Source organism: Dechloromonas sp. HYN0024 (assembly GCF_003441615.1).
In the GTDB taxonomy this organism is placed as follows: domain Bacteria; phylum Pseudomonadota; class Gammaproteobacteria; order Burkholderiales; family Rhodocyclaceae; genus Azonexus.
This window is the reverse complement of record NZ_CP031842.1, coordinates 3,030,761-3,140,734: the sequence shown is the minus strand read 5'-3', so window position 1 is coordinate 3,140,734 and position 109,974 is coordinate 3,030,761. Positions and strand designations below refer to the sequence as shown.

General features: G+C 60.4%; 115 protein-coding genes, 1 other RNA gene, 1 pseudogene and 2 riboswitches (2 of these 119 only partly in view). Of the genes and pseudogenes, 72 read left to right on the top strand and 45 right to left on the bottom strand.

Annotation, left to right across the window (positions count from 1 at the left end):
• From HYN24_RS15145 to HYN24_RS15135, 3 genes are all read right to left on the bottom strand, one after another.
• Positions 1-109: the 5' end (the start) of a PTS sugar transporter subunit IIA gene (locus HYN24_RS15145; RefSeq protein WP_117610034.1), read on the bottom strand. The gene continues 281 nt to the left of window position 1, outside the view; the window shows 109 of its 390 coding nt (coding positions 1-109); its start codon is at positions 107-109; the stop codon falls past the left edge of the window.
• A 23-nt stretch (positions 110-132) separates the two neighbouring features.
• The gene (locus tag HYN24_RS15140) at positions 133-1,017 is read right to left on the bottom strand and encodes a DMT family transporter (protein ID WP_305790964.1); all 885 of its coding nucleotides are present in this window, start codon (positions 1,015-1,017) and stop codon (positions 133-135) included.
• 97 nt (positions 1,018-1,114) lie between these two features.
• A complete protein-coding gene (locus tag HYN24_RS15135) occupies positions 1,115-1,681 on the bottom strand; it encodes a DUF3365 domain-containing protein (protein WP_117610033.1) in 567 nt (188 codons plus the stop codon).
• A 433-nt stretch (positions 1,682-2,114) separates the two neighbouring features.
• Between HYN24_RS15135 and HYN24_RS15130 the strand changes: the two genes are divergently transcribed.
• A complete protein-coding gene (locus HYN24_RS15130) occupies positions 2,115-3,038 on the top strand; it encodes a DMT family transporter (protein WP_117610032.1) in 924 nt (307 codons plus the stop codon).
• A 117-nt stretch (positions 3,039-3,155) separates the two neighbouring features.
• Positions 3,156-3,530, top strand: a complete 375-nt coding sequence (locus HYN24_RS15125; RefSeq protein WP_117610031.1) for a hypothetical protein — start codon at positions 3,156-3,158, stop codon at positions 3,528-3,530.
• A gap of 60 nt (positions 3,531-3,590) precedes the next feature.
• Here the strand turns inward: HYN24_RS15125 and HYN24_RS15120 are convergent, their stop codons facing one another.
• Positions 3,591-5,207, bottom strand: coding sequence for a helicase HerA-like domain-containing protein (locus HYN24_RS15120; protein ID WP_117610030.1), 1,617 nt, complete (start codon positions 5,205-5,207; stop codon positions 3,591-3,593).
• 159 nt (positions 5,208-5,366) lie between these two features.
• Here HYN24_RS15120 and HYN24_RS15115 point away from each other — a divergent pair, with 159 nt between their 5' ends.
• The 16 genes from HYN24_RS15115 to HYN24_RS15040 all read left to right on the top strand — a co-directional run bounded on the left by HYN24_RS15115 (position 5,367) and on the right by HYN24_RS15040 (position 16,756).
• On the top strand, positions 5,367-6,092 hold the full coding sequence (locus tag HYN24_RS15115) for a YebC/PmpR family DNA-binding transcriptional regulator (RefSeq protein ID WP_117610414.1): 726 nt from the start codon (positions 5,367-5,369) through the stop codon (positions 6,090-6,092).
• A 9-nt stretch (positions 6,093-6,101) separates the two neighbouring features.
• Positions 6,102-6,608, top strand: a complete 507-nt coding sequence (locus tag HYN24_RS15110; RefSeq protein WP_117610029.1) for a hypothetical protein — start codon at positions 6,102-6,104, stop codon at positions 6,606-6,608.
• Positions 6,609-6,614: 6 nt separating this feature from the next.
• Positions 6,615-7,466 carry a DMT family transporter gene (locus HYN24_RS15105; RefSeq protein ID WP_117610413.1) on the top strand — a complete coding sequence of 284 codons (852 nt, stop codon included), beginning with the start codon at positions 6,615-6,617 and terminating at the stop codon, positions 7,464-7,466.
• Positions 7,463-8,002 (top strand): crossover junction endodeoxyribonuclease RuvC, encoded by a 540-nt coding sequence (gene ruvC, locus HYN24_RS15100; protein ID WP_117610028.1) that lies wholly within the window; start codon positions 7,463-7,465, stop codon positions 8,000-8,002. Before HYN24_RS15105 ends, ruvC begins: the two co-directional genes overlap by 4 nt.
• Positions 8,003-8,051: 49 nt before the next feature.
• Positions 8,052-8,633 carry a Holliday junction branch migration protein RuvA gene (gene ruvA, locus HYN24_RS15095; RefSeq protein ID WP_117610027.1) on the top strand — a complete coding sequence of 194 codons (582 nt, stop codon included), beginning with the start codon at positions 8,052-8,054 and terminating at the stop codon, positions 8,631-8,633.
• Between the two features lie 4 nt (positions 8,634-8,637).
• Entirely contained in the window at positions 8,638-9,693 is a 1,056-nt protein-coding gene (locus tag HYN24_RS15090) for an AI-2E family transporter (RefSeq protein WP_117610026.1), read from the top strand.
• Complete coding sequence (gene ruvB / locus HYN24_RS15085; protein WP_117610025.1) at positions 9,690-10,751, top strand: Holliday junction branch migration DNA helicase RuvB; 1,062 nt, start codon at positions 9,690-9,692, stop codon at positions 10,749-10,751. The genes HYN24_RS15090 and ruvB overlap by 4 nt, the downstream gene beginning before the upstream one ends.
• A 101-nt stretch (positions 10,752-10,852) precedes the next feature.
• Positions 10,853-11,275 carry a tol-pal system-associated acyl-CoA thioesterase gene (gene ybgC / locus HYN24_RS15080; RefSeq protein WP_117610024.1) on the top strand — a complete coding sequence of 141 codons (423 nt, stop codon included), beginning with the start codon at positions 10,853-10,855 and terminating at the stop codon, positions 11,273-11,275.
• Positions 11,272-11,949 (top strand): protein TolQ, encoded by a 678-nt coding sequence (tolQ, locus tag HYN24_RS15075; protein ID WP_117610023.1) that lies wholly within the window; start codon positions 11,272-11,274, stop codon positions 11,947-11,949. Before ybgC ends, tolQ begins: the two co-directional genes overlap by 4 nt.
• Before the next feature lie 3 nt (positions 11,950-11,952).
• Positions 11,953-12,354, top strand: coding sequence for a protein TolR (gene tolR / locus HYN24_RS15070; protein ID WP_117610022.1), 402 nt, complete (start codon positions 11,953-11,955; stop codon positions 12,352-12,354).
• Between the two features lies 1 nt (position 12,355).
• The gene (locus HYN24_RS15065) at positions 12,356-13,108 is read left to right on the top strand and encodes an energy transducer TonB (protein ID WP_240327687.1); all 753 of its coding nucleotides are present in this window, start codon (positions 12,356-12,358) and stop codon (positions 13,106-13,108) included.
• A 31-nt stretch (positions 13,109-13,139) separates the two neighbouring features.
• The gene (gene tolB, locus HYN24_RS15060; RefSeq protein ID WP_117610412.1) at positions 13,140-14,411 is read left to right on the top strand and encodes a Tol-Pal system beta propeller repeat protein TolB; all 1,272 of its coding nucleotides are present in this window, start codon (positions 13,140-13,142) and stop codon (positions 14,409-14,411) included.
• A gap of 25 nt (positions 14,412-14,436) precedes the next feature.
• Complete coding sequence (pal, locus tag HYN24_RS15055; RefSeq protein WP_117610020.1) at positions 14,437-14,982, top strand: peptidoglycan-associated lipoprotein Pal; 546 nt, start codon at positions 14,437-14,439, stop codon at positions 14,980-14,982.
• 2 nt (positions 14,983-14,984) lie between these two features.
• Positions 14,985-15,725 (top strand): tol-pal system protein YbgF, encoded by a 741-nt coding sequence (ybgF, locus tag HYN24_RS15050; protein WP_117610019.1) that lies wholly within the window; start codon positions 14,985-14,987, stop codon positions 15,723-15,725.
• Positions 15,726-16,364, top strand: coding sequence for a 7-carboxy-7-deazaguanine synthase QueE (gene queE / locus HYN24_RS15045; RefSeq protein WP_117610018.1), 639 nt, complete (start codon positions 15,726-15,728; stop codon positions 16,362-16,364). It begins immediately after the preceding gene.
• 14 nt (positions 16,365-16,378) lie between these two features.
• A complete protein-coding gene (locus HYN24_RS15040; RefSeq protein ID WP_117610017.1) occupies positions 16,379-16,756 on the top strand; it encodes a PilZ domain-containing protein in 378 nt (125 codons plus the stop codon).
• Here HYN24_RS15040 and HYN24_RS15035 read toward each other — a convergent pair.
• The 5 genes from HYN24_RS15035 to HYN24_RS15015 form a co-directional block, all read right to left on the bottom strand.
• Complete coding sequence (locus HYN24_RS15035; protein ID WP_117610016.1) at positions 16,753-17,463, bottom strand: ABC transporter ATP-binding protein; 711 nt, start codon at positions 17,461-17,463, stop codon at positions 16,753-16,755. The two genes, HYN24_RS15040 and HYN24_RS15035, sit on opposite strands and share 4 nt — an antisense overlap.
• Positions 17,460-18,215, bottom strand: a complete 756-nt coding sequence (locus HYN24_RS15030; protein WP_117610015.1) for an ABC transporter ATP-binding protein — start codon at positions 18,213-18,215, stop codon at positions 17,460-17,462. The genes HYN24_RS15035 and HYN24_RS15030 overlap by 4 nt, the downstream gene beginning before the upstream one ends.
• On the bottom strand, positions 18,208-19,155 hold the full coding sequence (locus HYN24_RS15025; RefSeq protein WP_117610014.1) for a branched-chain amino acid ABC transporter permease: 948 nt from the start codon (positions 19,153-19,155) through the stop codon (positions 18,208-18,210). The genes HYN24_RS15030 and HYN24_RS15025 overlap by 8 nt, the downstream gene beginning before the upstream one ends.
• Positions 19,155-20,081 (bottom strand): branched-chain amino acid ABC transporter permease, encoded by a 927-nt coding sequence (locus HYN24_RS15020; RefSeq protein ID WP_117610013.1) that lies wholly within the window; start codon positions 20,079-20,081, stop codon positions 19,155-19,157. Before HYN24_RS15020 ends, HYN24_RS15025 begins: the two co-directional genes overlap by 1 nt.
• Before the next feature lie 82 nt (positions 20,082-20,163).
• Complete coding sequence (locus tag HYN24_RS15015; protein WP_117610411.1) at positions 20,164-21,330, bottom strand: ABC transporter substrate-binding protein; 1,167 nt, start codon at positions 21,328-21,330, stop codon at positions 20,164-20,166.
• A gap of 99 nt (positions 21,331-21,429) precedes the next feature.
• Here HYN24_RS15015 and queC point away from each other — a divergent pair, with 99 nt between their 5' ends.
• Positions 21,430-22,107, top strand: a complete 678-nt coding sequence (queC, locus tag HYN24_RS15010) for a 7-cyano-7-deazaguanine synthase QueC (RefSeq protein WP_117610012.1) — start codon at positions 21,430-21,432, stop codon at positions 22,105-22,107.
• Between the two features lie 2 nt (positions 22,108-22,109).
• Positions 22,110-23,213, top strand: coding sequence for a YeeE/YedE family protein (locus HYN24_RS15005; RefSeq protein WP_117610011.1), 1,104 nt, complete (start codon positions 22,110-22,112; stop codon positions 23,211-23,213).
• On the opposite strand, the gene HYN24_RS15000 is transcribed toward HYN24_RS15005, so the two are convergent.
• A complete protein-coding gene (locus HYN24_RS15000; protein ID WP_117610010.1) occupies positions 23,210-23,428 on the bottom strand; it encodes a hypothetical protein in 219 nt (72 codons plus the stop codon). The two genes, HYN24_RS15005 and HYN24_RS15000, sit on opposite strands and share 4 nt — an antisense overlap.
• Positions 23,429-23,499: 71 nt before the next feature.
• On the opposite strand from HYN24_RS15000, the gene HYN24_RS14995 reads away from it, so the two are divergent.
• Together HYN24_RS14995 and HYN24_RS14990 are read left to right on the top strand one after the other, a co-directional pair.
• Positions 23,500-24,513 (top strand): MBL fold metallo-hydrolase, encoded by a 1,014-nt coding sequence (locus HYN24_RS14995; RefSeq protein ID WP_117610410.1) that lies wholly within the window; start codon positions 23,500-23,502, stop codon positions 24,511-24,513.
• A gap of 103 nt (positions 24,514-24,616) precedes the next feature.
• Complete coding sequence (locus HYN24_RS14990; protein ID WP_117610009.1) at positions 24,617-26,116, top strand: YdiU family protein; 1,500 nt, start codon at positions 24,617-24,619, stop codon at positions 26,114-26,116.
• Between the two features lie 206 nt (positions 26,117-26,322).
• On the opposite strand, the gene HYN24_RS14985 is transcribed toward HYN24_RS14990, so the two are convergent.
• The 6 genes from HYN24_RS14985 to HYN24_RS14960 form a co-directional block, all read right to left on the bottom strand.
• Complete coding sequence (locus HYN24_RS14985; protein WP_117610008.1) at positions 26,323-27,204, bottom strand: Tim44 domain-containing protein; 882 nt, start codon at positions 27,202-27,204, stop codon at positions 26,323-26,325.
• A gap of 100 nt (positions 27,205-27,304) precedes the next feature.
• On the bottom strand, positions 27,305-28,588 hold the full coding sequence (locus tag HYN24_RS14980) for a cobyrinate a,c-diamide synthase (protein WP_117610007.1): 1,284 nt from the start codon (positions 28,586-28,588) through the stop codon (positions 27,305-27,307).
• Positions 28,588-29,178 carry a cob(I)yrinic acid a,c-diamide adenosyltransferase gene (gene cobO / locus HYN24_RS14975; RefSeq protein ID WP_117610006.1) on the bottom strand — a complete coding sequence of 197 codons (591 nt, stop codon included), beginning with the start codon at positions 29,176-29,178 and terminating at the stop codon, positions 28,588-28,590. The genes HYN24_RS14980 and cobO overlap by 1 nt, the downstream gene beginning before the upstream one ends.
• Before the next feature lie 68 nt (positions 29,179-29,246).
• The gene (locus tag HYN24_RS14970; RefSeq protein WP_117610005.1) at positions 29,247-30,020 is read right to left on the bottom strand and encodes an ABC transporter ATP-binding protein; all 774 of its coding nucleotides are present in this window, start codon (positions 30,018-30,020) and stop codon (positions 29,247-29,249) included.
• Complete coding sequence (locus HYN24_RS14965; RefSeq protein ID WP_117610004.1) at positions 30,017-30,994, bottom strand: iron ABC transporter permease; 978 nt, start codon at positions 30,992-30,994, stop codon at positions 30,017-30,019. Before HYN24_RS14965 ends, HYN24_RS14970 begins: the two co-directional genes overlap by 4 nt.
• Before the next feature lies 1 nt (position 30,995).
• Complete coding sequence (locus HYN24_RS14960; RefSeq protein WP_162888757.1) at positions 30,996-32,906, bottom strand: TonB-dependent receptor domain-containing protein; 1,911 nt, start codon at positions 32,904-32,906, stop codon at positions 30,996-30,998.
• A 105-nt stretch (positions 32,907-33,011) separates the two neighbouring features.
• A riboswitch (cobalamin riboswitch) is annotated at positions 33,012-33,219 on the bottom strand.
• A gap of 115 nt (positions 33,220-33,334) precedes the next feature.
• On the opposite strand from HYN24_RS14960, the gene HYN24_RS14955 reads away from it, so the two are divergent.
• The 5 genes from HYN24_RS14955 (at position 33,335) to HYN24_RS14935 (ending at position 35,379) form a co-directional block, all read left to right on the top strand.
• Positions 33,335-33,532 carry a hypothetical protein gene (locus HYN24_RS14955; RefSeq protein ID WP_117610002.1) on the top strand — a complete coding sequence of 66 codons (198 nt, stop codon included), beginning with the start codon at positions 33,335-33,337 and terminating at the stop codon, positions 33,530-33,532.
• A gap of 1 nt (position 33,533) precedes the next feature.
• Positions 33,534-33,869 carry a cell division protein ZapA gene (locus tag HYN24_RS14950; protein WP_117610001.1) on the top strand — a complete coding sequence of 112 codons (336 nt, stop codon included), beginning with the start codon at positions 33,534-33,536 and terminating at the stop codon, positions 33,867-33,869.
• A 33-nt stretch (positions 33,870-33,902) separates the two neighbouring features.
• Positions 33,903-34,081, top strand: a non-coding RNA gene (ssrS, locus tag HYN24_RS14945) — 6S RNA.
• 42 nt (positions 34,082-34,123) lie between these two features.
• A complete protein-coding gene (locus tag HYN24_RS14940) occupies positions 34,124-34,573 on the top strand; it encodes an EVE domain-containing protein (RefSeq protein ID WP_240327686.1) in 450 nt (149 codons plus the stop codon).
• Positions 34,573-35,379 (top strand): sulfite exporter TauE/SafE family protein, encoded by an 807-nt coding sequence (locus tag HYN24_RS14935; RefSeq protein WP_117609999.1) that lies wholly within the window; start codon positions 34,573-34,575, stop codon positions 35,377-35,379. Before HYN24_RS14940 ends, HYN24_RS14935 begins: the two co-directional genes overlap by 1 nt.
• Here the strand turns inward: HYN24_RS14935 and HYN24_RS14930 are convergent.
• A complete protein-coding gene (locus HYN24_RS14930) occupies positions 35,366-36,142 on the bottom strand; it encodes an enoyl-CoA hydratase/isomerase family protein (protein ID WP_117609998.1) in 777 nt (258 codons plus the stop codon). The two genes, HYN24_RS14935 and HYN24_RS14930, sit on opposite strands and share 14 nt — an antisense overlap.
• 132 nt (positions 36,143-36,274) lie before the next feature.
• Here HYN24_RS14930 and HYN24_RS14925 point away from each other — a divergent pair, with 132 nt between their 5' ends.
• From HYN24_RS14925 to HYN24_RS14910, 4 genes are all read left to right on the top strand, one after another.
• Positions 36,275-36,595, top strand: coding sequence for a DUF485 domain-containing protein (locus HYN24_RS14925; RefSeq protein ID WP_205421402.1), 321 nt, complete (start codon positions 36,275-36,277; stop codon positions 36,593-36,595).
• Positions 36,595-38,268 carry a cation acetate symporter gene (locus HYN24_RS14920; RefSeq protein WP_117609996.1) on the top strand — a complete coding sequence of 558 codons (1,674 nt, stop codon included), beginning with the start codon at positions 36,595-36,597 and terminating at the stop codon, positions 38,266-38,268. Before HYN24_RS14925 ends, HYN24_RS14920 begins: the two co-directional genes overlap by 1 nt.
• Positions 38,269-38,410: 142 nt before the next feature.
• Positions 38,411-38,929, top strand: coding sequence for a PAS domain-containing protein (locus HYN24_RS14915; protein WP_117609995.1), 519 nt, complete (start codon positions 38,411-38,413; stop codon positions 38,927-38,929).
• Positions 38,904-40,187: a methyl-accepting chemotaxis protein gene (locus tag HYN24_RS14910; protein WP_117609994.1), complete on the top strand. Its 1,284-nt coding sequence runs from the start codon at positions 38,904-38,906 to the stop codon at positions 40,185-40,187. The genes HYN24_RS14915 and HYN24_RS14910 overlap by 26 nt, the downstream gene beginning before the upstream one ends.
• A 23-nt stretch (positions 40,188-40,210) precedes the next feature.
• Here the strand turns inward: HYN24_RS14910 and HYN24_RS14905 are convergent, their stop codons facing one another.
• Positions 40,211-40,870, bottom strand: a complete 660-nt coding sequence (locus HYN24_RS14905) for a GntR family transcriptional regulator (RefSeq protein WP_117609993.1) — start codon at positions 40,868-40,870, stop codon at positions 40,211-40,213.
• Positions 40,871-41,036: 166 nt separating this feature from the next.
• Here HYN24_RS14905 and scpA point away from each other — a divergent pair, with 166 nt between their 5' ends.
• From scpA to HYN24_RS14885, 4 genes are read left to right on the top strand one after another with little or no spacing between them, the layout of a single operon-like run.
• Entirely contained in the window at positions 41,037-43,187 is a 2,151-nt protein-coding gene (gene scpA / locus HYN24_RS14900) for a methylmalonyl-CoA mutase (RefSeq protein ID WP_117609992.1), read from the top strand.
• A 7-nt stretch (positions 43,188-43,194) separates the two neighbouring features.
• Entirely contained in the window at positions 43,195-44,205 is a 1,011-nt protein-coding gene (gene meaB / locus HYN24_RS14895) for a methylmalonyl Co-A mutase-associated GTPase MeaB (RefSeq protein WP_117609991.1), read from the top strand.
• A 35-nt stretch (positions 44,206-44,240) separates the two neighbouring features.
• On the top strand, positions 44,241-45,776 hold the full coding sequence (locus HYN24_RS14890) for an acyl-CoA carboxylase subunit beta (protein WP_117609990.1): 1,536 nt from the start codon (positions 44,241-44,243) through the stop codon (positions 45,774-45,776).
• A 21-nt stretch (positions 45,777-45,797) separates the two neighbouring features.
• Positions 45,798-47,810 (top strand): acetyl/propionyl/methylcrotonyl-CoA carboxylase subunit alpha, encoded by a 2,013-nt coding sequence (locus tag HYN24_RS14885; protein ID WP_117609989.1) that lies wholly within the window; start codon positions 45,798-45,800, stop codon positions 47,808-47,810.
• Positions 47,811-47,870: 60 nt separating this feature from the next.
• Here HYN24_RS14885 and HYN24_RS14880 read toward each other — a convergent pair whose 3' ends face one another.
• A complete protein-coding gene (locus tag HYN24_RS14880; protein WP_117609988.1) occupies positions 47,871-49,406 on the bottom strand; it encodes a hypothetical protein in 1,536 nt (511 codons plus the stop codon).
• 29 nt (positions 49,407-49,435) lie between these two features.
• On the opposite strand from HYN24_RS14880, the gene HYN24_RS14875 reads away from it, so the two are divergent.
• Positions 49,436-49,696: a hypothetical protein gene (locus HYN24_RS14875; RefSeq protein ID WP_117609987.1), complete on the top strand. Its 261-nt coding sequence runs from the start codon at positions 49,436-49,438 to the stop codon at positions 49,694-49,696.
• 4 nt (positions 49,697-49,700) lie between these two features.
• On the opposite strand, the gene napF is transcribed toward HYN24_RS14875, so the two are convergent.
• From napF to ccmA, 10 genes are read right to left on the bottom strand one after another with little or no spacing between them, the layout of a single operon-like run.
• The gene (gene napF / locus HYN24_RS14870; RefSeq protein WP_117609986.1) at positions 49,701-50,180 is read right to left on the bottom strand and encodes a ferredoxin-type protein NapF; all 480 of its coding nucleotides are present in this window, start codon (positions 50,178-50,180) and stop codon (positions 49,701-49,703) included.
• A gap of 10 nt (positions 50,181-50,190) precedes the next feature.
• Positions 50,191-51,030, bottom strand: coding sequence for a c-type cytochrome biogenesis protein CcmI (gene ccmI, locus HYN24_RS14865; RefSeq protein WP_117609985.1), 840 nt, complete (start codon positions 51,028-51,030; stop codon positions 50,191-50,193).
• A complete protein-coding gene (locus HYN24_RS14860; protein WP_117609984.1) occupies positions 51,027-51,515 on the bottom strand; it encodes a cytochrome c-type biogenesis protein in 489 nt (162 codons plus the stop codon). Before HYN24_RS14860 ends, ccmI begins: the two co-directional genes overlap by 4 nt.
• Positions 51,512-52,096 carry a DsbE family thiol:disulfide interchange protein gene (locus tag HYN24_RS14855; protein WP_117609983.1) on the bottom strand — a complete coding sequence of 195 codons (585 nt, stop codon included), beginning with the start codon at positions 52,094-52,096 and terminating at the stop codon, positions 51,512-51,514. Before HYN24_RS14855 ends, HYN24_RS14860 begins: the two co-directional genes overlap by 4 nt.
• The gene (locus HYN24_RS14850) at positions 52,093-54,087 is read right to left on the bottom strand and encodes a heme lyase CcmF/NrfE family subunit (protein ID WP_117609982.1); all 1,995 of its coding nucleotides are present in this window, start codon (positions 54,085-54,087) and stop codon (positions 52,093-52,095) included. The genes HYN24_RS14855 and HYN24_RS14850 overlap by 4 nt, the downstream gene beginning before the upstream one ends.
• 2 nt (positions 54,088-54,089) lie before the next feature.
• Entirely contained in the window at positions 54,090-54,554 is a 465-nt protein-coding gene (gene ccmE / locus HYN24_RS14845) for a cytochrome c maturation protein CcmE (RefSeq protein ID WP_117609981.1), read from the bottom strand.
• Positions 54,551-54,739 carry a heme exporter protein CcmD gene (gene ccmD / locus HYN24_RS14840; protein WP_117609980.1) on the bottom strand — a complete coding sequence of 63 codons (189 nt, stop codon included), beginning with the start codon at positions 54,737-54,739 and terminating at the stop codon, positions 54,551-54,553. The genes ccmE and ccmD overlap by 4 nt, the downstream gene beginning before the upstream one ends.
• Positions 54,736-55,494, bottom strand: a complete 759-nt coding sequence (gene ccmC, locus HYN24_RS14835; RefSeq protein ID WP_117609979.1) for a heme ABC transporter permease CcmC — start codon at positions 55,492-55,494, stop codon at positions 54,736-54,738. The genes ccmD and ccmC overlap by 4 nt, the downstream gene beginning before the upstream one ends.
• Positions 55,491-56,159 carry a heme exporter protein CcmB gene (ccmB, locus tag HYN24_RS14830; RefSeq protein WP_117609978.1) on the bottom strand — a complete coding sequence of 223 codons (669 nt, stop codon included), beginning with the start codon at positions 56,157-56,159 and terminating at the stop codon, positions 55,491-55,493. The genes ccmC and ccmB overlap by 4 nt, the downstream gene beginning before the upstream one ends.
• Positions 56,160-56,172: 13 nt before the next feature.
• Positions 56,173-56,781, bottom strand: coding sequence for a cytochrome c biogenesis heme-transporting ATPase CcmA (gene ccmA / locus HYN24_RS14825; RefSeq protein WP_117609977.1), 609 nt, complete (start codon positions 56,779-56,781; stop codon positions 56,173-56,175).
• 215 nt (positions 56,782-56,996) lie between these two features.
• Here ccmA and hypA point away from each other — a divergent pair, with 215 nt between their 5' ends.
• Genes hypA through hypE form a run of 7 tightly spaced genes read left to right on the top strand, consistent with a single transcriptional unit; the run spans position 56,997 to position 63,659 of the window.
• Positions 56,997-57,338: a hydrogenase maturation nickel metallochaperone HypA gene (gene hypA, locus HYN24_RS14820; protein ID WP_117609976.1), complete on the top strand. Its 342-nt coding sequence runs from the start codon at positions 56,997-56,999 to the stop codon at positions 57,336-57,338.
• A 31-nt stretch (positions 57,339-57,369) separates the two neighbouring features.
• The gene (hypB, locus tag HYN24_RS14815; RefSeq protein ID WP_117609975.1) at positions 57,370-58,389 is read left to right on the top strand and encodes a hydrogenase nickel incorporation protein HypB; all 1,020 of its coding nucleotides are present in this window, start codon (positions 57,370-57,372) and stop codon (positions 58,387-58,389) included.
• Positions 58,390-58,396: 7 nt separating this feature from the next.
• Positions 58,397-60,733 carry a carbamoyltransferase HypF gene (gene hypF / locus HYN24_RS14810; RefSeq protein WP_117609974.1) on the top strand — a complete coding sequence of 779 codons (2,337 nt, stop codon included), beginning with the start codon at positions 58,397-58,399 and terminating at the stop codon, positions 60,731-60,733.
• The gene (gene hybE / locus HYN24_RS14805) at positions 60,730-61,215 is read left to right on the top strand and encodes a [NiFe]-hydrogenase assembly chaperone HybE (protein ID WP_117609973.1); all 486 of its coding nucleotides are present in this window, start codon (positions 60,730-60,732) and stop codon (positions 61,213-61,215) included. The genes hypF and hybE overlap by 4 nt, the downstream gene beginning before the upstream one ends.
• Positions 61,216-61,244: 29 nt before the next feature.
• Positions 61,245-61,490, top strand: coding sequence for a HypC/HybG/HupF family hydrogenase formation chaperone (locus HYN24_RS14800; protein ID WP_117609972.1), 246 nt, complete (start codon positions 61,245-61,247; stop codon positions 61,488-61,490).
• The gene (gene hypD / locus HYN24_RS14795) at positions 61,490-62,614 is read left to right on the top strand and encodes a hydrogenase formation protein HypD (RefSeq protein WP_117609971.1); all 1,125 of its coding nucleotides are present in this window, start codon (positions 61,490-61,492) and stop codon (positions 62,612-62,614) included. Before HYN24_RS14800 ends, hypD begins: the two co-directional genes overlap by 1 nt.
• Positions 62,607-63,659, top strand: coding sequence for a hydrogenase expression/formation protein HypE (gene hypE, locus HYN24_RS14790; protein ID WP_117609970.1), 1,053 nt, complete (start codon positions 62,607-62,609; stop codon positions 63,657-63,659). The genes hypD and hypE overlap by 8 nt, the downstream gene beginning before the upstream one ends.
• Before the next feature lie 7 nt (positions 63,660-63,666).
• Here the strand turns inward: hypE and HYN24_RS14785 are convergent, their stop codons facing one another.
• Positions 63,667-63,873, bottom strand: coding sequence for a hypothetical protein (locus HYN24_RS14785; RefSeq protein ID WP_162888756.1), 207 nt, complete (start codon positions 63,871-63,873; stop codon positions 63,667-63,669).
• Between the two features lie 159 nt (positions 63,874-64,032).
• Between HYN24_RS14785 and HYN24_RS14780 the strand changes: the two genes are divergently transcribed.
• Positions 64,033-65,721, top strand: coding sequence for a hydrogenase maturation protein (locus tag HYN24_RS14780; RefSeq protein ID WP_117609968.1), 1,689 nt, complete (start codon positions 64,033-64,035; stop codon positions 65,719-65,721).
• The gene (nhaA, locus tag HYN24_RS14775; RefSeq protein WP_117609967.1) at positions 65,718-66,890 is read left to right on the top strand and encodes a Na+/H+ antiporter NhaA; all 1,173 of its coding nucleotides are present in this window, start codon (positions 65,718-65,720) and stop codon (positions 66,888-66,890) included. Before HYN24_RS14780 ends, nhaA begins: the two co-directional genes overlap by 4 nt.
• Positions 66,891-66,907: 17 nt before the next feature.
• On the opposite strand, the gene HYN24_RS14770 is transcribed toward nhaA, so the two are convergent.
• A complete protein-coding gene (locus HYN24_RS14770; protein ID WP_117609966.1) occupies positions 66,908-67,873 on the bottom strand; it encodes an AAA family ATPase in 966 nt (321 codons plus the stop codon).
• 211 nt (positions 67,874-68,084) lie between these two features.
• On the opposite strand from HYN24_RS14770, the gene HYN24_RS14765 reads away from it, so the two are divergent.
• A complete protein-coding gene (locus HYN24_RS14765) occupies positions 68,085-68,894 on the top strand; it encodes a nickel transporter (protein ID WP_117610409.1) in 810 nt (269 codons plus the stop codon).
• A 125-nt stretch (positions 68,895-69,019) separates the two neighbouring features.
• The gene (locus tag HYN24_RS14760; RefSeq protein WP_117609965.1) at positions 69,020-71,296 is read left to right on the top strand and encodes an NADP-dependent malic enzyme; all 2,277 of its coding nucleotides are present in this window, start codon (positions 69,020-69,022) and stop codon (positions 71,294-71,296) included.
• A 69-nt stretch (positions 71,297-71,365) separates the two neighbouring features.
• On the opposite strand, the gene mpl is transcribed toward HYN24_RS14760, so the two are convergent.
• Positions 71,366-72,712, bottom strand: a complete 1,347-nt coding sequence (mpl, locus tag HYN24_RS14755; RefSeq protein ID WP_117609964.1) for a UDP-N-acetylmuramate:L-alanyl-gamma-D-glutamyl-meso-diaminopimelate ligase — start codon at positions 72,710-72,712, stop codon at positions 71,366-71,368.
• A 52-nt stretch (positions 72,713-72,764) separates the two neighbouring features.
• On the opposite strand from mpl, the gene HYN24_RS14750 reads away from it, so the two are divergent.
• The 9 genes and pseudogenes from HYN24_RS14750 to HYN24_RS16225 all read left to right on the top strand — a co-directional run.
• Positions 72,765-73,355 (top strand): hypothetical protein, encoded by a 591-nt coding sequence (locus HYN24_RS14750; RefSeq protein ID WP_117609963.1) that lies wholly within the window; start codon positions 72,765-72,767, stop codon positions 73,353-73,355.
• A gap of 39 nt (positions 73,356-73,394) precedes the next feature.
• A complete protein-coding gene (aroQ, locus tag HYN24_RS14745; RefSeq protein ID WP_117609962.1) occupies positions 73,395-73,874 on the top strand; it encodes a type II 3-dehydroquinate dehydratase in 480 nt (159 codons plus the stop codon).
• A gap of 55 nt (positions 73,875-73,929) precedes the next feature.
• A complete protein-coding gene (gene accB / locus HYN24_RS14740) occupies positions 73,930-74,382 on the top strand; it encodes an acetyl-CoA carboxylase biotin carboxyl carrier protein (RefSeq protein ID WP_117609961.1) in 453 nt (150 codons plus the stop codon).
• A 7-nt stretch (positions 74,383-74,389) separates the two neighbouring features.
• Positions 74,390-75,748, top strand: coding sequence for an acetyl-CoA carboxylase biotin carboxylase subunit (gene accC, locus HYN24_RS14735; protein ID WP_117610408.1), 1,359 nt, complete (start codon positions 74,390-74,392; stop codon positions 75,746-75,748).
• 2 nt (positions 75,749-75,750) lie between these two features.
• Complete coding sequence (gene prmA / locus HYN24_RS14730) at positions 75,751-76,641, top strand: 50S ribosomal protein L11 methyltransferase (RefSeq protein WP_117609960.1); 891 nt, start codon at positions 75,751-75,753, stop codon at positions 76,639-76,641.
• Entirely contained in the window at positions 76,617-77,717 is a 1,101-nt protein-coding gene (locus HYN24_RS14725) for a DUF3426 domain-containing protein (protein WP_117609959.1), read from the top strand. The genes prmA and HYN24_RS14725 overlap by 25 nt, the downstream gene beginning before the upstream one ends.
• A 6-nt stretch (positions 77,718-77,723) precedes the next feature.
• Positions 77,724-78,656 (top strand): carbohydrate kinase family protein, encoded by a 933-nt coding sequence (locus tag HYN24_RS14720; protein ID WP_117609958.1) that lies wholly within the window; start codon positions 77,724-77,726, stop codon positions 78,654-78,656.
• 95 nt (positions 78,657-78,751) lie between these two features.
• The gene (locus tag HYN24_RS14715; protein WP_117609957.1) at positions 78,752-79,513 is read left to right on the top strand and encodes a GNAT family N-acetyltransferase; all 762 of its coding nucleotides are present in this window, start codon (positions 78,752-78,754) and stop codon (positions 79,511-79,513) included.
• Between the two features lie 113 nt (positions 79,514-79,626).
• Positions 79,627-80,034, top strand: a pseudogene (locus HYN24_RS16225) (lysophospholipid acyltransferase family protein); the annotation flags it as partial.
• A gap of 190 nt (positions 80,035-80,224) precedes the next feature.
• Here HYN24_RS16225 and HYN24_RS14705 read toward each other — a convergent pair.
• The 3 genes from HYN24_RS14705 to HYN24_RS14695 all read right to left on the bottom strand — a co-directional run bounded on the left by HYN24_RS14705 (position 80,225) and on the right by HYN24_RS14695 (position 84,018).
• Positions 80,225-81,055 carry a symmetrical bis(5'-nucleosyl)-tetraphosphatase gene (locus tag HYN24_RS14705; RefSeq protein ID WP_117609956.1) on the bottom strand — a complete coding sequence of 277 codons (831 nt, stop codon included), beginning with the start codon at positions 81,053-81,055 and terminating at the stop codon, positions 80,225-80,227.
• Positions 81,056-81,123: 68 nt separating this feature from the next.
• A complete protein-coding gene (gene glmS / locus HYN24_RS14700; RefSeq protein WP_117609955.1) occupies positions 81,124-82,947 on the bottom strand; it encodes a glutamine--fructose-6-phosphate transaminase (isomerizing) in 1,824 nt (607 codons plus the stop codon).
• Positions 82,948-83,010: 63 nt separating this feature from the next.
• A complete protein-coding gene (locus tag HYN24_RS14695; protein ID WP_117609954.1) occupies positions 83,011-84,018 on the bottom strand; it encodes an NAD-dependent epimerase in 1,008 nt (335 codons plus the stop codon).
• Positions 84,019-84,242: 224 nt separating this feature from the next.
• Here HYN24_RS14695 and waaC point away from each other — a divergent pair, with 224 nt between their 5' ends.
• Together waaC and waaA are read left to right on the top strand one after the other, a co-directional pair.
• Complete coding sequence (gene waaC, locus HYN24_RS14690; protein WP_117609953.1) at positions 84,243-85,208, top strand: lipopolysaccharide heptosyltransferase I; 966 nt, start codon at positions 84,243-84,245, stop codon at positions 85,206-85,208.
• A 14-nt stretch (positions 85,209-85,222) separates the two neighbouring features.
• Positions 85,223-86,479, top strand: coding sequence for a lipid IV(A) 3-deoxy-D-manno-octulosonic acid transferase (gene waaA / locus HYN24_RS14685; protein WP_117609952.1), 1,257 nt, complete (start codon positions 85,223-85,225; stop codon positions 86,477-86,479).
• Here waaA and HYN24_RS14680 read toward each other — a convergent pair.
• The 5 genes from HYN24_RS14680 to HYN24_RS14660 are packed head-to-tail and all read right to left on the bottom strand — an operon-like array spanning position 86,445 to position 90,972.
• Positions 86,445-87,770, bottom strand: coding sequence for a TolC family outer membrane protein (locus tag HYN24_RS14680; protein WP_117609951.1), 1,326 nt, complete (start codon positions 87,768-87,770; stop codon positions 86,445-86,447). The genes waaA and HYN24_RS14680 overlap by 35 nt on opposite strands.
• Before the next feature lie 7 nt (positions 87,771-87,777).
• A complete protein-coding gene (locus HYN24_RS14675) occupies positions 87,778-88,101 on the bottom strand; it encodes a rhodanese-like domain-containing protein (protein ID WP_117609950.1) in 324 nt (107 codons plus the stop codon).
• Positions 88,101-88,754: a protein-L-isoaspartate O-methyltransferase gene (locus tag HYN24_RS14670; RefSeq protein ID WP_117609949.1), complete on the bottom strand. Its 654-nt coding sequence runs from the start codon at positions 88,752-88,754 to the stop codon at positions 88,101-88,103. The genes HYN24_RS14675 and HYN24_RS14670 overlap by 1 nt, the downstream gene beginning before the upstream one ends.
• A 60-nt stretch (positions 88,755-88,814) precedes the next feature.
• Positions 88,815-89,459 carry a TetR/AcrR family transcriptional regulator gene (locus tag HYN24_RS14665; protein WP_117609948.1) on the bottom strand — a complete coding sequence of 215 codons (645 nt, stop codon included), beginning with the start codon at positions 89,457-89,459 and terminating at the stop codon, positions 88,815-88,817.
• Between the two features lie 52 nt (positions 89,460-89,511).
• Complete coding sequence (locus HYN24_RS14660; protein WP_117609947.1) at positions 89,512-90,972, bottom strand: carbonic anhydrase; 1,461 nt, start codon at positions 90,970-90,972, stop codon at positions 89,512-89,514.
• 121 nt (positions 90,973-91,093) lie between these two features.
• Positions 91,094-91,189, top strand: a riboswitch (TPP riboswitch).
• Between the two features lie 56 nt (positions 91,190-91,245).
• Between HYN24_RS14660 and thiC the strand changes: the two genes are divergently transcribed.
• The 9 genes from thiC to HYN24_RS14615 all read left to right on the top strand — a co-directional run bounded on the left by thiC (position 91,246) and on the right by HYN24_RS14615 (position 100,705).
• Complete coding sequence (gene thiC / locus HYN24_RS14655) at positions 91,246-93,162, top strand: phosphomethylpyrimidine synthase ThiC (protein ID WP_117609946.1); 1,917 nt, start codon at positions 91,246-91,248, stop codon at positions 93,160-93,162.
• 76 nt (positions 93,163-93,238) lie between these two features.
• Entirely contained in the window at positions 93,239-93,505 is a 267-nt protein-coding gene (locus HYN24_RS14650; RefSeq protein ID WP_371413214.1) for a YkgJ family cysteine cluster protein, read from the top strand.
• 45 nt (positions 93,506-93,550) lie between these two features.
• Positions 93,551-94,375: an undecaprenyl-diphosphate phosphatase gene (locus HYN24_RS14645; RefSeq protein WP_117609945.1), complete on the top strand. Its 825-nt coding sequence runs from the start codon at positions 93,551-93,553 to the stop codon at positions 94,373-94,375.
• Positions 94,360-94,941, top strand: a complete 582-nt coding sequence (locus HYN24_RS14640; protein ID WP_240327685.1) for a YqiA/YcfP family alpha/beta fold hydrolase — start codon at positions 94,360-94,362, stop codon at positions 94,939-94,941. The genes HYN24_RS14645 and HYN24_RS14640 overlap by 16 nt, the downstream gene beginning before the upstream one ends.
• Before the next feature lie 7 nt (positions 94,942-94,948).
• Positions 94,949-96,850 (top strand): ribonuclease catalytic domain-containing protein, encoded by a 1,902-nt coding sequence (locus HYN24_RS14635; RefSeq protein WP_117609944.1) that lies wholly within the window; start codon positions 94,949-94,951, stop codon positions 96,848-96,850.
• The gene (locus tag HYN24_RS14630) at positions 96,847-97,740 is read left to right on the top strand and encodes an energy transducer TonB (protein WP_205421401.1); all 894 of its coding nucleotides are present in this window, start codon (positions 96,847-96,849) and stop codon (positions 97,738-97,740) included. The genes HYN24_RS14635 and HYN24_RS14630 overlap by 4 nt, the downstream gene beginning before the upstream one ends.
• Complete coding sequence (aroE, locus tag HYN24_RS14625) at positions 97,737-98,561, top strand: shikimate dehydrogenase (protein ID WP_117609943.1); 825 nt, start codon at positions 97,737-97,739, stop codon at positions 98,559-98,561. Before HYN24_RS14630 ends, aroE begins: the two co-directional genes overlap by 4 nt.
• On the top strand, positions 98,558-99,253 hold the full coding sequence (mtgA, locus tag HYN24_RS14620; protein WP_117609942.1) for a monofunctional biosynthetic peptidoglycan transglycosylase: 696 nt from the start codon (positions 98,558-98,560) through the stop codon (positions 99,251-99,253). The genes aroE and mtgA overlap by 4 nt, the downstream gene beginning before the upstream one ends.
• A 69-nt stretch (positions 99,254-99,322) precedes the next feature.
• Entirely contained in the window at positions 99,323-100,705 is a 1,383-nt protein-coding gene (locus HYN24_RS14615; RefSeq protein WP_117609941.1) for a magnesium and cobalt transport protein CorA, read from the top strand.
• A 43-nt stretch (positions 100,706-100,748) separates the two neighbouring features.
• Here HYN24_RS14615 and HYN24_RS14610 read toward each other — a convergent pair whose 3' ends face one another.
• Genes HYN24_RS14610 through HYN24_RS14590 form a run of 5 tightly spaced genes read right to left on the bottom strand, consistent with a single transcriptional unit; the run spans position 100,749 to position 106,128 of the window.
• Positions 100,749-102,968, bottom strand: coding sequence for an SLC26A/SulP transporter family protein (locus tag HYN24_RS14610; protein ID WP_117609940.1), 2,220 nt, complete (start codon positions 102,966-102,968; stop codon positions 100,749-100,751).
• A gap of 53 nt (positions 102,969-103,021) precedes the next feature.
• Complete coding sequence (gene sugE, locus HYN24_RS14605) at positions 103,022-103,360, bottom strand: quaternary ammonium compound efflux SMR transporter SugE (RefSeq protein ID WP_117609939.1); 339 nt, start codon at positions 103,358-103,360, stop codon at positions 103,022-103,024.
• Positions 103,357-104,640, bottom strand: a complete 1,284-nt coding sequence (gene hemL / locus HYN24_RS14600) for a glutamate-1-semialdehyde 2,1-aminomutase (protein WP_117609938.1) — start codon at positions 104,638-104,640, stop codon at positions 103,357-103,359. Before hemL ends, sugE begins: the two co-directional genes overlap by 4 nt.
• A complete protein-coding gene (gene thiE / locus HYN24_RS14595) occupies positions 104,637-105,266 on the bottom strand; it encodes a thiamine phosphate synthase (protein ID WP_117609937.1) in 630 nt (209 codons plus the stop codon). The genes hemL and thiE overlap by 4 nt, the downstream gene beginning before the upstream one ends.
• Positions 105,256-106,128: a hydroxymethylpyrimidine/phosphomethylpyrimidine kinase gene (locus HYN24_RS14590; protein WP_117609936.1), complete on the bottom strand. Its 873-nt coding sequence runs from the start codon at positions 106,126-106,128 to the stop codon at positions 105,256-105,258. Before HYN24_RS14590 ends, thiE begins: the two co-directional genes overlap by 11 nt.
• A 237-nt stretch (positions 106,129-106,365) precedes the next feature.
• Here HYN24_RS14590 and HYN24_RS14585 point away from each other — a divergent pair, with 237 nt between their 5' ends.
• The 5 genes in view from HYN24_RS14585 to HYN24_RS14565 are tightly spaced (at most 42 nt apart) and all read left to right on the top strand, a layout consistent with a single transcriptional unit that may run on beyond the window.
• Entirely contained in the window at positions 106,366-106,740 is a 375-nt protein-coding gene (locus HYN24_RS14585; protein ID WP_117609935.1) for a PleD family two-component system response regulator, read from the top strand.
• Positions 106,741-106,754: 14 nt separating this feature from the next.
• On the top strand, positions 106,755-107,120 hold the full coding sequence (locus HYN24_RS14580; protein ID WP_117609934.1) for a PleD family two-component system response regulator: 366 nt from the start codon (positions 106,755-106,757) through the stop codon (positions 107,118-107,120).
• Between the two features lie 5 nt (positions 107,121-107,125).
• The gene (locus tag HYN24_RS14575; RefSeq protein ID WP_117609933.1) at positions 107,126-107,638 is read left to right on the top strand and encodes a chemotaxis protein CheW; all 513 of its coding nucleotides are present in this window, start codon (positions 107,126-107,128) and stop codon (positions 107,636-107,638) included.
• Positions 107,639-107,676: 38 nt separating this feature from the next.
• Complete coding sequence (locus tag HYN24_RS14570) at positions 107,677-109,797, top strand: methyl-accepting chemotaxis protein (RefSeq protein WP_117609932.1); 2,121 nt, start codon at positions 107,677-107,679, stop codon at positions 109,795-109,797.
• 42 nt (positions 109,798-109,839) lie between these two features.
• A protein-coding gene (locus HYN24_RS14565; protein ID WP_240327683.1) for an Hpt domain-containing protein crosses the window boundary here: on the top strand, positions 109,840-109,974 show its 5' end (the start). Its footprint extends 5,412 nt past the window's final position; only the first 135 of its 5,547 coding nucleotides appear in the window; its start codon is at positions 109,840-109,842; its stop codon lies beyond the right edge, outside the window.

Here is a 109,974-nt window from a genome sequence, read left to right as displayed (position 1 = left end):
TCATGCCGAGCTGGATCAACTGGGGCGGGCGCTTGTTGAGCACATGGCAGACGTTCTGGACGAGCGCCTCGCCATAGCTGCCATGCGTGATGAGAAAGATGCCGATCATGCCAAGATTCTAACTCAGGCTTTTTACCGCCGGCTGACGATCAATATGCCAAAAACGACCAGCGCCGCTCCGACCATCTGCGCCAGTGAAATGGCTTCGCCGAGCAGCCACCAGCCAAAGCCGATGGTCAGGATCGGGCCGACCATGCCGAACAGCGATGCCTGTCCTGCCCCGATCCGGCGTATCGCCGCTGACTGGGCGAAGACCGGCACGATGGTGGCGAAGACCGCCATGGCTACTCCCCAGCCATAGACCGGCAAGGGCTGGACGAAGGCGGTGAGCGGGTGGGAGGCCGAGAAGTGCACCAGTGTGACAGCCGATGAAACGAGCATGGCCAGTGCTGAAAAGCGCATTGCACCGAGGCGGGCGATCATCGGCCCACTACCCGACAGGTAGAGGGCATACGACACGCTGGAGCCAAAGACCAGTGCGCCACCGATCCAGACATTGCGGGCATCGCCCAGGCCGAGGTCGTGCACGAATGCGAAACCGATGCCGAGGTAGCAGAGCAGCACGGCCAGCATTTCGCGCCGGGTAAACGGCTTGCCCTGGAAAAGTACACCAATCAGAAGGGTCAGCGTCGGGTAAGTAAACAGGATCAGCCGCTCAAGACCCGCCGAAATGTATTCCAGTCCCCAGAAGTCGAGAATGCTCGCGCCGTAGTAGCCTAGACAGCCGAGGGCAAACAGCCTCAGCCAGTCCTCTTGCGTCAGGTTGCTGCCCGCCCTCTGTCCGGCCAGTCCGACCCAGAGAAAGACCGGCAGCGCGAAACCCATGCGCAGGGCGAGCAGGGTGATGGCATCGACACCATATGGATAAGCCAGCTTGACGAAAATCGCCTTGAGCGAAAAGCCCAGCGCGGCGATCAGCGCCAGACCTGCGCCATACGCATTCGATTTTTCCAACACGACTCCTTCACCCTTGTCCGGCCTCCATTAGAAGGGTGGATCGCCAGCTTGGCAACAAGGAGTTTCCCGCCCCGTCACCGACGAGGGGCGGTCGTTCCTACAGTGGCCGCTTGACCGTCAGAGCGCCGCGAATCTGCCCCTTGGTGTAGCCAGTCGCCTGGTCGTGCGGGTAGCTCTCGGCCAGCTTGGCTTTCAGGCCGGCTTCAAGACCATCGGCCGGGCCATGACACTTCAGGCAAACGTCGCCAACCGGAAGTGCCTTCATGTAACGGAAGACCGGCTTGCCGTCGATGTTGACGATCTCGCTCTTTTCCATCGTGTCGATCTTCTCGCCATTGGCGGCGCGGATATTGAAGTCGGCCAGCTGGCGAACCTCCCAAAGGTCGGGCGTGCCGCGCTCGGCATTGCGTGTCTTGAGGCTGACCCGGCGAATATCCCAGCCCGTCTCGGCGCGTTTTTCCTTGATAAGGGCCGGCGCCTGCTCCTTGCATACCGGAATCGCCCCGGCCACGCCCTTCTCGGCAACGGCTTCCTGCATCGCGGCGACGACCTTGGGGGCAAGCGGCAGCACCGATTTTTTCGTTTCGGCGGTGAGCGCGCCGATATCCTGGGCGACGGTGGGCAAGGCGGCCAGCATCAAGGTGATGGCAATAATTGTTTTCATGGAAGGCTCCAAGGAAAATCAGAAAACGCTTATTTTACGCTGGCTTGATGACTGACTTACGGGCTATTTGGTCTCGTGCTCGACGGCCCTTGACGGACTGTGCTGCATGCCATCAGAATCGGGGCATGACTTCAATGGTTTCGTTCCTCGTTCCGAAAACTCCCTGCCGCCGCATTCTGCGCGCTTGGCACGTTGTCGCTCGTCCGGGGCCGGGGTGAAGTAGTCGTTTTCTCCCAAGATTTCAGCAAAGGCCGCGGACTTAAAACCCCGCGGCCTTTTTGTTTGCCCTTTGTTTATCCCTCGTTGAAAGGAAGTGCCATGACCCGTATTGCCCAATCTGCCTGCCCTATGACTCTGTCTGAAGACTGGGAGCGTCTCGCCCAGACTGACTTGCATCCACCCTCGCCGCAACCGAATTGAAGAGGAGAAGTCTGTGTCCATTCCCATCGCCTATCTCGGCATCATCCTGATCTGGTCCACCACGCCGCTGGCTATCCAGTGGAGTACCCAGGGGGCCAGTTTTGCCCTCGCCGTTTTCGCCCGCATGCTGATTGGCGCCGTTGTTGCGGCCTTGATCGTTATCGTCTGGCGCATCCGCTTTCCCCTCCATGGCCGGGCGCGGCGCGCCTATCTGGTCGGTGGTCTGGGCTTGTTTGTGGCGATGGCCCTCACCTACTGGGCGGCCCGCTATGTGCATTCCGGCCTGATTTCAGTCCTCTTCGGTCTTTCGCCGCTGGCCGCCGGGCTGCTTGCCGCCTTGTTTCTCGGTGAGCGCTCCCTGACACGCCTTAAGCTCCTTGGCATGCTGCTCGGCGCTGGCGGGCTGGCCACCATATTTATTCACGGCGATAGCCTGGCGCATGAAAACGCGCTGGCTGGGCTGATTGCGCTGGTCATCGCTGTTTTCATCTATTCCGGCTGCCTGGTCTGGCTCAAGCACATCGGCGACGACAGCCCGCCCCTGGCCACCACGGTGGGGACGCTGACCGTCTCGCTGCCTTTTTTCGGCCTGATCTGGTGGTTCACCGACGGACAGTTGCCTGACATGGTGCCGCCTCGCGCCGGGGCGGCCATCGTCTATCTCGGGGTCTTCGGTTCGGTGATCGGATTCGCGCTCTATTACTACGTGATCAAGCACCTCGAAACGGCCAAAATAGCCCTGATCACGCTGATTACGCCGGTGATCGCGCTGCTTCTCGGCCACTGGCTGAACGATGAAAGTATCGGCCTGCGCCTGTGGCTGGGGACCGGGCTGATTCTGTTCGGACTCAGCGTGCATCAGTGGGAAAGTCTGGCCGGCCTGATTCAGTCATCGCGACAAGGGCGGCCTGCAGGGATGGGCGGGGAAAGTGACTGACCCTGAAAAGTTGCCGCTAGAACGCGCTGCCTGGCCTTATCATGCGTTTCCGGCAGCCTTCGCCTGCATCCGGCAGCGTGGGAGACTTTCTGCCATCGTGTTTTCACAGGAGTTTTCATGAATATCCGATCCATCGCCTTCATCGCCCTTTTGTCCAGTATCGGTCTGACGGGCGTCAACATGGCCACGGCAGCTGACAGCCCGGCGACCATTGCTTCGATCAATCAAAGCAAGGCGTCGCTCGCCGGCAAGACGGTCAAGGCCACGGGTAAGGTGGTCAAGGTCAATAACGGCATCATGGGCCGCAACTTCCTGCACATTCAGGACGGCAGCGGCGATGCGACGACCGGCGATCTGACCATCACCAGCCAGCAGACGGCGAAGGTCGGTGACCAGATCAGCATTTCCGGCGTTGCTGCCGTGAATCGCGATTTCGGCAGTGGCTACCTGTATCCGCTGTTGATCGAGGATGCCACGATTACCGCCAAGTAATTTCTGCGCCGCAAAGACAAAGGCCACCCTCTGGGTGGCCTTTGTTGTTGGTGTGCTGTTTTAGCGCCTTCCGCCCAGAATCGAGCCCAGCACGCCGCGTAAAATCTGCTTGCCGATTTCCCGGCCGACCGTACCGGCGACGCCGCGTGCGGCGCTCTTGGCGGCGCTTTCGAGTACACCTTCGCGATGGCCGCCACGGGGGCCAGTGGTGCCGCCGAGCATGTCGCCGATGGTGCCGAAAATGCCGCCTGATGTCTGTGGTGCGGCTTCGGGTTGGCGCGGCTGCGGGGCTGGTTCGCGGCGGGCGGCGGGCTGGTTGGCGCTGTTACCCCAGTCATTGTCATTGATGTTGCCGCCAGCGGGTGGGGCCGGGATGGCCCCCGGAGCGGCCGGTGCGCTGGCTGGTTTGCCGCGCAGGATTTCGTAGGCCGATTGGCGGTCCACGGTCTGGCCGTAGGTGGCGAGCATGGGCGATGCCTTGATCATGGCCTGGCGTTCGTCGGCAGTCAGCGGGCCGAGGCGGGAAGCGGGCGGGAAAATGAAGCCGCGTTCGACCATGCTTGGCCGGCCTTTTTCATCGAGGAAGGAAACCAGCGCCTCGCCGACGCCAAGTTCGGTGATCGCCGTGGCGGCATCGAATTTCGGGTTGGGTCGCATCGTTTCGGCGGCCGACTGAACGGCTTTCTGATCGCGCGGAGTGAAGGCGCGCAGAGCGTGCTGAACGCGGTTGCCGAGCTGGCCGAGGATTTTTTCCGGGACATCGAGCGGGTTCTGCGTCACGAAGTAGACGCCGACGCCTTTCGAGCGGATCAGGCGGACGACTTGCTCGACCTTGTCGGTCAGGGCTTGCGGGGCATCGGTGAACAGCAGGTGGGCTTCATCGAAGAAAAAGACGAGCTTTGGTTTGTCGAGATCGCCGGCTTCCGGCAATTGCTCGAACAGTTCGGAGAGCAGCCAGAGCAGGAAAGTTGAATAGAGCGCCGGAGCCTGAACGAGTTTTTCAGCGGCCAGCACATTGATGACGCCACGACCGTTTTCGTCGACCTTCATGAGGTCGTTGATATTGAGCATCGGCTCGCCGAAGAAAACGTCGCCACCCTGCTCTTCGAGGGTCAGCAGGCCGCGCTGGATGGCGCCGATGGAGGCCGAGGCGACATTGCCGTATTCGGTGGTGAAGCTTTTGGCGTTGTCGCCGACGTGCTGGACCATGGCCCGCAGGTCCTTGAGGTCGAGCAGGAGCAGGCCCTGGTCGTCGGCGATCTTGAAGACCAGTTGGAGGACGCCGCCCTGGGTTTCGTTGAGGTTGAGCAGGCGGGAGAGAAGTAGCGGACCCATGTCGGAAATGGTGGCACGGACCGGCACGCCACCCTGGCCAAAGACATCCCAGAAAGCGACCGGGTTGGCGTAGGGGGCGAAGCCTTCGAGGCCAAGATCCTTGAGACGGGCTTCCAGTTTCGGGGTGACCACCCCGGCCGCGCCCATCCCGGAGAGGTCGCCTTTTACGTCCGCCATGAAGACGGGAACGCCAGCGTAGGAGAGACGTTCGGCCATCGACTGCAGGGTGACGGTCTTGCCGGTGCCGGTGGCGCCAGTGACCAGGCCGTGGCGGTTCGCCATCTGCGGCAGCAGGGCGGGATAACCGTCTTCGGATTTGGCGAGGTAGAGGGGTTCGGACATGGCGACAGGCTCCAGCGGGAAATGTATCCCGGCATTCTAGCAATCCGCCGCCGCGACTTTGTGAATTCGCGTCAGCATTGGGTCGACGCCGGCCTGACGAGAAACGATCTGGCGGGTAAAATCTCGCCTTCTTCGTTATTTGCATTCAGGGAAAACAGCATGGCTGGTCATTCCAAGTGGGCCAATATCCAGCACCGTAAAGGTCGCCAGGACGAGAAGCGCGGTGCCGCCTTCTCGAAGATTGCCAAGGAAATTACCGTTGCGTCCAAGATGGGCGGCGGCGACATCAACTTCAATCCGCGCCTGCGTGTGGCGGTCGACAAGGCCAAGGGCGTCAACATGCCCAAAGACAAGATCGACACCGCCATCAAGAAGGGTACGGGCGAACTCGAGGGTGTCGAGTACATCGAGATTCGCTACGAAGGCTACGGCATCGGTGGCGCGGCGATCATGGTCGATTGCCTGACCGACAACAAGGTGCGTACGGTGGCTGAGGTTCGCCATGCCTTCTCGAAGTTCGGCGGCAACATGGGCTCCGACGGGTGCGTGGCTTTCCAGTTCAAGCACTGCGGCCAGATGATCTTTGCGCCGGGTACCGATGAAGCGGCCCTCATGGATGCCGCCATTGAAGCCGGTGCCGACGACGTGACGAGCAATGACGACGGGTCGATCGAAGTTCTTACTCCGGCCAACGATTACATGGCCGTCAAGGATGCCCTGGAGGCCGCTGGCTTCAAGCCGGAATTCGGTGAAGTGACGATGAAGCCGGAAAGCGAAAACGTCTTCGCCGGAGAGGAAGGCGTCAAGATGCAGAAATTGCTCGACGCCCTGGAAAACCTCGACGATGTGCAGGAAATCTACACCACTGCCGTGATCGAAGACTGATTCCCGGCGATGCCGCTGCCCGTCATCATCGACATCGAAGCGTCGGGGTTCGGGCGCGGCAGCTATCCGGTCGAGATCGGCTATTTTGCCCCGGATGGGGAGTCGTATTGCACCCTGATCCTTCCCGAGCCGGGCTGGACCCATTGGGACAGTTCGGCCGAGAAGGTGCATGGCATTACCCGCGAAGTTCTTGCCAGCCATGGCAAGCCCGCCGCCGAAGTCTGCCTTGCGCTGAACCGGAGCCTGCACGGCAAGAAGGTCTATTGCGATGGCTGGGCGCATGACTATGTCTGGCTGGCCGTGATGTACGACGCAGTCGGCCTGATCCCGTCCTTTCAGCTCAAGGATCTGCGGGAACTGTTGAGCGACTGCTCAAAGTCCCTGTGGCATCCGACCCGGGCGCTCATTGAAACGCGCCACGCGATGCGACGCCATCGGGCCAGCGGCGATGCCCGAATTCTGGCTGAAACCCTGCTCGAAACCACCCGCCAGTGCGGCGGTGACTTGCAGATCTGAGTGCTCGTGCAACGTTTTTATCCGCTTCTCTTTGTCTTCCTGTGGAGCACCGGCTTCATCGGCGCCAAGCTCGGCCTGCCGCATGCCGAGCCGCTCTCTTTTTTGCTTACACGCTACGGACTGGTCATTGCCCTGATGCTGGTCATTGCGCTGGCGACCCGGGCACCCTGGCCGGAGAAGGGGCGCGACTGGCTGCATATCGGCATCTCGGGCGTACTTGTGCATGCGGTTTATCTTGGCGGTGTCTTCGTTGCCATCAAGCATGGCCTGCCGGCCGGGGTGACGGCGCTGGTTGTCGGCATGCAGCCGCTGCTGACAGGATTTGGCGCGGGATGGCTGCTTGGCGAAAAAGTGAGTGCTCGCCAGTGGGGTGGTTTGGGATTGGGTTTACTCGGTGTCGGCCTGGTCGTTTCCGGCAAACTTGGTGAGGGGGCGCTTGGCCCGATGTTGATCCCGGCTGTGGTCGCCCTCCTCGGCATCACTGTCGGCACGCTGTATCAGAAACGTTTCTGTCCGAAGTTCGACCTGCGTACCGGTTCGGTCATCCAGTTCGTCCCGACGGCCATCGTCACCGCGCTGGCTGTGGCCCTGTTTGAGAATTACCGGATTGACTGGAGTGGCGAGTTTGTCTTCGCCCTCGGCTGGCTCGTGCTGGTCCTCTCACTGGGGGCCATCAGCCTGCTCAATTTGCTGATCCGCAGCGGCAGCGCGGTCAATGTTGCGGCGCTGTTCTACCTGACACCGCCAACCACGGCGCTGATTGCCTATGTCATTTTCGGTGAAAACTTGACCTTGACTGCGGCATTTGGGATGTTGGTCGCCGTCAGTGGCGTTTATCTGGTGGCGAAAGCGAAATGAGCATTCTCACTCCGCGCATTATTGGCATTGACCCCGGCCTGCGGGTGACTGGCTTTGGCATCATCGAAATGCACGGCAAACAACTGGTCTATGTTGCCAGCGGCTGCATCAAGTCGAACGATAAGGAATCGCTGCCCGATCGGATCAAGACATTGTTCGCCGGGATCAGCGAAGTGATCGCCACCTACGCGCCGAATCAGGCGGCAGTGGAAAAAGTCTTTGTCAACGTCAATCCGCAATCGACCCTCTTGCTCGGGCAGGCGCGCGGTGCCGCGATCAGCGCCCTGGTCCATGCCGGACTGCCGGTGGCTGAATATACGGCACTGCAGACCAAGCAGGCCGTGGTCGGTCATGGCAAGGCAGCCAAGGAGCAGGTGCAGGAGATGGTCGTTCGTTTATTGAACCTGACCGGGGCGCCCGCGGCCGATGCGGCCGACGCCCTGGCCTGCGCCATTTGCCACGCGCATGGCGGCCAGGGTCTGGGTGCCCTGGCGACGGCCGGTTATAGCGTTCGTGGTGGACGGCTGGTAGGATGATAGACTGTGTGAAATTACAGTACTTTCTCCAGAAAGAGATGGCCCCGAAATGATCGGAAGACTGACTGGCCTGATTGCCGAAAAGAACCCGCCGCAGATCGTGCTCGACCTCAACGGCGTTGGCTACGAGCTTGATGTGCCGATGAGCACCTTCTACAACCTGCCGGCGAATGGCGAGAAGGTCATGCTGCTGACCCACTTTGCGGTACGCGAGGATGGTCATTTTCTCTATGGCTTCCTGACCGAGGCCGAACGCTTCGCCTTCCGTCAGTTGCTCAAGGTGTCTGGCATCGGTGCCCGCACCGCGCTGTCGGTGCTCTCCGGGCTGTCGGTCAACGACCTGGCGGCTGCCGTGGCGCAGCAGGAACTCGGTCGTTTGATCAAGGTCCCGGGCATCGGCAAGAAGACGGCCGAGCGCCTGCTTCTGGAACTGAAAGGCAAGCTCGCCGACACGGTCGGCGGCGTGTCGTTGCACGCGGCCGTCGCCGATACCAAACAGGATATTTCTAATGCCCTTCTTGCCCTCGGCTACAACGAGAAGGAAGCGGCTGCCGCGATGAAGCAGCTGCCGGCCGATATCGGCACCTCGGACGGCATCCGGGCTGCACTCAAGCTGTTGTCAAAGGTCTGATGCGATGATCGAAGAAAGCGACCCCAAGCGGCTGGCGCAGATGGCGCTGGTGGTGCTGCTCATCATCGGCTGTGTCACTGTGCTGCTGCCCTTCATCGGGGCCGTCCTCTTCGCTTTCGTGGTGTGGATGTGCACCTGGCGTTTCTACGCCGAAAAGCTGCTGCCGCGACTGGGTGGGCGTGCCCTGCTGGGGGCTTCGTTGATGACCCTGGCGCTGATTCTCGTCACCTTGCTGCCAACCCTTATCCTGGCCGGGTCGCTGGCCAATGGTGCCGATAACCTGATCGAGTTCGTCAAACCCTACATCGAACAGGGCTTGCCGGCCAAGCCGCCAGGCTGGCTGAGCGGGCTACCTTTCATTGGCGTCGAAATCGAAGTTACCTGGGGGCGCATTGCCGGGAGTCGAGACGAACTCGACGCACTGGTCAGGCAGTTCGTCGTCCCGGCCCGGCAATTTGCCCTGGCGCTCGGCGGTATTGCCGCCAATGGTCTGTTGCAACTGGCGCTGGTCCTCTTCGTTACTTTTTTCCTGTATCGCGACGGCGTGGCGATCAGCAAGGCGCTTTACGTCGGTGCCCGCAAACTAGGTGGCGAGCTGGGCGAGAACATGCTCGACAAGGCTCGCGACACGGTTGTCGGCGTCATGCTCGGGATTGTCGGCACGGCGGCCGCCCAGGGTGCGGTGGCGATGCTGGGCTTTCTGATCGCCAGCGTGCCGCAAGCGATGCTGCTCGGTTTTGCGACCTTCTTCCTGTCGATGATCCCGATTGGTCCGCCGCTCATCTGGGGCAGTGCGGCCGCCTGGCTGTACAGCGAGGGGCAGACGGGCTGGGCGATTTTCATGGCGCTCTACGGTCTGTTCGTGATCAGCAGTATCGATAATTTCCTGAAACCGATCCTGATCGCCCGTGGTGCCGGCCTGTCGATCCTGCTCATCGCGCTTGGTGTGCTTGGCGGGGTGCTGGTTTTCGGTTTCATCGGCATCTTTCTTGGTCCGGTGTTGCTGGCGCTTGGCGACATGCTGCTGCAGCGCTGGCTTGGTGAGGAACCTCTCGCATGATAGAAACTGACAAGCTTGGCCCCGTCACCGACCGGATCATCGCCCCCACGGCGAAATCAGCCCAGGAAGAAGCGCTCGAGCGCGCCCTGCGCCCCAAGCGGCTGGCTGACTACACCGGTCAGGTGAAAATCCGCGAGCAACTCGAAATCTTCATCCAGGCAGCCCGTCAGCGCAGCGAATCACTCGATCACGTGCTGCTCTTCGGGCCGCCGGGTCTGGGCAAAACAACGCTGGCCCATATCGTTGCGGCCGAAATGGGCGTCAACCTGCGCCAGACATCCGGTCCGGTTCTGGAACGGGCGGGCGACCTGGCCGCCATCCTGACCAATCTGGAACCGCACGACGTGCTGTTCATCGACGAAATCCACCGTCTCAGCCCGGTTGTTGAAGAAATCCTCTATCCGGCCCTGGAAGACTTCCAGATCGACATCATGATTGGCGAGGGGCCGGCCGCCCGTTCGGTCAAGCTTGATCTGCCGCCGTTCACGCTGGTCGGGGCGACGACCCGCGCCGGTATGCTGACCAACCCGCTGCGCGACCGCTTCGGCATTGTTGCCCGTCTCGAGTTCTATACGGCTGAAGAGTTGAAGAGCATCGTTAGCCGCTCGGCTTCGCTGCTCAACGCGCCGATTGATCCGGACGGGGCTTTCGAAATTGCCAAGCGTTCGCGGGGTACGCCGCGCATCGCCAATCGCCTGCTCCGGCGCGTCCGCGACTACGCCGAAGTCAAGGCCGACGGCAATATCAGCCGGGGCGTGGCCGATGCCGCGCTGGTCATGCTCGACGTCGATTCGGCCGGGCTCGACATCATGGACCGCAAGCTGTTGTCAGCCGTTATCGACAAGTTCGGTGGCGGTCCGGTCGGCGTTGACAACCTGGCGGCGGCCATTGGCGAGGCACGCGATACCATCGAGGATGTCCTTGAACCCTACCTGATCCAGCAGGGCTACCTGCAGCGCACTTTGCGTGGCCGGATCGCCACACCAGCTGTCTATCGCCACCTCGGACTGGCCGAGCCGGCCAGCGCAGTCGTCCGCGATTTGCTCGGCGAAGCGTAAAGCGACCGACCAAGGTTGATGGATCGTCGGGGAAAAGGTGATTATCTTTCTGGAAACAGATCGTTACAAAACAATGTTGCGGCGCAAGGTAAAATGCTGCGATGAAATATGAGCCGAAACCCAATGCCTTCTCTATTCCAGTCCGCGTTTATTACGAGGACACGGATGCTGGCGGCGTCGTTTATTACGCCAATTACCTCAAATTCTTCGAGCGCTGCCGCACCGAGTGGATGCGCTTTGCCGGCCATGATCAGTCTGCCCTCGCCGCGGAGGCGGGCATTGGTTTCGTCGCTCGCAAGGCGAGTTGCGAATACCTCAAGCCGGCCCGTCTCGACGATGAACTGACGGTCGGCCTCGAAGTCGAGAAGCTGACCCGTGTCCGCGTCGTCTTCCGTCAGCATGTGCGGCGTGGTGATGTTGAACTGGTCACCGGCACTGTTGAAATTGCCTGCGTTAACATGGTCACCATGACGCCGTCGGCCATCCCCGATTTTCTGCACCAAAAACTGGAAGCGCTGAAATGAACGTCACCCAGGATCTTTCCATCCTCCACCTCATTCTCCAGGCCAGCGCGGTCGTTCAGGCCGTCATGGCCCTGCTCGCCGGGGTCTCCTTCATGTCCTGGTACTACATTTTCATGAAGCTCTTCGCCGTCAAGCAGGCGCGCGAAAAGACCGAGACCTTCGAGCGCGACTTCTGGTCTGGTGGTGATCTCAACAGCCTCTTCAACAGTGCCGTCAATGACCGCCACAATGCGGGCTCAATGGAGCGCATCTTCGAGTCGGGTTTCCGAGAATTCACCAAGCTGCGCGGCCAGAAGAATCTTGAATCGAAGGACTTTGTCGACGGCTCCCGTCGTGCCATGCGCGCCACCTATCAGCGCGAAATGGATTCCCTCGAATCGCACCTTTCCTTCCTCGCTTCGGTCGGCTCAGTCAGCCCCTACATCGGCCTGTTTGGTACGGTCTGGGGCATCATGCATGCCTTCCGTGGCTTGTCGAACGTCGGTCAGGCCACGCTTGCCACCGTTGCGCCGGGTATTGCCGAAGCGCTGGTTGCTACGGCTATCGGCCTGTTCGCGGCGATCCCGGCAGTGCTCGCCTATAACCGTTTCTCGCATGACATCGATCGTCTCGCGACGCGTTACGAATCGTTTATGGAGGAGTTCTCCAACATTCTCCAGCGGCAGACCCGTTAAGCCATGCGCCAGCGCCGTCTGAAAAGTGAAATCAACGTCGTCCCCTATATCGACGTCATGCTCGTCCTGCTCGTCATCTTCATGGTGGCGACGCCGATGATGACGACCGGTTCGGTCGATCTGCCGAGCACCGGCACGGCACCGCAGAAGCCGCCAAAATATCTCAAGGTCGAAGTGAAAAGCGACGGCGGGCTGGCTGTCTTCGACGCCAACGGCAAATCGACCAAAATTCGCAGCATCAAGGATCTGAAGAGCGAACTGGGTGCGCTGAAGACAGCTGACGAAACGATTGCCGTGCTGATCGCCGGCGACAAGGAAACCCAGTACAAGAACGTCATCGAAGTGCTTGATGAGGTCAAGCGCATGGGCTTCGACAAGGTCGGCCTGGAAACTGCCAGTAAATAAAGTGGACATCACCCTCGACAAACCTGAAGAACCGGGCAAGAAGTACGCTCTGGCGTTCACCATCCTGGTGCACGTGGCGCTGCTCGCGTTCCTCTTCTTCGGGGTGCAGTGGAAACGCAGCAAGCCGGAGGTGATGGAGGTCGAATTGTGGTCGCCACGGCCCATGCCGGCGCAGGTCGTGCATCCGCCGGCGCGCCCGCCTGAACCGGAAGTGAAGCCCGAGCCAAAGCCAAAGCCGCAGCCGAAGGTCGAGCCGAAGCCCGAGCCGGTGGTGAAAAAGCCGGAAATCGTCGTCAAGGAAGAGAAGAAGAAACCCGAGCCGCCCAAGCCCGAAGCGAAGAAGCCGGAGCCGCCAAAGTTCGATTTCAGCAAGGAACTGTCGCGCGAGACGGCCGACCTCAAGCCCCGTCCCAATACCCAGCAACTGGCCAATGCTGCCGCCGCGGAGTCCGAGCAGCGGGCCTCATCGAACAAGCGCGGGCTGGCTGACTACGCCACCAAGATTCGTGTCAAGGTGCGTGGCAACATCATGTTGCCCCCCTCCATTCAGGGCAACCCGGAAGCCGTGTTCGAGGTCAGTCAGTTGCCCAATGGTGACGTCCTGGATGTAAAGCTGAAGCGCTCCAGCAACAATCTGGCACTGGATAGCGCCATTGAGCGTGCCATCCGTAAATCATCACCCTTGCCGAAGCCGGACGACCCGTCACTTTTCCAGCGAACGCTGGAAATAAAATACAAGCCGTTTGAAGAGTAAAATCGCGCGAATCCTTTTGAAAATGAACGAAATGTCCCGAATTTCCCGCCGCCTTTTTCTGGCTTTTTCCCTGTTGGCCGCAGGTCTGGCCCAGGCCCAGCTTTCGATCGAGATCACTGGTGCCGGCGCTAACCGGATTCCTGTGACGATCGTTGATTTTCCCGGTGATCCGGTCGCTTCCCGCGTCATCACATCGACCGTGCGGGGCGATCTTGAGCGCAGCGGGCTGTTCAAGCTGATCGATCACAGCAATCTGAGCTTTGACGAAAACGCGCCGCTCAATCACGCCGACTGGAAAGCCCGGGGTGCCGATGCCCTGGCTGCCGGGAGCATCGCGCGCAGTGCCGACGGTCGCATGGAGGCCCGTTTCCGCCTCTACGACACGCAGAAGGGCGTATCGCTGGGCGGAGCTGCCTACGTCACTAACAGTACCCAGTTGCGGGCTGCCGGACACCGCATTGCCGACTATATTTATGAAAAACTGACGGGTGAAAAAGGCGTCTTCTCGACGCGCATCGCCTACGTCGTCAAGGCGCGCGGTCAGTTCCTGCTGCAGATTGCCGATTCCGATGGCCAGAATGCCGCCACCGCCCTGACTTCCACCGAGCCGATCATTTCGCCGGTGTGGTCGCCGGATGGGGGTCGTCTGGCCTACGTTTCCTTTGAGAAGAAGAAGCCGGTCATCTACGTTCACTCGCTAGCCTCCGGTCAGCGCCACATTGTGGCCAATTTCAAGGGCTCCAACTCAGCGCCGGGCTGGTCGCCGGATGGTCGCAAGCTGGCCGTCGTCCTCTCCAAGGACGGCTTCTCCCAGCTCTACTCGGTGAATGCCGATGGTAGCGGCCTGCAGCGTATTACCCAGTCGTCCGGTATTGATACCGAGCCGCGCTATTCGGCCGATGGCGGGACGATCTATTTCACCTCTGACCGTGGTGGCAGCCCGCAGATTTACCAGATTGGTGCCAACGGTGGCGATGTTCGCCGGGTCACCTTCGAGGGCAGCTACAACGTTTCGCCGCGTCCGTCGCCGGACGGCAAGAGCCTCGCCTTCATCAGCCGCCGCGAAGGCCGCTTCCAGCTTGCCATCATGGACCTGGCCAGCCGCCAGGTGCAGGTGGTGAGTGATTCCTACAAGGACGAATCGCCCAGTTTCGCCCCCAACAGCCGCATGATCCTGATCGCCACTGAAGTCGGCGGGCGCGGCGTACTATCGGCTGTCTCCAGCGATGGCAGGATCAAACAACGCCTTACGGTCGCAGCAGGCGATGTCCGCGAACCGGCCTGGGGCCCTTACTTCCAATAATCCAGACATCCACCCGGAGAACGTCATGAAAAAACTACTTATCCCCGCCCTGCTTTCGGTCCTGTTGGCCGCTTGTTCCACCACCCCGCTGCCCGATGATGCCAATGGCGCCCCGGTCGAATCGCGCAGCGGTTCGAGCAGTGGCGTTACCCCGGTGACCGCCGGTGGTCTCGACGCCAGCGGCCTGCCGCGCGAACTGACCGATCCGAAGAGCAAGCTGTCGCAGCGCAGCATCTACTTCGATCTCGACAGCTACGAAGTGAAGGGCGACTACAAGGATCTGGTTGCCGCCCACGCCAAGTATCTCGTTGCCAACAAGGGATTCAAGGTTCTGCTCCAGGGTAATACCGATGAGCGCGGTAGCCGCGAATACAACCTGTCGCTGGGCCAGAAGCGTGCCGAAGCCGTCAAGCGTTCGCTGACCCTGCTCGGCGTCAAGGATGACCAGATTGAATCGGTCAGCCTTGGTGAAGAAAAGCCGAAGAATGCCGGTCATGACGAAGCCGCCTGGTCGGAAAACCGTCGTGCCGACATTCTCTACAAGGCGGCTGACGGTCGCGGCGAGTTCTAAGCATGCGCCCGGTTCGAATCGCCCTTTTCATTGCCGCGCTGGGTGCTTTCCAGGCCCAGGCCGGCGTGTTTGATGACGACGAAGCCCGTCGCCAGATCGCCGATGCGAAAGCCAAGGCGGAGGCGCGATTCGACCAGCAGGCCAAGGCCCAGCTGGATCTGGCTGGCCAGATCCAGCAGCAGGCCGAGGAAATCTCCCGCCTGCGCGGCCAGATTGAAACGCTCGGTTACGAGCTGGAGACGGCCAGAAAGCGCCAGCAGGATTTCTATCTCGATCTCGACACGCGTTTGCGCAAGTTCGAAGCGGCAGCGACGGCGGCTGCGCCGGTCGCCCCGGACAGTGCCCCAAGCGCCAAGCCGGCCAACGATCCGGCCAAGGAAGGTAGCGAATACGAAGCGGCGCTGAATCAGTTCAAGGCCGGCAAGTACAAGGAAGCGGCTGCCGGTTTTGGTGCTTATGTGCAGAAATATCCGGACAGTTCGCTCGCCCCCAATGCCCAGTACTGGCTCGGCAATGCCTGGTACGCGCAGCGTGACTGCAAGCGGGCCATCGAAGCCCAAAGCGTGGTGACCGGCAAGTATGCCGATAGCGCCAAGGCGCCGGATGCCTGGCTGGCCATTGCTACCTGCCAGCAGGAATTGAACAATCCGACCGCTGCCAAGCGTTCTCTCGACACGGTGATTGCCAAATTTCCCGGCACCCCGGCCGCCGAAGCGGCCCGCGATCGCTTGAAGAAGAAGTAATTGCCTTTACGTCTTACCGAAATTTTTTATTCCCTGCAGGGCGAGGCATCGCGTGCCGGCCTGCCGACTGTATTTGTTCGTCTGACCGGGTGCCCGCTGCGCTGCACCTGGTGCGACACCACCTACAGTTTTACCGGGGGTGAGCCCGCCACCATTGAGTCAGTCCTGGCTGAGGTGGCGAAATACCCTGCCCGTCAGGTCTGCGTCACTGGCGGTGAGCCGCTGGCGCAGAAGGATTGCCTGGGGCTGCTGACGGCGCTTTGCGATGCCGGTTACGATGTGTCTCTCGAAACCTCGGGGGCGCTGGATGTTGCCGCGATTGATCAGCGTGTAGCGCGAATCATGGATCTCAAGGCACCCGATTCGGGTGAGTCGGCCAAGAATCTCTGGAGCAATCTGGCGGTCTTGAATCGCCGTGACGAGATCAAGATTGTTATCGCTTCGCGCAGAGACTATGAGTGGGCGCGCGAGGTCTTGCGCGACAGGCAGATTGATCGCTTGTGCCCGGTACTTCTGTCGCCGGCCGGCGGTCTGATCGAGCCGCAGTTGCTGGCCGGTTGGATTCTCGAAGACGGCCTGAACGTCCGTTTCCAGCTGCAGTTGCACAAGATACTTTGGGGTAATATGAAGGGAAAATAGAGGAGGAGACGCCCATGCAGCAAAATCGCCGCAAGTTTTCCCGCATTCCCTTCCAGGCTGAAGCCAGCCTGTTACTCCCCGATGGTGCACAGCCCGTTGATGTGATTGACCTCTCGCTCAAGGGGGCCATGGTCCGTCCGCGGGGCAGCATGTACGTGACGGTGGGCACCAACTGCCCATTGGTCATCCGGCTTGACCAGGGGGAAACCAACATCCGTATGGAAGTTACGGTCATTCGTCATCTGACCGATCGCTACGGCTTGGCCTGTCGCGATATCGATCTCGATAGCGTTACCCACCTGCGTCGGCTGGTCGCCCTCAATCTGGGCGACGAGGCTCTGGCTGATCGCGAGTTTGCGCTGCTTCAGGAAGCATTACCGACTGGCCGCTAGATGCCGAGATAGCGGTGCCAGATGCCGTGATCGGCATCCAATTCATGTGAACTGCCCTGCCATACGACCCGGCCGCGTTCGATGATGGTGTGCCGGTCGGCCAGGGTGATCAGCTTTTCGACGTATTTGTCGATAACCAGGATACTTTGGCCGGCCGCCCGAAGGCGGGCCAGGCAGGACCAGATTTCATCGCGGACCAGCGGGGCCAGTCCTTCGGTCGCTTCGTCGAGAATGAGCAAGCGCGGATTGGTTACCAGGGCCCGACCGATCGCCAGCATCTGCTGCTCACCCCCCGATAGCTGATTGCCGAGATTCTTCGCGCGTTCGTGCAGACGCGGGAAAAGTTGGTAAACGCGAGCCGGCGTCCACGCTTCGGCGAGGCTACGCCGGTTGGCGTAAAAGGCGATCAGATGCTCGTCGACCGTCAGATTCGGGAAGCACTGGCGGCCCTCGGGAACCAGCGCTATGCCGGCCCGGCCAATGCGGTCCGGTCGCCAGCCATCGATCCGTTCGCCAGCGAAGCGGATGCTCCCGCCTTTGACCGGCTCAAGCCCGCAGATGGCGCGCAGCGTTGTCGTCTTGCCCATGCCGTTGCGGCCGAGCAGGGTGGCCGCTTCGCCCTCCTGCAGGCTGAGGTCGAGGCCGAACAACACCTGGCTCGGCCCATAGGCGACCTCCAGGCCACTGATTTCAAGCAGTGCGCTCACAGATGGTCTCCGAGATAGGCACGCCGCACGTCGGGGTTGGCGCGCACGGCCTCCGGTTCGCCGGTACAGATCAGCTGACCATTGACCAGTACCGAAATGCGGTCGGCCAGCCGGAAAACGGCGGCCATGTCGTGTTCAACCAGGAGGATGGTGACATGGCGGGCAAGGTGCTCGATCAATTCGACCATGCGGGCCGATTCTTCGGGGCCGGTACCGGCCATGGGCTCGTCGAGCAGCAGCATTTTTGGCCGGGTAGCCAGGGCCATGGCCAGTTCCAGCGCCCGCTGTTCTCCATGGGCGAGATTGCCGGCGACGGTCCCGGCGCGCTGTGCCAGGCCGACTTGGGCCAGATGAAGGTGCGCTTCGTCGAACAGGGCCGATTCGTTGCGTACCGGCTGCCAGAAACGGAAACTGCTACCGGCATCGCCTCTGCCTTGAACGGCCAGTGCCACGTTGTCGAGGGCAGTGAGGCCGAGAAAGACATTGGTGATCTGGTACGAGCGGGCCATGCCGGCGGCAACCCGCTGATGCATGGAAAGTCGGGTGACATCGCGGCCGGCAAAATGGATGCTGCCGGAATCCGGCTGCAGGGCACCGGAAACATGGTGGATGAACGTTGTCTTGCCCGCCCCGTTGGGGCCGATCAGGGCGTGAACCTCGCCCGACTCGACGCTGAAATTGATGTCCTTAAGCGCCTCGACGGCGGCAAAGCGGCGCGACAACTGGCGGACCTCGAGCAGTGCCTCAGCCATGTTGCTTCCCGAACAATGCCGCCACCCCTTTCGGGGCAAACAGTACGATGGCCAGCAATAGCAGGCCGAGACCGATGTGCCAGTGCAGCGTGATGCCGGCCAGCACCTCCTCAAGGCAGAGGAAGATCAGGGCGCCGACCAGACCGCCATACAGATAGCCGACACCACCGATGATAACCATCATCAGGAGCGTGCCGGACTGAGTCCACACCAGCAGGTTGGGACTGGCCAGCCCGGTCAGATTAGCGAGTAGGGCACCGGCCAGGCCGGCCAGGGCGCCTCCGAGGATGAAACAGCTGAGGCGATAGCGGAAAACCGGGTAGCCGAGCGCCTCCATCCGTGTCTCGTTTTCGCGGATGGCCTGAATGACCCGACCGAAACGGGCATCAGCCATCCGGCCGAGAAAAAGGATGACCAGAGCCAGGCAAGCCAGCGCGGCGTAATACAGGGCGGCATCGCTGCCCAGGCTGAAGCCCCCCAGCGTCATTCGGCTGACCAGCGGCAGGCCATCGTCGCCGCCCCAGGCGCGGGCCGAAATAACCAGGTAGTAGGCCATCTGGGCAAAGGCCAGGGTGATCATGATGAAATAGACGCCGCGCGTACGCAGGCTGATGGCCCCGACCAGCAATGCGAAAAGTCCGGCTGCCAGCATGGCCAGCGGGAAGGCCAGCAGGGCATCGGAGATGCCGCTGCTCAGGCAGATGGCCGCCGTGTACGCGCCAATGCCGAAAAAGGCGGCATGGCCGAGTGAGAACATGCCGCCGAAACCAAGTACCAGATTGAGGCTGGAGGCGGCCAGGGCGAAGATCAGGATTCGGGTGGCAAAGCCGATATAGAACGCCTGGCCGAATGCCGACAGCACCGCCGGCAGGGCAAGCAGGGTCAGCAGCAAGGCCAGGGCGACGGGCTTTTGGTAAGCGGCGGGACGGTAGAAAGCCATTAGGCGCGGGCCGGGAAAAGGCCTTGCGGCCTGAAGAAGAGGATGCCGGCCATGAGCAGGTAGATGAGGATCGAGGCCAGCGCCGGGCCGAGTGTGGAGGCTGCGTCGGCTGGCAGGAGGACGCGCAACAGGGTGGGGAGCAGGGCCCGACCGAGGGTATCGACCGAGCCGACGATCAGACTGCCGACCAGGGCGCCCCGGATCGAGCCGATGCCACCGATGATGATGACGACGAAAGCGAGGATCAGCACGCTCTCCCCCATGCCGACCTGAACCGCCAGCAAGGGGCCGAGCAGGCCGCCGGCCAAGGCACAGAGCGCAGCCCCGAAGACAAAGACGGCAGTGAACAGGCCCTGAACATTGATGCCCAGGGCTTCGGTCATTTCCCGATTCGAGGCGCCGGCCCGCACCCACATGCCGAGCCGGCTTTTGGCAACGAGCAGGTAAAGCATCCCGGCGACACCAAGGCCGAAGGCAATGATGACCAGCCGGTAAGCCGGGTAGAAATACTCATCGCCAAAGAGTGAAATCACCACCGGGCCGGAAAGGGACTCCGGCGGGTTGAGCATTACTGGCTGGGCGCCCCAGATCACCCGGACCGCTTCGTTGGCGATCAGGATCAGGGCGAAGGTGGCGAGCACCTGCGACAGGTGGTCTCGCTTGTACAGCCGGCGGAACAGCGACAGTTCGAGCAGCAGACCGAGGACAGCGGCACCAGCGACCCCCGTCGCGAGGCCAATCCAGAACGAATCGGCCGCTTGCGTGGCTGCCGCGACGAAGTAAGCGCCCACCATGTAAAGCGAACCGTGCGCCAGATTGATGCAGTCCATGATGCCGAAGACGAGCGTCAGCCCGGCCGCTAGCAGGAAGAGCATGAGGCCGAATTGGAGTCCGTTGAGGGCTTGTTCAAGGAATAACTGGGTCATGGTAGGCAATGCTGCATTCCCGCAGGGCAGGAATGCAGCGAGTGAGACGGGCAATGGCGAGCGCCAAAGGGGCGCCGATAAATCACTTCATCTTGCAGGCGGCTACATAGGCGTCCGCATGGTTGGTGAAGATGGTGCCCATCGTTTTGTTGGTGACCCGGCCGCTGGCATCCTTGCCGATGGCGCGCAGGTAGTAGTTCTGTACCGGGTAGTGATTGGTGTTGAACTTGAAGTCGCCGCGTACCGATTTGAAGCGCTTGGCTTCAAGGGCTTTTTGCAGGGCCGTCTTGTCGTCGACCTTGCCTTTTACATCACGCACGGCGCCGTCCATCATCAACGCGGCATCGTAACCCTGCGAGGCGTAGAGCGAGGGCAGGCGGCCGTATTCCTTCTGGAAATCAGCCACGAAGCGCTTGTTCTCGGCGTTGTCCATGTCGTGCGCCCAATGCGACGAGTTGAACATGCCCATCATCGAACTGCCGACGGCCTTGATGACATCCTCGTCAGCCGAGAAGCCGGGCGCGAACAACTGGGTGTCGCGTGACAGGCCGGCCGAGACGAACTGTTTCACGAAGTTGATGCCCATGCCGCCGGGCAGGAAGAAGAACAGTGCGTCGGGTTTCAGATTGCGGATTTGCGCCAGTTCGGCGGCGTAATCGAGCTGGCCGAGCTTGGTGTAGACCTCTTCGGCGACCTTGCCCTTGTAATAACGCTTGAAGCCGGAAACGGCATCCTTGCCGCCGGGGTAGTTGGGCGTGACGATCACGACGTTCTTGAAGCCCTTGTCCTGGACAACCTTGCCGACGGCCTCATGGAGGTTGTCGTTTTGCCAGGCGACGTTGAAGAAGTAGGGGTTGCACTGCTCGCCAGCATATTGCGAGGGGCCGGCGTTGGCCGAAATGTAGAAGGTCTTGTTGTCGAAAACGCTCGGGCCGACGGCGAGCATGATGTTGGAGAAAACGATGCCGGTCATGAAATCGACCTTGTCCTTCTTGAGGAACTTGTCAGCCGCCTGCTTGGCGATATCGGGGCTTTGCTGGTCGTCGGCGATCAGCACGTCGGCCGGCAGTCCGCCCAGTTTGCCATTCAGATGCTTCATCGCCAGATTGAAACCGTCGCGGATATCGACGCCGAGGCCGGCCCCGGGGCCGGACAGGGTGGACACCAGACCGACCTTGATCTGGTCGGCGGCGTGAGCAGAACCAGCCAGCATCAGCGCGGTGGCAAGGACGGTCAGGCGAAGCGACATGCGAATCTCCGGCAAAAAGGTCGATAACGGCAAATTGTAGCGCAGGAACAAGCAGATACCGGATCAAAGGAAGCCGATTTTCAGGTATATTCGCGCCCCATGATGAAGCCAGCTGTCGTTCTCCTTTCCGGTGGACTCGATTCCGCCACTTGTCTCGCCATAGCCCGTAGCCAGGGTTTTGACTGTTATTGTCTGTCGTTCAACTACGGCCAGCGTCACTGTGCCGAGTTGCAGGCAGCCGATCGTGTCGTCAAGGCGCTGGGCGCGGTCGAGCATCGCGTACTCAATCTGGGACTGGCCCAGTTCGGCGGCTCGGCCTTGACCGATAGCGCCATCAACGTCCCGGTCGACGGCGTCCAGCCTGGCATCCCCGTGACCTACGTGCCGGCCCGCAACACCATCATGCTCTCGCTGGCCCTGGCTTGGGCTGAGGTGCTGGGCAGCCGCGACATTTTCGTCGGCATCAACGCGGTCGATTATTCGGGTTACCCGGACTGCCGCCCGGAATACCTCGCGGCCTTCGAAAAGATGGCCAATCTGGCGACCAGAGCCGGGGTCGAGGGGGTAAAACTGAGTATTCATGCGCCGCTGATCGACCTTTCAAAGGCCGACATCATTCGTACTGGCGCTGCTCTCGGTGTTGATTACGGCCTGACCGTCTCCTGCTACCAGGCCGATCAACTCGGTCGTGCCTGCGGGGTCTGCGATTCATGCCGCCTGCGCGCCGAAGGCTTTGCCGCCGCCGGCCTGACCGATCCAACCATTTACCAGGCCTGATCATGGAAATTGCCGCCCTTTCTTCGACCGTTCAATGGCTGGCTTTTGTCGTCGCGTTTGTCTTTGGGGCCATCGGCCAGAAAACCCATTTTTGTACCATGGGTGCCGTTTCCGACATCGTCAATATGGGTGACTGGAGTCGCATGCGCATGTGGCTGCTGGCCATTGGTGTGGCCATTCTGGGGGCGGGTGCGCTGCATGGCGCCGGGCTGATCGACCTCGGTAAATCGATCTACCGGACGCCCAATTTCACCTGGCTGTCCTACCTTGTCGGCGGGGCGACTTTCGGCATCGGCATGGTGCTCGCTTCCGGCTGTGGCTCGAAGACGCTGATCCGTATCGGTGGCGGCAATCTCAAGTCAGTGGTGGTCTTTCTCGTCCTTGGCCTTGTCGCTTACATGACGATGCGTGGCGTTTTCGGTGTTTTTCGCGTCAATGTGCTGGAAAAGGCGGTCATCGTCATGCCGGGGGGGCAGGATATTCCGGCCCTGCTCAGGGCCGTTGGCATGGAGCCGAAGACGGCCTTTCTGCTCGCCGTGCTTGCTATCGGCGGTGGGCTGACCGCCTTCTGTCTGCTCAAGCGGGATTTCTGGAGTTTCGATAATCTGCTGGGCGGTATCGGTATTGGCCTGACCGTCGTCGCGGCCTGGTATGTCAGCGGTCATGTCGGTTATCTGGTCGAGCATCCGGAGACGCTTGAAGAGGCCTTTCTGACGACCAACAGTGGGCGCATGGAGTCGCTGACATTCGTCGCTGCGCAGGCCTATACGCTGGAGTTGCTCATGCTGTGGTCCGATACCAGTCGCACCCTGAGCTTTGCCATCGCCACGGTGCTCGGCGTCATTGCCGGTTCGGGGGTGTGGGCCCTAGCCACCGGGAAATTCCGCTGGGAAGGGTTTGCCAGCGTCGAGGATACGGCCAGTCACCTGCTCGGTGCGGCGCTGATGGGTTTTGGTGGCGTCGTCGGTCTGGGTTGTACGGTCGGTCAGGGAATTAGCGGTTTTTCGACCCTGGCGCTTGGTTCAATCGTCACCTTTCTGGCCATCGTTGGCGGCGCAGCGGTAACGGTCAAGGTTCAGTACTGGCGGCTGATGCGCGAAGACTAGGCTTCTTCGCCTTCCTTCAGTTTTTCGATGACCAGCGGGAAGGCGCCGGAGCCGATCAGGGCAATGGCCGACACGATGAATGCCAGGCCGGCCATCGGGTCATCGAGAACCGGGTGCAACGCGGCACCGAAGCCTGCCAGGCTGATGGCACCAGGAATGGCGCAAAGGATGCCGAGGCTGGTCAGGGCGACAAAAGAGAACGGGTAGTGGCGCATGGTGTCAGTGTAGACGAGCGCCGCATTCGGCGCGATGATAGCGTTCTATTTTAACATTTCAGGAGATGCTCATGGACCGTCGCGATTTTCTCCGCTCCGTGGCGGCCATTTCGGCGCTCTGGGCGGTTGAGTTTGCCCCATGGCAGTCGATGAGCGCATTCGCCAGCGAGATGGATGATTTTGTCCGTGGCCCGGCCATCAAGGACTATCCACTGCGTCAGGTTTCGAAGCACGTATCAATCATCTTTACCCCGCACGGTTTTCCGACCCCCGACAACCAGGGAATGATGAGCAACATCACCTTCGTCAATACCAGCAAAGGGGTCGTTGTCATCGATACCGGGGCGTCGGTGCAGATTGGTGAAATGGCCATACGGCAACTGGAAAAGAATTTCCGGAAGCCGGTGGTCGCCATCATCAACACCCATTACCACGGTGACCACTGGCTCGGGAATCATGCCTATGTCGAGCGTTACGGTAATAGTCTGCCGATGTATGCGCATGCCGGCACCATCCAGGCCGTTAAGGGGATTCAGGGTAGCCTGTGGCTGTCGCTGATCGAGAAGGCCACCAACGAGGCTTCCCTTGGCACCCGCATCGTGCCGCCCAACATGCCGCTGGAGCATGGGGCTGAACTCAGGTTTGGCGATGTCACCTTGCGCATTCACCATTACGGTAAGGTTCATACGCCGTCCGACCTGTGTGTCGAGGTGGTTGAAGACGGCGTCACCCTGGTGGGCGATATTGCCATGAACCAGCGCATCGCCAATATGGATGATGGCTCCTATCTGGGGACTTTCAAGGCGTACGACGCACTGGAGAAGTCGACCCGGACCAAGATCTGGCTACCGGCTCACGGTGTGCCGGCCGCTAATGTACTGGCGTGGAACCGCGCGTTGTTCGAGGGAATCTACTATCCCTGCGAACAGGCCATCAAGGATGGACTGCCGCTTGAAGAGGCCAAGACGCTGGTTCTCAAGGACAAGCGTGTCGCCAGTCAGGCTAAAAACACCAAGGGTTTCGAGGCCAATATCGGCAAGTACGTGAGCATCGCCTATCTTGAAGCTGAAGCGGCCGGCTTCTGACGCGCGAACCATCCTCGGCTTTCGTGTTCTGAAGGAGATCCGGACCGGCATGCCCTTTGCTGTGTGCCGGACTCTCCCGACTTTTTGACAGAAATCCGACATCATGAATGCCGCTGAACCTTTTCTGGGCGAACTGCCCGTCTTTGCCAACAGTTTTGCCAGCCTGCCCGCGGCTTTCTACACCCGTCTTCCGCCACATCCCCTGCCCGATCCTTACGTTGTCGGTATCAGCCATGACGTCGCTGATCTGCTGGGTCTGCCCGATGGGCTGCTGAATAGTCCCCAATTCGCTGAAATCTTCGCCGGCAATCGCCTGCTACCTGGCAGCGAGCCGCTCGCTGCTGTCTACTCCGGTCATCAGTTCGGCGTTTGGGCGGGCCAGTTGGGCGATGGTCGGGCCCATTTGCTGGGTGGCCTGCACAACGAAAGCGGGCACTGGGAAATCCAGCTCAAGGGGGCGGGAAAGACACCCTATTCGCGCGGTGCCGACGGACGGGCAGTGCTCCGTTCATCGATACGTGAATTTCTTTGCTCGGAAGCAATGGCCGGCCTTGGCGTGCCGACTACCCGGGCGCTGTGCGTGATCGGCGCCGAGCAACCGGTGCGCCGCGAGGAAATCGAGACGGCTGCCGTCGTGGCGCGGGTGGCACCCGGTTTTGTCCGTTTTGGCTCTTTCGAGCATTGGGCCTCGCGTGACAGGAAGCTGGAAGTGCAGCAACTGGCTGACTACGTCATTGATACCTTTCGCCCTGGGTGTCGTATTGCCGCCAATCCCTACGATGCGCTGCTGCGCGATGTGTCGGTTCGTACCGGCGAACTGATGGCGCACTGGATGGCGGTCGGCTTCATGCACGGCGTGATGAATACCGACAACATGTCGATCCTCGGCCTGACCCTTGATTACGGGCCTTTTGGTTTCATGGAGGCCTTTGATTCGGGCCACATCTGTAACCACTCCGACACCTATGGTCGTTATACCTACCGTAACCAGCCACATGTCGGGCAGTGGAACCTCTATTGCCTGGCCGATGCCTTCCTGCCCTTGCTCAACCGTCCTGAAATTGCCCGCGCCGCGATTGATGAAACGTATGGCGATGCCTTCGAACAGACTTTTGCCCGGTTGATGCGCGCCAAGCTCGGTTTGCGGGAGGCCATGCCGGACGACGAAACCTTTATCGGCGAGACCTTTGGTTTCCTGCAGCAGCATCGGCCCGATTTCACGACATTCTTTCGCCTCCTGTCGCGGCTGCCGGGCGAAGCCGGGCGGGATAACCGGGCCGCGGCAGATGCGCCGTTGCGCGATCTGTTCATCGACCGTGCCGCTTGCGATGCCTGGCTGGATGGCTGGCGGACCCGTCTGGCGCAAACGCCGTGGGCAGATGAAGAACGGCAGGCAGCGATGCTCGCTAGCAACCCCAAGTACATTCTGCGCAACTGGCTGGCCGAGGCGGCTATTCGTCAGGCCAAGGCGAAGGACTTCTCGGGTGTGCAACGTTTGCTGACCTGTCTGCGCCGGCCCTTTGACGAGGAGCCGGAATTCGATGACTTGGCAGCCTTGCCGCCGGACTGGGCAAGCGGGCTGGAGGTCAGTTGCTCAAGTTGATGTTTGTCGTCCTGCCCTGAGCCATTTCAGAAGAATGATGAAAAGATAGTCCGGTTCGACCGGGCTTGGCGATGAAGTCGTCCATCCGGGATCAATGCAGCGTGCTATTTCCGAGTGATCTGGGATCGCCCCGCTTTTCTCGACGGCAGCCAATAAAAAAGGCTGGCCGGATTTCTCCGGCCAGCCTTGGTCAGGCCTGTCCAGGCTTACTGGACTTGTTGAATACCGGCGAGCACCCAGCCGCGGCTGTTGTCGGTCGGTTTGGTCATATGCCAGATTTCGTCGAAAGGAGCAGGAGCGGCGCCCTTTTCCTCGCTGATCAGGCCAGTGAAGCGGATGCTGACAATGTAGCGACTGGCTTCTTCAGCGACATCAAGAACTTCGCCGTTGAGCTGGGCAACGTCGGTTTCCTGTTGTGCCGCACCACGTTCGCCCATGCCCAGCTTGATCTCGGCGAACATTTCCGGCGAGGTAAATTCGCGGATGTCGTCGAGGTTGCCGGCATCATTGGCAGCCTGCAGACGGATGAAGTTAACCTTGGCGTTCCGGACAAAAGCCTCGACATCAAAGTCGGCCGGAATATTGCCCGCACCGGTTGCAGCAGCAATAGGTGCTGCGGCAGAACCGCCGGCTGGAATGAAGTCAGGTTCGTGCGGCGTATTGCTGCCGTAGTTCGGATTGGCGCCGGCGTATTGCAGGCCACCTTGCTGGGTAGCACCTGCTTTCTTGCGCATGAAGAAGCCAATCACCATGACGACCGCCATGATCAGCAGACCGATCATCATGAAATTGGCCAGACCTTCACCAAAGCCGAAGTGCGAAGCCAGTGCGGCCAGACCGATACCGGCAGCCAGGCCGGCCAACGGGCCCATCCACGAACGCTTGGGCTGGGCAGCCGGTGCCGCGGCTGGGGCTGACGGTGCCGGCGCGGGGGCTTGTCTGGCGGCCGACGGGGGGGCGCTCGGGGCGACTGACTGGCGTTGCATGCCAGAGGAACTGCCGCCGCCCAGGCGCTTGGCTTCGGCGTCGCCAATTTGCAGGGTGAGGCCGAGCACGACTGCTGCAGCCATCAGTACGAAATTCTTCATCGTTGTCTCCGTGTGGAAAAGTTACAAGCCGTAGTGTATCTGCTTCTCGTTGCCGAAAAATTAATCCAGGCCTGCGTGACTGTTCGTAAAAAACGAACAGTCACGCGTTCATGAACAGGCGGGCTGCGACAGCGGGATTCGATGGGAAGTAAAAATGCAGATAGGAGGCGGTCAGGCGATTTTTCCGGTAAACCGCTTCACCACTCCGACCATCCGCCGTTTTAGCCACGGTCAGTGGGGCAAGCGGTGTCTCGCTCCGGGAAAAATGAAACGTGTGGCCTGAGATATGGCCTTCCGGCAGATCGACAAATTGGGTACCGAGGGCAGCGAGCTGTTTTTGCATGATCGAACGGCCGGGCAGCAAATCGCCAAAGCGATGACTGATGCCGGCCTTGTCTACGACTTCAGAGAACAGGCTCATCATGCCGCCGCATTCCGCCAGCAGTGGCTTGCCGGAGGCAACATGGTCGTGCAGGGCATTCCAGAGCGAGGACTGACGGGCGAGCGTCTCGGTATGGAGTTCCGGGTAACCACCGGGAAGCCAGACGGCATCGCAGGCCGGAAGCGGATCGCCGGCGACGGGCGAGAAGAAGCAAAGTTCGGCCCCCTGCGCCTCAAGCGTATCCAGATTGGCTGGATAAATAAAACCGTAGGCGGCGTCGCGGGCGATGGCAATGCGCTGGCCGGCGAGCAGTGGGGTGCTGGTGGGCGGTCGAGCCACGGCGAAATCGATCGGTGGCGGCAGGTCGACGCTGGCACTGGCGGCCAGGGCATCAGCCAAATGGTCGAGGCGGGCTTCGAGGTCAGTAATCTCGCTCGCCTGGAGCAAACCGAGGTGGCGTTCGGGTAGGCTGTCATCGCATTTGGGCAGGGCACCAAACCAGCCGGTACCGGGTGGCAGGCTGTCGCGCAGCATCCGGGCATGGCCGGCGCTGCCGACACGGTTAGCCAGTACGCCGGCAAAGGGCAGGCCGGGCCGATAGCTGGCCAGGCCATGAGCGATGGCCCCAAAGGTCTGGGCCATCGCCCCGGCGTCGATCAGGGCCATAACCGGGATGCCGAAACGGATGGCGATGTCGGCCGCGGAAGGCTCGCCGTCGAACAGACCCATGACGCCTTCGATGAGGATCAGGTCGGAATCCTCTGCCGCCCGGGCCAGTCGCCAGCGGGCATCGTCGTCCCCGCACATGCCGAGATCAAGGTTGTAGCAGGGATGACCGCTGGCCGCAGCGTGAATTTGCGGATCGAGAAAATCCGGACCGCATTTGAAAACAGTGACCCGCCGCCCCTTACGTGTATGCAGTCGGGCCAGTGCAGCCGTGACAGTGGTCTTGCCCTGGCCGGAGGCTGGCGCGGCGATGAGCAATGCGGGGCAGGCTGGCATCAGAATTCGAGGCCGGGCATGGCCTTGATGCCGCTTTGGAATGCATGTTTCTCCATGCCGATTTCGCTGACCGTGTCGGCTGCGTCGCGCAGGGCTTGCGGCGCCCCGCGGCCGGTGATGATGACGTGCTGCATGGCTGGGCGGGTGAGCAGTTGACCGATCACGGTAGCGAGGTCGAGCCAGCCGTACTTGAAGGCATAGGTCATTTCGTCGAGAACGACGAGACCGATGGCCGGATCGTTCAAATGTTGACAGGCGATTTCCCAGGCGGCCTGGGCGGCCCTGGCGTCGCGGTCCTTGTCCTGGGTTTCCCAGGTGAAGCCTTCGCCACCGACATGCCAGGCGACATTCGGCTGCTGGCGGAAGAAAGCTTCCTCGCCGGTATCCGAGCGGCCTTTGACGAACTGAACAACACCAACTTTTTGCCCGTGACCAAGGGCGCGGGCGACCACGCCGAAAGCGGCGCTCGACTTGCCCTTGCCATTGCCGGTATTGACCACCAGTACGCCACGTTCTTCCTGGGCGGCGTCAATCTTGCTGTCAATGACGGCCTTTTTCTTCTGCATGCGTTCTTCGTGGGTGATGGTCATGTTTGTTTTCAAGAGATTTTCAAATAATGGGTAGCGACCACGCAACACAGGGCCGCCCTGACGCGCGACTATTCGGGAATGAAGCAGCGGTGGCCGCGGTCTTCGATCTGACGCAGGCCGTAACCGTAAAGTTCGGAGAGTTTTTCTGCCGTCAGAATGTCACCGACCACGCCGGTCTCGGTACGGCCATCGCCATAAACCAGCAAGGCGCGATCACAGAAACGATGGGCCAGCGCCGGATCGTGCAGGACCATGACAACACCTGCGCCACAGTCACGGGCTGCCCCGGAGAACAGTTCAAGGACCGCCATCTGGTGGTTGAGATCAAGGTGCGAGAGCGGTTCGTCGAGCAGGTAAAGCGGTGCCGCCTGGGTGAGCAGCGTGGCAATCGCCAGGCGCTGGCGTTCGCCGCCGGACAGCGTGTGAATCTGGCGGCCTTCCATGCCCTCCAGTCCGACCGACTTGAGGGCGCTACGGGCCAGCTCGGCATCACGGCTTGATTCCCAATCCCAGCGACCGAGATGCGGATGGCGACCGGTCAAAGCTGTTTCCAGAACGGTCGAGCCGAAAGGGTCGGACTGAAACTGGCCGAGCCAGGCACGACGCAGCGCTGCCTCGCGGGGATGGAGCAGGGCCGCATCTTCGCCATCAAGCAGAATGGCCCCGGCGGCGGGCGGACGGAGTCCCGCCAGGGTCGATAACAGGGTCGATTTTCCGGCGCCGTTACGGCCAAGTATGGCGATCCGTTCACCACTGGCGATACTCAGATCGACGCGATCAACCACCGTCTTGCCGCCAATTTCAACGACCAGTTGTCGGATGTCGAGAAGCGGCCGGCTCATTTTGGCTGCCTCGACAGCAGGAACAGAAATACGGGTACGCCAATCAGTGCGGTCAGCACGCCGACCGGCAGTTGTTGCGGGGCAATCAGTGTCCGCGCCAGGGTGTCGGCGAGGACCAGCAGCGAGCCGCCCGCCAATACCGACGCCGGCAGGAGCAGGCGCTGGTCGTTGCCGGTAGCCAGCCGGACTAGATGGGGGACAACCAGACCGACAAAGCCGATCGAGCCGGCCGTCGTCACCGAAGCCGCCGTAGCCAGGGAGGCCAGCAGGTAGATGGCATAGCGCAGGCGGCCAACGGCAACGCCCAGAGCCTGGGCCTGCATCAGCCCGCGTGAAAGCAGGTTGAGTTCGCGGGCAAAGGGCATGGTCAGCAGCAGCGCGACCAGCAGGGCGGCGAAGGCCGGCCACCACTGGGCACTCTGCCCGAGGTCGCCCATCAGCCAGAAGAGCATGCCGCGCAGCTTATGCTCCTCGGCGATCGTCAGCATCAGCGCGACCAGTGCGCCGCAGCCGGCAGCCACGATGACGCCGGTCAGCAGCAGACGGGTCTGGGTCCAGCTGCCATCACCGTGCGCCAGCCCGAAAACCAGCAGCATCGCGGCGAAAGCGCCAGCAAAGGCCAGCCCGTCGACGCCGAGCACAGGCAGGCCGAGCAGCATGGCGAGCATCGCGCCGACGCCGGCTCCGCCGGAAATGCCGAGTGCATACGGATCGGCCAGCGGATTGCGTAACAACACCTGCATTAGGGCGCCGGCCAATGCCAGCAAGCCGCCGCAGGCAAACCCGGCCAGGGCGCGCGGCAGACGGAGTTGCAGCACGACATCGCCAGACCCGCCCTCCTGACCGAACAGGGCGGCCAGGACGTCACTGTATGAAACCTTGAAACTGCCCACCGTTAACGCCAGCCCGATGCTCGCCACGGCCAGCAGGCAGAGGCTGATGAGAATCAGGATGGCGCGACGGCGGGTGGGCATATTACTGAAGGGTGTAGCGGATGCCGGCAAAGGCGGTCAAACCCGGTGTGCCGTAAATCACGTTTTTGGATCGCGCGACTTCGTAGTTCTTGTCGAACAGGTTGTCGACGCGCGCAAAAAGACTCCAGTCCTTGGCAACTGAATATTCGCCAAAGAGATTGGCTATCGCATAGCTACCCATGCGGACCTGGTTCATGCGAGTTTGCCAATGTGGATCGTCATAACGGGTGCCGACCATTTTCCACTCGATACCGCCCTTGAAAGGGCCTGCCACGTAGGTTGCCGAGACGTTACCGAAAGCCTTGGCGCGGCGACGTAGCTGTTGATCGGTATCCATATCCTTCGGATCCTGGATGGTGGCATTTGCATTCAACAGCCAATTGCCGACAGTTGTGCCAGCTGACATCTCAATGCCCTCTATTTTGACCTCTCCAACGTTGGCAGGGGTCGAGTAGTAGGTATTCGGGTCAGTAGTCCATTCGATCAAGTTACGGATCGTGTTGTGGAAATAGGTGATTCGAGCGTGGTTGGTGCCCTGCTGGTAGCGCAGAGAAACTTCGCCGTTACGTGATTCCTCGGGTTTCAGATTGGCATTGCCGCCGCCGACACCCGGGGTGGTCGGGAAGTAAAGGTCGTTCATGGTCGGTGCCTTGAACGCGGTACCGAAGCTTGCGGCGATCCGCCAGGCTGGAGCGAAGCGGAAACCATAGCCGGCCAGCCAGGTCTGGTGTTGCCCGAACTGCGAGTTATCGTCGCTACGTGCATTCAACTGAATGGCATGAGCATTGATCGAGGCATTCCAACCGATCATGGCTGAATTAATGCTACGCGCCCTAATCGAAAAATTCTTGGTTGAATCCACTTCCTGTTCAAGTCGTTCCAAGCCAGCCAGCAATGTGCCAAGCGGCAGGGCGATATCATTCTGCCAGGTGTATTGATTCTGTGTTGTCTTGAAGAGGCTGATCGGATCGCCGATGAGGGATTCCGGGCTTTCCGTCCGGTCTACGCCCTGGGCGATTCGGATGTTCGATTTCCAGATCGCAGTCGGGGCAAACGTTGCGAAGGCGTAGGCGCCCGATGTCCGATGTTTCATTTCGTAATCGCGGTTAGCGTTCAGGCTTGCGTATGTGTTCGGATCCGTTTGATAGGCATCGTATCGGCTAACTGTCTGTGCATTGAAAATACCGGCACCGATTTCCGTTTCCGGATTGAGGCGATACCCCGCATTGAGGTTGAGGTTGTTATTGCGATAACCATCCTTGTCCGGGTTGTATCCGGGATAGTTTGTTGACTCGATGCCGTTGATCCCCTGGGTGCCATTCACGCCAGCCTTGATGCTGTAAGAGAAATTGCCAATCCGGTTGGCGTGGGCGACGCTGCTTTCATAGGTCGATGCGCTGCCGGCACCGGCCTGGACGGTGAAGCGCGGGGCTTCGCCTCCAGACCGGGTGAAAATCTGGATAACGCCGCCGATGGCATCTGAACCGTATATTGCCGATGCGGGGCCGCGCAGAATTTCGATACGCTCAATCTGTGACAGCGGAATCATCTGGATTGCCGTGCTGCCGGTTGTTGCTGAATTGACCCGGATGCCGTCAAGAAGTACGAGCGCGTGGCCGCTGTTGGTGCCGCGTATGAAGACGCTTTCATCAGCGCCGTGTCCGCCCGCCCGGCCAAATTCGATACCGGTGCTGCGCCCAAGCAATTCGGCCAGGGTGGTGGCGGGGCCAGCATTCTCGATATCGTGCCTGTCGATGATCGTGATATCGGCAATGGCCTCGTTGGCCCGCTGTGACTGGCGGGTTGCAGTGACGACGACGGGGTCTAGCAGGGCCAGTTGTTCAAGGGCGAAAGCCGAAGGCGCGAACGAGACGGCCAGCAGGGCGGCCAGTGGGTGCAAACGTGGATGCATGGTTTTCCTTTTCCCGGCGGGCGTCCCCGCATGCCGGAATGACATTGAAAAGGAAATGCGAGGGGAGAGGGCTGGCCGCAAGAACCGGCGCCACAGCCCCGTGGCACTTCCGCTTTTGTCCCAGGCCGGTATCCGGGCTCGCAAGTCTTGACGTATCGCCTTCCCAGGTTTGCACCCAGTGGCGTTGTGATACGTCCGCACTTGCTTACCGTTGCGGGGGCAGCAGCGGATTGGTCTCGTTGGAGACGCACCGCTTTCCCGTTTAACTGCGCTTGGAGAATCCGTACGCAGCACCTGACACGGGGCGCATTCTACATTCATTGTTGCGGCAACGCATCAGGCAGGACCAGGTGAATTGCTATAAACCACTTTTAGAAGAATGGCTTAGTCCTTGACCACACGGCGTTTTTCCCTCTATAGTTCGCCGCATGAACGTGGAACTCGAAACGCTTGAAGCCAAAATCGAACAGGTGGTCGCCCTGGTGCACCAGTTGCGCGCCGAGAATGAGGTTTTGCGGCACCAGATGACCGCGGCCGAGGCCGAACGCCTGCATCTGCGGCAGACGATGACGGCTGCCCGTGAGCGGCTTGAAGGCCTGATTGACAAGATTCCCGAGGATGCCTGAAATGAGCGCCGAGCCGAATTTCCTCGACGTCAAGATCATGGGGCGCGAATACCGCGTCGCCTGCACCCCGGAGGAGCGCGATGCCCTGCTCTCGGCGGTTGATCTTGTCGACAGCAAGATGCGCGATATTGCCCAGCGCACCAAGAACACCATTGCCGAACGCGTCGCCGTCATGGCCGCCCTGAACATCGCGCACGAGCACCTTTCCAGTGCCTCTGGCGGGTCCGGAAAAGAGTTTTCGGAAGCAGTTGATACTTCCGAAACGAAGCGTAGAATCGGTGGCATGGGAGCACGACTTGATGCCGTGCTTGCGCCCCAGCAGCAATTCGACCTGTAGTCGTTGCGGCTGACCCCGGCGCCGCCCGCCGAGCGTCCCCTGCGGTGTTTGTTAAGGCCATATATTCCTTGAACCAATGCTAATTGGCATCGGTTGCGGACCATCAGTCCGCTGTTGTGCGCGCTCCCAGCGAGTGTGCCTGATGCGGAAGGAATGCGACCACTCTGGACTCAGGTTCAGGATGCCGGCCTGACGACATTCGCGGGGGCCTTTTTTTGCCCTCGAAATTACCCGAACACATGCAATATTGGTTGATGAAATCAGAGCCGGACGAGGTCTCGATCAATGACCTCGAAGCGGCGCCCGATCAGCGTGTGGCGTGGTTCGGCGTACGCAACTATCAGGCGCGCAATTTCATGCGCGATGCCATGCAGATCGGTGATCTGGCCTTTTTTTATCACTCCAGTTGTGCCGAGCCGGGGATTGCCGGGATTTGCGAGGTGTGTTCCGAGCCATATCCGGACGAAACCCAGTTTTCTCGCACCAGTCCCTATTTCGACCCGAAATCCTTAACCGATAGTCCGCGCTGGTGCTTGCGTGAGGTCCGGTTTGTGGGGAAAACCCGTCTGATTTCACTGGCTGAACTGCGCCGATATCCAGAACTTGCTAATATGCGCCTCCTTGCCCGCGGCAACCGGCTGTCGATCATGCCGGTTACGACTGCCGAGTGGGTATTCATCACCAAGGAACTGATGGGGCGGTAATGACGATCTGGTGGCTGGGATATATCGCGTTGGGTACATTTGCCGGGTTTTTCGCCGGCCTGCTGGGTATTGGCGGCGGTTCCGTGATGGTCCCCCTGCTTGTCATGATGTTTGCCGCGCAGGGCTTTCCGTCGGCCGAGGTGATGCATCTGGCACTCGGCACATCAATGGCCGCGATTTTTTTTACCTCCATTTCCAGCGTCCGGACACACCATGCCCATGGGGCGGTTCTATGGCCCATCGTGGCCCGCATTACGCCGGGCATTGTGCTTGGTACGCTGCTCGGAACCCATATTGCCAGTCTGGTGCCGACCAAGGCGCTGGGGCTGATTTTCACCATTTTCATCTGCTATGTGTCGGTGCAGATGATCCTCAATATAAAGCCCAAGCCGCACCGCGAAATGCCCGGCACGCTTGCGACGTCGATGGTCGGGGCGTTTATCGGCGGACTTTCCTGTCTGGTCGCCATCGGTGGTGGCGTGTTGTCAGTGCCCTTCATGACCTGGTGTAACGTCAAGGTTCAGAATGCCATTGGTACCTCGGCCGCGATTGGCTTTCCGATCGCCCTGGGGGGGGCGATTGGCTACATCTGGAATGGCTGGTCGGTGGCCGGGCTGCCCGAGGGCAGTCTCGGATTCGTCTATCTCCCCGCCGTCATTGGCGTGGCTGTTGCCAGCATCCTGACCGCACCGATTGGTGCCCGCAAGACGCACCAGTTGCCAGTGGCGACGCTAAAGCGGGTTTTTGCCGCGATTTTGCTGGTTCTTGCCGTGAAGATGCTGTGGAGCCTGTTCAGCGCGCCTTGAAAGCAGGTTTGCGTTTTTCCAGAAAGGCGGCCAGTCCCTCGCGGTAATCCTCGGTGTCGAGGAAGGCGAAGGATGCTGCCTTTTCTTCATTGCTCAACGGCTTTCCATCGAGCAGGCGGCGTATCCACTGCTTGTGCCAGCCAGCGACGAGCGGGGCGCCGGCGCAGATGCGTTTGGCGGTCGCGTAGGCTTCGCCTTCTGTCTCGGCATCCGCCGTGACCCGGGTGACCAGGCCCTTGGCATAGGCTTCGGCAGAAGTCAGGATGCGTCCTTCGAGCAGGATTTCCTTCATGACTGCCGGGCCGGCCAGGCGCAGCAGGCCTTCCATTTCGCCCGGGTACATGGAAAATCCTAGGCGATTGATTGGGGCGCCAAAACGGGCGCTCTCGCCGCAAATCCGGAAGTCGCAGACGCCGGCAATTTCGAGTCCGCCACCGATGCAGGCCCCCTGAATCAGGGCCACTGTCGGGTGTGGGCAATTGTCGATGGCTTGCAGGGCCTGGGCGACCTGGCCGTGGTAATGGAGTGCTTGATCAAGCGTGGTGCGGGCCGTGACGAACTCTTCGAGGTCGCCGCCCGCGGCGAATGCCTCGTTGCCTGCACCGCGCAGGACGACACAGCGAATGTCCGGGTTGAGGCTGATTTCGCCCATTTTTTCGGCCAGGCGGTTCCACATGCCGAGATTGATGGCGTTCAGTTTGCCGGGGTTGTTCAGGGTCAGGGTGGCGACCTCGCCCGTGCAGGAAAAATCAATGGTACTCATGGTTTATCTCAAATGTCCCTATAAAATTTATGGGATTAAACGATGCAAATCAAAGGCAGCAAGTCTTATATAAGATAGAATATTGCGGTTGTTAAAGTGGTAATTATTAATTAAAAGTTAGGAGATCCAGCCATGAGCAGCGCTATGTATGAGCGGATGCGCGGCAATCCCAAGTTTCAGGAACTCGTCGCCAAGCGCGGTCGTTTTGCCTGGACATTGGCTTTTGTCGTATTGACCATGTTTTACGGTTTCGTGATGGTCGTTGCCTTCAATCCTGCGGCCCTCGGCCAGCCGGTGGCTGAAGGTTCGATGTTGACGGTGGGTGTGGCCGTTGAGCTATTCATGTTCATTTTCTTCTGGTCGCTGACGGCAGTTTACGTCAAACGCGCCAATTCGGAATTTGACGCCCTGACGCAGGAAATCGTCAAGGAAGCCTGGAAGGAGAACAAGTAATGCGACGTTTGACTCAACTGGGCACGGCCCTCGGTCTCTTCGCCATTGCGGCGCTGGCCTTTGCCGGCGGCCCGCTCGAAGGCATCACCGAAAAGCAGGCGACCAACTGGCACGCCATCATCATGTTCTGCCTGTTCGTCTGTATGACCATGGGCATTACCTACTGGGCCTCGAGCCGCACCAAATCGACGGCTGACTTCTACACTGCCGGCGGTGGCATCACCGGCTTCCAGAACGGCCTCGCCATTGCCGGCGACTACATGTCGGCCGCTACCCTGCTTGGTCTGACCGCCATGGTCTATACCTCGGGTTACGATGGCTACATCTACATGCTGTGCTTCTTCGCCGGCTGGCCGATCATTCTGTTCATGATGGCCGAACGCCTGCGTAATCTGGGCAAGTTCACCTTCTCCGACATCACCGCCTATCGCCTTGACCAGGGCAAAGTGCGCACCATGGCAGCGATTTCCTCGCTGACCGTGGTCTGCTTCTACCTGATCGCCCAGATGGTTGGCGCCGGTCAGCTGATCAAGCTGCTCTTTGGTCTGGAATACAACGTGGCCATCTTCGCTGTTGGCCTGTTGATGATGGTCTATGTGACCTTCGGCGGCATGGTTGCCACCACCTGGGTGCAGATCATCAAGGCCTGCATGCTGTTGGCTGGCGGCACTCTGGTCATGTTCCTGGCCTTCAGCCAGTTTGGCTTCTCCTTCCAGACACTGCTGGAAAAAGCCACGGCCGTGCATAAGCTCGGTCCCAAGCTGATGTCGCCGGGTAGTCTGCTGGCTGATCCGGTCACTGCGATTTCGCTGGGTCTTGGCCTGATGTTCGGTACGGCTGGGCTGCCGCACATCCTGATGCGCTTCTTCACCGTGACCGATGCCAAGGAAGCGCGCAAGTCGGTGCTGTACGCATCGGGCTTCGTGGCCTACTTCTTCAACGTCATCTTCATCATGGGTCTGTGCGGCATCATCATCGTCGGTCAGAACCCCGAGTTCTTCGAAGGTGGCACCATCGGTGGCAAGCTGATCGGTGGCGGCAACATGGTGGCCATGCACCTGTCCAAGGCGGTTGGTGGCGACATGCTGCTTGGTTTCCTGGCGGCAGTGGCTTTCGCGACCATTCTGGCCGTGGTGTCGGGTCTGGCTCTGGCCGGTGCATCGGCTATCTCGCATGACCTTTATGCCCGCGTGATTAAGAAGGGAACGGCCTCGGAGTCTGCTGAAATCCGTGTTTCGAAGATTGCCACCATCTGCCTCGGTTTCGTCGCCATCATCCTCGGCATTCTGTTCGAGAAGCAGAACATCGCCTTCATGGTCGGCCTGGCCTTCGGTGTGGCTGCAGCGGCGAACTTCCCGGTGCTCATCCTCTCCATGTACTGGAAGGGTCTGACCACCCGCGGCGCGTTGTTTGGCGGTTACGGTGGCCTCGTCTCTGCCGTGCTTTTCGTGCTCTTCTCGAAGTCGGTGTGGGTCGATGTGCTGCACAATGCGGCACCGCTCTTCCCCTACACGCAGCCGGCCCTGTTCGCGATGCCGATTGCCTTCCTGTTCGCCTACATATTCTCGAAGACCGATTCGAGCGTTCGCGCCGGTCAGGAAATCGAGGCGTTCGACGACCAGTATGTCCGTGCCCAGACGGGTTACGGTGCTGCTTCGGCCAGCAATCACTAAGCCCTGAGCGCTTGATGAAAGCCCTGACGGCGAAAGCTGTCAGGGCTTTTTTATTTGTAATGTTTTTGGTGTTTTTTATTTCGATGTAGTAAATTCGTTACTCAAACTTGCATACAACTATCTTCCAGTGGGGGAAGGCAGGATGAAGCGACAAATACAGGCAAGCGGCGTTGAGCGCATGATGCGCGAGAATGACTTCATCGTTTCCAAAACCGATGCCAAGGGCATCATCACCTATGGCAACCCGATATTCATCGAGTTCTCGGGGTATACCGAAGAAGAGTTGCTGGGTACCCAGCACAACATCGTTCGGCATCCGGATATGCCGCGTTCCGCCTTCAAGCTGGCATGGGATACCATTCAATCGGGTCAGGAATTTTTTGGATATGTGAAGAACATGGCCAAGGATGGCAGCCATTACTGGGTGTTCACCCATATCACCCCCGATTTCGACCAGCGGCGCAATATTGTGGGCTATACCTCGGTGCGGCGCTGCCCCAAACGCGATGCGGTGGCCAAGATCGAACCGGTATATCGCCAGATGCTGCAGGCCGAACACAGTGCCGGGGCGCGTGACGCCATCGGTGCGGGAACCAAGGTGTTAGTTGATTTGCTGAATCAGACAGGAATGAGTTATGAAGAACTCGTCTTTTCTCTCTAGGCGCTTGTTGCTCGCGCTGCTGATCGGCCTGGCTGCTGGGCTGGCCTTTGTCGCGCCCTGGGCTCCCGCTGCCGTGTTGATTCCCGCCCTGATTGTCTTGTGGTGGCCGGATGGTGCAACGCAAACGCCGCTGCTCGAAGTGGACCAGTTGCTCGATCAGGTCGGTCAGGGGCGCCTGGTCGGACGTTTGCCGCATGAGTTCGACGTCCCCAGGCTGGAGACCATTCGGGTCAATCTGAATTCGGCACTGGATCAGACGGAAACTACTTTCCGGGAAATTTTGGGCGCCCTGAGCGCCTCGTCGGACAACCGCTACTGGCGTCGTCTGCAAACGACCGGGTTGCACGGTTCGTTCAAGAATGTGCTGGAAGAAATGCAGGCACTGCTCGATAAACTCGGTGCTGCTCAGGAGTCCATCGTCCGCGAAGCGCTGCTGTCGGAAATCTTTTTGCGCTCCGAGCGTGGCCTGTCTTTGGCCATTGACCATGTCGGTAAGGCGCTGAGCGATGTCAGTCGTCATTCGACGCAGACCAGGACGCTGGCCGGTGAGTTTGCCAATTCGGCAAGCGATATGGCTGATGCCGCCAATCGCATGTCCGGCGCACTGGGGGGGGCGCAGGCATTTGCCGAGAACAGCGTGCATGCGCTGGCCGACCTGAATGTCAAAGCGAGTGCCATCCGCCAGTTGACCGGGCAAATTGATGCCATCGCCAAGCAAACCAATTTGCTCGCCCTGAACGCGGCAATCGAAGCAGCGCGAGCTGGTGAGGCCGGGCGTGGTTTTGCCGTGGTGGCCGACGAGGTACGAAAACTGGCTGATCAATCGTTGCGGGCGGCGGAGGAAATTGCCGCCGCTATTTCTGCCGTTTCCGGTTCGATGGATGGTGTGACCACCAAGATCGCTTCACTCAGTGATTCCGTTTCCGAAGCTCGGACCACAGCAGATGAGTTTGGTCACAAGCTGACGGTTTCGGCTACGTCAGCCGTGCAGGTCAGGGATTTGTCCGTGACCATCGGTGGCGGCGCCGAGGCCATGAGTGATTCCATGCGCCTGGTCGCCATGGCTCAGAAGGCTCGGGCCGACGTGACCGCCATTCTGCATGGTGATGAAGTGGATATCGATAGTGTTTCGGAAATCGAGCGGGAAGCCTTGGTTAAAGCGAAGGGCCGCCAGTGGATCAAGGGCAATGCAGATCGTGATGCACTGATCGGGATTTACGACCGCTTGTTCGCCAATATCGAAAGCCAGATGCACTAGGTGGTCTGGCGGCAGGGCGTGTTCTAGCCTGTCGCGCCGTCCCGCATTTTGGCCAGAGCCTCGCGACCAGACAGCAGGTGGTCGTGCATGAGCTTTTCCGCCTTGCCGGAATCGCCGGCCTGAAACGCCGCCATGATCAGGCGATGCTCGTCCAGTGACTGCTGGAGACGGCCTTCCAGTGACAGCGAATGAAGCCGGGAGAGCTTGAGTACCTTGCGAAGATCCTGAATGACCGAAAGCAGCCAGCGATTGCCAGCTAGTTCCTGAATCTTTTTATGGAATTCCTGGTTGCACTCGAAGAAGGCATCAATGCGGCCGTCCCGTGCCGCCGATTCAAGTTGCTCATGGATGGTCTTGAGCGCCGCAATATCGGCCGGTTTTGCCTGCTTCACCGCCTCAACGGCGCAACGTCCCTCAAGCAGGGCGATCAGCGGGAAAATATCGTCCATGTCCTGCCGCGAAATCTCGGTGACGTAGCAGCCCCGCCGTGGACGAAGATCAACCAGACCCTCCGAGGCGAGTACCTTGAGCGCTTCGCGCAGCGGCGTACGGGAAATGCCGTACTGCTCGGCCAGCTTCTGCTCGTCGATCCAGGTCCCCGGCGTCAGTTCGTGGGCGAAGATGCGTTGGCGCAGTCGTTCGGCCACTTCCTGATAGAGTGCGGTAGGTGCAATACGGGTCATGTTTTGGTGTGAGGTAGTTGGGCAGTACGATACATTGCCGTACTTGCTTCCATAATTATGGATACAGTATTATGTGGGGCTTGGTATGTCAAGCTGGGCCCAAAAGCGTAGAATTTTGAATTCTGCATCATAAGCCCAAAAAAATCGAATCGGCGAGGGGTATGTCATGTCTGAAAAGTTCTTTGATTCCAATAATCTGGATGCCTGGGAAAAGGCCGCTGCCAAGCAGTCGCCCGGTGGTGATGTCGGGAATCTGGTGTGGAATACCCCGGAAGGTCTGGCCGTCAAGGCGCTGTATACCAAGGCTGATGTTGCCGGCCTTGAGTTCGCCGACACCCTGCCTGGTTTCGCGCCCTACCTGCGCGGCCCGCAGCCGACCATGTATGCCGTCAAGCCATGGACCATCCGCCAGTACGCCGGCTTCTCCACTGCCGAAGCGTCCAATGCCTTCTACCGCAAGGCGCTCGCCGCCGGCGGTCAGGGTGTTTCCGTCGCTTTCGACCTGGCGACGCACCGTGGTTACGACTCCGATAACGCCCGCGTCACCGGCGACGTTGGCAAGGCCGGCGTGGCGATCGACTCGGTCGAGGACATGAAGATCCTCTTCGACAGCATCCCGCTCGACAAGATTTCCGTCTCGATGACCATGAACGGCGCCGTCCTGCCGATTCTCGCCGGCTACATCGTCGCCGCCGAGGAACAAGGCGTGTCGCAGGACAAGCTGTCAGGCACCATCCAGAACGACATCCTCAAAGAATTCATGGTGCGGAATACCTATATCTATCCGCCCAAGCCGTCGATGAAGATCATCGCCGACATTTTTGGCTACACGGCGCAGCACATGCCGAAGTTCAACTCGATCTCGATTTCCGGCTATCACATCCAGGAAGCCGGTGCCAACCAGGCCATCGAACTCGCCTTCACGCTGGCCGATGGCATGGAATACGTGCGTACCGGCGTTGCTTCCGGCATGGATGTCGACACCTTCGCTGGCCGCCTGTCCTTCTTCTGGGCCGTCGGCATGAATTTCTACCTGGAAATCGCCAAGATGCGCGCCGGTCGCCTGCTGTGGGACCGCATCATGACCGGTTTCAATGCCAAGAGCCCGAAGTCGAAGATGCTGCGTACGCACAGCCAGACTTCCGGCTGGTCGCTGACCGAGCAGGACCCGTACAACAACGTCGTGCGCACGACCATTGAAGCAATGGCCGCCGTCTTTGGCGGCACGCAGTCGCTGCACACCAATGCCCTCGACGAAGCGATTGCGCTGCCGACCGAGTTCTCCTCGCGCATCGCCCGCAACACCCAGCTCATCATCCAGGAAGAAACCCACATCACCAATGTCGTCGATCCGTGGGCCGGTTCCTACATGATGGAAAAGCTGACCCAGGACATGGCCGACAAGGCCTGGGGCATCATCCAGGAAATCGAGGCGATGGGCGGTATGACCAAGGCCGTCGAATCGGGCTGGGCCAAGATGCAGGTCGAAACCTGCGCCGCCGACAAGCAGGCGCGCATCGACTCGGGCAAGGATGTCATCGTCGGCGTGAACAAGTACAAGCTGGCCAAGGAAGACGCCATCGACATCCTCGATATCGACAACCACGCCGTCCGTGATTCTCAGATTGCCCGTCTCAAGCAGATCCGTGCGACCCGCGACAGCGCTGCCGTACAGGCTGCACTGGATGCCCTGACCGCCGCTGCCGAGTCAGGCAATGGCAACCTGCTTGACCTCACCGTCAAGGCCATGCGCCTGCGCGCCACGGTTGGCGAAGTGTCCGATGCGCTGGAAAAGATTTTCGGTCGTTTCCGCGCCAACAACCAGACCATTTCGGGTGTGTACGGAGGCGTTGTGGAAGGTCAGGAAAGCTGGGAAAAGATCAAGGCTGATGTCGCCAAGTTCGCTGAAGAAGAAGGCCGTCGCCCGCGTATCATGATTGCCAAGCTGGGTCAGGATGGTCATGACCGCGGCGCCAAGGTGGTGGCTACCGCCTACGCCGACCTCGGCTTCGACATCGACATGGGCCCCCTCTTCCAGACCCCGGAAGAAGCCGCCCGTCAGGCCATCGAAAACGACGTCCATGCCGTCGGCGTGTCGTCGCTGGCCGCCGGTCACAAGACCCTCCTGCCGCAACTGGTCAAGGCCCTGAAGGATCAGGGCGGCGACGACATCATCGTCTTCGCCGGTGGCGTTATTCCGGCACAGGACTACGATTATTTGTACAACGCTGGCGCCAAGGCCATTTTCGGGCCGGGTACGCGGATCGAAGATTCGGCCATCAAGGTGCTCGAAGAAGTCCGCAAGGCGCGCGGTTAAGGCTCGGATGAATCTGGGCGACGCTCCGGTGCTGGCGCATTCTCTTTCGGCGGCTGATCAGGCGCTTGTTGACGGCGTGTTGGCCGGGCAGCGGCGTGCCCTGGCCAAGGCCATCACGCTGATCGAGTCGACGCGCCCGGATCACCAGCAGCGTGCCCAGCAGGTGCTGAATGCCCTGTTGCCGAGTACCGGCAAGGCGATTCGCATCGGCATCTCCGGGGTGCCGGGAGCCGGCAAGTCGACCTTCATCGAGGCACTTGGCGTCTGGCTGATCGAGCAAGGCAAGAAACTGGCTGTGCTGGCCGTTGATCCGTCGTCCTCGGTCTCGGGCGGCTCCATCCTCGGTGACAAGACGCGCATGGAATTGCTCAGCCAGCGAGAAGAAGCCTTCATCCGGCCGAGTCCGTCGTCCGGCTCACTCGGCGGCGTCGCCGAGAAGTCGCGTGAAGCCATGCTGCTTTGCGAAGCCTCCGGCTACGATGTGATCATTATCGAGACCGTTGGCGTCGGCCAGTCGGAAACGACGGTCGCCGGCATGGTCGACATGTTCTGCCTGCTTCAGTTGCCGAATGCCGGCGACGACCTGCAGGCGATCAAGAAGGGCATTGTCGAGATTGCCGACATGGTGATCATCAACAAGGCCGATATCGACCGTCAGGCCACTGCTGTGGTTCGCGCCCAATGGCGCAATGCCCTGCACATGCTGCGTCCGGCTTCGCCTAACTGGGCGCCGCCGGTGATCACACTGTCGGCTCTGCACAAGGAAGGCATCGCTGATTTCTGGGAACAGGTCGAGAAATATCAGGCGGCGCTCAAGCCGACCGGCGAATTCGAGGCCAAGCGCCAGCATCAGGCGCTGAGCTGGATGTGGCAGCTGATCGACTCCGGCCTTCGCCAGTATTTTCGTCATCACCCGCGTGTGCAGGACAATCTGCCTGCACTCACCCGCTCCGTTGAGCAGGGCCATACGACCCCGGCGGCTGCCGCGTATGCTCTGCTCGACTATCTGAAACACTGATTTTCAAATTACCCGATCCATTTAGGGAGTTTTCTATGCACGACATCATCCGCCAGCTGGAAAAAAAGCGCGAAATGGCCTACCTCGGCGGTGGCCAGAAGCGTATCGACAGCCAGCACAAGAAGGGCAAGCTGACTGCCCGTGAACGTATCGAGCTGCTGCTCGATCCCGATTCTTTCGAGGAATGGGATCTGTTCAAGGAACACCGTTGCGTCGATTTCGGCATGGATCAGGCCGAAAAGACCCCGGGCGATGGCGTCGTGGTCGGTTACGGTACGATCAATGGCCGTCTGGTCTTCGTCTTCTCGCAGGATTTCACGGTGTTCGGTGGCTCGCTGTCCGAAACCCATGCTGAAAAGATCTGCAAGGTGATGGACCACGCCATGAAGGTCGGCGCTCCGGTGATCGGCCTCAATGACTCGGGTGGTGCCCGCATTCAGGAAGGCGTCGCCTCCCTCGGTGGCTACGCCGACGTCTTCCAGCGTAACGTCATGGCCTCCGGCGTTGTGCCGCAAATTTCCATGATCATGGGCCCCTGCGCCGGCGGTGCGGTGTATTCGCCGTCGATGACCGACTTCATCTTCATGGTCAAGGACTCCTCCTACATGTTCGTGACCGGGCCGGAAGTCGTCAAGACCGTGACCCACGAAGATGTGACCGCCGAAGAACTGGGTGGCGCGATCACCCATACCAGCAAGTCCGGTGTCGCCGATCTGGCTTTCGAGAATGATGTCGAAGCCCTGTCGATGCTGCGTCGCTTCATGAATTTCATTCCGGCCAACAACCGCGAAAAGCCGCCGGTGACGCCGACCAATGATCCGGTCGACCGTTTCGACTATTCGCTCGATACCCTTGTGCCGGACAACGCCAACAAGGCGTACGACATGAAGGAACTGATCGTCAAAGTCGTCGACGACAATGACTTCTTCGAGCTGCAGGCTGATTACGCCAAGAACATCATCATCGGCTTCGGTCGCGTCGATGGTCACCCGGTCGGTATCGTCGCCAACCAGCCGCTGGTGCTGGCCGGCTGTCTCGACATCAAGTCCTCGATCAAGGCCGCCCGCTTCGTCCGTTTCTGCGATGCCTTCAATATCCCGGTCGTCACCTTCGTCGATGTGCCGGGCTTCATGCCGGGTACGACGCAGGAATACGGCGGCATCATCAAGCACGGCGCCAAGCTGCTCTACGCCTACGCCGAATGTACCGTGCCGAAGGTCACCGTGATTACCCGCAAGGCCTACGGCGGTGCCTACGACGTGATGTCGTCCAAGCACCTGCGCGGCGACGTCAATATCGCCTGGCCGTCTGCTGAAATCGCGGTCATGGGCCCGAAGGGTGCGGTCGAAATCATTTTCCGCGAAGAAAAGAACGACCCCGCCAAGCTGGCCGAGCGCGAAGCCGAATACAAGGCCAAGTTCGCCAATCCGTTCGTGGCCGGTGCTCGTGGCTTCATCGACGACGTCATCATGCCGCACGCCACACGTAAGCGCATTGCCCGCTCGCTGGCCATGCTGCGCGACAAGAAACTCGACAACCCGTGGCGCAAGCACGGCAACATTCCTCTGTAAGCGTCAGGGAGAAAAAGGAATATGTTCACTAAGATTCTGATCGCAAACCGCGGCGAAATTGCCTGCCGCGTCATCAAAACCGCCCGCAAGATGGGCATCAAGACCGTCGCCGTCTATTCCGAAGCCGACAAGGATGCGCTGCACGTCGACCTGGCCGACGAAGCCGTCTGTATCGGCCCGGCTGCCTCGAAAGAGTCGTATCTGGTCATGGACAAGATCATCGCTGCCTGCAAGCAGACCGGTGCTCAGGCTGTCCATCCGGGTTACGGCTTCCTCTCCGAAAACGCCACGTTCTCGCGTCGTCTGGAAGAAGAAGGCATCAAGTTCATTGGCCCGAAGCACTACTCGGTAGCCAAGATGGGCGACAAGATCGAGTCCAAGAAGCTCGCCATTGCCGCCAACGTGAATACCATTCCGGGTTACAACGATGCCATCGCCGGTCCTGACGAAGCCGTCAAGATCGCTCAGGGCATCGGCTACCCGGTCATGATCAAGGCCTCGGCCGGCGGCGGCGGCAAGGGGCTGCGTGTTGCCTACAACGATGCTGAAGCGCATGAAGGTTTTTCGTCCTGCGTCAACGAAGCCCGCAACTCTTTCGGTGACGACCGCGTCTTCATCGAAAAGTACGTGCTCGAACCGCGCCATATCGAAATCCAGGTGTTGGGCGACTCACACGGCAACTACGTGTACCTGAACGAGCGTGACTGCTCGATCCAGCGTCGTCACCAGAAGGTCATCGAAGAGGCACCGAGCCCCTTCGTCGATGCGGCGATGCGCAAAGCCATGGGAGAGCAGGCTGTGGCCCTGGCCCGTGCGGTGGACTACGAGTCGGCCGGTACGGTCGAATTCGTCGTTTCCGGTGCGACCAAGGAGTTCTACTTCCTGGAAATGAACACCCGTCTGCAGGTCGAGCACCCGGTCACCGAGTTGATCACCGGTCTCGACCTCGTCGAGCAGATGATCCGTGTTGCCTACGGCGAGAAGCTGCCGCTGAGCCAGGCCGACGTCACCATCGACGGTTGGGCCATGGAGTGCCGTATCAACGCCGAAGACCCGTTCCGTGGCTTCCTGCCCTCAACCGGTCGTCTGGTCAAGTTCCAGCCGCCGAAGGAAACCAGCGATGCCAACGGTACGACCCGTGTCGATACCGGTGTCTATGACGGCGGCGAGATCTCGATGTTCTACGATTCGATGATTGCCAAGCTGATTGTGCATGGCAAGGATCGCAGCACGGCGATTTCCCGCATGCGCGATGCGCTCAATGCCTTCGTGATTCGCGGTATTTCCTCGAACATTCCGTTCCAGGCCGCGCTGATGCAGCACCCGGTGTTCCATTCCGGCATCTTCGACACCGGCTTCATCCCCAAGCACTATCCGACGGGCTTTGATGCCTCGATGGTGCCGCACGATGATCCGGCCCTGCTGGTTTCTGTTGCTGCTTACGTCTATCGTGCCTTTACTGACCGTTCTGCCTCCATTTCCGGTCAGTTGCAGGGCCACGAGCGCCTGGTCAGCAACAACTGGATGGTGGTTCGTCTCGATGCTGCTGGCAATCAGCATCATCCGGTGACGGCCCGTCTGGTCGATGGTGGCTACGACATCGAGTACAACGGCAAGCACTACGAACTGCGCTCCTCCTGGAAACTGGGTGAGTCGCTGTTTGTCGGTACCTGCAACGGTCAGGAATTCACGCTGCAAGTCGAGCGTCACAAAACCAAGTACAGCCTGTTCCACTGGGGCACCCGTGCTGATTTCATGGTGATGAGCGCCCGTGCTGCAGAACTGCTGTCGCTGATGCCCGAGAAGCAGGCTCCCGACCTCTCGAAGTTCCTGATCTCCCCGATGCCGGGCCTGTTGCGCGAAGTCGCCGTGCAGGTTGGCCAGGAAGTGAAGGCTGGCGAGAAGTTGGCGGTCATCGAAGCCATGAAGATGGAAAACATCCTCAAGGCCGATCAGGACTGCAAGGTGAAGAAGATTTCGGCCGCTTCCGGCGAGAGCCTGACGGTCGATCAGATCATCATCGAATTCGAGTAATCAGGCTAACGGCCGGCTTTGCCGGCCTGGTGCGAAAAGCCCGCCATCCGGCGGGCTTTTTCATTGCTTGGTGACGGCGTAGCGAACGAAGTCGACACCCCGTTCCAGTACTTCTGTCGGCAAAAGGTGGCTGACCGACGTGCCTTCCAGAGTGATGCCGGTATCGAGGCGGATACCGGCAATGGTCGGCACGATCAGTGAGCAGTGCTCACCATCATGGAGTAGGAAGACGGGAATTACCGGTAGTGTCTGACCAGGGGCTGCCGGGCGTGACAGGCGGCCGGGCTCGACGCGTTCTTCATACCAGTCGATCTGCGCGGCCAGCGCGTCGCCGGGAATGGAGTGCAGACCCTTGAGTACCCCCAGGCGTGGCTGGTCGAGGTGGACTGAAGCGATTATCCCGGGCGACTGGCGCCGTGCCCCCTGCTGCTCATTCTGGCGAACCGCGCGGCCATCGACCAGCACCCAGTTTTCACTCGGTACGTTGAGTTTCTTGACGGCGGTCGGCAGGGTCGACACGCGATCAAAACCAAACAGCGCCGTGCGCTGATGGGCCAGGGAGGCACTGCCGCTATTGATCGCGCCGCTTGGGCTGGGCATATCGCCGGTAAAGGTGGCATAGGCATAGTCCGGGCCGAAGGTCAGCTCGATTTCGCCAATTTCCGTGCTGCACCACTTGCCTTGCGATTCGATGCTCGATTTGATACCGCGTAGCAGCCGTATATTGGCAGCTGGGGACAATTCGCGGCCGAGTTTCAACGACTCTGGCGACTCTCCATCCTGCAATGCGGCGATGCGCTGGTCGATCTTGCGGGTGATCTTGCGGAGGTCGAACCAGTGCGGGATCCCTTCCGGCAAAGTGGCACCAAACAGCGGCCTGAGGTCGACCGCGTGCCCCCTTGGTTCGTTGTCCGGAGACGACTGGAACCCGGCCAGTTCGCGCCAGCGGCTGAGGGCACGGTTGGCAACGGTGAGTTGAGCCGCCGACAGGCGATAGGGGTTGATCAGCCGGAGCATGAAGGCCCAGGACAGATGGCCGGCGATAGTCGTATCGACGAGATGGGGAAAATCAGGGTCGGCCAGAGGCTGGCGCAGAATGCCACTGCTTTCCGCCTGATCGAGTATGCCGAAAATCAATTGCACGAGGATGGCTGGACATTCCTGGGCGGCCAGGAAGTGGCAATAGTCGGTCATGCGGACCGCACAGGCCGCCCGGTGCAAAAGGGTTGTCTTTTCCACCGAACCAAAATGCGGGGCCAGGCGCAGGTAGGCGGTTGCCAGGCGCAGCCACAGACGCTGGGCCGTTTCGAACGAACGCTGGTCGTCCTCAAGCATGGGCAGTGCCTTGCGCACGTAGCGGGGCTCGATGGCATCCTGGGCGGGTACGGCAGCCGTCCGCAAGATATTGAGAAGCTCGACGGCGAGCGGTGGGGGCAGGGACGATGCTTCGATCGCCTCAATCTGCAGACAAATGGCTGCCAGCATGTGCATTGGCTGGACCTGTGGCTGGCCAGCCAGCCAGGTCTTGGCCGAGGCGATATCGGAAAATGCCGGGGTGATATTCTTGCGCGGTTCGGGTAGCGTTAGCCAGTGCATGGGCACACCTTCTGGAGTATGCTGAGACGATGAGTGGATTTGAACATTATGACCGTGAATTGCAGGATCTTGATAGTGAGATCCACCGATATGCTGCCGTCTGTGGCGTAAATATCGCCAACCGTCATGAGGTTGAGGCGTGCCTGCGCAATCATCATGAGGGATGGGCCGCCGACAAGGCGCGGGAATCGCTGGAGGGTTTGCTGATTCTGCGCATCAAGCTGGAAACCGAGATGATCTCCCTGGGCTTTTCACCGCCACCCTTGGTGCCGCCATCGTCGGGGCTATGAAGCGCTAGCGAATGCTGATGGTGACGACCGGGCAGGCCGCAACGCAGGCACCGCAGCCGGTGCATTTTTCCGGATCAATGTCAGGGAGCGGGCTTCCACCCAACCGGGGGGCAAACCGGATTGCCCTGGCGTCACAGAAGTCGCTGCAGACGCGACATTCAACGCCTTGGTGCGGCAGGCAGTCTTCACCTATGGCAGCCTTGTAGGTCCAGGCGGACTGTTCCGTGTCTGGCCGAAGCAGGGCCTTGGGCTGACAGGCGCTGACGCAATCGCTGCAAAAGGTACATTCGCCAAGTTTGAAGTCAATGGTCGGATAGCCGCCATCGCCAACAATCAGGATTTTTTGTGGGCAGGCTGTCAGGCAATCGCTGCAACGCGTGCAACGGTCAATGAAGGCATCTTCCGGCAGAGCCCAAGGCGGGCGAAGTTCAACCCTGGGGCGTGGCCGGCCGCGAAAAAATCCGCGCCGGGCGAGGTCGACCATCTTTGGCTGCCTACTTCCCTGCCCTCATCTTCTCGATGCCACCACGGACCATCTGTTCGACTTCCGAGCCCGGTTCGAGTTGGGGCAGGAGGGGCTCCCAGTACGCCAGGCCCTTCTTGTTGTTGCCAGCTTCCATGGCGGCGGCGCCGGCCAGGAAAAGACTGTGCGCATGATTGGGATCGACCTTGAGCGCTTTTTCGACCAGTTGTACGGCCTTGCCGGTGATGCCGCGGCCATTGGCCATGGCGATGGTTTCGGCGTAGCTGGCGAGTTGGTCGGGTTCGTTGTTGATGGCTGACTCAGCGTTAGCGAAGGCTTGTACGGCTTCGTCGTAACGCCCCATCGACTTGTAGGAGCGGGCCAGCATCAGCCAGCCCTGGGGATTGTCGGGGTTGGCCTTGAGCTTGGCGGCTAGGGCGCTGACCATTTCGTTGATTTTTTCCGGTGTCATCTGCTGCGGCGCCGCAGTTTGCATCGGGTCGAGTGCCTTGGGATTGCCCAGCAAGCCGTAGCCGAGCAGACCGCAAACGGGCAGCAGGACCATCAGGGCGACGGCCGTCTTGCGGCTCGGGCCATGCCGGATCGGGGTGGCCCCTTCGGTGGCTGGGTCGACCTCTTCCAGCAGGCGGCGTTGCAATTCCTGTCGGGCCTGGTCGAAATCAGCTTCGGCCAGAGAGCCTTCGGCTTTTTCACGGGCCAGTTCAGCCAGCTGATCGCGGAAGATGCCAACGTTGGTTTCCTTGCGGTCGGCTTTGTCTTGGGGGTTGCGCAGTCCGAGCCAGAGGGGCGGCAGGATAAAGGCTGAGGCCACCACGATAAGCAGGGTGGCAAAGATGGCGAACTGGTTCATTTCGGATCGATTTCCTTGAGCAGCGCGTCGGCTCGGCTGGACTCGTCAGCCGACAGCGGCTGATCTTCGGCGTTGATGCGCAGGGTGCGGCGGCGCAGGTAGCGTTGCAGGGCGAACAGGCCAAGCAGCATGAGAGCGACCGGGCCACCCCAAAGGAGGAGTGTGATGCCCTTGACGGGCGGCCGGTAGAGGACGAAGTCGCCGTAACGGACGACCATGAAGTCGACAATTTCCTTGTCCGATTTGCCATCCTTGATCATAGCCCGAACTTCGCGGCGCAGATCCTGCGCCAGTTCGGCGTTGGAGTCGGCGATGGTCTGGTTCTGGCAGACCAGGCAACGCAGTTCCTCGGAAAGTTTCTGCAGGCGCTTTTCAGCCACCGGGTCGGCGGCCGTTGCCGCCTCGTTGGCCGCCGAGGCATAGCTAGCGGTCGAGGCAAAAAATGAGGAGACCAGGAAAGCTGCAATAAGGAGACGGCGCATCATTTATTCAACTCGGCCAGCAGCGGCAGGATTTTCTTGCTCAGCACATCCGGCGAGATCGGGCCGGTGTGTTTCATGCGGATGATCCCGGCCTTGTCGATGACGTAGGTTTCCGGCACGCCATAAACGCCATAATCGATGCCGACGCGGCCATCGATGTCCATCACGGTCAGCGTATAGGGGTTACCGTGCTGGGCCAGCCACATGTTGGCACGCTGGAAGGCGAGCTTCTTCTCTTCATCGGCCGGCATCTTGCTCATGTCGAAGGCGCCATCGCCGCGCACTTCCTTGTAGTTCAGGCCGACCAGCGGTACGTCGGCTTTCTTCGAAAATTCGACCAGGACCGGGTGTTCCTGGCGGCAGGAGACGCACCAGGAGGACCAGACGTTGAACAGCCATACCTTGCCCTGCATGTCCTTGGGGCCGAGCATCTTTTCGGGCGTGGCGAGGACGTTCAGATTGAAGGCCGGGGCCGGCTTGCCGATCAACGGCGATGGAACATCGCGGGGGTTGAGATTAAGCCCGATGGCGAGTAGTGCGACGAGCGCGGCGAAAGCGCCGAGTACCCAGTAATAACGGTTCATGCTTGTTGTGTTCCAGCAGGGATTTTGACGGAGGCAGCGGCACGGGATTTGGCGCGATAGCGGCGATCAAGCAGGGCGAACAGGCCACCCAGTGCCATCAGGAAGGCACCGCCCCAGATCCAGTCGACAAAGGGCTTGTAATAGACGCGGACGGCCCATTCGGCCTCGGGTCGATCGCGGTCAATGGGTTCGCCGAGCGAGACGTAAACGTCACGCATGAAGCCGGCATCGATGGCGGCTTCGGTCATCGGCATGCCGGAAGAGGCGTAGTTACGTTTCTCCGGATTCATTTTGCGCATGAACTTGCCGTCGACGGTCAGATCGAAGTCACCCTGCGCCGCTGTGTAGTTCGGCCCCTGGACGGTTTTGACGCCATTGAAGGTAAAGCTGTAGCCGGCAACCTTGGTCGTTTCGCCCGGTGCCATCTTGATGTCCTTCTCGTCCTGGAAGCTGTTGACCATGGTGACGCCAACGACAAAAACAGCAATGCCGAAATGTGCAACGCACATGCCGACAAAACTGCGTGGCTGGCTCAACGCAGCGCTCAGGAAAGGTCGGCCGGCACGCGTGTGCTGGACCCGTTCAATGTAGGTGATCAGGGTGCTGAAGGCGACCCAGGCGGCAAGCAGGATGCCGAGGGCGGTCATGGCGCTCCACTGGCCATAGACAAGTGGCAGCGCAATGGCGACGACGGCGGCCGCCACCATGGCCCAGCGCACGGTACGGGCTATTTCCGGCAGGCTGGCATCTTTCCAGCGGGCGAAAGGGGCAACCGCCATGAGGAAGAGCACCGGGGCCATGACCGGGACGAAGACCGCATTGAAGTACGGTGGTCCGACCGAAATCTTGCCAACACCCAGCGCATCGATGAGTAGCGGGTAAAGCGTGCCGAGCAGCACGGTGGCGCAGGCGACGACGAGCAGAACGTTGTTGGTGAGCAGCAGCGATTCCCGCGATACCAGCCCGAAACGACCGCCCAGCCCGACCTTGGGGGCGCGCCAGGCAAACAAAGCGAGCGAGGTGCCGATGACGGCGACCAGGAAGACCAGGATGAAAATGCCGCGCCGCGGATCGGTGGCAAAGGCATGGACCGATGTCAGCACGCCCGAGCGAACCAGGAAGGTCCCGAGCAGTGACAGCGAGAAGGCGGAAATGGCGAGCAGTACTGTCCAGTTCTTGAAACTGCCACGCTTTTCGGTGACGGCCAGCGAGTGGATCAGTGCCGTGCCAACCAGCCAGGGCATGAACGAAGCGTTTTCGACCGGATCCCAGAACCACCAGCCACCCCAGCCCAGTTCGTAATAGGCCCACCACGAGCCGAGGGCGATACCAAGGGTCAGGAAGCACCAGGCGGCCATCGTCCACGGGCGCGACCAGCGCGCCCAGGCGGCGTCAAGCTGGCCGGAAAGCAGTGCCGCGACGGCGAAGGCGTAGGCCACCGAGAAGCCGACGTAGCCCATGTAGAGCATGGGCGGGTGAATGACCAGGCCGAAGTCCTGCAGCAGGGGATTGAGGTCGCGCCCTTCGGCCGCGGCTGGCAGCAGGCGCTCGAAGGGGTTGGAGGTGATCAGGATAAAGAGCATGAAGCCGAAGGCGACCAGGCCCAGGGTGCCGAGGACGCGGGCGACCATGGTCTCGGGCAGTTGCTTCGACAGCATGGCGACGCCAAAGGCCCACCAGGTCAGGAAGAGCATCCAAAGAAGCAGGGAGCCTTCGTGGCCACCCCAGGTCGCAGCGACGCGGTATTGAATGGGCAGCAGCGAATTGGAGTGCTGGGCGACGTAGACCACCGAGAAATCGTTGGTAACGAAAGACTGCACCAGGCAGGCAAACGAGATGGTGAGCAACAGTGCCATCGCCGATGCTGCCGGTCGGGCAATGGCTACCCAGGCCATCCGGTTCTGGTGAGCGCCGAGCAGCGGCAGCGTGCCGAGAATCAGGGCAACCAGGGCAGCGAGGATCAGGGCGAAATGGCCAAGTTCGGGAATCATCTTCAGTAGCTCGCTTTCGGTTTTTCGGCACCGGCAGCTCGGGCTGCCTGTGCATCGCCTACGGCCTTGGCGGCCTCCGGTGGCATGTAGTTTTCGTCGTGCTTGGCCAATACTTCACTGGCGCCAAAAGTGCCGTCGGCGTTCATCTTGCCCTGGGCGACGACGCCTTTACCTTCCTTGAAGAGGTCAGGCAGGATGCCTTTGTAATGCACCGTCATGTCGTTGGTCGTATCGGTAACGACGAAGGCGATGGTGACGCCGTCGGCCTGCCGCTGCAGGCTACCCTCTTTGACCAGGCCGCCGATACGGAAGGCCTTGCCCTGGGGCGCCCGGCCTTCGGTGACGTCGGTCGGCGAAATATAGAGGGCAATATTGCTGTTCAGGGCGTTGAGGACCAGGGCGGCGATGATGCCGATGATGGCCAACGCGCCGCCGATCAGGGCGAGTTTCTTGTGACGGGATTTCATTCAGCAGTGTTCCTTGTTTCGGCGCGCAACTGGCGCTTGAGGCGAGCAATGGTGGTCTTTCGATTGCGTGCGACGACAATCGGTTCAATCGCCATGATCAATACGGTCGTACCGAAAGAACTCCAGACGTAAAAACCGTAGCCGCCCATGGCGATAAAGTCGGAAAAACTGTTCCAGTGGATCATTTCTCATCTCCTGCCATGTTGCCCAGCAGTTCTCCTTTGGCCCAATCGGTATGGCACTCGCGTTCAAGCATGATGGTGCGCGCCCGCATCAGCGCGACAGCAATCGAATACATCCAGAAGCACATGGCCATGAGCAGCATGCCCCAGAGCATGGTGGTGGCCATCGATGACTTGGCAAGGTTGACACTGGACCCCTGGTGCAGCGTGTTCCACCACTTCACCGAGAAATAGATGATCGGAATATTGACGACGCCGACCAGCAGCAACAGGCCGCCCGCCTTGTCGGCGCGGCGCGGGTCATCGATGGCGGCAGTCAGTGCCATGTAACCGATGTAGAGGAAGAGGAGAATCAGTTCCGAGGTCAGGCGGGCATCCCAGACCCACCAGGCACCCCACATCGGCTTGCCCCAGAGGGCGCCGGTAAGCAGCGAGAGGAAGGCCATGAGGGCGCCGGTGGGGGCCAGAGCCTGCGCCATCATGCCCGACAGCCGGGTGTTGAAGGCGAGCCCGATGGCGGCCCAACCGGCCATGACGAGGTAGATGAACATCGACATCCAGGAGGCCGGGACGTGGATGAAAATGATCCGGTAGCCCTCGCCCTGCTGGAAGTCGGTTGGCGCGACGAGCATGCCGAGCCACAGGCCGGCCAGTCCGAAGACGACCGAAACAGCGGCGAAGTAGGGAATCAGCAGGCCGGCCAGCGGGTAGAACGTAGCTGGCGAGGCAAAGCGGTAGAGATTGAAGCGATCTTTCATTCGAGGGCAATCTTCAAGGCAGCGGCCGAGGCCCAGGGGGCAAAGCCAAGTGAGGCAAAAGTAAGTGCAGCAAGCAATGACAGGTGACCTTCTCCCCCGAGTCCGGTTACCGTCGCATCAACTGCGCCAGCGCCGAATATTAACACCGGGATGTAGAGCGGCAGAACGAGTAATGACAGGAGCACGCCGCCGCCGCGCAGGCCAAGGGTCAGCGCGGCGCCGATCGCGCCGATGCCGGAGAGGGCCGGGGTGCCGATCAGGATGGCGAAGGTGAGCACGAGCAGGGCGTCGTTCGACAGGTCGAACTGGATGCCGAGTACGGGTGCAATCAGCGCCAGAGGCAGGCCGGATACCAGCCAGTGAGCGATCACTTTCCCGGTAACGACCAGTCCCAGAGGATGGGGGGCCAGCGCCAGTTGTTCCAGTGTGCCATCGCGATGATCGTCGGCAAACAGGCGGGGTAGCGACAGCATGGTGGCCAGCAGCGCGGCAACCCACAGCACGCCAGGGGCCAGCTTGCGCAGAAGGTCGGGTTCCGGTCCGACGCCGAGTGGGAAGAGGCTGACCACGATGACGAAGAAGAACAGCGCCGAGACGATGTCCGCCTGCCGCCGCATGGCCAGTTTGAGATCGCGGGCAATGACCGCCGTCATGATTTTGATCATCAGCGCATCACCCTTAGCCGATTCGCAATTCGCGCACGGTGCCGGCCGGGATGTTGACCAGCTGGTGGGTCGTCATGACGGCCAGGCCGCCGCGTTGCAGGTGGCCGGAAATGATCCCGGCCAGCCAGTCGACTGCGGCGACGTCGAGAGCGACGAAGGGTTCATCGAGAATCCACAGAGGGCGTTTTTCCTTGACCAGCCGGGCCAGCGCGACGCGGCGCTTCTGGCCTTGCGAGAGGTATTTGCAGGCGAGGTCCTCGCGGCCGGCCAGCCCAACCTGTTCGAGCGCGTCGATGGCGTCGTCTTCGGTCAGATCTTCATCGGCCAGATGGGCTGCAGCGAGGAGGTTCTCCAGTGGCGTCAGTTCTTCCTTGATGGCATTGAGGTGGCCGAGGTAACAGAGATCTGCCCGGAACTCGTCGGACTTGATCGACTGCCCATGCCAGCGAATTTCGCCGGCTTCTGGCGGCAACAGGCCGATCAGCATGCGCAGCAGGCTGGTTTTTCCGGCGCCGTTCTTGCCTTGCAGGTAAAGCAGTTCGCCTGCCTCCAGCCGAAAGCCGAGGCCTGCGAACAGGCGGCGCTCGCCGCGCACGCATTCCAGATTGTCAGCTTCAAGCATGGGGAAAAACCGAAATAAATCAGCGCTAAATTATGAACGCGCAAGTTTAACGGCAGATTAACGGGAATCAAATAAATGCCGGCAAGAAAAAGCACCTTGATGTTGAATTCCGGGTGTGAATTCAGGGATTCTTTGCCGGTCTGACAGCCGGTGGCGGCTCAATCAGGCGATACTGACGCTTGATTCAAGTGTGCCCTATGTTGTGGAGTGTCAGGATGCATGAAATGTCGCTGGCTGAAGGCGTGCTGCAACTGGTGGAAGATGCCGCCAGGCGCGAAAACGCCCGTCGGGTCAAGCTGGTCGTGCTGGAAATCGGCCGCATGTCGTCGGTAGAGCCGGAGGCCCTGAAATTCTGTTTCGAGGCGGTAACGAATGGCAGCCTGGCGCAAGGGGCGGCGCTCGAAATAATCAATGTGCCGGGTGCTGGTTGGTGCATGCTGTGTGCGGAAACCGTGCCGATGCAGGAGCTTTATGGGGCGTGCCCGAGATGTGGCAGTTATCAGGTGCAGGCAACCAGCGGCACGGAAATGCGGGTCAAGGAAATCGAAATCGAGTAATTGGCAGCTAGTTCGAAGAGGAGGCAAGGCGATGTGTACAGTTTGTGGCTGCGGTGCCGGCGAAACGAAGATCGAAGGGGGGCATGAACACACCCATGTCCACGCGGATGGCACGGTGCATACCCATAGTCATGACCATGCCGCTGACGGTCATGCGCATGACCATGATGACGCGCCGGTGCCTGCCCATTCACACCATCATCACCACGGTGATGGCAGCGCCCACAGCCACGGAGAGCATCATCACCATGAGCACGCCGTATCCGGCGATCTCGATTACGGCATCGGGCCGGCCCGTGCCCATGTGCCGGGAATGAGTCAGGCCCGCATGGTGCAGGTCGAACAGGACATCCTGTCCAAGAACAACACCTATGCCGCAGCTAATCGCCAGTACTTCGACGATCGCGGTATCTTTGCGCTCAACCTCGTTTCCAGTCCCGGTTCCGGGAAGACCGCGCTGCTCGTCAAGACCATCGAGTTGTTGAAAGGCAAGCTCGCTATTTGTGTCGTCGAGGGCGATCAGCAGACCTCGAACGACGCCGAACGCATCCGTGCCACCGGCGTGCCGGCGTTGCAGATCAATACCGGTAAGGGCTGCCATCTCGATGGCCACATGGTCGGCCATGCCATGCAACGACTACAGCCGGCCGACGAGTCGCTGTTCCTCATCGAGAACGTTGGCAATCTTGTCTGCCCGGCGGCGTTCGACCTCGGCGAGCATCACAAGGTGGCAATCCTGTCGGTCACCGAGGGCGAGGACAAGCCGCTCAAGTACCCGGACATGTTTGCCGCGGCCGATGTCATGCTGCTCAACAAGTGTGACCTGCTGCCCTATCTTGAGTTCGATGCCGACCTGGCGGAAGCCAATGCCCGCCGGGTCAATCCCGACCTGACCATCTTCCGCGTCTCGGCATCGAGTGGCGATGGCCTGAGCGCCTGGCTCGACTGGATTCAATCCGGACTTGATGCCCAGCGCGGCAAACGCTCCGAGTCGGTCGATGCCCTGAAGCGTCGTGTTGCCGAGCTGGAACGCCAGTTGGCGGCAAAGTAGTCGGCCGATGAGCGGGCGGCTGCTCCGCATTCGCGGCCTGGTTCAGGGCGTCGGCTTTCGTCCCTACGTCTGGCGTCTGGCCAGCGAACTGGACCTCCGTGGCTGGGTGCGTAACGATGGTGCAGGTGTGCTGGCTGCCGTCAGTGGCCCGAATTGGCAGGAATTCATCCGCCGCCTGCCGCTGGAGCTGCCGCGACTGGCTCGTATCGATAGCATCGAAGACGAGGTGCAGGAAGTCACTGGTGACAGTTTTGTCATCCTCGATAGCGCGGATGGCGACATCCAAACGGCCATCGGCCCGGATGCTGCCGTCTGCCCCGACTGCATCGCCGATATTTGTGATCCGGACAGCCGGCGCTGGCGTTATGCCTTCACCACCTGCACCCATTGTGGGCCGCGTTATACGGTCAGTCAGCGCATTCCCTATGATCGGGCGCAAACGAGTCTCGCGCCTTTTTCGCTTTGTCTGTCGTGTGGCAACGAGTATCGGGCGCCAGCCGACCGGCGGTTTCATGCTGAAACCACCTGTTGTCGGGATTGTGGGCCACAACTGAGCCTGCTGTCGGGAGATGGTCAGCCGCTGCCGGGAGATCCCGTCGCTGCAACGCTGGCCCTGCTGCGCCGTGGCAAGATTGTCGCCATCAAGGGGCTGGGCGGCTTCCATCTCGCCTGTGATGCGCGCAACGCTTCGGCTGTGGCAACGTTGCGCGAACGCAAGCAGCGCGAGGCCAAGCCCTTCGCGGTGATGGCCCTGAACGCTTCCTCTCTGTCCGACTATGCGCAGATTGGGGTGGAAGAACTGGCCCTGTTGTGTAGCGTTGCTGGCCCCATCGTGCTTTGCCCCAAGGGGGCGAGCGAACTCAGGGGTATTGCTCCCGGCCTCGCCTGGCTTGGGATCATGCTGCCAACGACCCCATTGCACCTGCTGCTCTGGCATGAGGCGGCGGGACGTCCAAGCGGTATCGACTGGCTGAACTTGGCAAGTGACCTTCTGCTGGTCATGACCAGTGCAAACCCGCAGGGCGAGCCGCTGGTCGTTGACAACGATGAAGCATTGACCCGCCTGTCCGGCATCGCTGATGCCTTCCTGATGCACGACCGAGATATCGTCATTCGGTGTGACGATTCGGTGGTGCGTGCCGGCCCGGCCTTCATTCGTCGGGCCCGTGGTTATGTGCCGGTCCCGATTGCGTTGGCCGATAATGGCCCGGCGGTGCTGGCGCTGGGGGGCTATCTGAAGAATACGGTATGCCTCATGAAGGGCCGTCAGGCCTTTCTGTCACAACATGTGGGCAGTCTGGACAATGTCGCGGCCGTCACCTTTCTTGAGGAAACGGTGCATCACCTGATCGGCATTCTCGATGTCCGTCCAGAACTGATCGTGCATGATTTGCACCCCGATTTTCCGTCCACCCATCTCGCTGGTCGTCTGGCCGAAAAGTTTGCCATTCCGGCTCTGGCGGTTGGTCATCATCATGCGCATATTGCTGCTATCTGTGCCGAACAGGGTGTCAATGAGCCGATAATCGGTCTGGCGCTCGATGGGGTCGGCCTTGGTCCGGATGGCGCTGCCTGGGGCGGGGAAATGCTCGGTATCGATGGCGCCAATTGCCAGCGCCTTGGTCACCTCGGCCCGCTGGCCATGCCGGGCGGGGACCGGGCGGCCAAAGAGCCGTGGCGCATGGCGGTCGCTGCCCTGCATGGCGCCGGTTTCGGGTATCGCGTCGGCGGCTGGATCAAGCAGTATTACCCCGCGCGCGACCCCGGCCCCTTGCTTACCATGCTGGCGCGCCAGTTGCGCTGTCCGCCGACGACCAGTCTGGGGCGCTGGTTCGATGCGGCGGCTGGTTTGCTCGGCGTGCGCGACCTCATGCAATACGAAGGTCAGGCCGCCATGGAGCTTGAGGGGCTGGCCGCCCGGCATGGACCGGTCGAGCCGTTGCCTGGCGGCTATGCCTTGCTGGAGGGCGGGGCAGTTCTCGATTTGTCGCCCATGTTGCCGGCCCTGATGGGGTGCAAGGACGATGCGGCCCTGGGGGCGGCGCTCTTTCATGCCACGGTTGCTGCTGGACTGTCCGAATGGGTGGCGGCGGCAGCCTGCCGGGCAGCGATGCAATCGGTCGTCGTGGGTGGCGGCTGCGCCTGCAACGCCATCCTCATGGCCGCCCTGCGTCAGCATCTGGCGGTGGCCGGAATCGGGCTGCTTGAGGCACGCCAAGCGCCGCCCAACGATGGTGGACTGGCTCTCGGCCAGGCCTGGGTGGCCCGCCGTATGGAACTTGCCGGTCATTTGGCAAGCGGCGAAAATCAGCCGGGCGTACTTTTAGAAAAGGAAGTGTCTTGAGCGAAATATCGACACCTACAGACTGGCCGAGCGACCCGGCATCGGTCCTGCTGCAGCGTGCGCCGGCCATGGCTGAAGGTTTGCCGGTCAATCCGGCGCTGGCGGTTGAACTTGCCTGGTGTTTGCGCGAGCGTGGCGACTGGCTGGCTGCCGTCATTTCGCCGGGTTTCATCCGGGTGTTTCTGCTGCCCGGTGGGGGTGAGTTATGGGGGCATATTCCCCTCGGGCAACGACGTTATCTGGCACTGGGCGATGTGGACTGGCGCTTTTCGGCGGCGCACGATGCCGTGCTGGGCGATTGTCAGTATGTCGATCTGGTCGATGCCGTTGCCACGGTGAGCGGTATGGTGGAAGCCCGTCATCTGGCCAATGACGCCCGTCGGGCTCTCGGCTTGGTGGGTCCGGCTGGTCCGTCGCCGGAGGAGGCTGCCCCGCCGGTCAGCCGGCGCGGTTTTCTGCGCGCCCTGACCGGTCGGCGTTGAACGGAATTTTGAGCAATTGAGGAGCAGTCATGTGTCTGGCAATCCCTGCGCAAGTCGTTGAACTGCGCGATGGCGACATGGCACTGGTCGATCTGGCCGGCGTCAAGAAGGAGATATCGCTGGCCCTGGTCGACGGCGTGGTGGTGGGCGATTACGTCATTGTCCATGTCGGCTATGCGCTTAACCGGCTTGATCCCGACGAGGCCGAGAAGACGCTGAAACTGTTTGCTGAAATGGGTGAACTTGGACCCGGTGAAGACCCGACTCTCCACTGATGAGGTACATCGACGAATTTCGCGACGGGGAACTTGCCAAGGGCTTGGCCGAGGCCATCCGTCGAGAGGCAAACCCGGCCCGTAACTACCATTTCATGGAGTTTTGCGGCGGCCATACCCACGCCATTTCGCGCTATGGCGTATCCGACCTGCTACCAGCCAATGTCAGGATGATCCACGGCCCCGGCTGCCCGGTCTGTGTGCTGCCGATTGGGCGAATTGATCAGGCCATCCGTCTGGCGCTCGAGGCGGGTGTGATGCTCTGTACCTACGGTGACTGCCTACGCGTGCCGGCTTCCGAGGGGTTGTCTTTACTCAAGGCGAAGGCCCGCGGCGGCGACGTGCAGATGGTGTATTCGAGCGCCGATGCGGTGGCGCTGGCACAGAAAAATCCTGATCGGCAAGTGGTGTTCTTTGCCATCGGCTTCGAAACGACGACGCCGCCAACGGCAGTCGCCATCAAGCAGGCCGTTGCGCTAGGCCTCAAGAATTTTTCGGTACTGTGTTGCCACGTGCTGACGCCGTCGGCGATTGCAAGCATCCTTGAGTCGCCGGAAGTGCGTCAGTGGGGAACCGTGACGCTCGATGCCTTTATCGGCCCGGCTCACGTGTCGACGATCATCGGCAGTCGTCCCTACGAATTCTTCGCCGAGGAGTACCGCAAGCCGGTGGTCATCGCCGGTTTTGAGCCGCTTGATGTCATGCTGGCGATCAGGATGCTGATCCGTCAGGTCAATGAAGGCCGGGCTGAAGTCGAAAACGAATTCTCGCGGGCAGTCGACCGGGATGGGAACAAGAAGGCGCAGCAATTGGTGGCTGAGGTGTTTGAAATGCGGAAACAGTTCGAATGGCGCGGTTTGCATGTTCTGCCCTACTCGGCCTTGCGCATTCGCAGTCAGTTCGCCGAATTTGACGCAGAAAGGCGCTTTTCGGTTGGCTATATCTCGGTGGCTGACCACAAGGCTTGCGAATGTGGCGCCATCCTGCGCGGCGTCAAGCGTCCGCAGGACTGCAAGATTTTCGGCTCGGTCTGTACCCCGGAAAATCCGGTCGGTTCCTGCATGGTCAGTTCCGAAGGCGCTTGCGCCGCTCACTACACTTATGGACGCTACAAGGATGTCTGACGCTCGCAAAGCCTACGTGCGGCCACTTGATATCAAGCACGGTCAGGTCGATATGGCGCATGGCGCCGGTGGCCGCGCCATGGCCCAATTGATCGAGGAATTGTTCGCCAGATACCTTGGCAATGAATACCTCGCCCAAGGTGACGATGGGGCGCTGCTGCCCCATCCTGGTGCCGGCCGCTTGGTCATGGCCACCGACTCGCACGTTGTCTCGCCATTGTTTTTTCCGGGGGGCGATATCGGTTGTCTGTCGGTGCATGGCACGATCAACGATGTGGCTGTGATGGGGGCGAAGCCACTCTATCTTTCTGCTGGCTTTATCATCGAAGAGGGTTTTAAACTCGCCGATCTTGCCCGTATCGTGCAAAGCATGGCTGAGGCGGCAAGGGCCGCCGGGGTGCCGGTTGTGACCGGGGATACCAAGGTGGTTGAGCGCGGCAAGGGTGACGGGGTATTTATCACGACGACCGGCATTGGTGTCGTGGCGCCGGGGCGCGAATTGTCGGGGCGGGGTGCCCGGCCGGGTGATGTGATCCTGGTTTCCGGGACTTTGGGTGATCATGGTATGGCCATCATGGCCGAGCGAGAGAGTCTTGGCTTCGAGTCCCCCATCGTTTCCGACACCGCTGCCTTGCATGGCCTGATCGAGGCGATGCGGCAGAGCGGGGCCGACATTCATGTCCTTCGCGATCCGACGCGGGGCGGTCTGGCCACCACCCTGAATGAAATCGCCGGCCAGTCTGCTGTCGGCATGATGCTTCATGAAAAGGCATTGCCGATTTCCCTGGCGGTCAATGCAGCCTGTGAATTTCTCGGATTGGACCCGCTTTATGTCGCCAATGAAGGGAAACTGGTGGCGATCTGCGCCGAACATGATGCGGAAAAGCTGTTGCAAGCGATGCGCGCCCATCCCCTGGGTGTGGCCGCAGCAATCATTGGTACGGTGCATGCAGACGAACATCATTTCGTTCAGATGATCACGGGCTTTGGCGGCAAACGCATTGTCGACTGGCTGAGCGGCGAACAATTGCCGCGGATTTGCTGAGCCCCGCTCAGTGGCGCTGGGCGATCACTACGGATTGCACCTTGCCGACTTCGGCCATGACCAGTTCGCGTGCGTCATCCAGATCATCGGCGTACCGGATGTAGAAAATCTCGCTTCGGCCATCGAGGTGGCGGACGGCGGCGATGTACTCGGGGCGGGGCTCGCGGCTAGCCTGATGATTCCGAGGCTTGCCACGCTTTCCTTCTCTGTGCACTGTCATTCTCCAAGTAGGTGCCCGATGCTAACTAAAGTCATATATCGTATAAAGCTTGCGAATGGCTCTGATAAACCTGGAAAGTTTCGAAATCTCATCCAAACCATTGTTCCACATCGAAAAATGGCATTGGCATAAATTGGTAAAGAAGTGTAGGTTATGAGAATTCTCCTGCTCACCCACAGCTTCAACGGCCTGACCCAGCGTCTCTATGCTGAATTGGCGTCGCGCCGCCACGACCTCAGTATCGAGTTTGATATTGCCGATTCTGTGACTGAAGAAGCGGTGGCCTTGTTTCGTCCTGATCTGATCATTGCGCCGTTTCTCAAGCGGGCCATTTCCGAGTCGATCTGGTCGCGCTATTGCTGCCTGATCGTTCATCCAGGTCCGGCGGGTGATCGCGGGCCGTCAGCGCTCGACTGGGCAGTCCAGCAAGGTGTCCGGCAATGGGGGGTCACGGTATTGCAGGCCGAGGCCGAGATGGATGCCGGGCCGGTGTGGGCTTCGGCGTTGTTCCCGATGCGGACGGGCCGGAAGTCGTCAATCTATCGTCATGAAATTACCGAAATGGCCGTCCAAGCCGTGCTTTCTGCCGTTGAGCGCAAATTGCGGGCATATTACCTCCCGAAGCGTGTGCCGGAAGAAGCCCATGGCCTGATTGGGCAGGCTGATCGCGCCATCGATTGGCAGCACGAAAGCAGTGCCGCCATTCTGGCCAAATTGCATGCGGCGGATGGCTTTCCCGGCGTCGCCGACAGGCTGTTCGGGCAGCCTTGTCACCTCTTTGACGCCTGGCCGGAAGCTACGCTGAAAGGTCCGCCGGGATGTTTGCTGGGGCGCCGTGAAACGGCTATCTGCCGGGCGACCGTTGATGGTGCCGTATGGCTTGGTCACATCAAGCCGGCCGGCGGCATCAAGCTACCGGCGACGCTGGCTATGCCTGATGCGGAAAAATTGCCCGAGTTGCCGCTAGCCGGCCTGTGGAAATCACCGACGCCGACCTGGCAGGACATCAGCTACGAAGAGGCCGATTGGAATGGAAACGCTGTCGGATTCCTCAGCTTTGAGTTCTACAACGGGGCCATGAGCACGTCACAGTGTCGGCGTCTGACCGAGGCTTTCCGCTGGGCGAGCAGCCGGCCAACACGCGTCATCGTGCTGCGTGGGGGCAGCGATTTCTGGTCGAACGGCATCCATCTCAACACCATCGAGGCGGCTGAAAGTCCACCCGACGAGTCGTGGGCCAACATCAATGCCATCGATGATCTGGCGGAGGCTATTTTGTGCTGCGAAACCCAGTTGACCGTGGCTGCAGTGGGCGGCAATGCCGGCGCAGGCGGGTGTTTCCTGGCCCGCGCTGCCGATTTTGTCTGGGTCCGCGATGGGGTGATGCTCAATCCGCACTACAAAAACATGGGCAACCTGTATGGTTCAGAGTTCTGGACTTACCTCCTGCCACCGCGCGTCGGCGAGGAAGGCGCCCGGGCCATCATGCGCCACCGCTTGCCGATGACCGCGCCGGAAGCGGTAAGGCTGGGCTTCTACGACGCCTGCCTGCCGGGTCACGGTTTTGCCATTGATGTGGCGCGCCGGGCGGCTGAACTTGCGGCAGCCAGTGATTTCACCCAACAGCTCGCGGCCAAACAGGCAAGGCGGCAAGGCGACGAGGCGGCCAAACCACTGGCCGACTACCGTGCTGAAGAGTTGAACGAAATGCGCCGCAATTTCTACGGCTTTGACCCCTCGTACCATGTCGCACGCTATCATTTCGTCTCCCGTTCGGCGCACTCGTGGACACCCCGTCACCTTGCCCGGCATCGCGACCTAGACTGGAAAGTGCCGGCATGACCAGCCATCAGATAAGACTTTCAAATACGTTCAATCGTTTTTTTGAGTCGGAAAAATCGAGCGGGATCGTCCTGATTGTCTGTACCGCTCTCTCATTGATCGTGGCCAATTCAGCGCTGGGGCCGGCGTATCTGGATTTCTGGCACAGCCGTGTTCTCGGGCTGAGTCTTGAACACTGGGCCAACGATGCGCTGATGGCGGTCTTTTTCCTGTTCGTCGGGCTTGAACTGGAGCGCGAACTGTATGTTGGCGAGTTGTCCAATTTCAGGAATGCCTTGCTCCCTATCGTTGCTGCCATCGGCGGTATTGTCGTGCCGGCAGGGATTCATTTCGCCCTGAATGCCGATACGCCGACCCAGGCCGGGGCGGGAATCCCGATGGCCACCGACATTGCCTTTGCGCTCGGCGTACTGGCTTTGCTGGGCAGTCGGGTACCTGTCTCACTCAAGGTTTTCCTGACGGCGCTGGCGGTTATGGACGATCTGGGCGCGATTGTCGTCATCGCGGTTTTCTATACCGCACAGTTCTCCCCAGGCTTCCTGATGGCAGCGCTGGCTGTTTTTGCCCTGCTCGTCGTACTCAATCGCCTGCGTGTCATGTCCTTGATCCCCTTTCTGCTGGGCGGGGCGCTGATGTGGTTCCTGATGCTGAAATCCGGCGTACACGCGACGATCGCCGGAGTCTTGCTGGCCTTTGCCATCCCGTTTTCAGGGCGAGCCGAGGATGATTCCTCGCCGTCGCATCGACTGGAGCATGGCTTGCACCGGCCGGTGGCTTTTTTCGTGTTGCCCGTTTTTGCGCTGGCCAATACCGGCATCGTCGTCGCCAGCGGCTGGGAGCAGGAACTCCTGGCCAGCAATAGTGCCGGCATTATCGGCGGGCTGCTGGTCGGCAAACCACTTGGCATCGTTCTGGCATGCCTGCTCGCTGTTAACTTGGGCCTCTGTCGTATGCCGGGCGATCTGCGCTGGTCTCACATCATCGGTGCCGGCCTGTTGGGCGGCATTGGCTTCACCATGTCGATCTTTATTGCCAACCTGGCTTTCGCCGGTAGCGCGAACCTCGTCAATGCCTCAAAAATGGCTATCCTGCTCGCCTCGCTGGCGGCCGGTGGGCTTGGCTATCTCTGGCTTAAGTATTCCGGACGGGTGCCGGAATCGTCAGATTAGCCGGGAATGCAGACTGTTCAGAACCCGATTTTCCGGCTCCGGCCCATCCGGGTTTGCTCGAAGTCACGGCCTTCCAGCCAGTTACGGCCTTCCAGTTTGGCGGTGCCAAAGGCGGCTAACAGGCGTTTGCGCATGTCGCGGGGGGGCATGGAGCCGAGGCGCTCGAGCACCGCTTCGTCGGCTTCCTGCGGGAACCCCCAGTCGTGCTGGCTGACGATGTCCCGATACAGTGCAGCAGCGATGCTGATAGCGGCATCGTGGTCGGGGCGCGGCACTTCGTAGACGTTCATGCGGTTGAGGATCGGTTCGGGAATCGATCGTTCATCGTTGGCGGTCGTTACCCACAGGATGTGTGAGGCATCGATATCGATATCGATGAACTCGTCCTTAAAGGAACGTGCCGTGTCTTTTTCAAGCAGTCCGTAGAGGGCACCCATCGGGTCGTAGCGTGCATCACCGCCGGCCTTGTCGACTTCGTCGAGCACCACAATGGGGTTGGCGTAGTCGCCATGCACCAAAGTGTGCGCCACTTTGCCCGGCTTGGCGTTGTTCCACTGTGACGAGGCGCCGGATAGCACCCAGCCGGCGGTGAGCGAACTCATCGAGATGAATTCATGGCCGGTGCCGAGGCGGGCGGCCAATTCGCGCGCGAAATGGGTTTTGCCGATACCCGGCTCGCCAAGCAACAGGATAGGCGTAAAGCTCATTGGCTCGTTGCCGGCGACCGACAGCGCGACGTATTTCTTCAGATCGTCGATGACATCGCTGAAATTGGGGCAACTGTCGTAGAGATCATCGATCATGTCGGCGCCCGTCGGGCGGATCAGGAAGCGACCGCCGCCCCGCTGCTTCATCTTGTCGTAGAGGCAGGCCAGGGCTTCGTTGCGATTGCCGTTGGCTTCTTCCATGGCGCGGTCGATGGCGGCCACGTCGTAGATGGTGCGTTCCTCCGCGACGGCGAGTCGGATGTCGGTGTGGGCCATGATGAATCCTCCTTGTGCTGCATAAGTTCTATAACGGAACCCGGGGGGCAAAGGTTGAACGATCAACTGCTCGTTTATCCAAGCATTTCCCGTTCCTGCTTTTTCGATGGGCTTTGACAGCGTTCATTTGACCTGGGCTGAAAAGAAGCAACGGCGCATTGATCAGCCGGCACCTTTGTATCAAGATGGCTGTAATTTCCGACTTGAACCCATGGAAACCCTCCCCGCCGACTGGCTCTCCTTGATGATCCTGACCTTCGTGCTTGGCATGAAGCACGGCTTTGATGCCGATCATCTGGCGACTATCGATGGATTGACACGCTACAACGCCCGGTCCCGTCCGGACATGGCGCGCTATTGCGGCACCCTGTTCTCGCTCGGTCACGGCACCGTTGTCATGGCCATTGCGCTGGGCGTTTCAGCGCTGGCCGGGCGGTGGGTGGTGCCGGAATGGTTTGGTACCTTGGGGGCGGTCATTTCGATTGCCTTTCTGATTGCCTTGGGTAGCCTCAATCTGGCTGCCGTGCTTGCCGCAAAGTCGCATGAAATGGTCCAGCCGGTCGGCCTCAAGGGGCGCCTTCTGGGTAGTCTGCGTAACGTTTCGCATCCGGCGCTGATCGCGCTGGTTGGTGCCCTGTTTGCACTTTCCTTCGATACGCTCACGCAGGCTGCCTTCTTTGCCCTTGCGGCGACACAGTTCGGTGGCTGGGGGCACGCGCTGGTGCTTGCCCTGCTCTTCATGCTAGGCATGATGCTGACTGATGGTGCGAACGGCTTGTGGATCGCTCGCCTGATTGCCCGGGCTGATCAGGTGGCGCTGATTGCGTCCCGGGTCATGGGGCTGGTCGTTGCCGGCATCAGTCTGCTGGTGGCCGCTTTTGGCGCGGCGAAAATGCTTTTGCCGGCAGTTGATGCGTGGAGCGAGGGCAGGGAGCTGATGTTTGGCGCTTTGCTGGTGTCGATTATCGCGCTCAGCTATTTCGTTGCCCTGCGCCTCAGGCGGCAGCCGGCTGCCGCCTGAGGCGTCCTTCAAAGCAGCGAAAAGTCACGGATTCTGTCCCGTAATTATGAATTACACTTCCAGCGGCGCAACGATTGGAGTAATCTAACCGGTTTTCCCCACTACCAAAATTCTCAGGAGAATCCGTGGAAAAGGATCTGCGCGAAGCCGCTCTCGAATACCATCGCTGGCCCACTCCGGGCAAAATTTCAGTTCGCCCGACCAAGGGTCTGACCAACCAGCGTGACCTTGCCCTGGCTTATTCCCCCGGTGTTGCGGCGGCCTGCGATGCGATTGTCGAAGATCCGGCAACGGCAGCCTGGTATACCTCGCGGGCCAATCTGGTTGGTGTCGTGACCAACGGCACCGCCGTCCTCGGTCTCGGCAACATCGGCCCGCTCGCCTCCAAGCCGGTCATGGAAGGCAAGGGTTGCCTGTTCAAGAAATTCGCCGGCATTGATGTATTCGATATCGAACTCGCCGAAAACGATCCGGACAAGCTGATTGACATGATCGCCGCCCTTGAGCCGACGCTTGGTGGCATCAATCTGGAAGACATCAAGGCACCGGAATGCTTCTATATCGAAGAGAAGCTCAAGGAGCGGATGAATATTCCGGTCTTCCACGATGATCAGCACGGTACCGCCATCATTTCCGGTGCCGCCATGCTCAACGGCTTGAAGGTCGTCGACAAGAAGATCGATGAGGTCAAGGTAGTCGTATCAGGAGCGGGCGCGGCAGCCATCTCGTGTGTCAATTTGTGGTGCGAACTTGGCGTCAAGCGCGAGAACATCACCATTTGTGACTCCAAGGGGGTCATCTACGTCGGTCGCCCCGGTGGCATGGATGAAACCAAGGCCCGCTACGCCCAGAATACCGAGCAGCGGACGCTGGCTGATGCCATGGTTGGTGCCGACATCTTCCTCGGTCTGTCGGCTGCCGGCGTGGTCAAGCAGGACATGGTCAAGAGCATGGCTGAAAAGCCGATGGTCTTCGCCCTGGCCAACCCGACGCCGGAAATCATGCCCGAACTGGTTCAGGAGGTTCGCCCGGATGCCATTATCGCTACCGGCCGCTCCGACTATGTGAACCAGGTCAATAACGTCCTCTGCTTCCCGTTCATCTTCCGTGGGGCGCTCGATGTGGGTGCGACGCGTATTACCGAAGAGATGAAGATGGCTTCGGTGCGCGCCATTGCCGAACTGGCCGAAGCCGAAGTCACCGATGAAGTGGCCATGGCCTATCCTGGCGCTGACCTGTCGTTCGGCCCGGAATATCTCATTCCCAAGCCTTTCGATCCGCGCCTGATCGTCAAGATTGCCCCGGCTGTTGCTCTGGCAGCGATGGAGTCCGGCGTGGCGACGCGTCCGATTACCGATTGGGATGCCTACCGGGCCAAGCTGTCCGAGTTCGTCTATCACACCGGGGTCGGCATGCGCGCCATTTTTCAGGCCGCCCGACAAGCCAAGGGCAAGCGCATCATCTTCGCCGAAGGTGAAGATGAGCGCGTACTGCGCGCCGCCCAAGTGGTCATTGAGGAAAAGTTTGCCCGTCCGCTGCTGATCGGGCGTCCGGCGGTCATCGAGCATCGCCTGGAAAAAGCCAAGCTGCGCATCAAGCCGGGCGTCGATTTCGAAATCATCAATCCCGAATCCGACGAGCGTTACCGCGAATGCTGGACCGCCTACCACAAGGCCATGGCACGTCAGGGCATCACCCCAGCCATCGCCAAGGAAGCCATGCGCCGCAAGCCGACGGTGATCGGTGCCATGTTGCTCAAGCTGGGCTACGCTGACGGCATGATTTGCGGCATGACCGGTCAGTACAGTCATCATCTCGGCGTGATCAGCCAGATCATCGGCAAGCGTCCCGGGGTCAGCACCCTGGCCGCCATGAACTACCTGATGCTGCCGGGACGTTCGCTCTTCATCTGCGATACGCATGTGAATGAGAACCCGAATGCTCAGGAAATTGCCGAAATGACCATGATGGCAGCCGAGCAAGTGAAGCGTTTCGGCAGCAATCCGAAAGTGGCGCTACTCTCGCACTCCAACTTTGGTTCAGGCAACTCCGAATCGGCACGCAAGATGAGTATTGCTGCCGGTCTCGTTTCGGCGATGTCGGCGGGTGAGCTTGAGGTGGATGGCGAAATGCACGGCGATTCGGCGCTGAATGAAGACCTGCGCCGCGAAGCCAACCCGGATTCCCCGCTGAAGGGCGAAGCCAATCTGCTGGTCATGCCCAACATCGACGCGGCCAACATCTCGTACAACCTGATCAAGATGACCGGTGGCGAAGGCGTCACCATCGGCCCCATCCTGCTCGGCGTGGCGCGTCCGGTGCACGTATTGACCTCGACAGCAACGGTGCGCCGTCTGGTCAACATGACCGCGCTGGCGGTTGTGGAGTCGATGGAGCGCTAAGTTTCAGCACAACAAAAAGGCGCGGGAGGGTAACCTCGCCGCGCCTTTTTTGTGCCTGGATTTCGGACCCTACTCGGTCAGTCCTGCCAATATCTTGCCGTGAATGCCACCGAAGCCGCCGTTGCTCATGACCAGGATGTGGTCGCCGGGTTGGGCTTCGATGACGATCTGGTCCACCAGTCGCTCGAGGTTGTCTTCGACGACGGCCCGTACACCCATGGGAGCCAGCGCCTCGCGGGCATCCCAGCCGAGATTGCCGGCGTAACAGAAGGCCATATCGACTTCGCTCAGGCTTTCCGGCAGTTGTGACGTCATTGTTCCCAACTTCATGGTGTTCGAGCGCGGCTCGAGCACGGCCAAGATGCGGGCCTTGCCGACCTTGCGGCGGAGGCCGGCGACGGTGGTGGCGATGGCGGTCGGGTGATGGGCGAAATCGTCGTAGACAGTCACGCCGCGCACCTCACCACGCACTTCCATGCGCCGTTTGACATTGACGAAGCGGGACAGGGCGTCCAGTCCCTGCTCAAGCGGCACGCCGACATGGCGGGCGGCAAGCAGGGCGGCGCAGGCATTGGCCCGGTTGTGGTCGCCGGATAGGCCCCAGACGGTACGCCGGACCTTGCCGTCGGGCGAGTGCAGTACCAGTTCGCCACGGGCGTCGTCGCCGGTGACGTGATAGCCAGATGGGTCATTGAAGGGCTCGACCGGCGTCCAGCAGCCACGCGCGAGGACGCGGCCGAGGCTGGCTTCGGCGGCATTGGAAACGATCAGTCCGGATTGCGGCAGGGTGCGCACGAGGTGGTGAAATTGTGTCTCGATCGCTGCCAGATCGCTGAAAATGTCGGCGTGATCAAATTCGAGATTGTTCAGGACGACGGTGCGCGGACGGTAATGGACGAACTTGGAACGTTTATCGCAGAAGGCCGTGTCGTATTCGTCGGCCTCGATGACGAAGAAGGGCGTGCCGCCGAGCCGTGCCGAGACGCCAAAGTTGAGCGGCACGCCACCGATCAGGAAGCCGGGGTCCATATTGGCGGCGTCAAGTATCCAGGCCAGCATCGAGGCGGTTGTCGTCTTGCCGTGGGTGCCGGCGACACCGAGCACCCAGCGCCCTTGCAGTACGTTCTCGGCCAGCCATTGCGGCCCGGATACATAGGGCAGGCCCTTGTCGAGAATGGCTTCAAGCAGCGGGTTGCCGCGCGAAACGGCGTTACCGATGACGAAGATATCGGGTGCCAGCGCCAACTGGTCAACAGCGAAGCCCTCGATCAGTTCGATACCAGCCTCGCGTAACTGGTCGCTCATCGGCGGGTAGACGTTGGCGTCGCAGCCCGTGACCTTGTGGCCCGAGTCGACCGCCAGTTGCGCGACGCCGCCCATGAAGGTGCCGCAGATGCCGAGAATATGAATGTGCATTTCAGATTGTGCCGTTAGAATGGGGGCGATTTTACCTTGATCGAGTCCCCCCATGACCCGTCATGAACGGCAACGTACGAGTCCCGGCAACCGGGCCAGCATCGCTAGTGCCGCCGCCCGGTTGATGGCGGAAGATGGCATTACCGATTATCACCATGCCAAAAAGAAGGCGGCCCGCCAGTTGGGCCTGCCCGAACACACGGCTTTTCCTGACAATGCCGAGGTTGAGGCCGAGTTGCGCGCCTATCGGAGCCTCTATCAGGGTGAAGAGCATGAGGAACTGATTGCCATGCTGCGCCACTCTGCGCTTGATGTGCTCGATCTGCTGGCTGGCTTTAATCCCTATCTGACGGGATCGGTCCTGGATGGAACGGCCGGCGAGCATTCGGGCATCGATATTCTCGTTTTCGCTGATAGCGCCAAGGAAGTCGAGATATTCCTGCTCAATCGGGGCATCGATGTATCGCACGTCGAGGTCCGCAATGAGCGGGTCGAGGCCGTGCTGCGCATGGAAACTGACACGGCCGATGCTGACCTCATCATCATGCCGCCGAACATGGAGCGGGTCAGCCTGAAACATCACGACGGACGTCAGAGTGATCGCATCCGGGCCGATGCCCTGCGTGCCCTACTAAAGGAATAGACTGGACAAGTTGCTGTCATTTGCGGCAAACTTGCAGCTATGACGAAGCGAAAAACTGCTTCCAAGCCGGTCGAAAAGCCCCTCATTCTCGTAATGCACGGGCCCAATCTCAACCTGCTTGGTACACGTGAACCCGAGCATTACGGCCGGGTAACCCTGTCGGACATCAACATGTCGCTGGCGCGCATGGCTGAAACCGCCGGAGTTGAGCTGGAGGCTTTCCAGAGCAACCATGAGGGGGCATTGATCGAGCGCATTCATGCCGCTCGCGATCAGGGCGTCCGCGCCATCATCATCAATCCCGCCGCCTACACGCATACCAGCGTGGCCTTGCGCGATGCGATTGCGGCCGTGGCGATTCCGTTTGTCGAAGTGCATCTTTCCAACGTGCATGCGCGGGAACCGTTCCGCCATCACTCGTATTTTTCGGACCTTGCCATCGGAGTCATCTGCGGGCTGGGTCATGAGGGCTACCTGCTGGCCCTCGAATATCTGCTTAACAAGCTTAATATTGAATAGTCCGGTTTTGGCCGGACCTTTGTGCCCGACGGGTACAACATTGAAGGGAGTCTCCATGGATCTGCGTAAACTCAAGAAACTTATCGACCTCGTTCAGGAATCCGGTATTTCGGAACTGGAAGTGACGGAGGGCGAAGAAAAGGTTCGCATCGCCAAACATTACGGCGCTGTCGCAGCTGCTCCGCAGCAATACTATGCACCGCCCCCGCCGGTCGCTTCGGGTGCGCCGGCTGTTTCGGCGGTCAATCTCGATGACGAGGATGAGTTGCCGGAAGGCCATATCGTCAAGTCGCCGATGGTTGGTACCTTCTACCGCTCGCCGTCGCCGGGTGCCGACGCTTTTGTGCAGATCGGCCAGACCGTCAAGCAGGGCGAAACCCTGTGCATCATCGAGGCCATGAAGTTGCTCAACGAAATCGAGTCCGATGCCTCGGGCGTGGTCAAGGCTATCCTGGTCGAGAATGGCGAGCCGGTTGAATTCGGCGAGCCGCTTTATGTGATTGGCTGATATGGCCATGTTTGAAAAAATCCTGATCGCCAATCGCGGCGAAATCGCCTTGCGCATCCAGCGCGCCTGTCGCGAACTGGGCGTCAAGACCGTGGTCGTGCATTCCGAGGCGGATCGCGACGCAAAATACGTCAAGCTGGCCGATGAGTCGGTTTGTATCGGCCCGGCGTCTTCTTCCCTTAGCTATCTCAACGTTCCGGCCATTATTTCGGCGGCCGAAGTGACCGATGCCCAGGCTATTCACCCGGGTTACGGCTTCCTTTCGGAAAACGCCGATTTTGCCGAGCGTGTTGAAACTTCCGGGTTCGTCTTTATCGGGCCGCGCGCCGAGACCATTCGCCTGATGGGTGACAAGGTTTCCGCCAAGAACGCCATGAAGGAAGCCATGGTGCCTTGCGTGCCGGGTTCCGAGGGCGAACTGCCGGATGATCCGAAGGAGATCGTCAAGATTGCCCGCGCTGTAGGTTATCCGGTGATCATCAAGGCGGCCGGTGGCGGCGGTGGTCGCGGCATGCGCGTCGTGCATACCGAGGCAGCGCTGGTCAATGCCGTGGCGATGACCAAGCAGGAGGCAGGCAGCTTCTTCAACAATCCTGCGGTGTACATGGAAAAGTATCTGGAAAATCCGCGTCACGTGGAAATCCAGGTGTTGGCTGATGAATACAAGAACGCCATCTATCTCGGCGAGCGCGATTGCTCGATGCAGCGCCGTCACCAGAAGGTGATCGAGGAAGCGCCGGCGCCGCATATCCCGGCCCGCCTGATTTCACGGATTGGCGAACGTTGTGCCGAGGCTTGCCGCAAGATTGGTTATCGCGGCGCGGGCACCTTCGAGTTTCTCTACGAGAACGGCGAGTTCTATTTCATTGAAATGAATACCCGCGTCCAGGTCGAGCACCCGGTCAGCGAAATGATTACCGGCGTCGATATCGTGCAGGAACAGATTCGGGTCGCGGCCGGCGAGAAGTTGCGTTACAAACAGAAGGATATCGTGTTTCGTGGTCATTCGATTGAATGCCGCATTAACGCCGAAGATCCCTTCACGTTCGTGCCCTGTCCTGGCAAGATCGAGTTTTATCACCCGCCCGGCGGCCCCGGTATCCGGGTTGATACCCACATTTATCAGGGCTATACCGTACCGCCCCATTACGACTCGATGGTCGCCAAGGTCATCGCCTACGGCGATACCCGCGATCAAGCCATCCGTCGCATGCGCATCGCCTTGTCCGAGATGAGTATTCAGGGCATCAAGACGAATATCCCGCTGCATCAGGAACTGATGCAGGACGCCCGTTTCGTCGAAGGTGGCACGAGCATTCACTATCTTGAACAGAAACTCGCCGACAAGGGCGAAGTGAAGCACTAGGCATGGGCTGGCAAAGTGTCAGTTTCCTGACCGATGCATCGCAGGCCGAGCCGGTTTGCGATGCCCTGCTCGAAGCGGGAGCCCTGTCGGCCAGCATCGAGGATGCCGACGCCGGTACACCGGACGAGCAACCGCTGTTCGGTGAGCCGGGGTCGCTGCCCAGTACGGGCTGGCGGCATTCGCGCATCGTCGCCTTGCTTGAGGCCGATGCTGATGTCGAAACCTTGCTGGCCATTGCTGTTTCGGCCATTGGCCTGGGCGACGTGCCACCCTATTCGGTGGAAGCTGTGGCCGAACAGAACTGGGTGCAGCTGACTCAGTCGCAATTCGACCCGATTCGCGTCTCCGAGCGGTTGTGGATTGTCCCCTCCTGGCATGAAACGCCGGATCCGGCCGCGGTCAATCTTATTCTCGATCCGGGCATGGCCTTTGGCACCGGTTCGCATCCGACCACCCGGCTTTGTCTGGAGTGGCTCGAACGCAATGTTTCCGCTGATTGCAGCGTGCTTGATTATGGTTGTGGTTCGGGCATTCTGGCCATTGCTGCGGCCCGTCTCGGGGCTGGCCGGGTGGCCGGGGTCGATATCGACCCGCTGGCGGTTGACGCGGCGTGCGCCAATGCCGAGCGTAACGGGGTGACCGCCTTGTTTGCCGACTCGGCCATGCCGGTGGCTGGCGAATACGACGTGGTGGTGGCCAATATTCTTTCCAATCCGCTACGGGTTCTGGCCCCGGCTATTTGTGCCCATGTCCGTTCCGGTGGCCGTCTGGCCCTGTCCGGCATTCTGCGTGAACAGGCCGAGGAAATCATCGCCATCTACGCCCAATGGCTGCCCATGCAGGTGGCCGATACGCGTGAAGACTGGGTATGCCTGGCTGGGATAAAGCCCTGATGCGGACACGCTGCCCGGCCTGTACCACGGTTTTCCGTGTGACATCCGAGCAGTTGCGCCTGAGGGCAGGCAAGGTTCGTTGCGGGCACTGTCAGGCGGTGTTCAACGCCTTCGACGAACTGGTCAGCGAGGACAATCAACCACTGATTGCTACCCCGCAGGTCGACGAATCTGCAGGCTTCGAAGCGGCACTGCCGGCGGAGCCGGAAATGGCGGACAAGGCTCAGGAGATCGAACCGCCGGCTCCGGAAGCAGACTTTGCCGAAGCGTTGCCGGCTGATCATGATACCCAAGCCTTGGTCGAGTCAGCATCTGGCGAGCTGACGGCGGAAATGGAGCCGTCTGATGGGCTAGAGGCGCCAGTCGATGAGGCTCCGGATACGGTGCTGCCGGTCGCTGCTGATCCAGCCGAACTGCCGATTGATACGGATACGGTTCTGATTCAGGCGCCGCTCGACGAGCCGCTCGTCGAGTCTCCCGAGGAGTCGACGCAGGCGGCGCGCCAGGCCGGGCTGGTGGCCGCGCGTGAGCTCAGCGATACCTCCTCGTTCAACCGCTGGTCAGCGGGGACGCTGGCCAGTGACGGTCTGGGCGGTTTTGCCGCTGATTCAACGCGGCGGCCAGTCTGGCCCTTCGTGCTTGTCGCGGCGTTGTTGTTGACCGGGCTGCTCGGTCAGCTGATGTATTACTTCCGCACCGACATCGTCCTGCGTATCCCCGCAACTGCCGGGCTTTACGAACTGGCGATGGTCGACATTCCATTGCCGCGCAATGCGACCCTGGTGTCGATTGAAACCTCCGATCTGCAATCTGAAAACGCGCGCGGCCTTTTCGTCCTGCAAGCCACGCTAAAGAACCGCGCAGCCTATTCCCAGGCCTGGCCCGCACTCGAATTGAGCCTGACTGATACCAACGACAGTGTGGTTTCGCGGCGTGTCATGTTTGCTGCCGACTACCTGCCGCCGGGCACCACCGCCGATGCCTTTCAGGCCAACGGTGAACTTGCCGTCAAATTGTCGATCGAGGCCAAGAACATCGGTGCCTCCGGCTACCGCCTTTATCTCTTTTATCCCTGATTTCCGATGACAACACTGATCTGTGGTTCGCTGGCCTTTGACAACATCATGGTCTTTCCGGACCGTTTCAAGAATCACATCCTGCCCGAGCAGATTCACATTCTGAATGTTGCCTTTCTGGTTCCCGAGATGCGCCGGGAGTTCGGTGGCTGTGCCGGAAACATTGCCTACAACCTGATGCTGCTGGGCGGTCAGCCGATGATCATGGCTGCGGTAGGGGACGATGCCGCCCCCTACCTTGAGCGCCTTGATCGTCTGGGCCTGGTGCGCACACATGTCCGTCAGGTCAGCGGCAGTTTCACGGCCCAGGCTTTCATCACGACCGATCTTGACGACAACCAGATCACAGCTTTTCATCCGGGGGCGATGAGCTTTTCGCATCTGAACAAGGTCGAGTCGGCCAACGCCTCCCTCGGCATCGTGGCTCCCGATGGCCGTGAGGGCATGATGCAGCACGCCCGTGACTTTGCCAGCGCCAACGTTCCCTTCATCTTCGATCCGGGTCAGGGTCTGCCCATGTTCAATGGCGACGAACTGCTTGATTTCATTGAACTGGCTGATTATGCCTGTTTCAATGATTATGAAGCCAAGCTGCTGTGTGATCGCACCGGGCGCAGCCTTGAACAACTGGCCGGCAGCCTGAAGGCGCTGATCGTCACGCGCGGTGGCGAGGGGTCGGAAATCTACGCCGATGGTGTTCGCCATGACATTCCCTGTGTTCAGGCCGATCAAATTCTCGATCCGACCGGTTGCGGTGACGCCTACCGCTCGGGCCTCCTCTACGGTATCGCCAACGGTTTTGACTGGCTGACCACCGGCCGCCTCGCGGCGGTGATGGGGGCTATCAAGATCGCCCATCGCGGTGGCCAGAATCACCAGCCGAGCCGCGAGCAGATTGCTGAACGTTACCGTTCGGCTTTCGGGAGTATGCCCTGGTAAGTCACGGCATTTGAAACATCGCTGTCATCTTCGGGCAAAGTGCATGTAACAAGGCTCATTCAGACTTCTTCTCCACGAATACAAGGAGAACGAAGATGGAAAATGTCCATAAGGCGGTTGGTCGCAGCCGCCCCGAAAAGAAGAGCCTGGCGGTCGGCTTTGCCCGCAGCCAGAGCGATATCCTCGATGCCCAGCGCCTGCGTTACCGTGTCTTCGCCGGTGAAATGGGGGCCAATCTGCCGAGCCGCACGCCGGGTGTCGATCACGATGTCTATGACCCGTACTGTCAGCATCTGGTGGTGCGTGATACCCAGACCACCGAAATCGTCGGTACCTACCGCATCCTGACCCCGGACAATGCACGTCAGGTCGGCTACTACTCGGATAACGAATTCGACCTGACCCGTCTCCAGCACCTGCGTTCGCGTCTGGTCGAGATTGGCCGCTCCTGTGTGCATCCGGAATACCGGACCGGGGCAACGATCACCTTGCTGTGGTCCGGTCTGGCCCAGTTCATGATCGAGAACAGCTACGACTACCTGATGGGTTGCGCCTCGATCAGCATGGCCGATGGCGGCCACGCTGCCGCCAGCTTGTATAATCGCCTGGCTGCCGATCACCTCGGGCCGCAGGAATACCGCGTTTTTCCGCGTTGTCCGCTGCCTCTGGCTGCCCTGCAGCAGGACAGACCGGCCGAAACGCCGCCGCTGATCAAAGGCTACCTGCGGGCCGGTGCCTGGATCTGTGGTGAACCGGCCTGGGATCCTGATTTCAATACCGCCGACCTGCCTATCCTGATGCCGATGGCCAAGGTTTCCGGGCGTTATGCCAAGCATTATCTGGGACAAGAAGACTGAATCAAACTAACGCCGCTGTTCGCGCCTACCGGATTTTTCGCATCGCCCTGCTGGTCGGCAGCGCGGTGCTGCTTGCTCTCTGCTTGTTCCCCTGGTGCGGCGATCGTCGGCGCATGGCCCTCAAGGCCAGCTGGGCGGCGGCGCTGCTCGATGCACTGGGCGTTGAGGTCGAGGCCGATCTGACGCATGCCGTTCCTGGTGCCCTGCTCGTCGCCAATCACATTTCCTGGATCGACATCTACGTCATCAACGCCGTGCTGCCGGCTGCCTTTGTTTCGAAGGAGGAAGTCCGGCACTGGCCACTGATCGGTTGGCTGGCGGCGAAGAACGACACGGTATTCCTGCGCCGGGGTAGCCGTGGTCACGCCAAAGTGATCAATCAGCAGGTCGCGGCGCTTCTCGACAAAGGCAAGCACGTCGCCGTATTTCCTGAAGGGACGACGACCGATGGTCGTAGCCTGCTGCATTTTCACGCCGCCTTGATCCAGCCGGCGCTGGCGGCCGGGCGGCCGGTGTTGCCGGTGGCGTTATCCTATTGGGAGACTGATGGTCAGCGCAGTCTGGCACCGCGCTACGACGGTGATATCAGTATGGGTCAATGCACTGCCGCCATCCTTGGCCGTAAACGCCTGGTCGCCCGGCTGGTGACGACGCCCGTGCTTGGATTGACTGGTGAAGACCGTAAGCAGGTCGCGGCTGAGGCACGCGAAGCTATCGCTTGGGCGGCTGGGCTTCCGTTGGTGAGCAATTCACCTGAAATACCTGCCGGTCCTCCAGGCGCACAGCGGTCAGATGGCCCCCCCACAGACAGCCCGAGTCGAGCGCCAGCAGGTTTGGCGTAATCTTCAGGCCGAGGGCTGACCAATGGCCGGTCACCAGCACCGAGTCGGCACTTTTCCGGTTGGGTAGATCGAACCAGGGGACGTGACCGGCCGGGGCGTTTGCCAACTTGCCCTTGACCTTGAACTCCATGATCCCATCCAGCGTGCAGAAGCGCATCCGGGTCATGGCATTGACGATGACGCGCAAGCGCGGCCAACTGCTCAGATGATCCGACCAGCCGGCCGGTTCGCTGCCCCACAGGTTGAGGACAAACTCCCGGAAGTCGGGGCCTTGCAGGGTAATTTCCACCTCGCGGGCGAGTTCACGGGCGCGGGCAGCGGTCCACTGCGGCAACAGGCCGGCATGAACCAGACAGTACTCGCCCTCGGTATGGCAAAGCGGCTGCTGACGTAACCAGTGGAGCAGCTCATCGCAGTCCGGGGCATCAAGAATCTCCTGCAAGGTGTCGTCCTTGCCGCGAAATTTCGCGCCGCCTTCGGCGACCATGAGGAGGTAGAGATCGTGGTTGCCGAGCACGGTAATGGCTGCCGGCCCGAGCGACTTGATGAAGCGCAGGGTGTTCAGCGATTGTGGGCCGCGATTGACCAGATCACCGACCAGCCACAGCCGGTCGCTGGCCGGATCGAAGGCGCAACGCTCAAGCAGTCGCTGCAGCGAGTCGTAACAGCCCTGGATGTCGCCGATGGCGTAAGTGGACATGGCTTTTCTCGACGCCTACCGACTGAGCCTGCGCTGCAAGCAGCGAATCGGGGCGGGGATCAACATGGTCATTCCACCGTCACCGACTTGGCCAGATTGCGCGGCTTGTCCACATCCGTGCCCTTGACCAGGGCGGCATGGTAGGACAGCAGTTGCAGCGGAATGACGTGGAGGATGGGCGATAACTCGCCGTAGTGTTCGGGCAGGCGCAGGATATGGACGCCATCCGATGCCGGAATTTCCGAGTCGGCATCGGCAAAGACATAGAGTTCGCCGCCGCGCGCCTGGACTTCCTTGAGGTTTGACTTGAGCTTGTCGAGCAACTGGTCGTTGGGGGCAACCGAGATGACCGGCATGTTGGCGTCGACCAGGGCCAACGGGCCATGTTTCAACTCGCCGGCGGGATAGGCTTCGGCGTGGATGTAGGAGATTTCCTTGAGTTTGAGCGCGCCTTCCATGGCAATCGGATAGTGGCGGCCACGGCCGAGGAAGAGGGCATGGTGCTTGTCGGCAAAACGCTGGGCCCAGACCTTGATCTCCCCTTCGAGCTCAAGCACCTTGTTCACGGCAACCGGCAGGTGGCGCAGTTGGTGGATGTAGGTGGCTTCCTGGTCGGGCGTCAGGCGATTCCTGACCTTGGCGGTAACGAGTGTGAGCAGGAAGAGCGCAGCGAGCTGGGTGGTGAAGGCCTTGGTCGAGGCGACGCCGATTTCCGGCCCGGCGCGGGTGATGAAGCGCAGGGTGCATTCGCGGACAATGGCCGACTCGGGTACGTTGCAGATGGCCAGCGTCTTGGTCTGGCCGAGAGCCTTGGCATGGCGCAAGGCGGCCAGCGTGTCGGCCGTCTCGCCGGACTGCGAGATGGCGACGATCAACTGGCGCGGATTGGGCACCGAAGTACGGTAGCGGTATTCGCTGGCGATCTCGACATTGCACGGCATGCCGGCGATGGCTTCGAGCCAGTAGCGGGCGGTATAGCCGGAGTGGCTGCTGGTGCCGCAGGCGAGGATGAGGATCGAGTCGACATCCGACAGCAAATTGCCGGCTTCTGCGCCGAAAATGCCAGGCTGGATGGTTTTGCTGCCGCCGACGATCTCCAGGGTGTTGGCCAGGGCTTCCGGCTGCTCGAAGATTTCTTTCTGCATGTAGTGCTGGTAGTTGCCCAGTTCGACAGCGGCAGCGGAAAGCTGGGAGACATGCACCGGACGGTCGACCGGTGTGCCATCGAGGCGGGTGATGCGAACCTTGGCGGCGGTCAGTTCGGCAATGTCGCCGTTTTCCAGGTAGACCATGTTGCGGGTGACTTGGAGCAGGGCCGAGGCGTCGGAGGCCGCGTAGCTGCCAGTATCGGAGACACCGAGCAGGAGCGGCGAACCCTCGCGGGCAACGATGACCTTCCCCGGCTGGTTCTGGTCAATGACGGCGATGGCGTAGGCACCGACCAAGCGGCGGCAGGCAATTTGCACGGCGGTGAACAGGTCGGGCTCGCTTTTTAGCGTGGCCTGGATCAGGTGAGCGATGCTTTCGGTATCGGTGTCCGACGTGAAGACGTAGCCCTGTGCCGTCAATTCGCGGCGAAGGCTTTCGTAATTCTCGATGATGCCGTTGTGTACGACGGCGATATTGCCCGATACGTGGGGGTGGGCGTTGCGCTCGCTGGGCACGCCGTGCGTTGCCCAGCGGGTGTGGGCGATGCCGGTGACGGCACTGGTTCCGGCTGCGGCTGCTTCCAGTTCGGCGACGCGGCCGGTCGAGCGCACGCGCTCGATGGCGTTGCTGCCAATGACGGCTAGGCCGGCTGAATCATAGCCACGGTATTCGAGTTTCTTCAGACCCTCGATTAGTACCTGGACGATATTGTTGCCGGCTGCTGCTGCGACGATTCCACACATATTAGTCGTTAGTTCTTAGTGGTTGGCGGTTAGAGGAGAAAGCTAGCAACGCATGACTAGCGACTAAATACTATAGTACTCGCGATACCAGGCGACGAAGCGATTGACGCCTTCCTGGATGGGCGTGGACGGGGCGAAGCCGACCCAGTCGTTGAGCAGCGAGGTGTCTGCGAAGGTCGCCGGAACGTCGCCATCCTGCATGGGGAGCAGGCGCTTTTCGGCTTTCTTGCCGATGGCCGATTCGATGGCGCCGATAAAATCAAGCAACTGAACTGGATTGTTGTTGCCGATATTGAAGACGCGATAAGGCGCGGTGCTGGTGGCCGGATCGGCCTCATCCGGAAGATAGTCCGGATTGCGCTCGGCGTTGTGGTCGAGGCTGCGGATGACGCCTTCGACGATATCGTCGATATAGGTGAAATCGCGCTGCATGTTGCCGTGGTTGAAGACGTCGATCGGGCGATCGTTGAGGATGGCGCCGGCGAACAGGAAGGGCGACATGTCCGGCCGGCCCCACGGGCCATAGACTGTGAAGAAACGCAGGCCGGTGGTAGGCAGGCCGTAGAGATGGCTGTAGGTGTGCGCCATCAGCTCGTTGGCCTTCTTGGTGGCGGCATACAGGCTGACCGGGTGATCGACGCTGTCGTGCTCGGAGAAAGGCATCTTGGTATTGCCGCCGTAGACGCTCGAACTGGATGCGTAAACCAGATGCTGGACCTTGTGGTGGCGGCAGCCTTCAAGCACGTTCACGAAACCGACCAGATTGCTATCGACGTAGGCGTGCGGGTTCTGGATCGAATAACGGACGCCGGCCTGGGCCGCCAGGTGGACCACCTTGTCGAATTTTTCCTTGGAGAAAAGCTGGTCCATGCCGGCACGGTCGGCCACGTCGAGCTTGATGAAGCGAAAGCCCGGCTGCGCGGTCAGCCGCTGGAGGCGGCTTTCCTTGAGCGAAACCTCGTAGTAGTCGTTCATGTTGTCGAGGCCGACCACCTCGTCGCCACGCGCCAGGAGGCGCAGCGCAGTAGTCATGCCGATGAACCCGGCGGCACCGGTAACGAGAATTTTCACGAAATCAATCCTGCATGGAGATACGTGATTTTACCGTAGCCCAGCGTCGGCATGCGGCCGTTCGCGCATCAGGGAAAATTTGGGCATGGCCGCGAGGGGGCTGGGTGGCGCGGCAGTGCCGGCAAATTGCGGTGATTTGTCGGAGCGAACGTGGCTGACGGGCGGGCGACGGCGCTTCGCACGATATAATTACCGGCTAGCGAATTTTCAAGGGCCTGTCGCCGATGCTCAAAGTCCTGCTGATCAAAATGTCATCGATGGGCGACCTCGTGCATAATCTGCCGCTGGTTAGCGACATTCGTGCCCATTTTCCTGATGCCCGCATCGACTGGGTGGCCGAAGAAGCCTACAGCCCGATACCTGCATTGCACCCGGGCATTAACCGGGTCATTCCGGTGGCCTGGCGGCGCTGGCGACGCCAGCTCGGGCAAGCCAGCACCTGGCAGGAAATGAAGGCTTTCGTGGCGACGCTGCGGGAAGTTGAATACGACCTGATCCTGGATACCCAGGGACTCTACAAGAGCGCTGTCATTGCCCGGCTGGCGCGCGGTTGCATCGTTGGCGGCGATCGTCACAGCATCAAGGAGGGTGGCGCCGCATTGTTCTACAACAAGCGTTTGGCGATTGCCCGCTCTCGTCACGTGATTGATCGTTGTCGGGCGGTGGGGGCCGGTGCGTTGGGTTATGCGGCCGATTCGCTACGGGTTTTTGGCATTGAGGCCGAGCCACTGCGGGCGGACTGGCTGCCGAAAGGCCCCTACTGTGTCCTCATGCATGCGGCGAGCCGACCTGAAAAGCTGTGGTCCGAGGAATACTGGGTGGCGCTCGGGCGTTATCTCCACGAGCGCGGCATGTTCACCGCTCTGCCCTGGGGCAGCGGTGAGGAACGTGCCCGCAGCGAACGTCTGGCGGCACAGATTCCCGGCGCTGTCGTGCCACCTCGGATGGGGCTCGATGTGGCGGCGCACTTTCTCGCCGGGGCCAGGGTCGTCGTCGGGCTGGATACCGGCTTTACCCACTTCGCCGCCGCTTTGTCGCGGCCAACCATCGGTATTTTCTGCGACTCTGATGGTGAGCAGGCCGCCGTGCAGGGCGGGGCCTATTGCGAGAGTTTCGGCAAGAAAGGGCAGCCACCGGCCTACGCGACTATCCTGCAGGCGGTCGATGCGGCTCTGGTTAGTATTGCTTAGCGCCAGCGCACACCATGCGCCTGATCTATTCCCTGCTTCTCTACCTCATCACGCCGCTGATCTGGCTGCGTCTCCTCTGGCGTGGCCGAAAGCAACCCGAGTATCTGCAGCATCTTGCTGAGCGCTACGGTTTCTACGATCAAAGTGCTCCCGAAAAGCTGATCTGGGTACATGCCGTATCGGTTGGCGAAACCCGCGCCGCCCAGCCACTGATCGAAGGATTGCTGGCTGGCTGGCCGGGGCATCGCATTCTGCTTACCGGAATGACGCCGACCGGACGGGAGGCTGGTCGGCAGGTCTATGGTGATAGGGTGATCCAGGTCTATCTGCCTTACGACTATCCGGGGGCGGTTGACCGGTTTTTCCGCCATTTTTCGCCGGCCTTCGGCGTCTTGATGGAAACCGAGATCTGGCCCAACCTGCTGGCTGCGGGCAAGCGTCGCAGCGTCCCGATCTTTCTCGCCAATGCCCGACTTTCGGCCCGCTCTGCGCGTGGCTACCGGCGTTTTGCCGCACTGGCCAGTCCCGCCTTTGCGGCGCTGACCGGGGTTGCTGCGCAGACTGCGGGAGACGCCGAGCGCATCATCGGGCTGGGCGCGAGTGTCGTCGAGGTTTGCGGCAACCTGAAATTTGACGTCACACCACCCGCCGACAAGCTGGCTCTGGGTGAAGAATGGCGACGGGCAATCGGTGGGCGGCCAATCTGGCTAGCCGCCAGCACGCGTGAGGGCGAGGAAATACTGGTGCTCGAGGCCTGGCGCCGGGTGGCGGTGCCCGATGCCTTGCTGGTGCTGGTGCCGCGCCATCCGCAGCGCTTTGCTGAAGTTGCCGGCTTGCTGCAACAGCGGGGGCTGTCAGTCGTTCGCCGCAGTGCCGGCCTGCCTGTGGCCGAGACACAAATCTGGTTGGGTGACAGCATGGGCGAGATGGCAGCCTATTTTTTGCTGGCTGACCTTGCCTTCATTGGCGGCAGCCTTCTGCCGCTGGGCGGGCAGAACCTGATCGAGGCGGCGGCCTGCGACTGCCCGGTCGTTGTCGGGCCGCATACGTTCAACTTCAAGCAGGCGACCGAGGATGCCATCGACGCCAGTGCGGCCTTGCGCGTTGATGATCCGGAGATGCTTGGGCTGACCGTTGACCGGCTGCTCGGACAAAAATCAGAACTGGCCGAAATGCGCCTGGCGGCTGCGACGTTTGCCCGCGCCCATCGAGGCGCAGCGGCTCGGATGGTGGCGCTTATTGCGCGCTGGACGGGTCCAGCAGGGCATTGATCTGGGCGACGTCGTCTTCGCCGAGGGCGCCGGTCGATGCCTTCAGGCGCAATTGCGACATTAGCGTGTCGAGCGTGGCCTTGGCCAGATCACGACGGGTGACATAGACCTGGTTTTCGGCATTCAAGACATCGATGTTGATGCGCACGCCGACCTCATAGCCGAGCTTGTTTGATTCAAGGGCCGACTGCGACGAGACCAGCGCGGCCTTCAGTGCTTTGACCTGAGCCAGCCCATTGGCGACCCCCAGGTAGTACTGGCGGGCTGACAGCGCGGCACCGCGGCGAGCCGTTTCAAGCCCCGAAAGGGCTGCCGTTCGGTTGGCGGCCGCCTCGCGCTGACGCGACACGGTGAGACCGCCCTGGAACAGCGGAATGTTCAGTTGAATGCCGATATTTCGGTATTCTGTATCGGCCAGCCCAAGGGTCGAAGCGTAGCTTTTCGAATGCCCTTGATTGGCCACCAGGTCGACGGTCGGGTAGTGGCCGGCGCGCTGCTTGTCCACTTCACGTGCCGCGATGTCGGCGGCCGCTTGCTGAATCTGTACGGTGATGCTGTCTTTTTCGGCAGCGGCGACCCACTGACTCATGTCGCTCGGCTGGGGCATCGACAACTCAGCACTCTTGCGCGTCGTGGCGAGTTGGCCGGGCGTTTTGCCGATAATGGCCTGGAGGGCATGCTGCCTGACTTCAAGGTCGCTTTCAGCGGCAATTTCCTGCGCCATGGCCAGATCGTAACGGGCCTGCGCTTCATGCGTGTCGGTGATGGTCGAGGTGCCAACCTCGAAGTTTTTCTTGGCTGATTCGAGTTGCTGGGCGATGGCTGCTTTGTTGGCGCGGACGGCCTTGAGGTTTTCGACCGCGTAAATGGCGTCGAAATAGGCTTGCGATACACGCAGGATCAGATCCTGACGGGCCTGGACAAAATTGGCCTCGGCCTGCGCCACCTGCATCTTCGACTGGTCGTAGGAGACCCAGTTTTGCCAGCGGAAAAGCGGCTGTGACAGGCTTACCTGATAACCGTTGGAGTTGTATTGCGGCTTTGACAGTGTCGGGCCGTTGTGGGTCGAGATCTCTGTATCGTTCCATACCGTATTACCTGACAGCGTCAGGCTCGGCAGCAGGCCGGCACGGGCCTGCGGTGCCTTTTCTCGGCCGGCATCCAGCGTCGCACGTGCTGCGGCGTAGGTCGGGTCATTGTCCTGTGCCTCACGATAGACCTGCATGAGGTCTGCCGCGAACAGCGGAGAAGCGAGCAAGGGGGAGATCAACAGCCAGGCGAGTTTTTTCATGCCACTCTCAATAACGACGCATGTTGGAATCGACTTCGCCAGCCCAAGCCTCGACGCCGCCCATCAGGTTATAGACCGTCCCGAAGCCTTTGCGTTCGAGGAACATGGCGACCTGCATGCTGCGGCCACCATGATGGCAAATGACGACAATTTCCTGTCCGGGGTCGATTTCATCGCAGTGCGTCGGCACCAGGTGCATTGGCATGTTCCGCGACCCCGCCAGCTGGCAAAGCTCGACTTCCCACGGTTCGCGCACATCCAGCAGGATAGGGCTGGGCCGACCTTCGTCAGCCAGCCATTCAGCTAATTGTCGTGCGCGAATCTGTTGCATCAGAACGAGAAACTAGTCTTGGTGGCGACGCCGTCGAGAGCCGGAATGACCGTCTCGAACAGGTTGACCGTGTTGTAGATGCCGTCTGCCGTGCAGGTGATCAACTGGGCTTCCATGACCGGCGCTTCACCGACGATGACCGCCAGGCGACCACCAACGCGGAGTTGCTTGAGCAGCGAATCAGGGACAGCCGGGAGGGCGCCGGAAACGACAATGGCGTCGTAGGGGCCGCGCTGGGACCAGCCATTAGCACCATCGCCGAGTTCGATGGTGGCGTTGGTGACGCCGGCGCGTTCGAGATTCTGCCTGGCCATCTCAACCAGTTCCGGGCGGCACTCGACGCTGACTACGTGCTCGGCGCGGGCGGCCAGCAGGGCGGCCATGTAACCGCTGCCGGTGCCGATTTCAAGGACCTTGTCGGTCTTCTTGATGCCGAGCTCCTGAAGCATCTTGGCTTCGATCTTGGGGGCAAGCATCATTTGGCCGCTGCCCAGCGGGATTTCCATGTCGGCAAAAGCCAGGTTGCGATAGGCAGCCGGCGCGAAGTCTTCGCGCTTGACGACAAAAAGAAGGTCGAGAACCTGCGGATCCAGAACATCCCAGGGACGGATCTGCTGTTCGATCATGTTGAAGCGTGCTTGCTCGATGTTCATTGGGGTCTCCGCAGACTAAATATTAGCACGGGCTAATATATTGATTCCGACAAATTAAAATTATACCTGAGTCTCTTTTTCCGGCTTGCGCAAACCCTGCTTCAGAAGGTCCATGTGGATCTGCAAATATCGCTGCGGATCATTCTCGCTGTTCTGGCAGCAATTCATTGAATAACGCCAGATTAGCAGCATAAGAATTGGCGCGATGACGACATCAACCGTCGTTTCGACATCCATCTCACGGAATTCGCCGCTCGCCATGCCGCCTCGCAAGGCACTGCCAACCAGCGCGCGGCCTCGGCTGATGACATTTTCGTAATAGTAGGCGGCCAGCTCAGGGAAGTTGCGTGCTTCAGCCACCATTAGTTTGATCAGGCCGGCATAAGCGGTCAGTCCGATCTTTGTCCACCAGTTGCGGAGGAGAATTTCCAGCAACTCGAAACTGCAGCCGATGTGTTTGGCTGCAAGTGCTTCGTTTTCTGCGAGGACAGGGACAATCCCTTCCTGAATCACGGCCTTGAACAGGGCATCCTTGTTATCGAAATAAAGGTAGAGGGTTCCTTTTGAAACGCCGGCCCGAGCTGCAACGTCTTCCAGCCGCGTGGCGGCGAAGCCTTTTTCCACAAAGAGGCCGAGCGCGGCTTCAAGAAGCTCGGCTGGGCGAGCTTCCTTGCGGCGTTTGCGAGGGATGGGTGGCGTCGGCATGGTAACTTAATGACTTATTGGTCATTAAGTTACCATCGTCTCCGTCAGGCGGTCAACGACCTTCCTTGATCAGGCGACCGCTGGCTGGCTGGATCGGCCGGGCGTTGTTCCTGTAAAGCCGGCTGAAGATGTTGATCTGATCCTGGGAAACCTGCACCGGCTGCTTCATGACCAGCCACAGAACGCCTTCCGAGCAAGGCGGCGTGGTCAGTGAGCCAACGTAGGTGTAGTAATTGCGGGAAGCCGGCAGCAGGGTGTTGATGTCGATCGTGGTGCTGGGCGGCGCCACTGGCTGGTTCTTTTCCAGGGGCATGTTGTTCCACAGTGTCTGGATGAACGCGTTTTCGGTGCCGCGTTCGAGCAACACGGCAACCACCGCAAGTTGCCCGTCGTCGGCCTTGTGTACAAGATGGGCGACCATGTCGAAACGCTGGCCATTGACCTTCTCTTCCGACGGGCGATGGAAATGGAACTGGATCAGTTCGTAGGTCTTGCCGGTCAGCGAAATTGAGCTGTCGCCGACTTCGGCCTGAATGGTGTGGCCGTTGTCCACGATACGGAAGGTCGACGGGCGGTAATTGAACTTGATCGCCTCAAGATCGACCTTGATACCATCCTTGATATCGATCGGCGACTGGCGTTGGCCGATGGCGCAAGCCTTGTTCTTCTCATCGAGTTTGGCCCAGTTTTCCGGTCCGCCGGCACCTTCGTAATCCCAATGAATGTGCGCATGCTGCATGGCAGGTTCGGCGTGAGCCACCTCAAGCATGTAGCCTTCCGGGCGGGGCGCCTTTTTCGGTTTCGGGCTGGGGGCGTGCGAGTTGGTATGGACGACAACAGTCGACGACTTGACCGGGGCCGCTTCCTTGGCCGGTGGGGCGGGCGGCGGTGCGCTTTCCTTGGCGCTTTCCATGGCCGCCTTGAGGTTCGGCCGGATCGACGGGATGCTGCCGTGTTCGGCCTCTTTGGCGGGGGCTTCGGCTTTGCCATGGCCAGCATCGGCAGCCTTGAGCATTTCCGGTTTTTCTGGCTTGGCCATTTCTTTCTTGAGCATCGCCTCGTTGGCCGCCTTCAGCTGGGCCGCCGCTTCGTTGGCTTTCTGTGCGACTTCGGTGACGCCTTCCTTGGGCGGCCGGCAGACTTCCCTCAGCACCTTGTCGTCGAGCGTGCCAGTCCTGACAGGGAGATCGCTGCCTTTGATGTCTTCTTCGCGGATGACATCGGTTTCATTCTTTTTGAAAATTCGCTTGATCGTGTTGGCGCTGCGGGTGGTGCAGTCATACCGGGTGATCGCCTCAATGACGCGATAGCCGGAACCGGACTTCCCGTCGATCAATTCGCGCTCGAGCACGACCCGCCCCTGGGCCTGAACGCTGGCACCGTCGCGCTTCAGGCTGGTGCGGTCAAGTTCGATGCGTTTTCCCGGCTCGGATGAAATGGTTTGCCAGGTGGGGGCGGCGGCAGCCGTCCAAGGCAGGGCAGCCAGCAGGCTGGCGATCATCAGTAGGCGCATCTTGCTTCCCTCTTTTCTTTTTGAATTCCGACGCTTGTCGACGATATTTCGGCCAATTTCTAGAAATCTTGAGCGCGTTTTGTCATTCCTTGCATTTTGCCTGTATTTCCAGTAACTTGCAGCCTCTCGTTAGGGGTGCCCGGCTATGTTCGGGCTGAGAAAAACCCTTCGAACCTGACCGGGTCATGCCGTCGTAGGGAAACGAATTCCACTGTTGTGGAACCACATCGCTCCTTGCCCGTCATACCCGCTGCACCCACGCAAGGAAGAACCATGAACGCCACCGAACAGTTTCTCGCCGCCAATGCCCACGTCGACGAGGCCGCAGTCAAGCCGCTGCCGAATTCCCGCAAGATTTATATAGAGGGTTCGCGACCCGATATTCGCGTGCCGATGCGGGAAATCTCGCAGGCCGATACGCCGACTGCCTTTGGTGGCGAAAAGAACCCCCCGATCTTTGTCTATGACTGTTCTGGCCCCTACTCCGATCCGGCCGCCAAAATTGATATCCGTTCCGGCCTGCCTGCCCTGCGTGCCCAATGGATCGCCGAGCGTGGTGACGTTGAGGAGCTTTCCGGCCTGACTTCGAAATTCGGCCAGAAGCGCGCCGATGACAAAGCCCTCGACGAGCTGCGTTTCCCCGGCCTGCAGCGCAAACCGCTACGTGCCAAGGCTGGCCACAACGTCTCGCAGATGCACTATGCCCGGCGCGGCATCATCACGCCGGAGATGGAATATGTTGCCATCCGCGAAAACAACAATCGCCGCGCCTATATCGAATCCCTGCGCGCCACCGGCAAGATGGGCGAGAAGATGGCTGCCCTGCTTGGTCGCCAGCACAAGGGGGAAAACTTTGGTGCCAGCATTCCCGACGAAATTACTCCCGAATTCGTGCGCAGCGAAATCGCCCGCGGCCGCGCCATCATTCCCAACAACATCAACCACCCGGAAAGCGAGCCGATGATCATCGGCCGCAACTTCCTGACCAAGATCAACGCCAATATCGGCAACTCGGCGCTCGGCTCCTCGATCCAGGAAGAAGTCGAAAAAATGACCTGGTCGATCCGCTGGGGTGGCGACACCGTGATGGACCTGTCCACCGGCAAGAACATCCACGAAACGCGTGAATGGATCATCCGCAACAGCCCGGTCGCCATCGGCACCGTGCCCATCTATCAGGCACTGGAAAAGGTTAACGGCAAGGCCGAAGACCTGACCTGGGAAATCTTCCGCGACACCCTGATCGAACAGGCCGAACAAGGCGTCGACTACTTCACCATCCACGCCGGCGTGCTGCTCCGCTATGTGCCGCTCACCGCCAACCGGATGACCGGCATCGTCAGCCGCGGTGGCTCGATCATGGCGAAATGGTGTCTGGCCCACCACAAGGAAAGTTTCCTCTACACCCACTTCGAGGAAATCTGCGAAATCATGAAGGCCTACGACGTCGCCTTCAGCCTCGGCGACGGCCTGCGTCCCGGCTCCATCTACGATGCCAATGACGAAGCCCAGCTCGGCGAACTCAAGACCCTGGGCGAACTGACCCAGGTCGCCTGGAAGCACGACGTCCAAGTCATGATCGAAGGCCCCGGTCACGTGCCCATGCACATGATCAAAGAGAACATGGACCTGCAGCTCGAATACTGCGCTGAAGCCCCGTTCTACACCCTTGGCCCGCTGACTACCGACATCGCCCCAGGCTACGACCATATCACCAGCGGCATCGGCGCCGCGATGATTGGCTGGTACGGCACGGCCATGCTCTGCTACGTCACGCCCAAGGAGCACCTCGGCCTGCCCGACAAGGACGACGTCAAGGAAGGCATCATCACCTACAAGCTCGCCGCCCACGCCGCCGACCTCGCCAAGGGCCACCCCGGCGCGCAGATTCGCGACAATGCGCTGTCCAAGGCCCGTTTCGAATTCCGCTGGGACGACCAGTTCAACCTCGGCCTCGATCCCGACAAGGCAAAGTCCTTCCACGACGAAACCCTGCCCAAGGAATCGGCCAAGGTCGCCCATTTCTGCTCTATGTGCGGGCCGCATTTCTGCTCGATGAAGATCACCCAGGAAGTGCGCGAATTCGCCGCACAACAGGGCGTCGATGAGGCGGCCGCCTTGGCCAAGGGGATGGAGGTCAAGTCGGTGGAGTTCGTGAAGGCGGGCGCTGAGGTGTACAGCAAAGTCTGAGTACGGCCGATTGGTTTTCGACCAAGGAAGGCGGCTTAATCAGCCGCCTTTTTTCATGTTGGTGCGACAATGACGCATGTCTGAATACCAGCTCACCGCACCGATGGCATGCCGCTCCGGCTGTGGTTCCTGTTGTATCGCGCCCTCGATCAGTTCGCTCAACAAGCCGGCCGGTGAGCCGTGTCGGCATCTCGATGCGGCACTGCGCTGCCGGATTTTCGGTCAGCCGGAACGGCCGTCCTGCTGTAGCGGCCTGCAGGCTTCGGTGGAAATGTGCGGCGAAACTCGGGAGCATGCGCTGCATTGGCTGGCCGAACTCGAAGTGCTGACACATCCGGGATAGTAGAATGCGGCCTCTCCCACTTGCTCAATGCACAGGCCGCACCCCATGGACCCGATTCTTCTCCTCAAGGCACTCATCCTCGGTATCGTCGAGGGGCTGACTGAATTCCTGCCGATCTCGTCGACGGGGCATTTGATTTTGGCTGGCGATCTCCTGGATTTCAACGATGATCGCGGCAAGTTGTTTGAAATTGTCATCCAGTCTGGGGCTATTCTGGCCGTTGTCTGGGAATATCGCCAACGCCTGTTGGTGGTGGCGCGTGGTGCGTTCAGCGACAGGGCGGCGCAGAAATTCATACTCAACCTGTTCGTCGCATTTCTGCCTTTGGCCATTCTTGGTTTGGCGTTCGGTAAGGCGATCAAGGCCCATCTGTTCAACCCCTATGCCGTGGCAACCACCTTCATCCTCGGCGCTTTTGTCATCCTGTGGGCGGAAAAGCGCGAGCACAAGATTCGTATCGAGACGGTCGAGGAAATGAGCCTCGTCGATTCCCTCAAGATGGGTATTGCCCAGGCTTTTGCCCTGATTCCCGGTACTTCGCGTTCGGGTGCGACGATCATTGGCGGCCTGCTCTTTGGTCTGTCGCGCAAGGCGGCGACAGAGTTTTCGTTCTTCCTCGCCATTCCGACCCTGAGCGTGGCGACGGTGTATCAGTTGTACAAGGAACGTGCCCTGCTCAATGCCGACGATATCGGCATGTGGGTGGTCGGCTTCCTCTCGGCTTTTGTCTCCGCCTTCCTTTGTGTGCGCTGGCTGTTGCGTTTCATTTCCAGCCATGATTTCACGCCCTTTGCGTGGTATCGCATCGTTTTCGGCATCGTCGTTCTGCTGACGGCCCAATTTGGCTGGGTGCAATGGACTGCCAGCTAAACAAACCGCTGGTCATTTATCTGCACGGCTTCTGTTCCTCGCCGGCAGCGTGGAAGTCGCAATTGTTGGCCGAAGAAATGGCCCTGCGTGGCATGGCGGCGCAGTTTATCTGCCCGCCGTTGTCGCCGGTGCCTGATGAGGCTGTGGCCAGCATCAGCCGCCTGATCGAACAGGCCAGCGGGCCGGTCACCCTGATCGGCTCGTCCTTGGGGGGGCACTACGCCAACCATCTGACCGAGAAGTACGGCGTGAAGGCGGTGCTGATCAATCCGGCGACAGTGGCTCACCTCGATCTGGCAAGGTTCGTCGGCGACCATGCCAATTTTCATAGTGGCGAACGTTTTACCTTTACCGAAGCCCATGCCGCACAATTGCGGGCACAGGTGCGCCAGCCGACGCCGGCGCTTTACTGGCTGTTGGCCGAAACGGGTGACGAGGTGCTGGATTACCGGCACGCCGTCGATTTTTACGCCGGCTGTCGGCAAACAGTCGTGGCGGGCGGCGATCACGGGTTCACGCAATTTCCCGGCTTCATCCCGCAAATCATTGAATTCGCTGGGCTATAATCCGTCGATGAACGTATTGTTTGAAGAAGATGGCGGCTTCAAGGCCGGCAGCATCATGGCTGACAACGATAGCTCGTTGCAGGTCGAAATGCCGAGCGGCAAGCGCAGCAAGATCAAGGCCGCAACGGTGTTGCTGCGCTTTGAAAAACCTTCCGCCTCGGCGCTGCTTGAGCAGGCGACGCCGCTGGCCGAAGAAATCGAACCGGATTTCCTGTGGGAGTGCGTGAACGATGGCGAATTTTCGTTTCTGGATTTTGCCCGTGATTACTACGGACACGAGCCGGCCCCGGTTGAAGCGGCGGCGGTGCTGCTTGCCGTGCACGCCGCGCCCGTCTATTTCCACCGCAAAGGCAAGGGCCGCTTCCGCAAGGCGCCTCCCGACATTCTCGCAGCTGCTCTGGCCAGTCTTGAAAAAAAGCGTCAGCAAGCGCTCGCGATGGAAGGCTGGATTGGCGAGCTGAAGGAATTTCGTCTGCCGCCGGAAATCGGCGCGCTGACCGACGCCCTGCTCTACGCGCCGGACCGCAACAAACCGGAAACCAAGGCTTTCGAAACGGCCTGCGCCGAAACCGGCCTGACGGCAGCGCAGTTGCTGTTCAAGTGTGGCGCCATCAAGTCGCCCTACTTCCTGCATTACCGCCGTTTCCTGCACGAGCAGTTTCCCAAGGGCACGGGCTTCCCTGCCCTGGATGCTCCGACCCTGCCGCGTGACCTGCCGCGCGCCGATGTCCGTGCCTTCTCGATTGACGATGCCAACACCACTGAGATTGATGATGCTCTGTCGGTCGTCAGGCTGCCCGGCATCGGTTCGCGCATCGGCATCCACATCGCCGCACCGGGACTGGCCATCGAACATGGTTCGCCGCTCGACGGCATTGCCCGCGCCCGCTTGTCCACCGTCTACATGCCCGGCAACAAGATCACCATGTTGCCGGATGCCGTGGTCCAGAACTACACGCTGGCCGGTGGTACGGACTGCCCGGCGGTGTCACTCTACCTGACGGTCAATGACTCGCTGGAGATTCTCAGCCATGAGTCGCGGCTGGAGATGGTGCATATCGCCGCCAACCTGCGCCACCATGAAATCGAGCCATGGTTCAACGCCGAAACAATCAATGGTCCCTTGCCTGACCAGCCGTTCAAGGACGAACTGGTCCACCTCTGGCATTTCGCCAATGCCTGCGAAGGCCGACGCGGCAAGCCATCAGCCATGCAGGGCATCAACGACTACAACTTCGAGATCGCCGGTGATCTGGCCGATCCGGACAGTTGCACCGTCGGTATTTCCGAGCGCAAGCGGGGTAGCCCGCTCGACAAGCTGGTGGCCGAACTGATGATCGTCGCCAACTCGACCTGGGGTGGCCTGCTCGCCGAAAACAACATCGCCTGTCTGTACCGGGCGCAGACGCAGGGCAAGGTCCGCATGACGACCTCGCCACTGCCGCATGAAGGCCTCGGTGTGCCGCAGTACGCGTGGATGACCTCGCCGTTGCGTCGCTACTGCGACATGGTCAATCAGTGGCAGCTGATCGCCTGTCTGAAGGGTGAAACGCCGGCTTTTGCGCAGAAGTCGGCGGAACTGTTCGGTGCCATGCGCGACTTTGAGCTGACTTATGCCGCTTACGCCGATTTCCAGCGCCAGATGGAGCGTTACTGGTGCCTGCGCTGGATACAGCAACGAGGGCTGAGTGAAATCGACGCGACCGTGCGCCGTGAGCAGAGTGTCAAACTCGATCACCTGCCCTTGCTCTTGCGTGTGCCATCGCTGCCGGCCGATCTGGTTGCCGGGCAGCGCGTCAGCCTGACGGTCGAAAGCCTCGACCTGCTGGCGCCGGAAGTGAGCTGTCGATTCCTCTGCCTGCTGGGAGAAAATATCCCGGTTGTGGTGGTGGAGGAGGATGAGCAGTGAGCAAGCGGACTGACCCGCGCCTGTCGCAAGCGGCGAAGCAGGATCGCCGCCTGTGGTTGGCCTTGGGCCTTTCCGTGTTTGTTCACGGGGTGGTTCTGGGTCTGAATTTCAAGTTCCCCGACGCGTCGAAGGCTTTTCGCGAAAAGGCCATGGACATCATCCTGGTTAATGCCAAATCGGCACATAAGCCAAGTGAGGCCCAGGCATTGGCTCAGGCCAACCTCGATGGCGGCGGCAATACGGATGAAAACCGGCGGGCCAAGACACCGCTTCCGCCGACACCGCAAAAAAATGATGGCGATGCCGTTCAGCAGATGCAGCGCCGGGTGCAGGAAATGGAAACGGCCCAGCAGCGTCTGCTCACCCAGGCCAAAAGTTTGCGTACCGTGGCTGCCGCCAATACAGCAGCAGAGCAGCCCGTGCCGGCGGTGACTGCCATCAGCGGCCTTGACCTTGCCGAGTCGGCGCGGGCGATGGCCCGTCTGGAGGGCGAGATCAGCAAGACGGCCGACGAATACAACAAACGCCCACGCAAGAAATTTGTCGGGGCACGCACCGAGGAATACGGGCTGGCCGCCTACCTCGATGCCTGGAAGCAGAAAATCGAGCGGATCGGTACGCTCAACTATCCGCCCGAGGCGCGTGGCAAGCTCTATGGCGCGGTCGTCATCTTTGTTGAACTGCGCGCCGAGGATGGCAGCCTGTACAGTGCCGAAATCTCGAAGTCATCGGGGCACAAGGTGCTTGATCAGGCGGCACTGCGCATCCTGAGGATGTCGGCACCCTTTGGGGCAATCCCACAGCAGGCATTGGGTGGGGCAACCGTGCTTTCCTTTGCCCGCACCTGGTACTTCACTCAGGGTGACGCCCTGAATACGGCGAACAAATGAGCGATCTGTATTGTGTCTTTGGCAATCCGATTGCCCATTCGAAATCACCGGCCATTCATGCCGCCTTTTCTACAGGTAGTGGTCAGGACATGCGCTATGAAGCTCGCCTGGCGCCGGTCGATGGCTTTCGGCAAGCGGTCGCCGATTTTGTTGCAGACGGTGGCAAGGGGGCGAATGTCACCGTGCCCTTCAAAGAAGAGGCCTTTCGCCTGGCGACCCGGTTGTCCGAGCGGGCAGCCAGGGCTGGCGCAGTCAATACGCTAGCCTTCAGAGGCGGTGAAATCTTCGGTGACAATACCGATGGTGCCGGCATGGTGCGTGACATCACCCACAACCTTGGCTATTCGCTGTCCGGCAAGCGCATCCTGTTGCTCGGTGCTGGCGGTGCCTCGCGGGGCGTTATCGCGCCCTTGCTGGCGGAAAATCCGGCGTCGTTGTTTATCGCCAACCGCAGTGCCGGTAAAGCGGTGGGGCTGGCAGAGGCGTTTGCCGATGTGGCGCCCGTTGATGCAGGTAACTTCGCCGATATTGCTGGCAAGAGTTTCGATGTGGTGATTAATGCTACGTCGGCCAGTCTTTCCGGCGAAAGTCTGAACTTGCCGCAAGGGATCTTTGCGCCAGGCAGTCTCGCCTACGACATGATGTATGGCAAAGGGGAAACCGCCTTTCTGGCCGTAGCGAGGGAGCAGGGTGCAGCGCAGCGCGCTGACGGTCTCGGGATGCTGGTCGAGCAGGCGGCCGAAGCCTTTCTCGTCTGGCGTGGCGTTCGTCCGGAGGCTGCCCCGGTGCTGGCTGACCTGAGAACCAAACTCGGGCAATGAGGACGGTTGGTCGCTGGCTCAAGTGGGGGTTGCTCGGCCTGGTCGGTCTGTTTCTGCTCTGGCAGTTATGGTTGCTTGGTTGGGTGTTGCTCTGGGGGTGGGTGAATCCCGGTGAAACCCGTTTCATGCAGATTCGGCTGGCCGAATTGCGTCAGAAGGTACCTGATGCCCAACTCAAGCAGCAATGGGTGCCCTACGAGCGGATTTCGGTTCACTTGAAACGCGCCATCATCGCGGCTGAGGATGCCAAGTTCGTCGATCATGAAGGCTTTGACTGGGAAGGAATCCAGAAAGCCATGGAAAAGAACCAGAAAAAAGGCCGCTATGCGGCCGGTGGCTCGACCATCAGCCAGCAACTGGCGAAGAATCTTTTCCTGACGCCGAGCAAGTCGTATTTCCGCAAGGCCGAAGAGGCGATCATTACCCTGATGCTCGAAAACCTGTGGAGCAAGCGGCGGATTTTCGAGGTGTACCTCAATGTCATCGAGTGGGGTAATGGCGTTTTCGGGGCTGAAGCAGCGGCACGCCACTATTACAGCATCAGTGCTGCCCAGATCGGCCCGGAGCAGGCCGCACGGCTGGCCGGCATGGTGCCCAATCCACGGCTATATGACCGGAACCGGAATGCGCCGGGTTTGGCGAGAAAGACGGCCATCATCATCGGTCGAATGTCGAGTGCGGAGATTCCCTGATTGAGGATGGGCCTGCCCGATTGCGGTGCTAGAATGTCGCACCTATTGCGCACTGCACCATGATGCATCATGAGCGAACAACCCAACCTGACCGAAGCTGACACCGTCAAGGATGACCTGGCCGAGGTGCAGAACCTCCTGGCCAAGCACAAGCTGGTCGAAGAAGTTTCCCGACGCCAGGATTCGGGTCGCCACGATGTTGTAGAAAGTCTCGTGCAGCGGCAGCATATCGTTGAGTTGCGCCATCTGTTTGCGCGTTTGCCGACGGTTACCGTGGCGCTCATCCTCAGCGCCCTGCCGGAAGAAGACCGGCTCGTTGCCTGGAAGGAAATTGCCGAGGAGCGGATCGATTCCATCATGGAATTGCTCTCCGAGGAAATCTGCGAAGACCTCCTTGGTGACGCCCATCACACCAGCACCAAGGTGATGGTCAATGCCTTCGAATTGCACAATGGCCGCTTGCGCCAGATCACTGTCGAACGCCCGGCGCAACTGGCTAACATCACTCCGATCTGGGTCGACCTGGTGGCCCCGACGCCGCGTGTTCGTGAATGGGTGGGCAAGTATTTCGATCTGGAAATTCCCGATCCGGAAGACCTCACCGACCTTGAGGCCAGTGCCCGCTTCTATATTGAAGATAACGGCGAAGTTCATCTGCACTCCGACTTCCTGCTCGATCTCGAAGATGAATCGCGCAACGTGGCGGTGGCCTTCATCCTGCACAAGGACATCCTCTTCTCGGTGCGTACCGAAGAGTTGCCGGTTTTCCGCCTGCAGCGTTTGCGCGCCCGCACCAAGCCCGGTTACGTCAATGACGGCACCGACGTGCTGCTCGACCTTTACGCCGCCGATGCGGAATATTCGGCGGATCGTCTCGAAGACGTCTATGCCGAACTGGAATCGGTCGGCAAGAAGGTGTTGAACACCAAGGTGACCGACGATGAGGCGGGTAACATCCTGGCCGACATTGCCTGGCAGGAAGACTTGAACGGACGCATTCGGCGCAACGTGCTGGACACCCGGCGCGCTGTCTCCTTCCTGATGCGCGGCAAGTTCCTGTCGCCAGCACAGCTCGAGGATTCACGGCAGATCATGCGCGACATCGAGTCGCTCGATGGTCATACCTCTTTCCTGTTCGGCAAGATCAACTTCCTGATGGATGCCGTCGTCGGCTTCATCAACATCAACCAGAACCAGCGCGTGTCGAAACTGACCAAGCTGTCGATCATCTTCATGCCGATCAACATCGTCGCCGGCATCGGTGGCATGTCGGAATTTTCGATGATGACCTCGGGTATTCCGTGGCCCCTTGCCTACGGCGGGTTTACCGTTGGTATGGGCGTTGTCGGCTGGCTGACGTATCTGGCCTTGCGTCAGGCCGAGCAACGCGAAGCCAGGAAAAAGCTGGAAGAGGCGCGCGCCCTGACGGTGTCGGCGTCATCCGCCAAATAGGCGCGACTCGGCTCTACCCCTGCCTTAGGCGGGTAACCAGCCCTTAATATTCCTGCAGCATCGCATTTTCGTTATCGGCGTGACGCAGGCGGAGGGCTAGCGAACGGGCCAGTGCCTTGAGCAGGGTCAGCGCCAGCCGCTTATGCTCCTCGGAAATGTTATTGAACTCTTCCAGTGACAGGATGAAGAACTCGGTGTCGCTGCCGGCAACCGCATCGTTGCCACGCGGCAGGCCATCGAGAAAGGCCAGTCCGCCGAAAAAGTCGCCCCGGCCGAAGGTGGCGACATGGCGAGAGCGGCCCCCGCCCAGTGGCGCAAAGATTTTTACTGTGCCCCGCCGGATCAGGTAGATCTCATCACCCGGTTCGCCGTGCGAGTAGACCACGTCGCCGGCGGCGTAGCTGCGTTTGACCAGTCGCGCCTCAAGATCAGCCAGGGTTTCGTCCTTGCGATTGGTAAACAACTCCATTTCGTGAAGCTCAAGGGGGGGCGCGACAGCATCGTCCAGCGCAATGGCGTCGGTTTCCTTCTCACCGAGCAGGCGATCCTCCACCCATTCGATGGCACTATCGAGTTCGCTGAACAGCCGCACGGTTTCCTGGTTTTCAGTCACGCCGGTCTGGGCAAGAAATTCGCGCAAATTCCGGTTGTTGGGCAGATTTTCTCGGACATTGGAGAGCAGAAGCATGGCGCCGCGTTCGGCCAGCGAGTCGCAGACCTGGGTCAGCAGGTGCGCCGCGGTGACATCAACGGACTGAACCCGCTTCATGTCGAGGATGACGAAATTTCGGCTTTTCAGCTCGGGCTCGAGTTCGCCGTACAGTTGCTGGGTCGTGCCGAAGAAGAGACTTCCCTGCAGTTCAAAAATGACCGCCTGATCCCCCTTCTTTTCGAGGATGCGCGTTTCGGCCTCGGGGCGGTGCCAGTTTGACGACATCTGGTTGACGTAAAACTTGTGGCGGACGACTGAGCCACCGATCTGCTCGCGCAGGAAAAGAATGATGGCCAGCGCTACGCCAGCCGCCGAGGCGGCGATCAGGCCGACGGTCAGGGCGACCACGACGACGCTGACGACAACGCCAAAATCGAAGACAGTGTCGGCTGACTGGACGAAGCGCAAGGGGCCGCGGTCGATCATCCGAATGCCGACGACGATCAGGATACCGGCCAGTGCGGCGACGGGAATCCAGGCGATGAAGCTGCTCAGCAACAGGGCGAAGACGAGCGCCGACATACCCTCGATAAGGCCAGAGGCACGGGTCATGGCGCCGCTCGACAGGTTGACCAGCGTGGCGCCCATCGTCCCGGCTCCAGGAATGCCACCGACGGCTGAAGAGGTCATGTTGGCAATGCCCTGGGCGACCAGTTCGCGGTTGGGGTTGTGTTGGGAGCGGGTCAGCTGATCGAGGACGACGCAGGTTTTCAGGGTGTCGATCGAGAGCAGTACGGCCAGGGTCAGGGCATTGCCGAGCAGGGCGGCAACCTGGGCCAGACGGAGGTCGCCGATTTCGTGCCAGCGCGAGGTGATCGAGCGAATGTAGCCACTACCATCAGCACCGAGTGGGCCGATCAGTAGATTGTTGGCGGTTAACTGGAGCAGGCTCTCATCCTGGCTGGCCAGGGCAAAATAGCAGGCGATGCCGGCGGTGATGCCAAGTATGGTGCCGGGCAGGCGGCGGGTCAGGCTGGGTCCGGCCCACATGACGGCCATCGTCGCCAGGCCGACGGAGACGGCCCGCCAGTTCCACAGCGCAGGGGTCACGAGTGCTTCATACCAGCGCGTATCGGTTGGCGTGCCGAGCAGTTTGCCGAGCTGGCTGCCGATGATGATCAAGCCGACACCGGTCAGGTAACCGCTGACCACCGGGTAAGGAATGTATTTGATCAGGCGGCCGATGCCGACGAAGCCAAAGAGAATCTGGAACATACCGGCCAGAACGCCAAGGAGCAGCAGCATCAGGATGATGACCTCACCCGGTACGCCCTGCCCGACCAGTTCGATGGCAAAGGCTGAGAGCAGTGCAGCGGCGGGGGCACAGGGTGCGCTGATCAGGCGGTCGGTACCGCCCAGCATCGAAGCAAGGAGGCCAATGACGGTAGCGCCGATGATGCCGGCCAGGGCGCCGAGTGCGGCATGGGTGGGCGAAATGGCCGAATAGACGGTGACGCCGAAGGCAATGGCGGCCGGCAGGGCCACCAGCATGGCGGCCAGACCGCCCCAGAAATCGCCGCTCTGGTACAGCTTCTTGAAGACATCCTGCATGGCCTACCCCCGTCTTTTAGGGGAATATTACCGTGATATGCCGATCGGCGGCTTTAATCGATGTCAGGCGTGACCAGCTTGAGGCCGACGATGCCGGCGACGATCAGGGCGATGCAGGCCAGGCGGAGTGCATCGCTGGGCTCATCAAACAGGTAGATGCCGAGAATTGCCGTGCCGACGGCGCCGATGCCGGTCCACACGGCATAGGCGGTGCCCAGCGGCAGCGTCTTCAGCGACCAGCCAAGCAGGATCACGCTGGCAGCCATGCCGAGCACCGTCCACAGGCTTGGCCAGAGTCGGCTGAAGCCGTCGGTATATTTCATGCCGACCGCCCAGCCGACCTCGCAGAGGCCCGCGATGAAAAGGATCAGCCAGGCCGAGCCAGAGTTCACTTCAGGGTGGCGAAGTAGGCGTCGGCAGCCGCGACGGTCGCCGCGATGTCAGCATCGCTGTGTGCTGCCGAGACGAAACCAGCCTCGAAGGCGGACGGGGCAAAGTAATGGCCAGCCTCGAGCATGGCGTGGAAAAAGCGGTTGAAGGCTTCCTTGTCGCAGGCCAATACGTCGTCGTAGGTGCCGGGGCACTTCTCGGCAAAGTAGAGCCCGAACATGCCGCCGATATTCTGGGCGGCAAAGGCCACGCCGTGTTTTTTTGCTGCGGCAACGAGGCCGTCACACAGCGCCTTGGTCTTGGCCGTCAGGGCCTCGTAGAAACTGGGGGCTTGCACGAGCTTGAGGGTAGCCAGGCCGGCGGCCGTGGCGATCGGATTGCCGGACAGGGTGCCGGCCTGATAGACCGGGCCGAGCGGGGCGATTCGTTCCATGATTTCGCGCTTGCCGCCAAAGGCGCCCAGCGGCATGCCACCACCGACCACCTTGCCGAAGGTGGACAGGTCGGGGGTGATGCCGAACAGGCCTTGGGCGCTCTTCAGGCCGACGCGGAAGCCTGTCATCACCTCGTCAAAAATCAGCACGGCGCCGTATTGCGTGCACAGGTCGCGCATGGCCTTGAGGAATTCGGGCGTCGGGGCAATCAGGTTCATATTGCCAACAACCGGTTCGACGATTACTGCCGCGATCTTGTCTCCATGTTTGGCGAAGGCTTCAGCCAGTTCCTGCGGATCGTTGTAGGTCAGGACCATGGTGTTCTCGGCCACGCCCGCCGGCACGCCGCTGGAGGAGGGGTTGCCAAAAGTGAGCAGGCCGGAGCCGGCCTTGACCAGCAGGCCGTCTGAATGGCCGTGATAGCAGCCTTCAAACTTGATCAGGAGGTCGCGCCCGGTGTGGCCGCGAGCCAGACGGATGGCGCTCATGGTTGCTTCGGTGCCCGAGGAAACAAGGCGGACCATGTCCATCGACGGTACCAGTTCGCACAGCAGGTCGGCGATATCGACTTCCTTCTCGGTCGGCGCACCAAACGACAGGCCATCAACAACGGCGGCCTGAACCGCGGCAATGACCTCGGGATGGGCGTGGCCGAGAATCATCGGACCCCACGAGCCGACATAGTCGGTGTACCACTTGCCGTCCGCATCCTGCACTTTCGGGCCGACGCCCTTCTGGAAGAAACATGGGGTGCCACCAACCGAGCGGAAGGCACGGACGGGCGAATTGACGCCGCCGGGAATGTGGCGCTGGGCGCGCTCGAACAATTGTTGGTTGCGAGAGGTCATGGCTGGTTTTCCTGGAAAAGACGTTGATAGGCGGCAGCGCGTGCCGTGATGTCGGGGGCGCTGAATAAATCGGTGATGACGGCAAGCAGGTCGCAGCCTGCGGCGATAAGTGGTGGTGCGTTGTCGAGGGTGATGCCGCCGATGGCGCAACTGCAGGCATTCAATGTGGCTGCGCGGGAAAACAGGTCTGGCGTCGCCAGCGGGGCGTGCGGTTTGGTCGAGGAAGGGTAGACCGCGCCGAAGGCGACGTAATCGACCCCGGCGGCATCGGCCGCCTGGGCAGCGGCGAAATCGGCGTAGCAGGAGGCGCCGAGGAGGCGCGTCGGACCGAGCAGGGCGCGGGCAGCCATGAGATTGCCGTCGTCCCGGCCGAGGTGAACGCCGTCGGCGTCGACCAGAACGGCCATGGCCAGATCGTCGTTGATCAGCAGCTTGGCGCCGTAGCGGCGGGTCAGATCACGCAGGGCACGGGCGCGGGCTACACACTCAGGCATGGTGCTGACCTTGTCGCGATATTGGACAATGCGACAGCCTCCAGCCAGGGCCGCCTCAACGCCGGCCAGCAGGCGTGCGCCATCGGCCATGTCCGGCGTGATGGCATAAAGTCCGCGCAATTCAGGACGCATCGACGCTGATGCCTTCTTTTCCCGGTTGCTCGTCATCGCCGCGCGCCCAGAAAAAGCGGTCGGGTATGAACTGTCCCATGCCGGCCCGGAAGCCATTGGACAAGGCCTGCCAGGTGTAGTCCTGAGCATCGCGCACGGCATCCTCGACGCTGGCGCCGCCAGCGATGCAGCCGGCAATGGCCGAGGCCAGGGTGCAGCCGGAGCCATGATAACTACCCGGCAACCGTTCCCATTGATCGCGGCGAATGACCCCGTCGGCCCCGTACAGGGTGTTGATGACCTGGGGCGTGTTTTCATGTGTGCCGGTAATCAGCACATATTGTGCGCCCATCTCGATCAGTCGCTGGGCGCACACGTCTATCGACGGTTCGCCTTCATCTTCGTCGCTTTCGGCGAGGCGACGTGCCTCGGGCGCGTTGGGCGTGAGCAGGGTGGTCTGCGGCAGCAGCATTTCGCGGATGGCAGAAATGACTTCCTCGCTCGACAACTCGTCACCGCGCCCTGAAGCCAGCACCGGGTCGAAGATGAGCGGGATTTCCGGATAGTCGGAAACGATTTCTGCCACGGCCAGGACGTTCTCGACGCTGCCCAGCATGCCGATCTTGAAAGCCAACACCGGCATATCCTCGAGCACCGTTCGCGCCTGTTGTTCAAGGACTTCGGCGCTGACCGGGTGCACGCTCTGGACGCCGACCGTGTCCTGCACGGTCAGTGCCGTCAGTGCGCTGAGGGGGTGGCAGCCAAGACTGACCAGAGTCAGTATGTCGGCCTGCATGCCAGCGCCGGACGAGGGGTCGCTGGCAGAAAATACCAGCACCATCGGCGGGCAGGGTGGGGGCGGGGCAGCGGCGGTGGTCGTCATGGTGTTTCGCACCCTCTGAGGGGAGCGAACGGAGTTGGCTAGGATGGCTGAGATTTTATCCGAATCCCGTGGCTACCGAAGCGCTGATCAGGAAGCTGTAACACTGTTATTGGCATTGCATTGAAGTAATACTTCCGTAGTATGATGCGCCGATACCGATAGCGCCTCCGCCAGAGGCACAAGGGATAGGGGACAAGGAAAGTGGCTGATTTATCCAGACTGCGCGGCGTCAGGGTCATGGTCATCGACGATAGCAACACGATACGGCGCAGCGCCGAGATTTTTCTCGTCCAGGCCGGGTGTCAGGTTGTTCTTGCCGAAGATGGATTCGATGCGCTGGCCAAGATTGCCGACCATCATCCCAGCGTGATCTTTTGCGACATCATGATGCCGCGCCTCGACGGCTACCAGACCTGTTCGCTGATCAAGAAGAATCCGCGCTTCAAGGCCACGCCGGTCATCATGCTTTCGTCCAAGGACGGGCTGTTCGATCGGGCGCGCGGTCGCATGGTCGGCTCCGACCAGTACCTGACCAAGCCATTTACCAAGGATAGCCTGCTCCAGACGGTGGCGACGTTTGCCCTGCCGGCCGAGTCAGAGCCCAATTCGTAGTTGAGGGAGAGTACATGCCTATAAAAAATATTCTGGTTGTTGACGACTCGCCGACCGAGCGTTTTTTTACCGTTGATGTGCTGACCAAGGCCGGCTATCAGGTGACGACCGCAGAAAACGGCGAAGAGGGCATTGCCAAGGCCAAGGCCACCAAGCCTGACCTCATCCTGATGGATGTCGTGATGCCCGGCTTGAACGGCTATCAGGCGACGCGGACCTTGAGTCGGGACGAAGAAACCAAAAAAATCCCGATCATCGTCTGCACCTCGAAGGGGCAGGAAACGGACAAGATCTGGGGCTTGCGTCAGGGCGCAGTTGACTATCTCGTCAAGCCGCTGAATCCCGAAGAACTGCTGCAACGCGTGGCGGCCCTGCCCTAACCCCTATGGCACGGAAAACAAGCCTTCGCGACTTCCAGGAATATCTGGCCACGCGACTCACCAATGCAGCCAAGGGGCAGGGATCGTCGTCCTGGCTTGGCGTCGAGGCAGGGGGCGAGTCCTGGCTGGTCGACCTTTCGGATGGCGGCGAGATCGTTCAGGCCTCACAACTGGCGCCGGTCCCCATGACCCGCCCGTGGTTTGCCGGGATCGCCAATATCCGCGGCAACCTGCATGCCGTCAGCGACTTTTCGCTCTTTCGTGGTGGTCCACCGATTGTCCAGAATGCCAACGCCCGGCTACTTCTGGTCGGGGCACGCCACGGGGTCAATGCCGCGCTGCTCGTTTCGCGCATGCTCGGTCTGAAGAATCCGGAAGACTTTACCGTCGAACCGGAAGACGCAGCGATGCCGGCCTGGGGGCGGCAGCGTTTTGCCGATACGCAGGGAAAAGTCTGGCACAAGCTTTCGGTGCGCGAATTGCTCGCCGATCAGGATTTTATGAATATCGGGGTTTGACAGAGGGTTTTCGCCCCAGCCCCTAGTGGAGGATTTCCATGGCTTTCAGCTTCAAGCTTCCGAAGATTTCTGGTTTGGGCATCGGTGGGTCATCTGACCAGATGACCGTTTCGTCCGCGATGCCAGCCGCCAAGATGCCCTTGCCGGCTTTCCTTGCCGAGCAGCCTGTCGAACAGCAAATGAAGACCCTGGGCGGCATTTTTGTCGCCGTGCTGTTGCTGATTGCCGGTCTGGTTTATCACGACAATCGTGAGTCGACGCATAACACGGCATACATTGCCGCCTCGGGTGAAATGCGCATGCTCTCGCAGCGTCTGGCCAAAGCGTCGTCGCTTGCCCTGCAGGGTAACGTCGTCGCCTTTGCCCAGTTGAAAGAGTCGCGTGAAACCTTCGGCAAGCTGTTTGACCGTCTGGTCAATGGTGGCGAAATCGGAAACGTCAATGTGCCGGCCTCCTCCTCCGATGTTCGTCCGCAGCTCGAGGCGCTCGCCCAGCGTTGGGCAACGACCGACAAAGACGCTGAAACGGTGATTGCCCAGGAAGCCAATCTGGTGGCGCTGGGCAAGAACGTGGCGACCATCGACAACAAGAACTCGACCATGCTTGAGTTGACCGAGCAACTGGCTGCCCTCAAGCTGCAAGGTGGCGCCGGTTCGCGCGATATCGCGTCGTCCAGCCAGCTGGTCATGCTGACCCAGCGGATTGCCAAGAATGCATCGGCGCTGCTGGTCGGTGACGAAATCAATCCTGAAGTTGCCTTCCTGCTCGGCAAGGACACCAACGCCTTCCGCGACATCCTGAGCGCCCTCGGCAAGAGCAGTAACGATGCCGACAGCCGTGGCCGTCTGGAAAGCCTCGATGTGGCGTTCAAGGAGTACCAGAGCGCGATTGCCAGCATTCTCGGCAACATGCAGCCCCTGGTTCTTTCCAAGCAGGCTGGTTCGCGAATTTTCCGCGAGAGTGAGGACCTGCTGAAAGCCACCGACGATCTGGCCAACGGTTATCAGCAGGGCTTGAGCGAGCGCGGTGTTTATATCATTCTGCTGCTTTCGCTGAGCCTGGTTGCCTTGGCCGCCTTGACCCTGCTGGCCAAGATTTACCTGGCTGATACGGGCAGCCGCGCCGAAGAAGCGGAAACCCAACGGCAGGCATCTGAACAGACCAACCGCGAAAACCAGGACGCCATTCTGCGTCTGATGAACGAACTGGGCGACCTCGCCGACGGTGACCTGACGGTTACCGCAACCGTGAGCGAAAACATCACGGGGGCCATCGCCGACTCGATCAACTACACCATTGAAGAACTCCGCGTGCTGGTCGGTCGTATCAACGACGCGGCAAACCGGGTGACGGCAGCGACCGAAATCGCCCGCCAGACTTCAGCCGAACTGCTGGATGCTGCCGAGCGGCAATCTTCCGAAATTCAGGAAGCCGGTCAGTCGGCCCGCGAAATGGCCCGTTCGATGTCCGAGGTATCCGGCAACGCGACGCAGTCGGCACAGGTTGCCCGGCAATCGCTGCAGGCCGCTGAAAAGGGTACGCTGGCCGTACAGGATTCGATCAAGGGTATGAACGAAATTCGTAACCAGATCCAGGAAACCTCGAAGCGAATCAAGCGCCTTGGCGAAAGCTCGCAGGAGATCGGTGAAATCGTGGAACTGATTTCCGACATTACCGAACAGACCAACGTGCTGGCTCTGAACGCTGCCATTCAGGCCGCTTCGGCCGGTGACGCAGGCCGCGGCTTTACCGTGGTTGCGGAAGAAGTGCAGCGACTCGCTGAACGTTCCGGTGAGGCCACCAAGCAGATTGCGGCGATTGTGAAAACCATTCAGACGGATACGCAGGATGCCGTGTCCGCCATGGAACAATCAACCCGTGGGGTGGTTGAGGGAGCCAAGCTCTCCGACGCCGCCGGTCAGGCCCTGTCCGAGATTGGCGACGTGTCGCGCAATCTGGCTGACCTTATTCAGAGCATTTCCACCTCGACCCAGAACCAGGCCGATTCGGCGACCCAGGTGGCGCGCCTGATGCAGGACATCCTGCACGTCACGGAACAGACGACAGCCGGTACGCAACGCACGGCGCAGGCGGTTGACGAACTGACCGCACTGGCTTCCGAACTGAAGGGTTCGGTCGCCGGCTTCAAGGTTGACTGACGAACATCGCGAGAGAACATGAACGCGGCAACGGAATTTGATTTGGGCCCACTGACCTGGGTCAAGGGCGAAATTGACCTGGCCTTGCAGCGCGCCGAGCAGGCACTCGACGAGTATGTGGCGAGTGCTGACCGCACGCAGCTCAAATTCTGTCGCACCCATGTCCACCAGGTGCAT

Excerpts from the sequence above, each read along its gene's own strand:
- HYN24_RS15110 (WP_117610029.1), top strand. The coding sequence starts at position 6,102 with ATGCCGCTGCCCGTCATCATCGACATCGAAGCGTCGGGGTTCGGGCGC.
- HYN24_RS14930 (WP_117609998.1), bottom strand. The coding sequence starts at position 36,142 with ATGAGTACCATTGATTTTTCCTGCACGGGCGAGGTCGCCACCCTGACC.
- HYN24_RS14575 (WP_117609933.1), top strand. The coding sequence starts at position 107,126 with ATGGCACGGAAAACAAGCCTTCGCGACTTCCAGGAATATCTGGCCACG.
- waaA (WP_117609952.1), top strand. The coding sequence starts at position 85,223 with ATGCGCCTGATCTATTCCCTGCTTCTCTACCTCATCACGCCGCTGATC.
- HYN24_RS14860 (WP_117609984.1), bottom strand. The coding sequence starts at position 51,515 with ATGATGCGCCGTCTCCTTATTGCAGCTTTCCTGGTCTCCTCATTTTTT.
- aroQ (WP_117609962.1), top strand. The coding sequence starts at position 73,395 with ATGACGAAGCGAAAAACTGCTTCCAAGCCGGTCGAAAAGCCCCTCATT.
- HYN24_RS14650 (WP_371413214.1), top strand. The coding sequence starts at position 93,239 with ATGTCTGAATACCAGCTCACCGCACCGATGGCATGCCGCTCCGGCTGT.
- HYN24_RS14920 (WP_117609996.1), top strand. The coding sequence starts at position 36,595 with ATGCGACGTTTGACTCAACTGGGCACGGCCCTCGGTCTCTTCGCCATT.
- cobO (WP_117610006.1), bottom strand. The coding sequence starts at position 29,178 with ATGACCATCACCCACGAAGAACGCATGCAGAAGAAAAAGGCCGTCATT.
- HYN24_RS15040 (WP_117610017.1), top strand. The coding sequence starts at position 16,379 with ATGCAGCAAAATCGCCGCAAGTTTTCCCGCATTCCCTTCCAGGCTGAA.
- HYN24_RS14980 (WP_117610007.1), bottom strand. The coding sequence starts at position 28,588 with ATGCCAGCCTGCCCCGCATTGCTCATCGCCGCGCCAGCCTCCGGCCAG.
- mpl (WP_117609964.1), bottom strand. The coding sequence starts at position 72,712 with ATGCACATTCATATTCTCGGCATCTGCGGCACCTTCATGGGCGGCGTC.
- HYN24_RS14725 (WP_117609959.1), top strand. The coding sequence starts at position 76,617 with ATGCCTGGCTGGGATAAAGCCCTGATGCGGACACGCTGCCCGGCCTGT.
- HYN24_RS14765 (WP_117610409.1), top strand. The coding sequence starts at position 68,085 with ATGGAAACCCTCCCCGCCGACTGGCTCTCCTTGATGATCCTGACCTTC.
- nhaA (WP_117609967.1), top strand. The coding sequence starts at position 65,718 with ATGACCAGCCATCAGATAAGACTTTCAAATACGTTCAATCGTTTTTTT.
- thiC (WP_117609946.1), top strand. The coding sequence starts at position 91,246 with ATGAACGCCACCGAACAGTTTCTCGCCGCCAATGCCCACGTCGACGAG.
- HYN24_RS14985 (WP_117610008.1), bottom strand. The coding sequence starts at position 27,204 with ATGAAGAATTTCGTACTGATGGCTGCAGCAGTCGTGCTCGGCCTCACC.
- HYN24_RS14875 (WP_117609987.1), top strand. The coding sequence starts at position 49,436 with ATGAGTGGATTTGAACATTATGACCGTGAATTGCAGGATCTTGATAGT.
- ccmE (WP_117609981.1), bottom strand. The coding sequence starts at position 54,554 with ATGAAATCCCGTCACAAGAAACTCGCCCTGATCGGCGGCGCGTTGGCC.
- ccmC (WP_117609979.1), bottom strand. The coding sequence starts at position 55,494 with ATGAAAGATCGCTTCAATCTCTACCGCTTTGCCTCGCCAGCTACGTTC.
- queC (WP_117610012.1), top strand. The coding sequence starts at position 21,430 with ATGATGAAGCCAGCTGTCGTTCTCCTTTCCGGTGGACTCGATTCCGCC.
- HYN24_RS15090 (WP_117610026.1), top strand. The coding sequence starts at position 8,638 with ATGATCGAAGAAAGCGACCCCAAGCGGCTGGCGCAGATGGCGCTGGTG.
- HYN24_RS14855 (WP_117609983.1), bottom strand. The coding sequence starts at position 52,096 with ATGAACCGTTATTACTGGGTACTCGGCGCTTTCGCCGCGCTCGTCGCA.
- HYN24_RS14610 (WP_117609940.1), bottom strand. The coding sequence starts at position 102,968 with ATGCAGGATGTCTTCAAGAAGCTGTACCAGAGCGGCGATTTCTGGGGC.
- ccmA (WP_117609977.1), bottom strand. The coding sequence starts at position 56,781 with ATGCTTGAAGCTGACAATCTGGAATGCGTGCGCGGCGAGCGCCGCCTG.
- HYN24_RS14580 (WP_117609934.1), top strand. The coding sequence starts at position 106,755 with ATGCCTATAAAAAATATTCTGGTTGTTGACGACTCGCCGACCGAGCGT.
- ccmB (WP_117609978.1), bottom strand. The coding sequence starts at position 56,159 with ATGATCAAAATCATGACGGCGGTCATTGCCCGCGATCTCAAACTGGCC.
- mtgA (WP_117609942.1), top strand. The coding sequence starts at position 98,558 with ATGAGGACGGTTGGTCGCTGGCTCAAGTGGGGGTTGCTCGGCCTGGTC.
- HYN24_RS14850 (WP_117609982.1), bottom strand. The coding sequence starts at position 54,087 with ATGATTCCCGAACTTGGCCATTTCGCCCTGATCCTCGCTGCCCTGGTT.
- HYN24_RS14890 (WP_117609990.1), top strand. The coding sequence starts at position 44,241 with ATGCACGACATCATCCGCCAGCTGGAAAAAAAGCGCGAAATGGCCTAC.
- HYN24_RS15015 (WP_117610411.1), bottom strand. The coding sequence starts at position 21,330 with ATGTCGCTTCGCCTGACCGTCCTTGCCACCGCGCTGATGCTGGCTGGT.
- HYN24_RS14935 (WP_117609999.1), top strand. The coding sequence starts at position 34,573 with ATGACGATCTGGTGGCTGGGATATATCGCGTTGGGTACATTTGCCGGG.
- hemL (WP_117609938.1), bottom strand. The coding sequence starts at position 104,640 with ATGACCTCTCGCAACCAACAATTGTTCGAGCGCGCCCAGCGCCACATT.
- hypF (WP_117609974.1), top strand. The coding sequence starts at position 58,397 with ATGAGCGGGCGGCTGCTCCGCATTCGCGGCCTGGTTCAGGGCGTCGGC.
- HYN24_RS14955 (WP_117610002.1), top strand. The coding sequence starts at position 33,335 with ATGAACGTGGAACTCGAAACGCTTGAAGCCAAAATCGAACAGGTGGTC.
- hypE (WP_117609970.1), top strand. The coding sequence starts at position 62,607 with ATGTCTGACGCTCGCAAAGCCTACGTGCGGCCACTTGATATCAAGCAC.
- ruvC (WP_117610028.1), top strand. The coding sequence starts at position 7,463 with ATGAGCATTCTCACTCCGCGCATTATTGGCATTGACCCCGGCCTGCGG.
- HYN24_RS14970 (WP_117610005.1), bottom strand. The coding sequence starts at position 30,020 with ATGAGCCGGCCGCTTCTCGACATCCGACAACTGGTCGTTGAAATTGGC.
- tolQ (WP_117610023.1), top strand. The coding sequence starts at position 11,272 with ATGAACGTCACCCAGGATCTTTCCATCCTCCACCTCATTCTCCAGGCC.
- HYN24_RS14645 (WP_117609945.1), top strand. The coding sequence starts at position 93,551 with ATGGACCCGATTCTTCTCCTCAAGGCACTCATCCTCGGTATCGTCGAG.
- waaC (WP_117609953.1), top strand. The coding sequence starts at position 84,243 with ATGCTCAAAGTCCTGCTGATCAAAATGTCATCGATGGGCGACCTCGTG.
- ccmI (WP_117609985.1), bottom strand. The coding sequence starts at position 51,030 with ATGAACCAGTTCGCCATCTTTGCCACCCTGCTTATCGTGGTGGCCTCA.
- HYN24_RS14885 (WP_117609989.1), top strand. The coding sequence starts at position 45,798 with ATGTTCACTAAGATTCTGATCGCAAACCGCGGCGAAATTGCCTGCCGC.
- prmA (WP_117609960.1), top strand. The coding sequence starts at position 75,751 with ATGGGCTGGCAAAGTGTCAGTTTCCTGACCGATGCATCGCAGGCCGAG.
- HYN24_RS14660 (WP_117609947.1), bottom strand. The coding sequence starts at position 90,972 with ATGCGCCTACTGATGATCGCCAGCCTGCTGGCTGCCCTGCCTTGGACG.
- HYN24_RS14705 (WP_117609956.1), bottom strand. The coding sequence starts at position 81,055 with ATGTCCACTTACGCCATCGGCGACATCCAGGGCTGTTACGACTCGCTG.
- glmS (WP_117609955.1), bottom strand. The coding sequence starts at position 82,947 with ATGTGTGGAATCGTCGCAGCAGCAGCCGGCAACAATATCGTCCAGGTA.
- meaB (WP_117609991.1), top strand. The coding sequence starts at position 43,195 with ATGAATCTGGGCGACGCTCCGGTGCTGGCGCATTCTCTTTCGGCGGCT.
- HYN24_RS14570 (WP_117609932.1), top strand. The coding sequence starts at position 107,677 with ATGGCTTTCAGCTTCAAGCTTCCGAAGATTTCTGGTTTGGGCATCGGT.
- tolR (WP_117610022.1), top strand. The coding sequence starts at position 11,953 with ATGCGCCAGCGCCGTCTGAAAAGTGAAATCAACGTCGTCCCCTATATC.
- accB (WP_117609961.1), top strand. The coding sequence starts at position 73,930 with ATGGATCTGCGTAAACTCAAGAAACTTATCGACCTCGTTCAGGAATCC.
- HYN24_RS14680 (WP_117609951.1), bottom strand. The coding sequence starts at position 87,770 with ATGAAAAAACTCGCCTGGCTGTTGATCTCCCCCTTGCTCGCTTCTCCG.
- HYN24_RS14915 (WP_117609995.1), top strand. The coding sequence starts at position 38,411 with ATGAAGCGACAAATACAGGCAAGCGGCGTTGAGCGCATGATGCGCGAG.
- HYN24_RS14770 (WP_117609966.1), bottom strand. The coding sequence starts at position 67,873 with ATGGCCCACACCGACATCCGACTCGCCGTCGCGGAGGAACGCACCATC.
- hypD (WP_117609971.1), top strand. The coding sequence starts at position 61,490 with ATGAGGTACATCGACGAATTTCGCGACGGGGAACTTGCCAAGGGCTTG.
- HYN24_RS14990 (WP_117610009.1), top strand. The coding sequence starts at position 24,617 with ATGAATGCCGCTGAACCTTTTCTGGGCGAACTGCCCGTCTTTGCCAAC.
- accC (WP_117610408.1), top strand. The coding sequence starts at position 74,390 with ATGTTTGAAAAAATCCTGATCGCCAATCGCGGCGAAATCGCCTTGCGC.
- tolB (WP_117610412.1), top strand. The coding sequence starts at position 13,140 with ATGTCCCGAATTTCCCGCCGCCTTTTTCTGGCTTTTTCCCTGTTGGCC.
- ccmD (WP_117609980.1), bottom strand. The coding sequence starts at position 54,739 with ATGATCCACTGGAACAGTTTTTCCGACTTTATCGCCATGGGCGGCTAC.
- HYN24_RS14675 (WP_117609950.1), bottom strand. The coding sequence starts at position 88,101 with ATGCAACAGATTCGCGCACGACAATTAGCTGAATGGCTGGCTGACGAA.
- HYN24_RS14780 (WP_117609968.1), top strand. The coding sequence starts at position 64,033 with ATGAGAATTCTCCTGCTCACCCACAGCTTCAACGGCCTGACCCAGCGT.
- HYN24_RS14635 (WP_117609944.1), top strand. The coding sequence starts at position 94,949 with ATGAACGTATTGTTTGAAGAAGATGGCGGCTTCAAGGCCGGCAGCATC.
- HYN24_RS15135 (WP_117610033.1), bottom strand. The coding sequence starts at position 1,681 with ATGAAAACAATTATTGCCATCACCTTGATGCTGGCCGCCTTGCCCACC.
- HYN24_RS14960 (WP_162888757.1), bottom strand. The coding sequence starts at position 32,906 with ATGCATCCACGTTTGCACCCACTGGCCGCCCTGCTGGCCGTCTCGTTC.
- HYN24_RS14720 (WP_117609958.1), top strand. The coding sequence starts at position 77,724 with ATGACAACACTGATCTGTGGTTCGCTGGCCTTTGACAACATCATGGTC.
- thiE (WP_117609937.1), bottom strand. The coding sequence starts at position 105,266 with ATGCGTCCTGAATTGCGCGGACTTTATGCCATCACGCCGGACATGGCC.
- HYN24_RS15005 (WP_117610011.1), top strand. The coding sequence starts at position 22,110 with ATGGAAATTGCCGCCCTTTCTTCGACCGTTCAATGGCTGGCTTTTGTC.
- HYN24_RS14800 (WP_117609972.1), top strand. The coding sequence starts at position 61,245 with ATGTGTCTGGCAATCCCTGCGCAAGTCGTTGAACTGCGCGATGGCGAC.
- HYN24_RS15125 (WP_117610031.1), top strand. The coding sequence starts at position 3,156 with ATGAATATCCGATCCATCGCCTTCATCGCCCTTTTGTCCAGTATCGGT.
- ybgF (WP_117610019.1), top strand. The coding sequence starts at position 14,985 with ATGCGCCCGGTTCGAATCGCCCTTTTCATTGCCGCGCTGGGTGCTTTC.
- aroE (WP_117609943.1), top strand. The coding sequence starts at position 97,737 with ATGAGCGATCTGTATTGTGTCTTTGGCAATCCGATTGCCCATTCGAAA.
- napF (WP_117609986.1), bottom strand. The coding sequence starts at position 50,180 with ATGGTCGACCTCGCCCGGCGCGGATTTTTTCGCGGCCGGCCACGCCCC.
- HYN24_RS15120 (WP_117610030.1), bottom strand. The coding sequence starts at position 5,207 with ATGTCCGAACCCCTCTACCTCGCCAAATCCGAAGACGGTTATCCCGCC.
- HYN24_RS15000 (WP_117610010.1), bottom strand. The coding sequence starts at position 23,428 with ATGCGCCACTACCCGTTCTCTTTTGTCGCCCTGACCAGCCTCGGCATC.
- HYN24_RS14750 (WP_117609963.1), top strand. The coding sequence starts at position 72,765 with ATGACCCGTCATGAACGGCAACGTACGAGTCCCGGCAACCGGGCCAGC.
- HYN24_RS15115 (WP_117610414.1), top strand. The coding sequence starts at position 5,367 with ATGGCTGGTCATTCCAAGTGGGCCAATATCCAGCACCGTAAAGGTCGC.
- HYN24_RS14910 (WP_117609994.1), top strand. The coding sequence starts at position 38,904 with ATGAAGAACTCGTCTTTTCTCTCTAGGCGCTTGTTGCTCGCGCTGCTG.
- ruvB (WP_117610025.1), top strand. The coding sequence starts at position 9,690 with ATGATAGAAACTGACAAGCTTGGCCCCGTCACCGACCGGATCATCGCC.
- HYN24_RS14965 (WP_117610004.1), bottom strand. The coding sequence starts at position 30,994 with ATGCCCACCCGCCGTCGCGCCATCCTGATTCTCATCAGCCTCTGCCTG.
- HYN24_RS15020 (WP_117610013.1), bottom strand. The coding sequence starts at position 20,081 with ATGACCCAGTTATTCCTTGAACAAGCCCTCAACGGACTCCAATTCGGC.
- HYN24_RS14880 (WP_117609988.1), bottom strand. The coding sequence starts at position 49,406 with ATGCACTGGCTAACGCTACCCGAACCGCGCAAGAATATCACCCCGGCA.
- HYN24_RS14670 (WP_117609949.1), bottom strand. The coding sequence starts at position 88,754 with ATGAACATCGAGCAAGCACGCTTCAACATGATCGAACAGCAGATCCGT.
- HYN24_RS14940 (WP_240327686.1), top strand. The coding sequence starts at position 34,124 with ATGAAATCAGAGCCGGACGAGGTCTCGATCAATGACCTCGAAGCGGCG.
- HYN24_RS15030 (WP_117610015.1), bottom strand. The coding sequence starts at position 18,215 with ATGGCTGAGGCACTGCTCGAGGTCCGCCAGTTGTCGCGCCGCTTTGCC.
- hypA (WP_117609976.1), top strand. The coding sequence starts at position 56,997 with ATGCATGAAATGTCGCTGGCTGAAGGCGTGCTGCAACTGGTGGAAGAT.
- HYN24_RS14905 (WP_117609993.1), bottom strand. The coding sequence starts at position 40,870 with ATGACCCGTATTGCACCTACCGCACTCTATCAGGAAGTGGCCGAACGA.
- HYN24_RS14585 (WP_117609935.1), top strand. The coding sequence starts at position 106,366 with ATGGTCATCGACGATAGCAACACGATACGGCGCAGCGCCGAGATTTTT.
- ruvA (WP_117610027.1), top strand. The coding sequence starts at position 8,052 with ATGATCGGAAGACTGACTGGCCTGATTGCCGAAAAGAACCCGCCGCAG.
- HYN24_RS14615 (WP_117609941.1), top strand. The coding sequence starts at position 99,323 with ATGAGCGAACAACCCAACCTGACCGAAGCTGACACCGTCAAGGATGAC.
- hypB (WP_117609975.1), top strand. The coding sequence starts at position 57,370 with ATGTGTACAGTTTGTGGCTGCGGTGCCGGCGAAACGAAGATCGAAGGG.
- HYN24_RS14995 (WP_117610410.1), top strand. The coding sequence starts at position 23,500 with ATGGACCGTCGCGATTTTCTCCGCTCCGTGGCGGCCATTTCGGCGCTC.
- pal (WP_117610020.1), top strand. The coding sequence starts at position 14,437 with ATGAAAAAACTACTTATCCCCGCCCTGCTTTCGGTCCTGTTGGCCGCT.
- HYN24_RS14950 (WP_117610001.1), top strand. The coding sequence starts at position 33,534 with ATGAGCGCCGAGCCGAATTTCCTCGACGTCAAGATCATGGGGCGCGAA.
- HYN24_RS14590 (WP_117609936.1), bottom strand. The coding sequence starts at position 106,128 with ATGACGACCACCGCCGCTGCCCCGCCCCCACCCTGCCCGCCGATGGTG.
- HYN24_RS14665 (WP_117609948.1), bottom strand. The coding sequence starts at position 89,459 with ATGCCGACGCCACCCATCCCTCGCAAACGCCGCAAGGAAGCTCGCCCA.
- ybgC (WP_117610024.1), top strand. The coding sequence starts at position 10,853 with ATGAAATATGAGCCGAAACCCAATGCCTTCTCTATTCCAGTCCGCGTT.
- scpA (WP_117609992.1), top strand. The coding sequence starts at position 41,037 with ATGTCTGAAAAGTTCTTTGATTCCAATAATCTGGATGCCTGGGAAAAG.
- HYN24_RS14715 (WP_117609957.1), top strand. The coding sequence starts at position 78,752 with ATGGAAAATGTCCATAAGGCGGTTGGTCGCAGCCGCCCCGAAAAGAAG.
- HYN24_RS14925 (WP_205421402.1), top strand. The coding sequence starts at position 36,275 with ATGAGCAGCGCTATGTATGAGCGGATGCGCGGCAATCCCAAGTTTCAG.
- HYN24_RS14640 (WP_240327685.1), top strand. The coding sequence starts at position 94,360 with ATGGACTGCCAGCTAAACAAACCGCTGGTCATTTATCTGCACGGCTTC.
- HYN24_RS15025 (WP_117610014.1), bottom strand. The coding sequence starts at position 19,155 with ATGGCTTTCTACCGTCCCGCCGCTTACCAAAAGCCCGTCGCCCTGGCC.